General features: G+C 57.6%; 104 protein-coding genes (2 of these 104 cut by a window edge). 33 read left to right on the forward strand and 71 right to left on the reverse strand.

The features are described from left to right. From AC27VJ_RS09960 to AC27VJ_RS09975, 4 genes are all read right to left on the reverse strand, one after another. A protein-coding gene (locus AC27VJ_RS09960) for an isochorismatase family protein (RefSeq protein ID WP_488683897.1) crosses the window boundary here: on the reverse strand, positions 1-6 show its 5' portion. Its footprint begins 465 nt before the window's first position; the window shows 6 of its 471 coding nt (coding positions 1-6); the start codon lies at positions 4-6; the stop codon falls past the left edge of the window. A 100-nt stretch (positions 7-106) separates the two neighbouring features. Then, a protein-coding gene (prfB, locus tag AC27VJ_RS09965) for a peptide chain release factor 2 (protein WP_488683898.1) occupies positions 107-1238 on the reverse strand; the annotation gives its coding sequence in 2 pieces (ribosomal slippage) (positions 107-1168 and positions 1170-1238; 1131 coding nt in all). A 98-nt stretch (positions 1239-1336) separates the two neighbouring features. Then, a complete protein-coding gene (locus AC27VJ_RS09970; protein ID WP_353575704.1) occupies positions 1337-3772 on the reverse strand; it encodes a penicillin-binding protein 1A in 2436 nt (811 codons plus the stop codon). 358 nt (positions 3773-4130) lie between these two features. After that, positions 4131-5396 carry an N-acetylmuramoyl-L-alanine amidase gene (locus AC27VJ_RS09975; protein WP_488684332.1) on the reverse strand — a complete coding sequence of 422 codons (1266 nt, stop codon included), beginning with the start codon at positions 5394-5396 and terminating at the stop codon, positions 4131-4133. Positions 5397-6048: 652 nt separating this feature from the next. Between AC27VJ_RS09975 and AC27VJ_RS09980 the strand changes: the two genes are divergently transcribed. From AC27VJ_RS09980 to AC27VJ_RS09990, 3 genes are all read left to right on the forward strand, one after another. Continuing rightward, positions 6049-9042 (forward strand): Rne/Rng family ribonuclease, encoded by a 2994-nt coding sequence (locus AC27VJ_RS09980; RefSeq protein ID WP_488683899.1) that lies wholly within the window; start codon positions 6049-6051, stop codon positions 9040-9042. A gap of 127 nt (positions 9043-9169) precedes the next feature. Then, a complete protein-coding gene (locus AC27VJ_RS09985) occupies positions 9170-9589 on the forward strand; it encodes a hypothetical protein (protein WP_488683900.1) in 420 nt (139 codons plus the stop codon). 49 nt (positions 9590-9638) lie between these two features. After that, entirely contained in the window at positions 9639-10067 is a 429-nt protein-coding gene (locus AC27VJ_RS09990) for a DUF4279 domain-containing protein (RefSeq protein ID WP_488683901.1), read from the forward strand. A gap of 153 nt (positions 10068-10220) precedes the next feature. On the opposite strand, the gene dksA is transcribed toward AC27VJ_RS09990, so the two are convergent. After that, positions 10221-10640: an RNA polymerase-binding protein DksA gene (dksA, locus tag AC27VJ_RS09995; RefSeq protein ID WP_113088347.1), complete on the reverse strand. Its 420-nt coding sequence runs from the start codon at positions 10638-10640 to the stop codon at positions 10221-10223. A gap of 268 nt (positions 10641-10908) precedes the next feature. On the opposite strand from dksA, the gene AC27VJ_RS10000 reads away from it, so the two are divergent. The 4 genes from AC27VJ_RS10000 to AC27VJ_RS10015 all read left to right on the forward strand — a co-directional run bounded on the left by AC27VJ_RS10000 (position 10909) and on the right by AC27VJ_RS10015 (position 14751). Further along, positions 10909-11418, forward strand: coding sequence for a SixA phosphatase family protein (locus AC27VJ_RS10000; protein ID WP_488683902.1), 510 nt, complete (start codon positions 10909-10911; stop codon positions 11416-11418). Positions 11419-11521: 103 nt separating this feature from the next. Then, positions 11522-12997 (forward strand): YcjX family GTP-binding protein, encoded by a 1476-nt coding sequence (locus AC27VJ_RS10005; RefSeq protein ID WP_488683903.1) that lies wholly within the window; start codon positions 11522-11524, stop codon positions 12995-12997. Further along, positions 12994-14067 carry a TIGR01620 family protein gene (locus AC27VJ_RS10010; protein WP_488683904.1) on the forward strand — a complete coding sequence of 358 codons (1074 nt, stop codon included), beginning with the start codon at positions 12994-12996 and terminating at the stop codon, positions 14065-14067. The genes AC27VJ_RS10005 and AC27VJ_RS10010 overlap by 4 nt, the downstream gene beginning before the upstream one ends. A 129-nt stretch (positions 14068-14196) precedes the next feature. Further along, on the forward strand, positions 14197-14751 hold the full coding sequence (locus AC27VJ_RS10015; protein WP_113088096.1) for a hypothetical protein: 555 nt from the start codon (positions 14197-14199) through the stop codon (positions 14749-14751). A 15-nt stretch (positions 14752-14766) separates the two neighbouring features. Here AC27VJ_RS10015 and folK read toward each other — a convergent pair whose 3' ends face one another. From folK to folP, 3 genes are read right to left on the reverse strand one after another with little or no spacing between them, the layout of a single operon-like run. Beyond that, positions 14767-15282 carry a 2-amino-4-hydroxy-6-hydroxymethyldihydropteridine diphosphokinase gene (gene folK / locus AC27VJ_RS10020; RefSeq protein WP_488684333.1) on the reverse strand — a complete coding sequence of 172 codons (516 nt, stop codon included), beginning with the start codon at positions 15280-15282 and terminating at the stop codon, positions 14767-14769. Between the two features lie 4 nt (positions 15283-15286). Continuing rightward, on the reverse strand, positions 15287-15652 hold the full coding sequence (gene folB, locus AC27VJ_RS10025; protein ID WP_113088095.1) for a dihydroneopterin aldolase: 366 nt from the start codon (positions 15650-15652) through the stop codon (positions 15287-15289). Then, entirely contained in the window at positions 15649-16443 is a 795-nt protein-coding gene (folP, locus tag AC27VJ_RS10030) for a dihydropteroate synthase (protein WP_488683905.1), read from the reverse strand. The genes folB and folP overlap by 4 nt, the downstream gene beginning before the upstream one ends. A gap of 178 nt (positions 16444-16621) precedes the next feature. Between folP and AC27VJ_RS10035 the strand changes: the two genes are divergently transcribed. Further along, on the forward strand, positions 16622-17248 hold the full coding sequence (locus AC27VJ_RS10035) for a DUF922 domain-containing Zn-dependent protease (protein WP_488683906.1): 627 nt from the start codon (positions 16622-16624) through the stop codon (positions 17246-17248). Between the two features lie 347 nt (positions 17249-17595). On the opposite strand, the gene AC27VJ_RS10040 is transcribed toward AC27VJ_RS10035, so the two are convergent. Further along, complete coding sequence (locus tag AC27VJ_RS10040) at positions 17596-17916, reverse strand: 2Fe-2S iron-sulfur cluster-binding protein (protein WP_113088092.1); 321 nt, start codon at positions 17914-17916, stop codon at positions 17596-17598. Positions 17917-18039: 123 nt separating this feature from the next. Next, positions 18040-18408, reverse strand: coding sequence for an Hpt domain-containing protein (locus AC27VJ_RS10045; protein WP_353575696.1), 369 nt, complete (start codon positions 18406-18408; stop codon positions 18040-18042). Between the two features lie 480 nt (positions 18409-18888). Here AC27VJ_RS10045 and AC27VJ_RS10050 point away from each other — a divergent pair, with 480 nt between their 5' ends. Both AC27VJ_RS10050 and AC27VJ_RS10055 read left to right on the forward strand, forming a co-directional pair. Next, positions 18889-25734 (forward strand): apolipoprotein A-IV repeat region-like domain-containing protein, encoded by a 6846-nt coding sequence (locus AC27VJ_RS10050; RefSeq protein ID WP_488683907.1) that lies wholly within the window; start codon positions 18889-18891, stop codon positions 25732-25734. A gap of 172 nt (positions 25735-25906) precedes the next feature. Next, the gene (locus AC27VJ_RS10055) at positions 25907-26344 is read left to right on the forward strand and encodes a PACE efflux transporter (protein WP_488683908.1); all 438 of its coding nucleotides are present in this window, start codon (positions 25907-25909) and stop codon (positions 26342-26344) included. A 47-nt stretch (positions 26345-26391) separates the two neighbouring features. Here AC27VJ_RS10055 and AC27VJ_RS10060 read toward each other — a convergent pair whose 3' ends face one another. Next, positions 26392-26895 carry a hypothetical protein gene (locus AC27VJ_RS10060; RefSeq protein ID WP_488683909.1) on the reverse strand — a complete coding sequence of 168 codons (504 nt, stop codon included), beginning with the start codon at positions 26893-26895 and terminating at the stop codon, positions 26392-26394. Between the two features lie 140 nt (positions 26896-27035). Between AC27VJ_RS10060 and AC27VJ_RS10065 the strand changes: the two genes are divergently transcribed. Further along, positions 27036-28301 (forward strand): MFS transporter, encoded by a 1266-nt coding sequence (locus tag AC27VJ_RS10065; RefSeq protein WP_488683910.1) that lies wholly within the window; start codon positions 27036-27038, stop codon positions 28299-28301. A 53-nt stretch (positions 28302-28354) separates the two neighbouring features. Here the strand turns inward: AC27VJ_RS10065 and AC27VJ_RS10070 are convergent, their stop codons facing one another. The 5 genes from AC27VJ_RS10070 to cysG form a co-directional block, all read right to left on the reverse strand. Then, a complete protein-coding gene (locus AC27VJ_RS10070; protein ID WP_113088086.1) occupies positions 28355-29167 on the reverse strand; it encodes a ferredoxin--NADP reductase in 813 nt (270 codons plus the stop codon). Positions 29168-29313: 146 nt separating this feature from the next. Further along, positions 29314-29820 (reverse strand): DUF934 domain-containing protein, encoded by a 507-nt coding sequence (locus AC27VJ_RS10075; RefSeq protein ID WP_488683911.1) that lies wholly within the window; start codon positions 29818-29820, stop codon positions 29314-29316. Between the two features lie 11 nt (positions 29821-29831). Further along, positions 29832-31502 (reverse strand): nitrite/sulfite reductase, encoded by a 1671-nt coding sequence (locus AC27VJ_RS10080; protein ID WP_488683912.1) that lies wholly within the window; start codon positions 31500-31502, stop codon positions 29832-29834. An 8-nt stretch (positions 31503-31510) separates the two neighbouring features. Beyond that, positions 31511-31825 (reverse strand): DUF2849 domain-containing protein, encoded by a 315-nt coding sequence (locus AC27VJ_RS10085; RefSeq protein WP_113088083.1) that lies wholly within the window; start codon positions 31823-31825, stop codon positions 31511-31513. After that, complete coding sequence (cysG, locus tag AC27VJ_RS10090; protein ID WP_488684334.1) at positions 31818-33278, reverse strand: siroheme synthase CysG; 1461 nt, start codon at positions 33276-33278, stop codon at positions 31818-31820. The genes AC27VJ_RS10085 and cysG overlap by 8 nt, the downstream gene beginning before the upstream one ends. A gap of 233 nt (positions 33279-33511) precedes the next feature. Here cysG and AC27VJ_RS10095 point away from each other — a divergent pair, with 233 nt between their 5' ends. Together AC27VJ_RS10095 and mazG are read left to right on the forward strand one after the other, a co-directional pair. Then, entirely contained in the window at positions 33512-34099 is a 588-nt protein-coding gene (locus AC27VJ_RS10095; RefSeq protein ID WP_488683913.1) for a deaminase, read from the forward strand. A 25-nt stretch (positions 34100-34124) separates the two neighbouring features. Next, positions 34125-34961 carry a nucleoside triphosphate pyrophosphohydrolase gene (gene mazG / locus AC27VJ_RS10100; RefSeq protein WP_488683914.1) on the forward strand — a complete coding sequence of 279 codons (837 nt, stop codon included), beginning with the start codon at positions 34125-34127 and terminating at the stop codon, positions 34959-34961. Between the two features lie 16 nt (positions 34962-34977). On the opposite strand, the gene AC27VJ_RS10105 is transcribed toward mazG, so the two are convergent. The 9 genes from AC27VJ_RS10105 to dusB form a co-directional block, all read right to left on the reverse strand. Then, positions 34978-36084, reverse strand: a complete 1107-nt coding sequence (locus tag AC27VJ_RS10105) for a GGDEF domain-containing protein (RefSeq protein WP_488684335.1) — start codon at positions 36082-36084, stop codon at positions 34978-34980. Positions 36085-36333: 249 nt separating this feature from the next. Further along, positions 36334-37662 (reverse strand): GTPase HflX, encoded by a 1329-nt coding sequence (gene hflX / locus AC27VJ_RS10110; RefSeq protein WP_488683915.1) that lies wholly within the window; start codon positions 37660-37662, stop codon positions 36334-36336. A gap of 219 nt (positions 37663-37881) precedes the next feature. Continuing rightward, positions 37882-38124 carry an RNA chaperone Hfq gene (gene hfq / locus AC27VJ_RS10115; RefSeq protein ID WP_003496145.1) on the reverse strand — a complete coding sequence of 81 codons (243 nt, stop codon included), beginning with the start codon at positions 38122-38124 and terminating at the stop codon, positions 37882-37884. 188 nt (positions 38125-38312) lie between these two features. Continuing rightward, a complete protein-coding gene (gene trkA / locus AC27VJ_RS10120) occupies positions 38313-39689 on the reverse strand; it encodes a Trk system potassium transporter TrkA (protein ID WP_488683916.1) in 1377 nt (458 codons plus the stop codon). A 37-nt stretch (positions 39690-39726) separates the two neighbouring features. Then, entirely contained in the window at positions 39727-41091 is a 1365-nt protein-coding gene (gene ntrX / locus AC27VJ_RS10125) for a nitrogen assimilation response regulator NtrX (RefSeq protein WP_111838316.1), read from the reverse strand. Further along, on the reverse strand, positions 41081-43351 hold the full coding sequence (locus tag AC27VJ_RS10130) for a sensor histidine kinase NtrY-like (protein WP_488683917.1): 2271 nt from the start codon (positions 43349-43351) through the stop codon (positions 41081-41083). Before AC27VJ_RS10130 ends, ntrX begins: the two co-directional genes overlap by 11 nt. Positions 43352-43497: 146 nt before the next feature. Further along, the gene (gene ntrC, locus AC27VJ_RS10135) at positions 43498-44949 is read right to left on the reverse strand and encodes a nitrogen regulation protein NR(I) (protein ID WP_353575684.1); all 1452 of its coding nucleotides are present in this window, start codon (positions 44947-44949) and stop codon (positions 43498-43500) included. Next, entirely contained in the window at positions 44946-46091 is a 1146-nt protein-coding gene (locus AC27VJ_RS10140) for a two-component system sensor histidine kinase NtrB (RefSeq protein ID WP_113088075.1), read from the reverse strand. The genes ntrC and AC27VJ_RS10140 overlap by 4 nt, the downstream gene beginning before the upstream one ends. After that, positions 46088-47104, reverse strand: coding sequence for a tRNA dihydrouridine synthase DusB (dusB, locus tag AC27VJ_RS10145; RefSeq protein WP_488683918.1), 1017 nt, complete (start codon positions 47102-47104; stop codon positions 46088-46090). The genes AC27VJ_RS10140 and dusB overlap by 4 nt, the downstream gene beginning before the upstream one ends. A 251-nt stretch (positions 47105-47355) precedes the next feature. On the opposite strand from dusB, the gene AC27VJ_RS10150 reads away from it, so the two are divergent. Both AC27VJ_RS10150 and AC27VJ_RS10155 read left to right on the forward strand, forming a co-directional pair. Further along, positions 47356-48543 (forward strand): bifunctional 2-C-methyl-D-erythritol 4-phosphate cytidylyltransferase/2-C-methyl-D-erythritol 2,4-cyclodiphosphate synthase, encoded by a 1188-nt coding sequence (locus AC27VJ_RS10150; protein ID WP_488683919.1) that lies wholly within the window; start codon positions 47356-47358, stop codon positions 48541-48543. Then, positions 48540-49043: a CinA family protein gene (locus AC27VJ_RS10155; RefSeq protein WP_353575681.1), complete on the forward strand. Its 504-nt coding sequence runs from the start codon at positions 48540-48542 to the stop codon at positions 49041-49043. Before AC27VJ_RS10150 ends, AC27VJ_RS10155 begins: the two co-directional genes overlap by 4 nt. Here AC27VJ_RS10155 and AC27VJ_RS10160 read toward each other — a convergent pair. Both AC27VJ_RS10160 and AC27VJ_RS10165 read right to left on the reverse strand, forming a co-directional pair. Continuing rightward, on the reverse strand, positions 49031-49480 hold the full coding sequence (locus AC27VJ_RS10160; protein WP_113088072.1) for a type II toxin-antitoxin system RatA family toxin: 450 nt from the start codon (positions 49478-49480) through the stop codon (positions 49031-49033). The two genes, AC27VJ_RS10155 and AC27VJ_RS10160, sit on opposite strands and share 13 nt — an antisense overlap. Positions 49481-49489: 9 nt before the next feature. Further along, positions 49490-50059, reverse strand: a complete 570-nt coding sequence (locus tag AC27VJ_RS10165; RefSeq protein WP_488683920.1) for a P-loop NTPase family protein — start codon at positions 50057-50059, stop codon at positions 49490-49492. A 121-nt stretch (positions 50060-50180) separates the two neighbouring features. Between AC27VJ_RS10165 and AC27VJ_RS10170 the strand changes: the two genes are divergently transcribed. The 3 genes from AC27VJ_RS10170 to AC27VJ_RS10180 all read left to right on the forward strand — a co-directional run bounded on the left by AC27VJ_RS10170 (position 50181) and on the right by AC27VJ_RS10180 (position 52199). Next, positions 50181-50363 (forward strand): hypothetical protein, encoded by a 183-nt coding sequence (locus tag AC27VJ_RS10170; protein ID WP_045230436.1) that lies wholly within the window; start codon positions 50181-50183, stop codon positions 50361-50363. A gap of 100 nt (positions 50364-50463) precedes the next feature. Continuing rightward, a complete protein-coding gene (locus tag AC27VJ_RS10175) occupies positions 50464-51204 on the forward strand; it encodes an AraC family transcriptional regulator (protein WP_488683921.1) in 741 nt (246 codons plus the stop codon). 62 nt (positions 51205-51266) lie between these two features. Continuing rightward, positions 51267-52199 (forward strand): DMT family transporter, encoded by a 933-nt coding sequence (locus tag AC27VJ_RS10180; protein ID WP_488683922.1) that lies wholly within the window; start codon positions 51267-51269, stop codon positions 52197-52199. Positions 52200-52453: 254 nt separating this feature from the next. On the opposite strand, the gene lipA is transcribed toward AC27VJ_RS10180, so the two are convergent. The 11 genes from lipA to kdsA all read right to left on the reverse strand — a co-directional run bounded on the left by lipA (position 52454) and on the right by kdsA (position 63204). Then, complete coding sequence (lipA, locus tag AC27VJ_RS10185) at positions 52454-53425, reverse strand: lipoyl synthase (protein WP_062449861.1); 972 nt, start codon at positions 53423-53425, stop codon at positions 52454-52456. Positions 53426-53455: 30 nt separating this feature from the next. Next, a complete protein-coding gene (locus AC27VJ_RS10190; protein WP_042619429.1) occupies positions 53456-53704 on the reverse strand; it encodes a GlsB/YeaQ/YmgE family stress response membrane protein in 249 nt (82 codons plus the stop codon). A gap of 15 nt (positions 53705-53719) precedes the next feature. Next, positions 53720-53974 carry a GlsB/YeaQ/YmgE family stress response membrane protein gene (locus tag AC27VJ_RS10195; RefSeq protein WP_062427374.1) on the reverse strand — a complete coding sequence of 85 codons (255 nt, stop codon included), beginning with the start codon at positions 53972-53974 and terminating at the stop codon, positions 53720-53722. A 156-nt stretch (positions 53975-54130) separates the two neighbouring features. Then, entirely contained in the window at positions 54131-55576 is a 1446-nt protein-coding gene (lpdA, locus tag AC27VJ_RS10200; protein ID WP_112499938.1) for a dihydrolipoyl dehydrogenase, read from the reverse strand. Positions 55577-55639: 63 nt separating this feature from the next. Then, positions 55640-56284, reverse strand: coding sequence for an SGNH/GDSL hydrolase family protein (locus AC27VJ_RS10205; protein WP_488683923.1), 645 nt, complete (start codon positions 56282-56284; stop codon positions 55640-55642). Positions 56285-56343: 59 nt separating this feature from the next. Beyond that, on the reverse strand, positions 56344-57735 hold the full coding sequence (locus tag AC27VJ_RS10210; protein ID WP_488683924.1) for a pyruvate dehydrogenase complex dihydrolipoamide acetyltransferase: 1392 nt from the start codon (positions 57733-57735) through the stop codon (positions 56344-56346). Between the two features lie 15 nt (positions 57736-57750). Further along, positions 57751-59175 (reverse strand): pyruvate dehydrogenase complex E1 component subunit beta, encoded by a 1425-nt coding sequence (locus AC27VJ_RS10215; protein ID WP_488683925.1) that lies wholly within the window; start codon positions 59173-59175, stop codon positions 57751-57753. Positions 59176-59193: 18 nt separating this feature from the next. After that, positions 59194-60240, reverse strand: a complete 1047-nt coding sequence (gene pdhA, locus AC27VJ_RS10220) for a pyruvate dehydrogenase (acetyl-transferring) E1 component subunit alpha (RefSeq protein ID WP_113088064.1) — start codon at positions 60238-60240, stop codon at positions 59194-59196. A gap of 152 nt (positions 60241-60392) precedes the next feature. Beyond that, a complete protein-coding gene (locus tag AC27VJ_RS10225) occupies positions 60393-60710 on the reverse strand; it encodes an FtsB family cell division protein (protein WP_062449849.1) in 318 nt (105 codons plus the stop codon). A gap of 145 nt (positions 60711-60855) precedes the next feature. Further along, on the reverse strand, positions 60856-62130 hold the full coding sequence (gene eno / locus AC27VJ_RS10230; protein ID WP_488683926.1) for a phosphopyruvate hydratase: 1275 nt from the start codon (positions 62128-62130) through the stop codon (positions 60856-60858). 225 nt (positions 62131-62355) lie between these two features. Continuing rightward, a complete protein-coding gene (kdsA, locus tag AC27VJ_RS10235; protein WP_488683927.1) occupies positions 62356-63204 on the reverse strand; it encodes a 3-deoxy-8-phosphooctulonate synthase in 849 nt (282 codons plus the stop codon). Positions 63205-63481: 277 nt separating this feature from the next. Between kdsA and lexA the strand changes: the two genes are divergently transcribed. Both lexA and AC27VJ_RS10245 read left to right on the forward strand, forming a co-directional pair. After that, positions 63482-64204: a transcriptional repressor LexA gene (gene lexA, locus AC27VJ_RS10240; RefSeq protein ID WP_488683928.1), complete on the forward strand. Its 723-nt coding sequence runs from the start codon at positions 63482-63484 to the stop codon at positions 64202-64204. 445 nt (positions 64205-64649) lie between these two features. Next, entirely contained in the window at positions 64650-65330 is a 681-nt protein-coding gene (locus tag AC27VJ_RS10245; RefSeq protein ID WP_488683929.1) for a glutathione S-transferase family protein, read from the forward strand. Between the two features lie 119 nt (positions 65331-65449). Here AC27VJ_RS10245 and AC27VJ_RS10250 read toward each other — a convergent pair whose 3' ends face one another. Further along, the gene (locus AC27VJ_RS10250; protein ID WP_488683930.1) at positions 65450-67936 is read right to left on the reverse strand and encodes a ComEC/Rec2 family competence protein; all 2487 of its coding nucleotides are present in this window, start codon (positions 67934-67936) and stop codon (positions 65450-65452) included. Positions 67937-68196: 260 nt separating this feature from the next. Between AC27VJ_RS10250 and gltA the strand changes: the two genes are divergently transcribed. Further along, a complete protein-coding gene (gltA, locus tag AC27VJ_RS10255; RefSeq protein WP_113088059.1) occupies positions 68197-69486 on the forward strand; it encodes a citrate synthase in 1290 nt (429 codons plus the stop codon). A gap of 168 nt (positions 69487-69654) precedes the next feature. On the opposite strand, the gene AC27VJ_RS10260 is transcribed toward gltA, so the two are convergent. The 19 genes from AC27VJ_RS10260 to AC27VJ_RS10350 all read right to left on the reverse strand — a co-directional run bounded on the left by AC27VJ_RS10260 (position 69655) and on the right by AC27VJ_RS10350 (position 87731). Beyond that, complete coding sequence (locus tag AC27VJ_RS10260; RefSeq protein ID WP_488683931.1) at positions 69655-70386, reverse strand: amino acid ABC transporter ATP-binding protein; 732 nt, start codon at positions 70384-70386, stop codon at positions 69655-69657. Beyond that, positions 70364-71023: an amino acid ABC transporter permease gene (locus tag AC27VJ_RS10265; protein ID WP_488683932.1), complete on the reverse strand. Its 660-nt coding sequence runs from the start codon at positions 71021-71023 to the stop codon at positions 70364-70366. Before AC27VJ_RS10265 ends, AC27VJ_RS10260 begins: the two co-directional genes overlap by 23 nt. Then, entirely contained in the window at positions 71020-71691 is a 672-nt protein-coding gene (locus tag AC27VJ_RS10270) for an amino acid ABC transporter permease (protein WP_488683933.1), read from the reverse strand. Before AC27VJ_RS10270 ends, AC27VJ_RS10265 begins: the two co-directional genes overlap by 4 nt. 70 nt (positions 71692-71761) lie before the next feature. Then, positions 71762-72547, reverse strand: coding sequence for a transporter substrate-binding domain-containing protein (locus tag AC27VJ_RS10275; RefSeq protein WP_353575659.1), 786 nt, complete (start codon positions 72545-72547; stop codon positions 71762-71764). A 10-nt stretch (positions 72548-72557) separates the two neighbouring features. Next, complete coding sequence (locus AC27VJ_RS10280) at positions 72558-73262, reverse strand: GntR family transcriptional regulator (protein ID WP_488683934.1); 705 nt, start codon at positions 73260-73262, stop codon at positions 72558-72560. Between the two features lie 149 nt (positions 73263-73411). After that, positions 73412-74608 carry a lipid-A-disaccharide synthase gene (gene lpxB / locus AC27VJ_RS10285; protein ID WP_488683935.1) on the reverse strand — a complete coding sequence of 399 codons (1197 nt, stop codon included), beginning with the start codon at positions 74606-74608 and terminating at the stop codon, positions 73412-73414. Continuing rightward, positions 74605-75471 carry an LpxI family protein gene (locus AC27VJ_RS10290; protein WP_488683936.1) on the reverse strand — a complete coding sequence of 289 codons (867 nt, stop codon included), beginning with the start codon at positions 75469-75471 and terminating at the stop codon, positions 74605-74607. The genes lpxB and AC27VJ_RS10290 overlap by 4 nt, the downstream gene beginning before the upstream one ends. A gap of 3 nt (positions 75472-75474) precedes the next feature. Further along, positions 75475-76287, reverse strand: coding sequence for an acyl-ACP--UDP-N-acetylglucosamine O-acyltransferase (gene lpxA / locus AC27VJ_RS10295; RefSeq protein WP_488683937.1), 813 nt, complete (start codon positions 76285-76287; stop codon positions 75475-75477). After that, positions 76284-76751 (reverse strand): 3-hydroxyacyl-ACP dehydratase FabZ, encoded by a 468-nt coding sequence (fabZ, locus tag AC27VJ_RS10300; protein ID WP_045230517.1) that lies wholly within the window; start codon positions 76749-76751, stop codon positions 76284-76286. Before fabZ ends, lpxA begins: the two co-directional genes overlap by 4 nt. Then, on the reverse strand, positions 76744-77808 hold the full coding sequence (gene lpxD / locus AC27VJ_RS10305) for a UDP-3-O-(3-hydroxymyristoyl)glucosamine N-acyltransferase (RefSeq protein WP_488684336.1): 1065 nt from the start codon (positions 77806-77808) through the stop codon (positions 76744-76746). The genes fabZ and lpxD overlap by 8 nt, the downstream gene beginning before the upstream one ends. A 49-nt stretch (positions 77809-77857) precedes the next feature. Continuing rightward, positions 77858-80188 (reverse strand): outer membrane protein assembly factor BamA, encoded by a 2331-nt coding sequence (bamA, locus tag AC27VJ_RS10310; protein ID WP_488683938.1) that lies wholly within the window; start codon positions 80186-80188, stop codon positions 77858-77860. 200 nt (positions 80189-80388) lie between these two features. Next, positions 80389-81522 (reverse strand): RIP metalloprotease RseP, encoded by a 1134-nt coding sequence (gene rseP / locus AC27VJ_RS10315; RefSeq protein WP_488683939.1) that lies wholly within the window; start codon positions 81520-81522, stop codon positions 80389-80391. A 42-nt stretch (positions 81523-81564) separates the two neighbouring features. After that, positions 81565-82398 carry a phosphatidate cytidylyltransferase gene (locus AC27VJ_RS10320; protein WP_113088048.1) on the reverse strand — a complete coding sequence of 278 codons (834 nt, stop codon included), beginning with the start codon at positions 82396-82398 and terminating at the stop codon, positions 81565-81567. Continuing rightward, a complete protein-coding gene (locus AC27VJ_RS10325; RefSeq protein WP_488683940.1) occupies positions 82398-83141 on the reverse strand; it encodes an isoprenyl transferase in 744 nt (247 codons plus the stop codon). Before AC27VJ_RS10325 ends, AC27VJ_RS10320 begins: the two co-directional genes overlap by 1 nt. Positions 83142-83203: 62 nt before the next feature. Further along, a complete protein-coding gene (frr, locus tag AC27VJ_RS10330) occupies positions 83204-83761 on the reverse strand; it encodes a ribosome recycling factor (RefSeq protein WP_113088342.1) in 558 nt (185 codons plus the stop codon). A gap of 66 nt (positions 83762-83827) precedes the next feature. Next, positions 83828-84550, reverse strand: a complete 723-nt coding sequence (pyrH, locus tag AC27VJ_RS10335) for a UMP kinase (protein WP_113088341.1) — start codon at positions 84548-84550, stop codon at positions 83828-83830. A 198-nt stretch (positions 84551-84748) separates the two neighbouring features. Further along, the gene (gene tsf, locus AC27VJ_RS10340) at positions 84749-85675 is read right to left on the reverse strand and encodes a translation elongation factor Ts (protein WP_113088046.1); all 927 of its coding nucleotides are present in this window, start codon (positions 85673-85675) and stop codon (positions 84749-84751) included. A 250-nt stretch (positions 85676-85925) separates the two neighbouring features. Continuing rightward, on the reverse strand, positions 85926-86693 hold the full coding sequence (gene rpsB, locus AC27VJ_RS10345; protein ID WP_113088045.1) for a 30S ribosomal protein S2: 768 nt from the start codon (positions 86691-86693) through the stop codon (positions 85926-85928). Positions 86694-86888: 195 nt separating this feature from the next. Then, positions 86889-87731, reverse strand: a complete 843-nt coding sequence (locus AC27VJ_RS10350; protein WP_488683941.1) for a cell envelope integrity EipB family protein — start codon at positions 87729-87731, stop codon at positions 86889-86891. A 115-nt stretch (positions 87732-87846) separates the two neighbouring features. Here AC27VJ_RS10350 and AC27VJ_RS10355 point away from each other — a divergent pair, with 115 nt between their 5' ends. The 4 genes from AC27VJ_RS10355 to AC27VJ_RS10370 are packed head-to-tail and all read left to right on the forward strand — an operon-like array spanning position 87847 to position 90690. After that, a complete protein-coding gene (locus tag AC27VJ_RS10355; protein WP_353575650.1) occupies positions 87847-88317 on the forward strand; it encodes a RidA family protein in 471 nt (156 codons plus the stop codon). Next, positions 88314-89054 (forward strand): glycerophosphodiester phosphodiesterase family protein, encoded by a 741-nt coding sequence (locus AC27VJ_RS10360; RefSeq protein WP_488683942.1) that lies wholly within the window; start codon positions 88314-88316, stop codon positions 89052-89054. The genes AC27VJ_RS10355 and AC27VJ_RS10360 overlap by 4 nt, the downstream gene beginning before the upstream one ends. Continuing rightward, positions 89051-90241, forward strand: coding sequence for a GNAT family N-acetyltransferase (locus tag AC27VJ_RS10365; RefSeq protein ID WP_488683943.1), 1191 nt, complete (start codon positions 89051-89053; stop codon positions 90239-90241). The genes AC27VJ_RS10360 and AC27VJ_RS10365 overlap by 4 nt, the downstream gene beginning before the upstream one ends. Positions 90242-90267: 26 nt before the next feature. Beyond that, the gene (locus AC27VJ_RS10370; protein ID WP_488683944.1) at positions 90268-90690 is read left to right on the forward strand and encodes an HIT family protein; all 423 of its coding nucleotides are present in this window, start codon (positions 90268-90270) and stop codon (positions 90688-90690) included. 30 nt (positions 90691-90720) lie between these two features. Here the strand turns inward: AC27VJ_RS10370 and AC27VJ_RS10375 are convergent, their stop codons facing one another. The 7 genes from AC27VJ_RS10375 to cckA form a co-directional block, all read right to left on the reverse strand. Next, positions 90721-91668 carry a phosphatase PAP2 family protein gene (locus AC27VJ_RS10375; protein ID WP_488683945.1) on the reverse strand — a complete coding sequence of 316 codons (948 nt, stop codon included), beginning with the start codon at positions 91666-91668 and terminating at the stop codon, positions 90721-90723. Between the two features lie 74 nt (positions 91669-91742). Continuing rightward, positions 91743-92084, reverse strand: a complete 342-nt coding sequence (locus AC27VJ_RS10380) for an AzlD domain-containing protein (RefSeq protein WP_488683946.1) — start codon at positions 92082-92084, stop codon at positions 91743-91745. Next, positions 92081-92836 carry an AzlC family ABC transporter permease gene (locus AC27VJ_RS10385; RefSeq protein ID WP_488683947.1) on the reverse strand — a complete coding sequence of 252 codons (756 nt, stop codon included), beginning with the start codon at positions 92834-92836 and terminating at the stop codon, positions 92081-92083. Before AC27VJ_RS10385 ends, AC27VJ_RS10380 begins: the two co-directional genes overlap by 4 nt. Positions 92837-92907: 71 nt before the next feature. Next, the gene (gene clpA / locus AC27VJ_RS10390) at positions 92908-95406 is read right to left on the reverse strand and encodes an ATP-dependent Clp protease ATP-binding subunit ClpA (RefSeq protein ID WP_488683948.1); all 2499 of its coding nucleotides are present in this window, start codon (positions 95404-95406) and stop codon (positions 92908-92910) included. A gap of 10 nt (positions 95407-95416) precedes the next feature. Then, complete coding sequence (gene clpS / locus AC27VJ_RS10395; RefSeq protein WP_113088038.1) at positions 95417-95770, reverse strand: ATP-dependent Clp protease adapter ClpS; 354 nt, start codon at positions 95768-95770, stop codon at positions 95417-95419. Positions 95771-95956: 186 nt separating this feature from the next. Then, positions 95957-96673, reverse strand: coding sequence for a helix-turn-helix transcriptional regulator (locus AC27VJ_RS10400; RefSeq protein ID WP_488683949.1), 717 nt, complete (start codon positions 96671-96673; stop codon positions 95957-95959). Between the two features lie 97 nt (positions 96674-96770). Next, positions 96771-99365: a cell cycle histidine kinase CckA gene (cckA, locus tag AC27VJ_RS10405; RefSeq protein ID WP_113088036.1), complete on the reverse strand. Its 2595-nt coding sequence runs from the start codon at positions 99363-99365 to the stop codon at positions 96771-96773. Positions 99366-99722: 357 nt separating this feature from the next. Here cckA and AC27VJ_RS10410 point away from each other — a divergent pair, with 357 nt between their 5' ends. Beyond that, positions 99723-100982, forward strand: coding sequence for a flagellar biosynthetic protein FliO (locus AC27VJ_RS10410; protein WP_488683950.1), 1260 nt, complete (start codon positions 99723-99725; stop codon positions 100980-100982). A 184-nt stretch (positions 100983-101166) separates the two neighbouring features. Here the strand turns inward: AC27VJ_RS10410 and alaS are convergent, their stop codons facing one another. Both alaS and recA read right to left on the reverse strand, forming a co-directional pair. Beyond that, the gene (alaS, locus tag AC27VJ_RS10415; RefSeq protein WP_488683951.1) at positions 101167-103830 is read right to left on the reverse strand and encodes an alanine--tRNA ligase; all 2664 of its coding nucleotides are present in this window, start codon (positions 103828-103830) and stop codon (positions 101167-101169) included. A 191-nt stretch (positions 103831-104021) separates the two neighbouring features. Further along, entirely contained in the window at positions 104022-105110 is a 1089-nt protein-coding gene (gene recA / locus AC27VJ_RS10420; protein WP_488683952.1) for a recombinase RecA, read from the reverse strand. A 247-nt stretch (positions 105111-105357) separates the two neighbouring features. Here recA and AC27VJ_RS10425 point away from each other — a divergent pair, with 247 nt between their 5' ends. Then, positions 105358-106296: a carbohydrate kinase family protein gene (locus tag AC27VJ_RS10425; protein WP_488683953.1), complete on the forward strand. Its 939-nt coding sequence runs from the start codon at positions 105358-105360 to the stop codon at positions 106294-106296. A gap of 31 nt (positions 106297-106327) precedes the next feature. Continuing rightward, positions 106328-107251, forward strand: coding sequence for a pseudouridine-5'-phosphate glycosidase (locus AC27VJ_RS10430; RefSeq protein ID WP_113088031.1), 924 nt, complete (start codon positions 106328-106330; stop codon positions 107249-107251). A gap of 92 nt (positions 107252-107343) precedes the next feature. Here AC27VJ_RS10430 and AC27VJ_RS10435 read toward each other — a convergent pair whose 3' ends face one another. Beyond that, positions 107344-109626 (reverse strand): OmpA family protein, encoded by a 2283-nt coding sequence (locus AC27VJ_RS10435; RefSeq protein ID WP_488683954.1) that lies wholly within the window; start codon positions 109624-109626, stop codon positions 107344-107346. A gap of 340 nt (positions 109627-109966) precedes the next feature. Between AC27VJ_RS10435 and AC27VJ_RS10440 the strand changes: the two genes are divergently transcribed. The 5 genes from AC27VJ_RS10440 (at position 109967) to AC27VJ_RS10460 (ending at position 113817) form a co-directional block, all read left to right on the forward strand. Next, on the forward strand, positions 109967-110740 hold the full coding sequence (locus AC27VJ_RS10440; protein ID WP_113088029.1) for an ABC transporter substrate-binding protein: 774 nt from the start codon (positions 109967-109969) through the stop codon (positions 110738-110740). Between the two features lie 114 nt (positions 110741-110854). Then, entirely contained in the window at positions 110855-111658 is an 804-nt protein-coding gene (locus AC27VJ_RS10445) for an ABC transporter permease (RefSeq protein ID WP_488683955.1), read from the forward strand. Further along, positions 111655-112485: an ABC transporter permease gene (locus AC27VJ_RS10450; protein ID WP_113088027.1), complete on the forward strand. Its 831-nt coding sequence runs from the start codon at positions 111655-111657 to the stop codon at positions 112483-112485. The genes AC27VJ_RS10445 and AC27VJ_RS10450 overlap by 4 nt, the downstream gene beginning before the upstream one ends. Positions 112486-112647: 162 nt before the next feature. Continuing rightward, entirely contained in the window at positions 112648-112914 is a 267-nt protein-coding gene (locus AC27VJ_RS10455; RefSeq protein WP_113088026.1) for an usg protein, read from the forward strand. Positions 112915-112992: 78 nt separating this feature from the next. Then, positions 112993-113817, forward strand: coding sequence for a class I SAM-dependent methyltransferase (locus AC27VJ_RS10460; RefSeq protein WP_488683956.1), 825 nt, complete (start codon positions 112993-112995; stop codon positions 113815-113817). An 89-nt stretch (positions 113818-113906) separates the two neighbouring features. Here AC27VJ_RS10460 and AC27VJ_RS10465 read toward each other — a convergent pair whose 3' ends face one another. From AC27VJ_RS10465 to AC27VJ_RS10475, 3 genes are all read right to left on the reverse strand, one after another. Then, complete coding sequence (locus AC27VJ_RS10465; protein WP_111838188.1) at positions 113907-114395, reverse strand: Lrp/AsnC family transcriptional regulator; 489 nt, start codon at positions 114393-114395, stop codon at positions 113907-113909. 66 nt (positions 114396-114461) lie between these two features. After that, positions 114462-115109: a uracil-DNA glycosylase family protein gene (locus AC27VJ_RS10470; protein ID WP_488683957.1), complete on the reverse strand. Its 648-nt coding sequence runs from the start codon at positions 115107-115109 to the stop codon at positions 114462-114464. A 9-nt stretch (positions 115110-115118) separates the two neighbouring features. Continuing rightward, positions 115119-115343, reverse strand: the 3' end of a protein-coding gene (locus AC27VJ_RS10475) for a thermonuclease family protein (RefSeq protein WP_488683958.1). It continues 354 nt past the right edge of the window; the window shows 225 of its 579 coding nt (coding positions 355-579); its start codon lies beyond the right edge, outside the window — the gene reads right to left on this strand; the stop codon is at positions 115119-115121.

The raw sequence follows: 115343 nt of genomic DNA on the forward strand, positions 1-115343 counted from the left end.
CTTCACGCTGACCTCCCGGAACGTTCGATCTCATCCTGAAATGCAAAAAGCCTCCCGCAAGGATTTGCGAGAGGCCAATGACTTTTGAACGCTGCGATATCAGCGATCAGTCGATATCGGCAACCTCGATGTCTGCACCACCGCTGATGCGGTGGGCGAGTGCGGCTTCCATGAACTCGTTCAGGTCGCCATCGAGAACGTTGCTCGGAGCGGTGCTTTCCACGCCCGTGCGCAAGTCCTTGACCAGCTGATAGGGCTGCAGAACGTAAGAGCGGATCTGATGACCCCAGCCGATATCGGTCTTGGAGGCGGCCTGCGCACTCGCTGCGGCTTCCCGCTTCATCAATTCGGCTTCATAGAGGCGCGAACGCAGCATTTCCCACGCCTTGGCGCGGTTCTTGTGCTGGGAGCGTTCCTGCTGGCAGGCCACTGCGATGCCGGTCGGAATATGCGTGATACGCACAGCCGAGTCGGTCGTGTTGACGTGCTGTCCACCGGCGCCCGACGAACGATAGGTATCGATACGGCAGTCGCTTTCGTTGATGTCGATCTGGATCGAGTCATCAACCACAGGGTAAACCCAGATGGACGAGAACGATGTGTGGCGGCGCGCATTGCTGTCATATGGCGAAATACGAACGAGGCGGTGAACGCCCGATTCCGTCTTCATCCAGCCGAAAGCATTGTGGCCCTTGACCAGAATGGTCGCGGATTTGATGCCCGCTTCTTCGCCTTCGTGAACTTCCAGAACCTCGACCTTGAAGCCCTGACGTTCCGCCCAGCGGGTGTACATGCGCAGCAGAATGTTGGCCCAGTCCTGACTTTCGGTGCCACCGGCGCCGGAATGGACTTCGACATAGGTGTCGTTGCTGTCGGCTTCACCGGAGAGCATCGCTTCCACCTGACGGCGGTTGGCTTCGCTTCTCAGCGCCTTCAGCGCATCTTCGGCTTCCTTGACGATATCGGCATCGCCTTCGGCCTCACCCATCTCGATCAGCTCGACATTGTCGTTGACCTGCTGTTCCAGCAGCTTGACGCCATTGATCGATTCGTCCAGCTGCTGGCGCTCGCGCATTAGCTTCTGCGCTTCGGTAGCGTCATTCCAGAGATTGGGGTCTTCGGCCTTGTTGTTCAACCAGTCCAGTCGTCTTATCGCCTGGTCCCAGTCAAAGATGCCTCCTCAGCAGGCTTATGGCCTGCCTGATTTCGTCGACTACATTCACGATTTCATTGCGCATTTCGCAGATTCTTCGCCTTCTTTGAAAACTGGTCGTGTGAATAAATGCGAGGGGCGCGGATGTAAAGCCCGCGCCCCTCGCCTTTCCATCAATTGGGTTTAATAGAGGCCGCCGCCGCCGCCGGTAATGGCCTGCTGGGCCTGTGGCGAAGCGCGCAGGATATCTTCCTGCGACATTGCGCCGTCCATGCCGATCACGTTGAAGCTGCTGGCAGGGCCTGTGCCGGGCTTGAACGCTTCCATGATCGTGTCCGGCTCGCCCTCATTGGCCGCCATGCCGGTCTTGCGGTTGACGGCAATGAACTGCATGCCGTTCGGCACGATGAACTTGCTTGGCTCCAGATGCTTGGCCGCCAGCGCAATGAACTCCCCGAAAATTGGTGCAGCCAGAGAGCCACCGGTGCCGCCACGACCGAGTGGCGCCGGGCTGTCGAAACCGATGTAAAGACCAGCGACGAGATCAGGCGTATAGCCAACGAACCACGCGTCTTTTTCGTCGTTCGTCGTGCCGGTCTTGCCTGCTACCGGCAGATCAACCTTGATCTTGCCTGCCGCCGTACCGCGCTGAACGACGCCTTCCAGCATCGATGTGGTCTGGTAAGCGGTCATCGGATCGAGAACCTGCTCGCGATTATCGACGATCGTCGGTTCATCCTGACCCTGCCAGTTGGCAGCATTACAGCCTTCACAGCCGCGCTCTTCGTGCCGGAAAATCGTTTTGCCGTAACGGTCCTGAATACGGTCGATCACCGTCGGCTTGATCTGCTTGCCGCCGTTCGCGATGACGGAATAAGCGGAAACCATACGCATGACAGTCGTTTCACCGGAACCGAGCGACATGGCGAGCAGCGGTGGCATCTTGTCGTAAATGCCAAAGCGTTCCGCATATTCGGCGACAAGGTTCATGCCCATATCCTGCGCAAGACGCACGGTCATCAGGTTACGGGATTTTTCGATACCGAGACGCAGGGTCGATGGACCAGCCACTTCACCGCCGTAGTTTTTCGGACTCCAGACCTGACCGCCGGATACGACTTCCAGAGGCGCATCCATGACAACGGAAGCAGGCGTATAGCCGTTATCCAGCGCCGCTGCGTAAATGAACGGCTTGAACGACGAGCCCGGCTGACGCATGGCCTGCGTTGCGCGGTTAAATTCCGACTGGCCGTAGGAGAAGCCGCCAACCATGGCCAGAACGCGACCCGTATGCGGGTCCATGACAACCATGCCGCCCTGAACCTTGGGAGGCTGGCGAAGACGGTATTCGTCTCCCTTGTCGGACAAAGGTTCCGCGTAAATGACGTCGCCGGTCTTCAGGACACCTGTGGGTGACTTGGCAGTTGCGCGCTGGCCCTTGGCATCGCGGTAAGCCCACTTCATGTTTTCGGGCTTGATATGGCCACGGCTGCGCAGATCGGGCGTGTCGCTGTCGCCATCCGGGCGAAGGCCAATATCGACACCATCGGCGGAAACGGCAAGAACGACCGCCATCTTCCACTCCGGCACATCACGCAGCGGGCGCATCTTGGTCAGCGCATCGCTCCAGTTGCCGCTTGTCTCGATCTGATCGACAGGGCCGTGGAAACCGCGGCGCTCATCGTAATCCAGCAGACCATCCTGAAGCGCCTTGCGGGCCTCCATCTGAATGTCGGGATCGAAGGATGTGCGAACGGAAAGACCGCCTTCCAGCAAGGCCTTCTCGCCGTATTTTTCAACGATCTGGCGGCGTGCTTCTTCGGAGAAATAATCGGACGCAGCGATATGAGCACCACCACGGCGAATATTGATGCCAAGCGGCTGCGTCTTGGCATCAGCAGCATCTGCCTGGGTGATGTAGCCGTTTTCGGCCATACGATCGATCACCCAGTTACGGCGCTCGATGGCTGCCTTTTCGCGGCGAATGGGATGATAGTTTGCCGGGCCCTTGGGCAGCGCTGCGAGATAGGCCGTTTCGGCAATCGTCAGTTCCGTGACCGACTTGTTGAAATATGTGAGCGCGGCACTGGCGATACCGTAAGAGTTCAGGCCGAAGAAAATCTCGTTGAGATAGAGTTCGAGAATCTTGTCCTTGCTATAGGCCTGCTCGATGCGGAAGGACAGGATCGCTTCCTTCGCCTTACGCTCCATGGTCTGTTCATTGGTCAGCAGGAAGTTTTTGGCCACCTGCTGCGTAATGGTGGAGCCGCCCTGCGTCGGACCGCCAGTGACGTAAGCGACAGCTGCGCGTGCGAAACCTGTGACGTCGATGCCGGGGTGCTGGTAGAAGTTCTTGTCTTCCGCCGAAAGGAAGGCCGCCTTGACACGGTCTGGAATGGCCTGAATGGGCAGGAACAGACGGCGCTGCTTGGCATATTCCGCCATCAGCGCGCCGTTGCCAGCATGAATGCGCGTCGTAACCGGCGGCTCATAACTGTTCAGCACTGCGTAATCCGGGAGATCCTTCGTAATCGTCACCAAATAAATGGCAACACCACCAGCCACCACAAGGAACAGCATGCTGGCCAAGCCGAAGAAATATCCAATAAGTCTGATCATATTAAGCTACCGATACTTCGAATCGTAACTGGTTGCGCCCACCGTTATGAGCACATTCTTGCATATAGCGTGCCGTTTTGCACACCGCTTCATCGATGACAAGCTGCCAATAGCGGCATTCTCTTATATGTTACCGTGAGCCGCCATCTTCATTGACTGGAAAAAGCGGACATCACCATCGAATCCTGCCTTCGAGTAACGTGGGGAATGTGAGTAAAATAGGGCTTGGAGTCGACAAATTGCGCTCATAGACAAGAGTTGAACTCTTTTGGTCCAAGGGGTCGCAGAGATGTCACAGTCCTGAAAACTGTGACACATCATCCCGATCACAGTGCAACTGAAAAATCAGACCGGGCTTTCAGCCGCCATTGGCTAGAGCCTGCGCCCGGTAGCGGGTCACGGCGACAGCCAGCGTATCGGCCACTTTGGCCCGCCACTTCTCGTCCAGCAGCAGTTTTTCGTCGTCAGGATTGGACAGGAAGCCGAGTTCCAGAAGAACGGACGGCACGTCATGAGCGCGCAGAACCTGAAAACCGGCGTAACGGTGCGGGTTGTTGATGAGACCCACCTGCCCTTCGAAGGATTTCACGATGTTTTCGGCCAGCGTTACCGAGAAAGCCTGTGTCTCTCGCCGCGTGAGATCAAGCAGAATATCGGCCACTTCCGGCTGGGCGTTCTGCACGGCCACGCCAGCAATCTGGTCGGAAAGGTTTTCACGCTCGGCCAGATCCTGCGCCATGCGGTCGGACGCGCGGTCGGAAATCGTATAGACGGTGGCGCCACGAATACCCTTTTGCTTGAGCGTATCGGCATGGATTGAGATGAAGAGATTGGCATTCTGCTGCCGCGCCAGCGTCACGCGTTCCGAAAGCGCCAGAAACACGTCGTCATCTCGCGTCAAAAATGCCTTGATGCCTGGAATCTGGTTGAGCCGGTCGGCTAGCTGCTTGGCGAAGGTCAGCGTAATGACCTTTTCATCCGTACCGGTCACGCCGCCCTTGGCACCGGCATCGATACCGCCGTGCCCAGCATCGACCGCAATCATGAAATCGGACTGGCGGCTGGACTTCTGGACAATATCCGGCGTGACGGAGGCAGTCGTCGTAGGTGCCAGGGCCTGCCAGTTCTGATTCTTCAAGAGATCGGCAAATTTCTGCTTGGTGGCGATTTCCGTATCCAGCACGAAGCGAAAAACCTTGCCTTCGTCTTCAACCTTGGTTTCGGCAATGGCGACTTGCACGGGTTTCTTTGCCGTCAGCACCAGACGTGCACTGCCCTCACCCATGCTGCCGAAGCGGATATCGCTGAACAGGCCTGTGGGTGCGAGGTCCTTGGTTGGGAAGGAAAAGCCGACGGCAGGGAAATCGACCACGATGCGGGCTGGCGCATCGAGATAATGCACCTCGAATTCCGGCTCCTCGTTGAAATCCATGACAATTCGCGTGCGGGCCTCATCTCCGATGATGCGGGCTGCATTCACAACCAGCGACGGGGCTTTTTCCGTGGCGTGACCATTCAGGGAGACGGCGAGAATGGAGAAAGACGCCAGTGCCAGAGTGCAGGCGATTCGCCCCAACCGGACAGCCGTCCGTGATGCCCTTGCCCCGTCGATCAGGTTTTTGATGGTCGCCAACGTCATTTCCGTATTTCAGTCATTTCGACAAAAGATGCCGCCGCCTGGGCGCAATCATCGCGTTTATCGTCGCCAGAATGGCCTGATTTGCTTTGCCGCGCAACAATCGCAGCCCTTGGTGAAGCATTTCTTAACCGGGAAATTCCACCAATGATATGGCATATTTAGCCACCCTATTGCTATTATGACAGATAAAACATACAACATGAATGAGGGTTAAAAGTGTTGACGGGATAGATGCCCGCCGGCTGCCAATCGACAAAGACGCTGGCGCTGTAATTTCGGGCAATCATCTGCCGTCGCTGCATTTTTCTCCTGAAACTGGATCAATTCTGGCCGTGGCCAGAACAATACCCGGTGGCACGCCACCGCACGCTCGAGGAGAGCATTTTCATCGGATCCTTCGGGGTCTATTTATTATAGTCGTTCTCGCTTGGCCAATGATGTCGTTGCAGCAGCTTTCACATGAACCGGATACCAGGAGCAGGCACAGTGCTTTGCCAGTCGTCCGGATGCTGCCAGTTTACAGACGCCGGGCAAGACACTTCATTTCCGGCACACCCTTGAAAATAGATGAAAGGCCTGTCCTCGTGGCGGGCCTGTTCTCGTATAAGACAGGGCTGCGCCGAGGAGCAGAGCTTACATGGCAGACAAAATGCTTATCGACGCCTCCCATGAAGAGGAGACACGCGTTGTAGTTGTTCGTGGAAATCGGATTGAGGAATTCGATTTCGAGTCGGAACACAAAAAACAAATCCGCGGCAATATCTATCTTGCCAAGGTGACGCGCGTAGAACCATCCCTTCAGGCAGCTTTCGTCGATTACGGCGGCAACCGCCACGGATTTCTGGCTTTTGCAGAAATTCATCCGGATTATTACCAGATCCCACTGGCTGATCGTCAGGCTCTGTTGAGAGCGGAAGCCGAAGACCATCGCCGTGGCGATGACTTCGAACCTGCCGACGCACCGCATGACCCCATCTCCCCCGCTATCGATCTCTCGCAGGTCGACCAGCCGGATATTGGCATCGTGCCAGCAGCGGCACCTGCGGCGGAAGAAACCGTAACGGCAGAAGCCGTTTCCGAGACAGTTGAAACCGAAGTGGAAGCCACGACCGAGGTCGAGGCTACCGAGGCTGTTGCCGAGGAAGCACCTGCCGAAGAAGACAAGCCGAAGAAGCGCGTTCGCCGCTCTCGCGCCAAGAAGAAGACCGAAACGGACGACGTTTCCGCCGATGCCGCCTCCTCGGACGAAGGTTCCGAAGACGATGGCAGCAAGGGTGGCGAAATGGCTGCCATGGTCGATACGGACACGATTTCCGAAGAAGTCGAAGGCCTTGGCCGTCGCAATGACGATGATGACGACGACGATGATGACGATCATCACGAAAAGGAAGTCATCGAATCGGTCGGCGCCGAAGACGCGATGGAAGAAGTTCCAGACCGCATTTCCCGCAAGCCGCGCAAGCAGTACCGCATTCAGGAAGTCATCAAGCGCCGCCAGATTCTTCTGGTTCAGGTCGCGAAAGAAGAGCGCGGCAACAAGGGCGCTGCACTGACGACCTATCTGTCGCTTGCAGGCCGTTATTCGGTTCTGATGCCTAACACGGCGCGCGGCGGCGGTATTTCCCGAAAGATTACGCAGCCAACGGACCGCAAGCGTCTCAAGGAAATCGCGCGCGATCTGGAAGTGCCGCAGGGCATGGGCGTGATCCTTCGTACCGCCGGTGCCAACCGCACCCGCGTCGAAATCAAGCGCGACTTCGAATATCTGATGCGCCTGTGGGAAAACGTTCGCACGCTGACACTGAATTCCACTGCCCCTTGCCTCGTTTACGAGGAAGGTTCGCTGATCAAGCGTTCGATCCGCGATCTCTACAACAAGGATATCAGCGAGATCATCGTGTCCGGCGAAGAAGGCTATCGTGAAGCGAAAGACTTCATGAAGATGCTGATGCCGAGCCATGCCAAGGTGGTTCAGCCTTACCGTGATATTCACCCGATCTTCTCGCGCTCCGGCATCGAAGCGCAGCTTGACCGCATGTTGCAGCCGCAGGTGACCTTGAAGTCCGGTGGCTACCTCATCATCAACCAGACGGAAGCGCTGGTTTCCATCGACGTGAACTCCGGTCGTTCGACCCGCGAACATTCGATTGAAGAGACTGCGGTTCAGACCAACCTGGAAGCAGCAGAAGAAGTGGCTCGCCAGCTGCGCCTTCGCGACCTTGCCGGTCTCGTCGTCATCGACTTCATCGACATGGAAGAGAAGCGCAACAACCGCTCCGTCGAAAAGAAGCTGAAGGATTGCCTGAAGAACGACCGCGCCCGCATTCAGGTTGGCCGCATCTCGCATTTCGGCCTTCTGGAAATGTCGCGCCAGCGCATTCGCGCATCGGTTCTGGAATCGACCACGCAGGTCTGCTCGCATTGCGGCGGAACCGGCCATGTTCGCTCCGAATCCTCCATCGCGCTGCATGTTCTGCGCGGCGTGGAAGAATATCTGCTGCGCAACACGACGCACAACATCACGGTTCGTTGCACACCGGATACGGCGCTCTACCTGCTCAACCACAAGCGCGCGACCATTGTCGATTATGAAGGCCGCTTTGGCGTTGCCATCATCATCGCGGCGGATGCCAGCGTCGGTGCACAGCACTTCGCGATCGATCGCGGCGAAGCCGTCGAAAACCCGGTCAAGATCGAAAGCCTCATCCAGATGCTTCCTGAAATCGAGGAAGAGGAAGACGACATCATCATCGAAGCCGATGAGGATGAAGACGAGGAAGAAATCGTAAAGGCCGAAAAGACCGAGCCACGCCAGCCACAGGCTGACAATGGTGAAGACGGCAAGCGCAAGCGCAAGCGTCGTCGTCGCCGTCGCGGCAAGGGTGCAGGCCAGAACGGTCAGGAATCGCAGTCTGAAGCTGGTGACGACACATCGTCCGACGACCAGGACGAGGATGGCGACGCCGATCAGGATGACGACGCAACTGTCTCCGCAGAAAACGGTAGCGACGCTGCTGGTTCTGAAGAGAACAAGCGCAAGCGCCGCCGTCGCGGCAAGCGTGGCGGACGCCGCAATCGCGATGAGAATGGCGATATCATCGAAGAAAACGGCGCAGAAGCAGAAGCTGAATCCTCCGAGGGTGTCGAAGACGGCGCTGCTGCTGCTGCCATTGAAGGCGTAGACGAACCAGCTATTGCAGCGGCCGTCGAAGCCGACGCGGCAACGCCAACCGTTGAAGAAACCGAAAAGCCGAAGAAGCCACGCCGGACCCGCAAGGCGAAGGAGAAGGTTGGCGATGTCGTAGAAGCGGAAGCTGCTCCTGCTCCTGCCACCGACGCTGCTCCTGCCGTCGCTACGGAAGCGCCAGCTGCTGCCGCTCCTGTCGAAACGGTAGAACCGGTTGTCGTCAACACCACGGTCGCTGAAGCTGCCATCGAGGAAGCAGGCGAAGCCTCTGCCGATCTCGGCAATGAAGCGCCAGCTGAAGCCAACAAACCGGTCCGCGCCAACCGCGGCGACAACGTCTCGTCCTCCGAGCCTGTCGTAACCTCCGCCACCAACGAAGGCGGCGAAGCCGACCCCGCCAAGCCCCGCAAGGGCGGCTGGTGGCAAAGACGCGGCTTTTTCTAAGCCGCGGGTTTAGATAGAGAAGAGATTGAGGCTCCGCATTGCGGGGCCTCTTTTGTTTTGGGGTGTGAGGTTGTGGAGTCTTGACAAAGAGTGTGAACGGAAATGATCTGGAGACTGGAGAAAGCGTATGCCAACACTCAGAATTTACGATCTTAAAAACCACACTCTCGCGCTGGATTTAAGCGATTTGCTCCAACTTCTTGCACCTCGATCACTACAGGCAGTCTGGACGATTTCCGCAATACAGTCTGATGGCGTTGAGTATGAATGGTTTGACGCCACAGGAGAAGGAGGCGAACAGCTCGAAAAACTGGCGCAGGAAAATGCCAAACTTCCAGGCTATCAATTAGTGGCACTGGCAAAAAAGACGCGCCAAGTTATCTGGGGCAAATTTTATGGCTCTTTTCCATCAGAACCCGAAGAGGCTTGGATTACGATTTGCGCTGTAGACAGCACCTATTATGAGATTAAGACCGATGATGGTGCGGCACTACAAAAAATCAAATCGAGCTTTAAAGATGTCCGTACCATGGATGTGGGTAACTAAACCGGAGCATCGAGTAGATCCATGAAGAAACAAGCGCGGACCTGGTGATATGGCAGAAATGCATCGAACCACCGCATCTCTCCGCTTTCACGGGGATGTCCTTGATCCAGAAGAGATTTCACGCATACTCGGGGTGAAGCCGACGACATGTGTAAAAAAAGGTGACCTGTGGGAGACGCCCAGAGGAGCAAAGATAACAGCACGAACGGGCTATTGGAGCCTATCCGCTCCTAACCAAAATGCAGGCAACCTCGAAACACAATTGACGGAAATGCTCTCCCTCTTGAGCGAAGACCTAGAGGCTTGCCGGTCACTGGCGGCAAGCTTTAGGGGAAACATATTTGTTGGCCTGTTCCTATCAGGCTTCAATGAAGGTCTTAGCCTGTCTCCGACGACAATCACCGCGATTGGACTGCGCGGATTGACGCTAGATATCGATGTCTACAGTGGTGGCGACTTGGACCAACAGATTGCTTAAATTACCTTTTAGAGCTTGCGGCAGAGCCAATCCTTAAGCTGTCTCTGAACAACATTCATACAAAAAGCCGCATCGTCTCCGATACGGCTTCTAAACGTCGTCAATCACCATGCCCCTAGAGACACATAATCACGTCCGCGATGGACCGGTCGCTCACTCGTCGCGATAGACTTTTTCGCGGCGTTCGTGACGTTCCTGGGCTTCGATAGACAGGGTGGCGATGGGGCGGGCGTCCAGTCGTTTGATGCCGATGGGTTCGCCTGTTTCTTCGCAGTAACCGTAGGTGCCGTCCTCAATCCGCTGAAGGGCTGCATCTATCTTGGAGATGAGCTTTCTCTGGCGGTCGCGGGCGCGAAGTTCGATGGCCCGGTCTGTTTCGGATGAGGCACGGTCGGCCAGATCCGGATGGTTGGCACTTTCTTCCGCGAGATGGCCGAGGGTCTCTCTGGCTTCTCTTAAAATGTCATTCTTCCAACCGATGAGCTTCGACCTGAAATAGGCCCGCTGGTTGGCATTCATGAACTCATCGCTTTCCGAGAGCACATAGTTGCTAAGATCGATCTTCTCACTCACGCGATTCTCCTCGAAGAACATCTCATATTGCGCGGGTATACTCCAATGACATATGGCCGTTCAAGTGCGCAGAACAGTTTTCAGGCATTTTTAAATCTGTCACAAAATTCAGCTAAATGGTTATTTTTTATGCTTTATTGGCAGAACACGGATTATTTCTTCGATCACGTTATCAGGACTTGCCTATACCGGCTGCCACTTGCGGGGCGGCAGTCTATTCCTGTAAAGCTTTTGCACGATGTTTACAGCCGCATAGGACAGCCCGGAAATGCCAGTGCTTCAACCGCCCCCGTTCCGGGTCTATCTGCTGCGCCACGCCCGTGCCGCATTGGCTGCTCCCGGTGAAAGAGACTTCGACAGACGGCTGGATGACACCGGTTACGCGGAGGCCGAAATCATCGCGGACCGCGCAGCCGACAAGGGCTATACGCCAGATGTCATTCTCAGCTCCACCGCCCTACGCTGCCGCGAAACCGCAGAAGCCGTGCGGCGGGCTTTCAACGACAGATTCGAGATCACCTATGTCGATGAGATGTATAATGCCGAGGCCTCGGTCTATCTCGCGCTGATTGCCGCCCAGACGGCTTGCCGCTCGGTGATGCTGGTCGGTCATAACCCGACGATGGATGCGGTTGCCGATGCCTTTATCGGCCAGCAGGCCATGGCCTCACTTCTGCCCTCCGGTTTTCCGACTGCTGGCCTTGCCGTGCTCGACGCGCAGGCCACACCGAACAACAATGGCGCTGGCTGGCAGCTGAGCGAATTCCTGCATCCCTAAGGTCGCGTCCCCGCCGCGAAAAACTTTCCACAGGCCGCTTCTTTTTTGAGCAGGCGGCCACCCTATATATTTTTGGACAGTAAAATATTTGTGGGAAACTTCATTGCCGCCATCCTTCACGTCAGTCACCGATAGCGCACTGATTGCCATAGACAACATTGCAGACCGCGCAAGCGCGCTGACCAACCCGACATTGCGGCTGGGCGTGACCGGCTTATCCCGCGCGGGCAAGACGGTTTTCATCTCTTCGCTGGTACATAATCTGCTGAATGGCGGTCGCCTGCCACTGTTTGAGGCCATCCGTTCCGGTCGCGTATCGAATGTGCGGCTGGAACCGCAGCCGGATGATGCCATTCCGCGCTTTCAGTATGAGGATCATATTCAGGCGCTGGTGCGAGACCGCATCTGGCCGGATTCGACGCGTGCGATTTCCGAGCTGCGCATCACGCTGGATTACGAAAGCGCAAGCGGCTGGGGCCGCTGGTTCTCGCGCGGACATCTTGCCATCGATATCGTCGATTACCCCGGCGAATGGCTGCTCGACCTTCCCTTGCTTTCGCAGGACTACAAGACCTTCAGCGATAACACGCTAGCTTTGGCATCTGGTGGTGTGCGGGCCGAACTAGCAAGGGATTGGCTAGAGATTGCCAATTCCCTCGACATAGACGCCCCTGCCGATGAAATGACGGCGCGACGTCTGGCAGAGAGCTTTGCGACCTATCTGCGCGCCTGCAAATCGGATGAGCGTTCGCTTTCCACGCTGCCGCCAGGCCGGTTTTTGATGCCGGGTGATCTGGAAGGCTCGCCTGCCCTCACCTTCTCCCCGCTTCCGGGCCTGACCGAAGGCAGGGCACCCAAGGGTTCGCTGCGCGCCATGATGGAACGGCGTTATGAGGCTTACAAATCCATCGTGGTGAAACCGTTCTTCCGCGAACACTTCGCCCGGCTTGACCGCCAGATCGTGCTGATAGACGCGCTACAGGCCGTCAATCGTGGACCGGAAGCGGTGCAGGATCTGGAGCGGGCGCTGGGCGACGTACTGGCCTGTTTCCGTCCAGGCAAGAACAGCCTGATGTCTTCGCTAGTGGGTCGCCGCATCGACAAGGTTCTGGTGGCGGCGACGAAGGCCGACCATCTGCACCACGAAAGCCACGACCGGCTGGAAAATCTGACACGGCGACTGGTGGACCGCGCCATCACCACTATTGGCATGAGCGGCGCTGGCATCGATGTCATGGCGCTGGCCTCGGTGCGCGCCACCAAGGAAGCCAGCGTGCGGCAGGATGGCCATGCGCTGCCCGTCATCGTCGGCACACCGATTGCGGGCGAAAAGATCAATGGCGAGATGTTCGACGGCAACCGCACCACGGCCATCTTCCCCGGTGACCTGCCGGAAGACCCGGAACCGCTATTTCGCGCGCTGGATGCGGAAGGCAGTGCCGCCGATCTGCCGGATGTGAATGTCGTGCGCTTCCGTCCGCCCAAGCTGGAAGAAACCAGCGGCGGCATAAAATTGTCCGTTCCGCATATCAGGCTCGACCGCGCCATGCAGTTTTTGTTTGGAGACCGGCTCGCATGAAAGACGAGAACAACACACCCGGCCGTCGCCCGGCTGCATTCACGCTGGAAAGCGAAACTTCAGAGCCTCGCACCATCGAAGCAAGACGCGCGCCGCGTAGTTTCGATGCGGATTTTTCCCTGACGCCGGATGAGGAAGACCCGTTTCTGGCGCCGGAGCAAGTTGATGCCGCCGCCCTGCCCGTCGCCGCACCGCGCAAGCGCCGCTTCTCCTTCGCCAAGCTGGCAATGGGTGCGCTCGGCGTGCTTTTCTCGCTGGCGTTTGGCCTGTGGGCGGATCAGCTCATCCGCGATCTGTTTTCGCGCTCCGATTGGCTGGGCTACATGGCAAGTGTGGCGCTTATCATCGCCGTCTTCGCGGTGCTGGCGCTGGTGGCGCGTGAGGCACTCGGCATCATGCGGCTGAACGCCGTTCAGTCTCTCAAAGCAGATGCGGAAGCGGCGGCGCTGGAGAAGAAACCCCCTGCCGCCCGCGCGGTCATCACCCGCCTCAATGCTGTTCTCTCTCACCGGGCAGAAACGGCCAAGGGTCGTGCCGCGCTGAAGGAGACCGAGAACGATGTGATCGACGGACCGCACCTGATCGAACTAGCCGAACGCGAGCTTTTGAGCCCGCTCGACCGGCAGGCGCGCGCCTTGATCCTGAACTCCTCCAAGCGCGTCTCGGTCGTCACCGCCGTCAGCCCGCGTGCGGTGGTCGATCTCGCTTATGTGCTGTTCGAGGTTACGCGGCTGGTTCGGACCATGGCGGAGCTTTACGGCGGGCGTCCCGGCACGCTCGGCATGCTGCGGCTGTTGCGCGATGTCATCGCTCATCTGGCGGTAACGGGGTCGATTGCGGTTGGCGATGGCTTGGCACAGCAGGTTCTTGGCCACGGGCTCGCATCGCGCCTTTCCGCACGTCTGGGTGAAGGCGTGATCAATGGTTTGATGACCGCACGAATCGGCATCGCGGCCATGGATTTGTGCCGTCCCTTGCCGTTCCGCGCGCTGCGCCGCCCCGGAATAGGCGATTTCGTTTCCGATCTGACACCGGATTTGACGGGTGGTAAAAACAGCGAAAAGCCCTGATCCGCAGGGCTTGTGTGCGCCTAAAGGTTACGATCCGCGTCGCTAATCCTGGCCGAATAAACCAAGCATTAACCATTCCCGACATAGATTGACCCAACACAAAGCGGCCAATTCGCCAGGGAAAGTATCATGTATTCGCGCTTCTTTTCGCTACTGGGCGGACTTGCCGCCGTTATGTCCGTCAGTGGCGGGCTTGCAGTTTCCGACGTTCAGGCCGCCTCGCGCGATGACCAGTTTTTCGGCTCCGTTGCCGGTGTCTGGTCCGGTCCCGGCGAGATCGTTGCCGGAAAATACAAGGGCACAAAATTCACCTGCGATCTGACTGGCGAGCCGCTGGGCGACAAGGATACGGGCATCAAGCTAGGCGGCACCTGCCGCGTCGGCGTCTTCAAGCAGCCAATGTCCGCCGTCATTGCCAAGAAGGGCAACAGCTATGAGGGCAAGTTCCTCGATGGCGCCGAGGGCAAGGGTCTCGATATCGTTTCCGGTCAGGTCAGCGGCGACAAGGTCGTGGTCGGTATCAACCGCGCCAAACTGAATGGCGCCATGGTTGCCCGCGTAACCAACAACACCTCGATGAACATCACCATTTCCGTCAAGGTCGCAGACCAGATGGTTCCGGTCATCGGCCTGACGCTGGCGCGCAATGTCGATCAGATGGCAGTTGGTTCGATCAAGGAATAAGGCCTTTCGGCAGATTCAAAATTTCGAGAACGGGAGTGTCCACCACTCCCGTTTTTCGTTTGCGGCCTTGATGCCGGTCTTATCCGCCGTTTCCAGCCATTGAGACACCGGCCTGCCATTCACCACCAACTCCGGCGCGATGTCGCAGAGCGGCATCAGCACGAAGGCACGCTCCGTCATACGGGGATGTGGAATTTCGACGCGCTCGGTGGTGATAATCTCATCGCCAAAGGTCAGCACATCGATATCGATGGTGCGCGGACCCCAGCGCTCTGTGCGAACACGCTTCATTCCGCGTTCGATCTCAAGGCAAAGGTCGAGCAGCGCCTCCGCCGTAAGCGATGTCTCGATCAGGGCGCAGCAATTGAAAAAATCGGCCTGATCGGTCTTTCCCCAGGGCGGCGTGCTGTAAAGCTGCGAGACGGCGAGCAATCGGCAGTTTTCGTGCCGGGCACAGCTATCGAGTGCCTGCGCCATGGCGGCGGGCGGATCACCAATATTGCCGCCGAGACCCAACGCCGCCAAGGTCATGCCATCAGCCATGCTGTTCGACACTCACCTGCGCATAGTCCAAAATACCGGGCACGGGCGCGGAAGGCTTGCGCACCGTGATCCTGACCCGCACGATTTGCGGATACCGCTTGCGCAGCGCGGTTGCTATGTCGTTGGCCAGAGCCTCGATGAGATAACGCCGTTGACCAGCCACGATTTTTTCGATCACATCGAAGGCCACGCCGTAATCGACGGTGTTGGATATGTCGTCTGTCTCGAGCGCGTTTCCGGCCTCGACTTCCATTTCCGCATCAACAAAGAAGCGCTGGCCCAGCGTTTCTTCCTGCGCCAGCAAGCCGTGGCGGGCGAAGAAGGAACAGTTCTTCAGCAGTATCGTGTAAAGGCTCATAATCGGCCCTCCCCTTTATTGGTTTTTCTCTGCCTCAGAACAGCATCGGCAATCGCCAGAGCATCACGCGTCATCGATACATTGTGTACGCGAAAAACAACCGCTCCCGCCAGCCTTAGAATGGCGGTTGTGGCGGCCGTGCCGACATCGCGATCTTCCGCCACATCTCTTCCGGTCAAAGCGCCGATGAAGCGTTTGCGAGACGTTCCGGCGAGAATAGGCAAACCAAAACCGGAAAGCGCATCGAAACGCGACATGAGCGCGATATTTTCATCCGTATCCTTGGCAAAGCCGAAGCCGGGGTCGAGAACGATCGCGTCTCGCGAAATGCCCGCTCTATCAGCGATCTCCAGTGACTGATTGAGAAAGGCGTATTGGTCATCGATGACATCGGCCAGTTTCTGGCGCTCGCGGCCGGTATGCATGATGCAGACGCCAGCCTTTGCAGCTGAAACGACGCCAGCCATATCTGCATCTTTCTGCAGGCCGAAGACGTCGTTGACGATATGCGCCCCGGCTTCCAGCGCCAGCCTCGCAGTTGAGGCGCGGTAGGTATCGATGGAGATCAAGGCATCGGTTTCTTTGCTCAGTTTTTCGATGACCGGCAGAACGCGGTCCTGTTCCTGTCCATCGCTGATGCTTTCCGCGCCCGGACGGGTGGATTCGCCGCCGATATCGATGACGTGCGCACCGTCTTTCACGCAGGAGAGCGCGTGCGATACCGCCTGCTCTGCCGCCAGATATCGCCCGCCATCGGAAAAGGAATCCGGCGTCGCATTGACGATAGCCATAATAAGGCCATCCCCATCAAGTTTCAGGGAGCGCCCATGCGCGACTTGCCACACATTGTCACTGGCTGTTATCACGTAACATCACGCCTTTCCGGAATAACGGAGTGTCCGCCATTCATATCGTCACGACTCCGCCTATGCAGCAATCATCTGCCAAGTTCAACCGGAAGGCTGATAAATGAAGCGCCAATCCCGCATGCTTTGCGCGTTCCTTTCGGGCGCGATTTTGATGTCGGCCCCACAGATCGCCCATTCTGAAGCGATCATGAGCAAATCTTTTTCCTATTTCTCCATTGGTGGAAAGACAGCGGAAGATCTGGACCACGAACTCTCCCATCGCGGCCCCATGACAAAGGCCACCGGTGCACGTCATCCGGGTGCGACGGAAATCAAATTCGGTGGCGAACTGACCTATGTCGAGCAGAATGGACGCTGCGGCGTGGGCACCGTGAAGGTGAAGCTCCACACGAAAATCCTGCTGCCGCGCTGGACGAACCGCAAGCGCACGACGGCAGAGCTGGCGCTGATCTGGGATACGCTCGCAGCCGATATCAAGCGGCACGAAGAGCGCCATGCGGAGATTGCCCGCAACTATGCCCGCACGCTGGAAAAGCGGCTTCAATCCCTTCGTCCGCAGAAGAATTGCGAGGAAATGCAGGCACTCGTTGGCAAGACGACGCAAGAGGTCATGGATGCCCATGACAAGGACCAGCTGCGTTTCGATGTCGTGGAATCGAAAAACTTCGACGCCCGCATGACCCGGCTGCTGAAACACCGCATTATGCAGAACAGGTCCGTTCAATAGAGCGCGACAAACAATGCTAATCCGTGCAAATATCTATGCGGATTTCTTCAAGTATTTTATCAACCAAAAATTGCGGACAACCTCCGCGCTTTGCCGGATAATGATCGTTGAATTCTTGGCGTGGCTCGGAATGCACGACTCACGTATCTGTGAGATCAGAAGTTTCCACCCGTTCAGCCGTTGCGTTTGCTTGTGTGTGTTGCCGGTTCCCCCGGCGCGTCCTAAACCGCAGGTGTCTCCTCCTTCGCCTGATGGTGACGTGCCCACCTCGCCTCGCTATCCCGCGAAACGGAGAGCGAGGCTTTTTCTCGGAAAACAGACGATCAGCGGTTCAGGCTTTGCCTGGATCAGCCCTGCCGCTCGGGCACATGCACGACCAGCCCATCAAGGGCGTCAGTGATCTTGATCTGACAGGAGAGACGTGACGTTGGGCGAACGTCAAAGGCGAAATCCAGCATGTCCTCTTCCATCGGCTCAGGCGGGCCAACGCGTTCAGCCCATTCATCATCCACATAGACATGACAGGTGGCACAGGCACAGGCACCGCCACATTCGGCGTCGATACCCGGAACGGAGTTGCGCATGGCGTTTTCCATAACGGTGGAGCCATTGCTCACCTCGAGTTCATGCGGCGTGCCGTCGAAAGCAACGATGGTCAGTTTGGTCATGTCGGAATTCCAGAGCGATGTTTGAGAATGTTTCCAAACAAATAGAAAGGCCGGGTCCGCTTGGCAACCCGTCAATGCGGGCACGAAGCAGAACCGGCCTCAAAATACGTCGAAAAATCAGCGTTAGCGGCAGAGCTTGAGAATGAAGTTTTCGGCTTCGATGACCGATGCTGCGACCTTCGCAAGCGCGGCGCTGTCACGGCTGCCATTTTCCACGGCTTCAGCCGCAGCAGAAACGTTGAAGGCGCCTACGGCATCTGCCGAACCCTTCAGACGATGCGCAATCGCTTTCATCTCAATGTCATTGCCAGCAGCGAGTTCGTGCAGCAAAGTGCGTGCATTGCGGGTGAAAAGCTGGAGGATTTCGATCTCGAGCTCCTTGTCGCCCATGGTCTGGCGGGCCAGATGCATGAAGTCGATGGGCTTCCGGCTGACCGGCGCTGCACCACCATAATTGTCCGGAGCTTCGAATGCGATACTCAACGCTGCCATTTTGTTAGATTCCTCGTTTGGGCCAGTTTCTTGTTTTGAGGCACATATGTCCTGCTTTTAAGCAGGTTAGGCCTGCGATGAGCTTAAATTGGGGCGCGACGAAGGTGGAAATCTTTCGCTATGGTTAATTTATGTTAAACTTATGCGAAACAAGGCCTTCCGCTTGCTACCGAGGTTTAAAAACTGTTAACAAACCGCCACTTGGCATAGGCTTGCCCGTGGCATTAATTGTTTCAAAGGCGCAAATGTGTCACTACGGTACTGCCGTCTTGCATGACCTGAGTTCTGGTTTTGTAAATTCGGTGTGTAAATGTAATTTTGCCTGAAAGCTTAGCGACGTGCTCTCAGGAATTAGTAAGAAACGAGGCACTATATACCGGCTGGTATCGTGCCTTGAGGCATTGATGGCGGATATCCGAAAGCAGGCGGCGGACGGATGAACGGCATGAGGCCGGGCGTAGAGTAACGAGGCGTAACCGCATGGCGAACAACAAGATCAGCGACTCGATTGACGAGACTGCGTTTCAGGCGTTGGAAGATGCCTTGCAGCTTGGCGCGTACGAAAATAAGCCGGAGCCTCGGAAAAGGTCCACTCCAAAGCCTGCGGAGGCCAGAGTGCCAGAACAGACAAGAGTGCCAGAACAAAACAGAGCCCGCGCGGCTGAACCGCCTCAACAGCAGCGCCCCGCGCCAGAGCCAGCACCGAGATCGCCATCTCTCGAAGCGGCCAATGACGGCTCCAAGCGCAGCCCCGCCATGATCCTCAAATCGCTGGATGCCGGCTCCATGGCCGGCGCATTGCGTAATGCGACCATTGTGTCCGTTCTCTGGGCCATTGCCGGTGCAGGTCTTGCCAATGTCATCTATGGCAACCTCATCTGGAACGTCAGCTCGATTGCGGAACTGTTTGCCGTTCCCGGCGTCATGGCCATCATTGTCGGCGTCATCGTTCCGATCATGCTGTTCTTCGCCTTCGCCATCATGATGGCGCGCGCCAAGGACCTGCGCAACGCTGCCCGCTCCATGGCGGAAGTCGCCCTTCGTCTCGCAGAGCCGGAAACCATCGCGTCCGAGCGCATCATGTCCGTCGGCCAGGCCGTACGCCGCGAAGTGTCGGCTATGAATGACGGCATCGAGCGCACCATTGCACGCGCCACCGAACTCGAAACGCTCGTCCATTCCGAAGTCAATGCGCTCGAGCGCAGCTATGCCGACAATGAATTGCGCGTCCGCAGCCTCGTTCAGGAACTGAGCGCAGAGCGCGATGCCATCATCAATCACGCCGAGCGTATTCGCTCGTCCATCGTCGGCGCACAGGACCAGATCAAGGAAGAACTCTCCATCGTTGGTGAAGAGCTTTCCATGCGTCTGGCCACCAGCGGCGAAGCTTTCGCCTCGATGATCGACACGCGCTCTGCCGCGCTGCTCGAAAAGTCCCGTATTTCCACAGAAGCCATGGGCAGCCTGATTGCGGCCAAGACCGACAATCTTCTCAAGGCGCTCAACACATCCGGCGCGACGCTGTCAAACGAATTCGACCTGCGCCTGCACGATCTCAGCACAACGCTGGATGATCGCGGCCGTCTGCTTCTGGAGCAGTTTGCCACGCAGGCCTCCACGCTCAGCACCGGTACGGAAAACCTTAACAAGTCGCTGGAAGAGCGCACGCGCCTTCTCAACGACATCCTGTCCAAGCGCACGCTGGAAATCAGCCAGAACATCGACCGCGGTCAGGACATTATCGGCGGCTCGCTGGATAATGTTCTCGACAAGCTGACGACAACGCTGGAAGAAAAAGGCCTGTCCTTCCGTCAGAACCTGCAAAGCAGTGCCGATGACGCGATCATGGATATGGATCTGCGCTCTGGCCTGTTCGAAGAAAAGCTTCAGACTACGGTTGGCCTCGTCAATTCGGCATTCGACGAGCGCGTGGCAGAATTCACCAGCGCCTTCGACCAGCGCGCAGGCAGCCTCGACAGCAAGCTGATGGAAAGCCTTGCGCGCATCAATGAAACCGTTGCCGGTGGCACCGATTCCATCGATGGCATGCTGAATTCCGGCATAGAGCGCCTCAGCACCGCCCTCACCGACCAGTCCTTCGCTCTCGCGACGACACTGGGCACCGGCCAGGAAATGCTGGAAAGCTCTCTGGAAAGCCATACCCGCGAATTGAGCGACGCCATCGGCGCACGCACGGCGGAAATTACCGGCGCATTCAGCGATACGCATGAGAAGATCGATGCGGTTCTGGCAGAACGCAGCACTGCGCTGTTCGGCGCACTGACGGCGACGCAGGATCGTTTCGACACGGCTCTTGCCAGCCGCGCGGAAGCCATCACCGGCTCCATGTCCGGCACGGCCCAGCATCTGGCCGCCCTTCTGGAAGAGCGCGCCGCCGCCATCAACAGCATCGTTGCCGATGTCGAGCGCCGCCTTGCCGAAACGCTCGACAGCCGCGCAGCCGCCATCACCGGCGCTGTCTCCGGCGTCGAGGAACGCCTGGCCGATACGCTAGACGTTCGCACTGCAGCCATCCACCATGCCGTCGCCGGTGTGGAAGATCGTATTGCCGACACGCTAGAAACCAGAACCGCAGCCCTTGCCAATGTCGTCTCGGGTGCGGAAAGCCGCATTGCCGATACGCTCGACAGCCGTACCGCTGCGCTGAACAGTGTGGTCTCCGGCGTCGAAGAGCGCATCGCCGACACACTCGACAGCCGAACAATGGCTATCGATATGGCATTCTCGACCGCCGAAGAGCGTCTTTCCGAAACTCTGGAAAGCCGCACCAGCGCGCTCACCAGCGCCGTTTCCGGTGCCGAAGAGCGCATTGCTGACACGCTCGACAGCCGCACGATGGCCATCGACATGGCGTTCTCCGGGGCGGAAGAGCGGATCACCGAAGCACTCGATTCCAGAACAGCCGCCCTCAACACCGTTGTTTCCGGCGTCGAAACGCGCATCTCCGATTCCATCCAGCATGGTACGGCAGCACTTTCCAATGCCGTTAGCGGCGTTGAAGATCGCATCGCTGAAACGCTGGAAAGCCGCACGGCTGCGCTCTCTAGCGTTGTCTCCGGCGTCGAAGAGCGTATTGCCGACACACTCGACAGCCGCACAATGGCTATCGACATGGCATTCTCGACCGCCGAAGAACGCCTTGCCGAAACATTGGAAAGCCGCACCAGCGCGCTGACCACAGCCGTCTCTGGCGTCGAAGAACGTATTGCCGATACGCTCGACAGCCGCACAATGGCCATCGAGATGGCCTTCTCAGGTGCGGAAGAGCGTATCGCAGAAACCATGGATGCGCGCACGGCAGCCTTTACCACTGTCGTTGCGGGCGTCGAAAGCCGCATTTCGGACACACTGGAAAGCCGCACCTCTGCACTCAGCAGCGTGGTGTCTGGCGTTGAAGAACGCATCGCAGATACACTCGACAGCCGTACCATGGCCATCGATATGGCATTCTCCGGCGCGGAAGAGCGCATCGCTGAAACGCTTGATAGCCGCACGGCCGCCCTCAACAGCGTCGTGTCTGGTGTCGAAGAACGCATTGCCGACACGCTCGACAGCCGCACCATGGCTATCGATATGGCATTCTCCAGTGCAGAAGAACGCATCGCAGAATCGCTCGATAGCCGGACTGCCGCTCTGACCAACGTCGTTTCCGGCGTTGAAGAACGCATTGCCGATACGCTCGACAGCCGCACTCTTGCCATCGACATGGCGTTCTCCGGCGCCGAAGAACGTCTGGCCGAAACCCTTGATACCCGCACCTTCGCGCTGACCAGCGCCGTGTCCGGCGTTGAGGGTCGTATTGCCGATACGCTGGATAGCCGCACGGCGGCACTTGCCAATGCCGTTTCCGGCGTTGAAGAGCGCATTGCCGACGCACTCGACAGCCGCGCCATGGCCATCGACATGGCAATTTCGGGTGCCGAAGAGCGCATTACCGAAACGCTCGATAGCCGCACGACCGCCCTCACCCAGTCCGTTGCCGGTGCCGAACAGCGCCTGTCGTCCACGGCCTCCACAATTGAGGAAGCCCTGTCTGTCGGTCATCTGCGTCTCGATACGATGCTGGGTGTCCAGGCAGATGCGATTACCCGCACCGTCGAGCGCAACAGCGACCTGATCGAACAGACCGTCGGCACTGCGGCCACCCGCATCGAAACGGCCATCGAGGGCGGCGCAGGCCGTTTCTCGGACACGATGGAAAGCGGCGTTTCGCGTCTGGAAAACAATCTCGTTTCCTCGCACGAGCAGCTTCGCAGCACGCTCGATGAGCATCACGGCGCATTTACCGAAACACTCGGTTCCGCGCAGGAGCGCATCAACGATCTGTTGTCCGAGCAGGCCATGTCTATCGGCACCACGATTGCGTCCAGCGCCAGCATGCTGGAAATGTCGCTCGAAACCCAGCAGGAAGCCATTCAGCGCACCATCGACACCAGCGGTGCAACACTGGAAGAGCGTCTGCGCAACAGCGCCAGCGCCGTTTCCACCCGCATCGATGAAGCCGCCCGCGAAATCGGCGGCGCTGCGGATGCGCTGTCCCAGCGTGTCGAACAGTCCGTCAGCAACGTCTCCACCCGTCTGGATGAGACCGGCGCACGGTTGGAAACCAATATCGGTGGCTTGCAGACCCGCATTCAGTCGGATCTCGGTAACGTCAATGCATCCATTGAAGATGCCAGCCGCAAGATTTCCGAAACACTGGACGGCAAGACTGCGGATTTCGTTCGCACCAGCGACGACGCCACGCAGCGCATTGCCGGTGTTCTCGACACGGGCACGGCACGCATCGATGAGCGTCTGGGCACCATGGACCGCGCTCTGAATATCGGCCTTGAAAACGTCAACCGTACCATTGAAGGCAAGGCGACCAACCTTGCCGTCAGCCTGCGTGACGCGGTGGTCAATGCCACCCAGACCATGGATGGCGAAGCGCTGCGTTCGACCGAACTTCTGGCCAAGACCGGCTCTGAATTTGCCGACCAGATGAAGAACCGCAACGACGAATTCACCCGCGCCATCGAACAGCGCTCGGAAGAAATTGTCGGACGCATTTCGGAAGCTCAGGGCCGCCTCTCCGGCCAGGCCGCAGCCGTCGCCCAGACCTTCTCGGAAGCTGGCAATGCCATCGTCAACAAGGTTGCCGAAGCGGAAGCCGTTGTTCGCTCGCAGGTCGGCGCCATCTCAGAAACGCTCTCCGGCGTCGAAAGCTCGCTCGATGCGCGCGGCGAATCCATTCGCTCCACGCTCGACAGCCGCACCCGCGAACTTAACTCCATGCTGGCCAGCCGCTCTGCCGAGCTGTCGCGCCTTATCGAAGAAAAAGCCAAGCCCATCGTCAACGAATATGCGACGATTGGCCAGAATGCCGCGGAGAAGATCGTCACCGCCGCACAGCAGAGCGCCAATCTTCTGGCCGAAAGCAACAGCGGTATGGTGCAACTGGTGGAGCAGGCCATTGGCGACTACGCCAAGGCAGGCACGGACGCCGCCGACAAGCTGGTGGCCGCAACCCGCAACAGCACGACGATGCTTTCCGAAACGCATTCCGGCATGTCTGAAGTGGTAACGGGTGCCGTCGATAGCCTCAACGTTGCCGTTGCGCGCGCCTCGCAGGAATTCAAGGCGGCGGACCAGTCTCTCAACACGGCTGCCTCCAGCTTCTCCGATTCCGCATCGCGGGCCGCCGACATGGTGTCCAGCTCCAGCCGTCTGCTGGAAGGCAAGATCGACCGTCTGGCGAATATTTCCGGCCAGACCCTGTCGCAGGTCGCCGGTATCGTCGGTCGCTTCGAAGAGCATTCCACGGTTCTGTCGCAAGCGTCGGAACTGCTCAGCGCCGCCCAGACCAGCCTCGTCGGCACGCTGGAAGAACGTCAGGAAGCGCTTCGCACGCTTTCGGTCGGCCTTCTCTCGCGCTCTGAGGAAATCGAAAATTCGATGCGCGGCGTGATGGGCGTGGTCGAACAGACCCTCGCACAGGCAGAACAGCGTTCGGCCAATGTTGCAGGCAATCTGCGCGATAATCTCAACTCCTCCTTCGACCAGATCGGTCGTTCGCTGGATGAGACGGAGCAGCGCGCCCAGACGGCAGCACAGAACATGCGCGGCGCACTGGCTGCTGCCGGTGAAGATGCAAGCCGCTCCATCGAAGGTACGATGGCGGATGCGCAGAGATATTCAGACGAGCTGGTCAACCGCCTGCGCGGCGGCGTCGCCTCCTCGCTCTCGGATGTGGACAAGCTGCTGGGCAACGCCACGGACAAGTCCAATGCCGCCGCAGCCGTGCTGCGCGAGACATTGCGCGAAGCCGTGGAAGAGGCTGTGTCCCGCTTTGCCGGTGCAACGGATGAAATCCGCCGTTCCAGCGTCGATATCCGCAAGGAACTGGATTCGACCCGTGCAGAGCTGAAGCGCGGTGCCTTCGACCTGCCGGAAGAAGCCAAGGAAAGCGCCGCTGCCATGCGCCGCGCGGTTTCCGAACAGATCAAGGCCTTGCAGGATATTTCCCAACTGGTAGGTCGCTCCACACAGCAGCTGGAAATTTCCGAGCCAGCCGCCCGCGCTATCGCTGCCACAAAGCCCGCTCCTGCGCCACAACAGCAGCCACAGCCTCAGCCGGTTGCGCAGCAGCCTCGCGTGGAACAGCCGCGCCCGCAGCCAGCGGCAACGGTCGTGCCGCCGTCGCCGGTCCTCGCCCGCCCGGCGCAGCAGCAGCCGGTCGCACCACAGCAGCCATCTGCTCCGCAGTTCCGTACCACGCAGCCGCTTGAAACCCGCAGCGTGCCGCCTCAGGCCGGTATTGCTGCCCCGGCGCAGCGCCGTGAAGATGGTGGCGGCTGGATCAGCGATCTCCTGCGTGGCGCATCTCGCGATGGTCAAGATGCATCGGCACCCGCAACCCAGGCTCCGCGCCAGTCCGCCGAGCCGCAGACCCGGGCTGCCGATCCGCGCAACCCGCGCCATGTCGTGGAATCGCTGAACTCGCTGTCAGTGGATATTGCCCGCGCTATCGATCACGACGCATCGGTAGAGCTCTGGGGCCGCTACCAGCGTGGCGAACGTGATGTGTTCACACGCCGCCTCTATACGCTGAAGGGCCAGCAGACCTTTGATGAGATCAAGCGTAAGTATGAGCGCGAGACGGAATTCCGTACCGCTGTTGATCGCTACATCTCGGATTTCGAAAAGCTGCTTGCAGACGTGGCGAGAACGGATCGCGACCGCACCATCACGCAATCCTATCTCACCTCCGATACCGGCAAGGTCTATACGATGCTGGCACACGCGGCAGGACGCTTCAGCTAAGGCGCTCCATTTTTAAGACTAAGGCCCCGGAGAGCATATTTCCGGGGCCTTTTCATATTGCATATTAGCAATATTCTTGAACCTACCTAGGCAAGTCTCTATATGTGCCCTGCGGGGACGACCCCGCCCTTATTCATGACTTCGGGACGGCCCGATAACACGGGAGCATCCCATGCGTTCTTTCAAGGACCGCGTTCGCCACGCGCTCAGTTTTGAGATTATCGGCCTTCTGCTCATAATTCCCTTCGGCGCCATGATCTTTGGCATACCTATGACCGATGTCGGCATTGTCGGCGTCGTTAGCGCCACCATCGCCACGGCCTGGAACTATCTCTACAATCTCGGTTTCGACCACGTCATGCAGCGCGCCAAAGGCACAACACAGAAAACCACGGCCATTCGCATTGCACATGCGCTGTTGTTTGAACTGGGCCTGCTGATCGTGCTGATGCCCTTCATCGCGTGGTATCTCAACATCAGCTTCATGCACGCGCTGGTCATGGACGTGTCATTCGCGCTGTTTTACGTCGTATACGCTTTCGTCTTCAACTGGTGTTACGACCGGCTGTTTCCGCTGCCCGAATGGCAAAAAGAAGCCCCGGCAGAATAACCGGGGCTTGGCCTTTTCCAATGTCTTGGTGGTTAAGCAAGCTGGTCTCAGCGCGTCAGCCTGATGTCGGCCGTTACCACCGTCGAGCCACCTGCGCCATCCTTGTCCGTCGTGCGAAGACGCAAGCCGTTGTTGCCCATCTTGGTAATGGTCATGGCGGCATCGCGGTCGCCATTGATGTCGCGGGTCCAGCGGATCGCAAGATTGATAGAGTTGCCGCTGCGGCTACCGGAAAGCGCGGATGGCCTGCCGGATGGGCCGACATAGTTGCCTCGGTAACGGCTGCCATTGGCGCTCAAATCCGCCGAGATAGCGCGGCGGATTACGACGAGTCCACGGCAAGTGCCATTCATGCGCAGCGATGGGCCAGATGCGGTGGATTCGAATGTGCAGTTCACATTGATGGGCCTGGCGCCGATGCGGGTGGTGACCGTGCCACTGCCCTTCCAGCTGCCTTTGAGCGAGGCGAGAAATTGGCTTTCATCAGCCATCGCCGGCGGTGCCACCAGTGCGGTCGCGAGTGCTATGATAGAAATCAGCTTGCATGTCATTCGCGTGGTCCTTGTTTGTGAAGTCCGAACGTCTCGCCCTGCCGATTGTTCCTTCGCCAGCAATGTTATGCACCAAAGCAACCTAATCCGGGTCGGCGCGTTTCTCGCCAGCTTCATCTCAGCGTCCCGGAGAGCTTTCCATGACAACGCTAACAGCGCCACTTGATGCCAGCGGTCACTCTCTCGGGAAATCCCCGGAGAGCGGCATATCCGACCGCTCCATTTTCGCACTCGCCGTCCTCAACTTTTTCCTCGCTGATGCCCGCGATGGGCTCGGTCCGTTTCTGGATGCTTTTCTAGCCACCAATGGCTGGTCAGCCATGCAGCTGGGCGTCATCGCCACCGTTGGTGGGCTAGTCGGGCTGGCCGCAACGCCGCTTTGCGGTGCGCTGGTGGATGGCTCCACATGGAAGCGCACGCTGATTGCCGTGCCGGTGGTTCTCGTCACCATCGGCGCGCTGATTACGCTGATGTTCACCAACGAGGCCGTGGTCTGGATAGGTCAGATCATGACAGCCGTTGTCGGTGCTGTCGTGGGTCCTGCCCTTGCTGGCCTCACCCTCGGCCTGGTCGGCGAAAAGCTGTTCTCACAGCAAATCTCGCGCAATGAATTCTGGAACCATGGCGGCAATTTCGTTTCACTGTTTGCCACCTATTTCGCGGTCACGGCCTTTGGTGTCTCCGGCGTCATCGGCCTGATGGTGGCGACTGCTATCGGCGCGCTTGCCGCGATCGTGGCTATCGATCCCAAACGGATCGATCACAAGGTGGCGCGCGGGCTTGGGCAGGATGAAGGCGAGCCCGGCACCTCCGGCTTTAAGGTTCTTTTCAAAGAACGCGGACTGATCTTCCTCTCCATCATCCTGCTGATCTTCCATTTCGGCAATGCACCGATGGGCCGGCTGATTGCGCAGAACTTCGCCATCGAGCTGAATACGCCATTCCGCACCACGGCCATCATTACCGGCGTGGCGCAATTTGCGATGATCTTCGTTGCAGCCATCGCGCCATGGCTCATCCGTCGTTTTGGCCTGTCTGCAGTGTTTTTGATTGCGCTTGCAGCACTGCCCGTGCGCGGCGTGCTGGCGGCCAGTTTCCACGAATTCTGGGTTATCTATCCGGTTCAATTGCTGGACGGTATCGGCGCTGGCCTGCTCGGCATCGCGACGCCGGTGGCCGTCGAGCGCATTCTGAAAGGCACCGGACGCTTCAATGTCGGCCTCGCCAGTGTCATGACAATCCAGGGAATCGGTGCATCTCTCAGCAATGGTGTCGCAGGCTGGTTGACCACCGAAGGCGGCTACGCGCTTTCGCATCTCGTCGGCGGCGGCATTGCCGCAATTGCCATCGTGCTGTTCCTGATGTTCCGCCACGATATCGCGCCAAGACAGGCAACGGATGGCTGAAACAGAAAAGGAGGCCATTGGCCTCCTTTATAACTCATCGCTGGTGGCAACACTCAGCCCACGAAAGCACGCTCGATCACGAACTCAGCTGGCTTGTTGTTGGCACCTTCGTTCAGGCCTGCTTTTTCAAGAAGCGCCTTGGTGTCCTTAAGCATGGCGGAAGAGCCGCAGATCATGCCACGGTCCGTGGCGGGGTCGAAGGCAGGCACGCCAAGATCGGCAAACATCTTACCATTCTCGATCAGGTCCGTGATGCGGCCCGTAAAGGCATAGTCCTGGCGCGTGACTGTCGCATAATGCTTCAGCTTATCACCGACCAACTCGCTCAGAAACTCGTGGTTCTTGATTTCCTCGACCAGATCGAAGCCGTATTTCAGTTCGGCAACATCGCGGCAGGTGTGGGTGAGGATAACTTCCTCGAACTTCTCATAGGTTTCCGGGTCGCGGATGAGGCTTGCGAAGGGTGCAATGCCGGTGCCGGTGGAGAACATATACAGGCGCTTGCCAGGCGTCAGTGCGTCCAGAACCAGCGTGCCTGTCGGCTTCTTACGCATCAGCACCGTGTCGCCGGGCTTGATCTGCTGCAGATGCGACGTCAACGGGCCATCCGGCACCTTGATGGAGAAGAATTCCAGTTCTTCGTCCCACGCCGGGCTGGCAATGGAATAGGCGCGGTAGATCGGCTTTTCACCGACCATCAGGCCGATCATCGCGAATTCGCCTGAGCGGAAACGGAAGCCCGCAGGACGGGTCATGCGGAAGCGGAACAAGTGGTCCGTGTAATGCTCGACAGAAAGCACCGTCTCGGCATAGACGCCGTCAGGGATTTTCACCGCAAATTCTTCCGTCTTGGCTGGAGCGTTCATTCTCTATCCGTCCATCTTCACATGGTTTGCGACATTTTGCAGATGGGGCAATATACCATCCGGCCTGACTTTTGAAGGTACAGGAATGTCATTGGTGCTATGCGCGTGGAAATATGTATCAAAAACTCATATTTCTGCGCAAGAACTCATATTGCCGCACGGCGACGCCAGCTATAGGTCTCTTGACCATCAGCAGGCTTTGCCGTTGGCTGGTAATAGACATCGATGCCCGGCAAGCGATTTTCGGACAGGCGACGGATCGCCGTGTCGTTCGTCACCGCAAAGCTGGTGAAACCGGTGCGCAGCATCAGCGGCACCTGGTCGATCAGCACATCACCCACTGCCCGCAACTCACCCTGATAGTTCAGACGGGTGCGCAAGAGCGACGCGTGGCTGAAACCTCTGCCGTCGCTAAAGGCCGGAAAGTTGACCGCGACCAGCGCGATGCGATCAATAAACGGGCGAAGCTTCTCAACGTCATCAGCCGGTGTCACGAGAACACCAAGGCCGATATCGTTGCTTTCCTCGGCCCGTGCAATGAAGGCATCAAGGCCGAGAATAGCGCTCTGGCCATTCTGCGCCTTGACCTCTTCGGTCTCGATGACCCACGGATCGTTATCCAAGAAACCGCTCTCATTCCAGATTTTCGTCATGATGCGGTTCCTTATGCGGCTGCGGCTGCTGCCGGATAGAGCGCTTCCTTGAAAGGCTGCGCGCCGACGCGGCGATAGGCTTCAAGGAAGGTTTCTTCTTTCGACAGACGCAAACCGAGATAGGTATCGACGATGGTTTCAACAGCGTCCGTTACTTTTTCCGGCTCGAAACCGCGACCGATGATCTCACCGATGGACGAGTTCTCGTCGCCCGATCCACCCAGCGTAATCTGGTAGAGCTCGGCACCCTTCTTTTCCACACCCAGCAGGCCGATGTGGCCGACATGGTGGTGGCCACAGGCGTTGATGCAGCCGGAAATCTTGATTTTCAGCTCACCGATTTCCGCCTGGCGTTCCGGCGAACCGAAGCGGTTGGAGATTTCCTGCGATACTGGAATAGAGCGCGCATTGGCCAGCGCGCAATAATCCAGCCCGGGACAGGCAATAATATCCGTAATCAGACCGGCATTCGCGGTCGCAAGGCCAGCCCCCGCAAGAGCGCGATAGACCGGCTCCAGATCAGCAAGAGCCACATGCGGCAGGATGATATTCTGTTCGTGGCTGATGCGGATTTCATCCAGCGCATATTCTTCTGCGATATCGGCCACGATATCCATCTGCTCGTCGGAAGCGTCGCCCGGAATGCCGCCAATGGGCTTCAGCGACACCGTTACCATGCCGTAATCGGGATGCTGATGCGGCTGCACATTCTGGTCCACCCAGCGTGCGAAATTTGCATCCGCCTTCTTCCAGCGCGCGACGCTTTCCCAGCCTTCGGGACGCTGCTTCAAATCCGGCAGCGCGAAATAGGAGGTGATGGCGGCAATATCGGCGTCCGGCAGTTTCAGCTCGCCATTCTTGAGCTCGAAAAATTCCGCTTCCACCTGACGCGCCAGCTCCTCGGCACCCGTTTCGTGAACGAGTATCTTGATGCGGGCCTTGTACTTGTTGTCACGACGGCCATGCAGATTGTAAACGCGCATGATGGCGGTGGTGTAGGACAGCAAATCCTCTTCCGGCAGGAAGTCCTTGATCTTTTTGGCGATCATCGGCGTTCTGCCCTGCCCGCCACCGACGTAAACGGCAAAGCCGATTTCGCCCCTGTCGTTCTTCTTCAGATGCAGGCCGATATCGTGCACCTGAATGGCGGCGCGATCCTTTTCTGCACCCGTAACCGCAATCTTGAACTTGCGCGGCAGGAAGGAGAATTCCGGGTGAACGGACGACCACTGGCGCAGAATTTCAGCATATGGGCGTGGGTCCGCAACTTCATCAGCGGCAGCACCGGCGAAATGGTCTGCCGTGACGTTGCGAATGCAGTTGCCGGAGGTTTGCAGCGCGTGCATTTCCACACTTGCCAGTTCCGCCAGAATATCCGGCGTATCCGCAAGGCGCGGCCAGTTGTACTGAATGTTCTGGCGCGTGGTGAAGTGGCCGTAACCGCGGTCGTACTTGCGGGCGATATGCGCCAGCATCCGCATTTGCCTGGAATTCAGCGTGCCATAGGGAATGGCGACGCGCAGCATATAGGCGTGCAATTGCAGGTAAACGCCGTTCATCAGACGCAGCGGCTTGAAGGCATCTTCGGCCAGCTCGCCGGACAGGCGACGTTCCACCTGATCGCGAAACTGCTCCACGCGGCCTTGAACAAAAGCATGGTCGAACTCATCGTAGCGGTACATGATATTCCTCAGACTGCGATAAATGCTGCGTCCGCTGGCTCAAAGCCTTTGGCGTAATGCATGGTTGGTCCTGCCGCACGGATGCGTTCGCGCAGGCGTGTTGGCCAAAGCTGACCGTTTTCCTCGGTGACATCGACAATGTTGACGTCAACCACCTTGTTGGCGGAAAAGTCGCGTTTGCCGATTTCCTCCAGCGAGGCTTCCGCCTCCGCATGGCGTGCGACAAGAGCCGACTGGAGGTCTTCGTTCCACTCACCGCTTGCGTCGAGCCAGACGGCAATGCCGTCGCTCAAACGATTGGCCGTCAGAACCTTGTCAACCATTTGCATACTCCTGCTTCAGGTCCGAAACCGTGCCAGCCGCAACCAGCGCTTCGGACCGTCCTAAATTCGCACCGGCAACCGCATCACCGATGATGACCATGACCGGACCGCTAAGCTCATCGCGATGTTCCAGTGCTGGCAAATCCTTCAACGTGCCGTGCATAAGACGGCGATAGGACCGGCTGGCGTTCTCGATGACGGCAACCGTCGTGTCCGCATTCAGCCCGGCGCTCATCAGGCGTGTGGCAACCGAAGCAGCCACGGAGCGGCCCATATAGACGGCAATCGTTGCGCCAGACACGGCAAGCCGCGCCCAATCCGGCAGCACATCGCCCGCCAGATCATGGCCGGTTGTGAAGATGAGCGAGGACGCAACGCCACGCAGCGTCAGCGGCAGTTCGAAATCGGCGGCAGCAGCGAATGCAGACGTGATGCCGGGCACGATTTCATAACCGATGCCTGCCTCTCGCAGCGCCGCCATTTCCTCGGCTGCGCGACCATAGATCAGCGGGTCACCAGATTTTAGGCGCACGACGCGCTTGCCTTCTTCGCCCAGCGACACCAACAGCTTGTTGATGTCGGACTGGGATTTGGAGTGACAGCCCTTGCGTTTGCCGACGGACAGGCGCTCGGCATCGCGACGCCCCATATCCACGATTTCCTGCGGCACCAGCGCATCGTAAACGATGACATCGGCCTGCATCAGAACGCGTTGCGCCCGCAGCGTCAGCAAATCTTCCGCACCCGGGCCTGCGCCCACCAGCCAGACATAACCCTCAGGGCTTTCCGGCGAGGCCAGCAGCTTGGCTGCGGCGCTGTGGGCTGTGTCGATATCGTTGAGGGCAACGGCATCCGCGACGCTGCCAGAGAAGAAACGACGCCAGAAGTTGCGGCGAAGCGCACCCTTGGGAATGCTGCGTTCAGCGGCATCACGATATTCAACGGCAAGACGCGCAAGGCGACCGAGCGACGGCGCCAGCATCTGCTCGATACGTGCACGCACCATCTGCCCCAGGACTGGCCCTGCCCCTTCGGTACAGATGGCAACGGCGAGCGGTGCTCGGGACACGAGACCGGGCGTATAGAAATCACAGTAGCCGGGCTGATCGACAGCATTGGCGGGAATGGACTTTGCGCGGGCGGCGTCAACAATCTGGCGATCCAGTGCTTCATCACCGGTCGCGGCAAAAACGAGGATCATGCCCTCCACCAATTCCGGGGAGAATGGGATGGGGTGGTGCGCGACCTGACCTTGCGCAAGCAGCGCGGCGTAGTCGGCCTGTGGCGCATCGGCAAAGGCGCGAATTTCAGCGCTTGTGTTGAGAAGCAGGCGGACCTTGGCAAAGGCTTCGTCGCCATTTCCAAAAACCGCAACAGGAAGCTGGTCCACCTTGAAAAAGGCAGGAAAAGTCGTAAGCCGTTGATCAGCCCTATCTGAAGCGTTTTTAAGCATGCCCATAATATGTCCGATCGAGCGCAAGGATTGAAGGTACAGAAATTCGCTTGCTATAGTGCAGTAGATTTTTATTTCTCGGCAAGCGCAGATTTGGAGGAAAACAAACCGATGACAAAAAAACGTCACGCTGTTGTAATTCCACACATTTTCTACAAATTTTGTGCATTTTATCGGCAGAATTCGTCCAAAATTGGCCAATAAACAGGCATCACTCGAACGGGAAAAATACCTTGACTGAACACACCATAGCGTCTCGCCTGCTCGATGTTATCGAGAACGATATTCTACCATTGACCGCACACGGCGTGTCGCTCGGAAACAAGGTTTTCGGCGCTGCCATCCTGCGCAAATCCGACCTGTCACTGGTGGTGGCGGAGACCAACAACGAACTCGAGAACCCGCTGTGGCACGGCGAAGTACACACGCTGAAGCGTTTCTATGAGCTGGGAGAAAAGCCGAACACCAAGGATCTGATTTTCCTATCGACCCATGAACCTTGCACCATGTGCATGTCCGCTATCACCTGGGCTGGCTTCGATAATTTCTACTCCTTCTTCAGCCATGAAGATTCTCGCGATGCTTTCGCCATTCCGCATGATCTGAAAATCCTGAAAGAGGTTTTCGGTCTGGAGCCTGGCGGCTATCGCCGCAACAATGCGTTCTGGAATTCCTATTTCATTTCCGATCTAGTGGAAAATCTGGATGATCCGTTCAAGTCGAAACTCAGGGAGCAGACGGCGCGCATCAAGGCTGCCTATGATGACCTGTCGGTGAACTACCAGTCGTCCAAGGGCGACAACAATATTCCTCTGAACTGACACTCTCCGCAGAAAGCGAAATCATATGGAAGCCTCGAAGGATATTTCCCGTCTCATCGAGATCATGGAAGCACTTCGCCAGCCGGAAACGGGATGCCCCTGGGACATCGTGCAGACATTCGAGACGATCAAGCCCTATACCGTCGAGGAAGCCTATGAGGTGGCGGATGCCATCGAACGCAACGATATGGACGACCTTTGCGACGAGCTTGGGGATCTGCTGCTGCAGGTCGTGTTCCATTCGCGCATTGCCGAAGAGATGGGCGAGTTCTCCTTCGGCGATGTCGTCCATGCCGTAACATCCAAGATGATCCGCCGCCATCCGCATGTCTTTGCGGTGTCGGCAGCAGATACGGCAGAATCGGTGAAAATCCAGTGGGACGTCATCAAGGCGCAGGAGAAGCGGGAGCGTGCCGAACGCCGCGCCAAGCGCGGGCTGGGCGATGATTTCAAAGCCGGTTTTCTTGGCTCCATCCAGCGCACCCAACCGGCATTGACGGAAGCGCTGAAGCTTCAGGAGCAAGCGGCACGCGTCGGCTTCGACTGGTCGGCACCCGAGCCGATTCTCGACAAGATCGAAGAAGAAGTTCGGGAACTGCGCGAGGCTCTGGCCGAGGGCAAGCCGGAAAAGGTGGCGGATGAGTTGGGCGATCTGATTTTCGCACTCGTCAACATCGGCCGCCATGTGAAGACCGATCCCGAAAATGCGCTGCGGGGAACCAACACCAAGTTCCGCCGTCGCTTCCATCACATAGAGACATCGCTGGCCGAAAATGGCGAGACGCTGGAGGCGGCGACTTTAGAGCGGATGGAAGAGCTTTGGCAGTCTGCCAAAGCTATCGAGCGTCAGCTTGCTGATTAACGCAGCGCGCCGAGCCTCAACCGGCGTGGCGCACATTGTTCGATAGCGACGAATCCTTGGAGAACTCCTCCGCGCGATAGACAGTCAGTCTGTCGCGCCCGCCAGCCTTCGAGGCATAAAGCGCCGTGTCTGCCATTTTCATCAGCGCGTGCGGTGTGCAGTTCTTCTCTTCGCACACGGCAAGCCCCATGCTCAGCGTGGCAACGACCTTCTGGTCATCGATCAGATGCTTGATGGAACTGACGAGCTGGCGAAGGCTTTCAGCCAGCGTTTCGGCGTCACTCTCGCCCGTGGCGGGCATGAACAGAATGAACTCCTCACCGCCAAAGCGCGCAAAACTGTCATTGGGCCGAATGCGGGCGGATAGTTCCCGCGCCACACGTACCAGCACCTCATCGCCAGCCAGATGGCCGAAGCCGTCATTGATGCGCTTGAAGTAATCGATATCGATCATGACGATGACATCGCCCTGACGCATCTGTTCCGGCAAATGTTCGGAAAACGATCGACGGTTGGGCACACCCGTCAGCACATCGAGATCAGCCAGCCGCCGCAATCTCTCCTCCGCCCGCTCTTTCACGAGCGCCAGCACGAAGACGGCAATGGCGAAGTGGCAAACGATGGAAACGAAGAATGCGTTTCTGGAAGAGACAAGCGCGATCTTGGGAAGGAGAACGCCGACGACCACGAGCGCGCTGAGAAAGGCAGCAAAGGCGATGGTTGCGGCAAGCGTCTTTCGCACAGGAAGCGGCTCGATCAGGCGATCCGTATAGACGGTATAAGCGGCGGCGAGCAGAAGAACAGCCGCCGTGGTTTGGAACGCGGTGGTTCTGGCTTCCGAAAAAACATAAAGGCCGGAGGCGAGAAGCACGGCGCAAACCAAAACCGGAACACACAGAACCAGCCATTCCCTGCGCCGCAGTCTTTGCGTGCTGATACGGCACATGCCGATCCAGAAGATCGAGTATCCTACTAGACCGGCAAAGCTGCCAGCCAAGGACAGAAGACCTTCATATCCGTTTAAAAGCTTGCCGATGCTGACAAGTGTGGACGCCATGGCGACCAGAAAAAAGCCAATCGCAAGAAAACCGAGCCCAACGCTTTCACGCGACTGAGAACGCACATACAAAAAGCACATTGCTGCCACGAAGAAGGAAAGCTTGTGAAGCAGCAAAACTGTATTAAGGTCTAAAGGTTGAAACATTCTCGTCAACTCGTATGAATTGAGCGACATTATCACATAGAGGCGATTACGAAACCCTAACAAAAAAGGGACTATTGGTTGCATGCGGCGCATAACAGTTATGCGCCAAAAGCTTTTCCTTATGAACGCATGTAGGTTTTTTCAACCAAACGGTAAAAAAACCTCGCCCTAGCGTTCCCAGTCTTCCGTGTCAGCCTTCTGCACCTTGCCCAGACGGCGTTCCAGCTCCAAAGCCTGCGCTTCGGAAAGGCGCACTTCCAGCGTCACCGAGCCGTCCTCATTGTCTTCGCGGGTATCGACAACAGCATTGTTGTATATCCACGACAGGAAGTGCAATTGCTCGACATTGAGGACCACTGTGGTTTCCGTCAAAACGCCGGAAAGGCGCCGGGAAACCTCGTCCATCAACCTATCGACGCCCTCGCCCGTGATGGCGGAAACGGCGCGGACATTGGCACGGCCTTCTGCCTTGTGCAAAATGGCGTCATGGGTTTCCAGATCGAGCCTGTCGACCTTGTTCCAGACCTCGATGATCTTCTCGTCTGCAACTTTTTCATCGATGCCGAGATCGCCGAGGATGCGCAGAACGTCTGCAGACTGCGCGCCATTGTCAGGGTCGGACATATCGCGGACGTGAAGAATAAGGTCGGCTTCCAGCACCTCTTCGAGCGTGGCACGGAAAGCAGCTACGAGATGCGTCGGCAGATCGGAAATGAAACCGACCGTATCCGAGAGAATAACGGTGCGCCCATGCGGCAACTTCATGCGGCGAAGGGTTGGGTCGAGCGTGGCGAAGAGCATGTCTTCGGCCAGCACGCCAGCACCGGTGATGCGATTGAACAGCGTCGATTTTCCGGCGTTGGTATAGCCGATCAGTGCAACGATGGGATGTGGCACCTTGCGTCGCTTGGCGCGGTGAAGCTGGCGCGTGCGAACCACCTGCTCCAGCTCTTTTTCCAGCTTGACGATGCGGTCCTGCAGCAAGCGACGGTCGGCTTCGATCTGCGTTTCACCGGGACCACCCATGAAGCCAGCGCCACCGCGCTGACGCTCAAGGTGGGTCCAGCTTCTGACGAGGCGGCCCTTCTGGTAATTCAGGTGGGCGAGATCGACCTGAAGCGTGCCTTCCTTGGTGGAGGCGCGACGACCAAAGATTTCAAGGATCAGACCAGTGCGGTCAATGACCTTGGCATTCCACTGCTTTTCAAGATTGCGCTGCTGCACCGGCGTCAGCGGATGGTCGATGATGACCAGGCCCGAATTCGTCTCGTCCAGCAGATGGCCGATTTCCTCAATCTTGCCTGTGCCGAACAGTGTGGCGGGCCGAGGCTGATTGACGGGAACGATGAGGCCTTGCGAAATGTGTAGATCGATGGCCAGAGCCAGCCCCTTGGCTTCCTCCAGCTTCGCTTCCATGGAGCGAGGCGGCGTCGTGGCCGACGGTTCCTTGGGATTTCGGCCCTGCTTCAAGACCGGGATGATAACCACCGCGCGCATATCGTCCCGGTGCTTTTCCTGCTCAGGGATGATGGATTCATTCGATGTGTCGCGTGTAGAAATGTGCCCGCACCTTTCGCGTGTTCTAAAAGCTGGAACCGATCCAGACAGCGCCGTTGATAAACGAAAGCGCATATAATGCAAAACAACGGGGCCTTTCTAAGGTTCCGTTGTCTAGCAATTCAAGATTTGATTATCGACTTGCGGTTGAGTGCGCTGTTACGCAGCGCCCTCTTCCGATTCGAACATCTGCATCGGCTGGCCCGGCATGATGGTCGAGATCGCGTGCTTGTAAACGAGCTGGGAATGCCCATCCCGACGAAGAAGAACGCAGAAATTGTCGAAGGAGGTAACAACGCCCGTGAGCTTGACACCGTTGATTAGGAAAATCGTCAACGAAATCTTTTGCTTGCGAACAGTGTTCAGGAAAAGATCTTGCAGGTTTTGAGAACGTTCCGCCATAGCGCCGATTCTTTCTTTTTTGCCCGGATGGGAGACCGGGAAATAAACAATCAATAATAGGATCGGTTGAACCTCGTCCCCAGTCAGCCGATCAGCAACTCTGGTATCAAATCACGATCTGTTCCGCAATGTCGAAAAACTTACCCGGATTTACTAGGGAGAGCTTTTTTCAATTCAAAGCCAATGTTTTAGAAATATTGAATAGATACACGGAATAGCTGTTCCACCTCTCGCACGGCATCTGCCGAAGCAAATAGGATGACGCGATCCCTGGCCTTGATTTTCGTGCTTCCATCCGGACGGATGACTTTCTTGTCACGGTAGATGACGCCGATGCGGACGCTATCCGGCAAGGCCAGATCCCGCAGTGCCTGCCCCACCAGCGGCGACGTCTCCAGCGCCTCGGCCTCGATGATTTCGCCATTACCGCGCTGCACCGCATAGACCGAGCGAATGCGACCTTTGCGGACATGTTGCAGCACCCGAGAAATCGTCACGGCGCGCGGGTTGATATAGGCATCGAGTGCCAGTGACTTGGCCACATCATGGAAAGACGGGCCGTTCAGCAAAGCAAGGTTGGACTTGCAGCCCATCTGCTTTGCCATGACGGCGCCGAGAATATTGGTCTGGTCGTTATTGGTCAGCGTGACGATCAGGTCCGCATCCTGAATATCTGCCTGATGCAGGATTTTCTGATCCAGCACCGAACCATTCAGCACGATGGTCGAGTTCAGCTTTTCGGATGCGGCAATGGCGCGTTCCCGGTCGGACTCGATGATCTTCACCCGCGTCTTGGGTTGAAACTCCTCAATGGAGCGGGCCACATACTGACCGATATTTCCGCCGCCAGCGATGACAATGCGGCCTGCTTCCTTCTCTTCATGACCGAACAGGCCAAGCGTTCGGCGCGCATGCTCTTTCTGGCAGATGACATAGGCCAGATCGCCGGTGCGCAATTGCTCGGAGGAATCAATGGCCTTCAAATGACCGTTGCGATAGACGCCCACCACGGTTGCGACCAAATCCGGGAAGAGATGGCTGAGCTGCTGCAACGGCGTGTTGACGACCGGGCAATTCTCCATGCACTCGATGGCCAGCATGAAGACATTGTCATCGGCAAAACGCACCACATCCGTTGCGCCCGGAAAAGCGATGCGGCGCAGCACCATCTTGCCGACTTCGATCTCGGGCGAGATCGTCACATCGATGGACATGTTCTCGCGGCTGAAGAGATCGCCATATTCCGGCTGAAGATAGCTCTGGTCGCGAATGCGCGCGACCTTGGTCGGCACGCTGAACAGCGCGTGTGCCACTTCGCAGGCAACGATGTTGATTTCGTCGTAGAGCGTCACGGCGATAATCATATCGGCCTGATCTGCACCTGCCTTGGCCAGCATATCCGGATGTGCGCCATGGCCGACATAGCCGCGCACATCGAGCGTTTCTGTAATCGCCGCGATCAGTGCTGCCGAAGTATCGATCACGGAGACTTCGTTATCCTCGCGCGACAATTGCTCCGCAATGCCGTAACCCACTTGGCCTGCGCCGCAAATGATGACTTTCATACGCTCTCTCTACGGACCAGACGGCAATTTTGGATGGTTATACGCCGAGCGATTTCAATTTGCGATGCAGGGCCGACCGTTCCATGCCGACAAATTCCGCCGTGCGGGAAATATTGCCGCCAAAGCGGTTGATCTGGGCAACGAGATAATCCCGTTCGAACATCTCGCGCGCTTCCCGCAGTGGGAGAGTCATGATGTGCTGATCTCCCTGCGCCGCGATCTTTGGCAGCATATCGCCAATATCGGCTGGCAGCATATCCGCAGAAATCGGCGTATCACCGCCTTCGGGACGGGCGAGAATCATCAGGCGTTCGATGTTGTTGCGCAACTGGCGGATATTGCCGGGCCAGTCATGGGTTTGGAGAACGGCCATCGCGTCATCACCGATCTTGCGGGGGCGAATGCCCGCCTGTTCGGAAATCTGGCGCATGAACATATCGACCAGGAACGGGATATCCTCGCGACGCTCCGACAGGGCCGGAACCTTGACCGGAACGACGGCCAGTCGGTGATAGAGGTCTTCGCGGAACAGCCCGTCGGCAATCAGGCCTTCAAGATTATGGGCCGTGGACGAGATGATGCGAACATCGACCTTCACCCGCTTGCCGCCGCCGACGCGCTCGAATTGCTGATCCACGAGAACACGCAAAATCTTGTTCTGCGTTTCGCGCGGCATTTCACCGACTTCATCCAGATAAAGAACGCCGCGATGCGCCTCTTCCAAGGCGCCGACCTTGCGCGGCTGGCCCGGGAGACCTTCGGTGCCGAACAGCGCGATTTCCATGCGGTCGGGCGTGATCGTTGCGGCATTCAGCGCCACGAAAGGGCCAGTCGCACGCGACGACTTCTTATGGATCATACGCGCCACTAGCTCCTTGCCGGAGCCGGATGGGCCGAGAATCATGATGCGGCTGTTGGTGGGCGACACACGGTCAATTGTCTGGCGCAGTTGAGAAACGGCAAGCGACGCGCCAATCAATTCAACAGCGTCGCCCGTGCGCTTTTTTAGCTCGGATACCTCGCGCTTGAGCTTGGAGTTTTCCAGCGCCCGTTCGGCAATGAGAATGAGACGATCGGCCTTGAACGGCTTTTCGATGAAGTCGAACGCGCCCCGCTTGATGGCATTGACCGCCGTTTCGATATTCCCGTGGCCGGAAATCATCACCACCGGAAGGTCGGGGTGGCGGCTCTTGATCTCATCCAGCAGCGCCAGACCATCCAGCTTGCTGCCCTGCATCCAGATATCCAGAAAGATCAGGCGCGGCACACGTTCGGAAATGGCAGCAAGCGCGCTGTCGCTATCGAAAGCCATGCGGGTTTCATGGCCTTCATCGGACAAAATACCGGCTACGATCTCGCGGATATCCGCTTCGTCATCTACGACCAGAATATCAGACGCCATATGCAACTTCCTTGTCTATTTCACTGCCCGCCGCTTCGATATGCGGCAGCAGCACTCTGATCATGGCGCCGTGGCCATGATCGAAATCGGCGGGTGCATCATGCAACTCAAGATGACCGCCGTGTTCTTCGATAATCTTCTTGACGATGGCCAGACCAAGGCCCGTGCCTTTTTCGCGCATCGTCATATAGGGCTCCAGAATGCGGTGCCGGTTTTCAACAGGCAGACCGCGACCATTGTCGATCACATCGGCAATGAAGCGATTGTTCTGCTCGTCAAACGACGCCCTGACGAGGATTTTGCCCTCACGCGGGCTGTCGCTCGTCTCAACTGATTCGATGGCCTCGGTGGCATTCTTGATGAGGTTTCCGAAGGCCTGCCCCAGCATGCGCGCATCGAACATGCCTTCGAGAGCCTCGTCACCGAATTCGGTGGCGAACTTCACATGCGCTGCGCCCATTTCCCGCAGGAATGTGGCGTCCTTGAGGATCGTGCGCAAATCGGACATCTCTTTGGTCGGCTTGGGCATGCGTGCGAAAGCCGAGAACTCGTCCACCATGCGACCGATATCGCCCACCTGACGGACGATGGTGTCCGTACACTGGTCGAACACGGCACGATCCGCCTCGTCATTGATCTGTTTACCGAAACGGCGCTTGATACGCTCTGCGGACAGCTGGATCGGCGTCAGCGGGTTCTTGATTTCATGGGCGATGCGTCGCGCGACTTCTGACCATGCGGTAGAGCGCTGGGCGATGACGAGATCGGTGATGTCATCCAGTGTGATGACGTAGGATTCGTGGCCGTCGCGCGCATCCTCACGTGTGACCTGCACATTGAGCGTGCGCTCCTTGCCGCGCCGGATGATGTTGATCTGGTGGCGAAAATCCATGCGCGCCGAAGCCGCGGCTTCGGTTACGACATGTTCAATTTCCGGCGCAACTTCAACCAGCGGCGAACCAAGCAACTGCTCGGACGAAACGGCCAGAAACTCTTCGGCGGAGGGATTGGCGATGGTGATGTTGCGATGCTCGTCCACGCCAATCACGGCAGCCGTCACGCCCGACAGCACGGCTTCGATGAAGCGGCGGCGATTGTCGATATCGTCTTTGGCCTCGATGATTTCTTCCTGCTGGCTGCGGATTTCGCCAATCATCTTATTGAAGGTTCTCGCTAAGCGCCCCACATCACCATCCACTGCACGCACCGGCACCAGCACATGCATGTTGCCCATCGCCACGCTGTCAGCGGCGCTGATGAGCAGGCGGATGGGCCGCACGATACGGTCAGCCACGGCGATAGCAGTCCAGATGGCGGCCAGAAGCACGATCAGAGCAAAGCCGAGATAGAGGATGGCAAAGGCGATTTGCAGCGGTGCACGGCCCGCTTCCATGGCCTTGTATTCAGCGCGGTTCTCTTCCATCTGCCGCATGGCCGCCATGACCTTGGGGTCAACAGCACGCACAGTGTAAAGAAAAGTTCCGCCGATGCCCTCAAGCTTGATGATGGCACCGACCAGATTGGTAATGCCCGGCGGGATCAGCGTGGGTTGACCGGCAGCGGCCTTTTCCAACGCATCCTGCGGAATGGCCGGTAGCGGCTTTTCGGTCTTGATGTCGGCCTGAACGACGGCATCGCCATCTTCCTGCACGAGGAAAGCGCCGAGAAAACCGCGTCCTTTGGCCTGCCGGGTCATCAAATCCTTGAAACCGGTCCGGTCGAGATAAAAAAGTGCCCGGTTGCGGTCGAGATCTGTCGCCATGGACAGCGTCTGACCCTGCAGATAACCGGCATTTTCCAGCATATAGGCCTGAGCGATATTGCTGGAGGAATCCACGATAGCCTGGGTGCGGATAGCGAACCAGCGATCCAGACCGACATTCAGCGTGATACTGGCAAAGATCGCGACCAAAACGGCAGGCGTAATCGCGACGATGGAAAACAGTGCGACGATACGAACGTGAAGCCGTGCCGCCGCCCTGCCCCGGCGTCTGGCCTTCATCAACCGGCTGATTTCACGACCGATGAGATACATCAGCCCGATAACGAAAAGCGAGTTGATGACCACAGACGCGATGACGACATTGGTGGTCGGCGCAATGGGGGTAAGCCCCAGTAGCACGAACAGCGTCAGCATGGCGCAGATGAGCGCGACACCCGCAAGCACCAGTCCCGGGAAAGCAAAGGACATCCGCCGGTCGGCAATGACTATGTCAGCAGCCGCACGGTCGGAAACCCTATCGGTGACAGGTTTGCGCATCGATCATTTTCCCATGCCGCCTTGTGCGGCATCACAATCTTGAAAAAGAGGACGCTGGCGCACTTTCAGCGAATCCAGCGTTCCCGTGATTTTCAAGCAACACATTGTGGCGAAAATGCAACGACACCCTTGGCTTGTCAACCGACTCAGGCGGTTCTTGAGCTGCGATACACAGATACGCCAAGTTCGCGAATCTTCTTGCGCAGCGTATTTCGGTTGAGGCCCAGCAGGTCGGCAGCCTTGATCTGGTTCCCGCGCGTGGCCGTCAGTGCCGCGAGAATGAGCGGATACTCCATTTCGCGCAAAACGCGATCATAGAGGCCCGGCGGCGGAAGGTTTTCGCCAAAACCGGAGAAGTAATCCCGCATGTTTTCTTCGACTGCTTGCGAGATGGTCAGCGAGCCGTTGCGGGTTGCTGTGCGGTCAATCGGGCTATCGGGAACGTCGGATTGAAGCTCCTGCTCGATGATTTCGCGGGTGATGACTTCCTGTGGATAAAGCGCCATCAGGCGGCGGATGAGGTTTTCCAGCTCACGAACGTTGCCGGGCCAGGCATAGGCCTTCATCAGTTCCAGCGCCTCGGTCTCGAAACGCTTGCCCTCCAGACCCTCTTTTTCGCCTGTCTGAATGAAGTGGCGCACGAGGTCTGGAATGTCTTCCGCACGGTCACGAAGCGGCGGCAGGCGCAGCGGCACGACGTTGAGGCGGTAATAGAGGTCTTCGCGGAACAGACCCTGATTGATCGAGGTCTTCAGATCCTTGTTGGTGGCTGCCACGATGCGAACATCCGTGCGGATGGGCGTACGCCCGCCAACGGTGGTGTATTCGCCCTGCTGAAGCACGCGCAGAAGACGGGTCTGCGCATCCATCGGCATATCACCGATTTCGTCCAGAAACAGCGTACCGCCTTCGGCCTGCTCGAAGCGACCGGTGGAACGGTTCTGCGCGCCGGTGAAGGCACCCTTCTCATGGCCGAAGAGTTCGGATTCGATCAGGTCGCGCGGAATGGCCGCCATGTTGATCGCCACGAATGGACCGTTACGGCGCTTGCCGTAATCATGCAGCGCCCGCGCTACCAGTTCTTTACCCGTACCGGACTCACCCGTAATCATCAGCGTCAGATCGGTCTGCATCAAACGCGCCAGCACGCGGTAGATTTCCTGCATGGCGGCGGAACGACCGACCAGCGGCATACCATCCTGCATATCATCGTCCAGCTTGGCTGGCTTGCGCTTGGGCTCGGACAGAGCGCGACCGATGATGGCGATCAGCTCCGTCAGGTCGAAGGGCTTGGGCAGATAATCATAGGCACCTTTTTCAGAGGCCTTGATGGCCGTCATGAACGTGTTCTGCGCGCTCATCACCAGCACCGGCAGATCGGGCCGGGCCTTCTTGATGCGCGGCAGAAGGTCGAATGCGTTTTCATCCGGCATGACCACGTCGGTCACGACAAGATCGCCCTCGCCCGCAGACACCCAGCGCCACAGCGTTGCGGCGTTGGAGGTGATCCGCACATCATACCCGGCACGGCTGAGAGCCTGATTGAGGACGGTACGGATGGCCGCGTCATCATCGGCCACGAGAATCGTTGCTGTCATCGATTAAGTCCTGTCGGGTTCGGCAAAATGCTGTCGTCTACCGCCACTTCGGGGGAAACGGGCATCAAAACGCGGAAAGTCGTGCGGTGGTTCTGGCTGTCGCATTCCACGATGCCGCCATGGGCACCGATAAGTTTTGCGACAAGGGCAAGGCCGAGACCGGAACCGTTGGTTTTGGTGGTAATAAAGGGATCAAACAGATGCGGCACGAGATCGGTCGGCACGCCGGGACCGTTATCGACCACACAGAATTCCAGCGGCAGTGAAATGCGCTCGCGCGTGCCAGCGACCGACAGGCGAATGCCGGGGCGGTAGGCCGTCGTCAGAATGACCTCGCCATCCGGCTGGTTGCCCACGGCTTCGGCAGCGTTCTTTACCAGATTGAGGAAGACCTGCACCAGCTGATCACGGTTGGCATAAACCGGCGGCAGCGACGGGTCGTAATTTTCGCTGATCTTGATGTTGCGGGCAAAACCGGCTTTCGCCACTGCCTTCACATGATCCAGCACCGAGTGGATATTGATCGGCATACGGTCCACCGGGCGTTCGTCGGAGAAAATCTCCATACGGTCCACCAGTGAGACGATGCGATCCGTTTCATCGCAGATCAGCCGTGTCAGCGCCCGATCCTCATCGGGAACCGATGTCTCCAGCAACTGCGCCGCACCGCGAATGCCCGAGAGCGGGTTCTTGATTTCATGCGCCAGCATGGAGGCAAGGCCGGTGACGGAGCGAGCGGCGGCGCGGTGCGTCAGCTGGCGATCGATCTTGTCGGCCATGGAGCGTTCCTGAAACACCACCACGACCGATCCCGGCTCGCTGACGACAGGCGCGACATAAAGGTCCACCAGCTTGTCCTGCCCCAGACGCGGCGACGAAAGATCAACGCGATATTCATTGACCGGTGCACGGCGCTCCCGCACCTGATCGATCAAGGCCAGCAGCGGGCTGCCGAAGGGAATGAAGGTGGAAATGCGGTAACGTGCCAGATGCGTGGCGCTTGCGCCAAAAAAGGCTTCCGCTTCCCAATTGGCAAAGGCGACGAAACCTTCGCCATCCACCAGAATGACCGGGTTTTGGACCGCATTAAGAACGGCCATGGCAAGGGCGTTGCCACCGGGTGATGCAGTTCCGGCGCTCATGCGGCCTTCCTCGCGGCACAGCGTTCCGCGCCCTGTTGCAGGGCAGAGCGCAGCAGTGCTGTCACCTGCCCCGTGTTTTTCGATGTCATAATGTCAACCTTGTCATCTGTCTTCATGTCCGGCGCAAAGCGATCCAGATACCATCCAAGATGTTTGCGCGCGTGACGAAGCCCGGCTTCAACGCCGTAAAATTCCAGCATCAGTTCGTAATGTTCGATGGCGATGTCCGCGATCTCATGCGGCTGCGGCGCTGCATGGCCCGCAAGAACCGCAGGCAACCAAGGCTGGCCCTGTGCACCACGCCCCACCATAACGGCGTCTGCGCCAGAACGGCGCAGGATATCAGCAGCGTCCTCAGTCGTTTCCACATCGCCATTGGCAATCAACGGCACGGAAATCACATCCCGCACGGCCTTTATCGCGTCCCAGTCGGCGCGGCCCTCGTAAAACTGCATGCGCGTGCGACCGTGAATGGTGATGAGCTGGACACCGGCAGCTTCCGCACGGGCAGCGATATCAGGCGCATTGATGGAATTCTCATCCCAGCCCAAACGCATCTTCAGCGTTACGGGCACATCGACCGCTTTGACGATGGCCTCGATCAGGCTCAGCGCATGGTCAGGTTCGCGCATAAGCGCCGAGCCGGAATAGCCGCCGATGACCTTCTTGGCCGGACACCCCATATTGATATCGATGATTCCCGCACCATTATCCGCCGAAATCTTCGCGGCTTCTGCCATCCAATATGCCTCGCGCCCGGCAAGCTGCACCATATGCGGAACCATGCCCGCATTCTTAAGACGCGCCCAGGATTCCCCGCGATTGGCCACAAGTTCACGGCTGGCCACCATTTCGGTAACGACAAGCCCCGCGCCGAAACGCCAGGCAAGCCTGCGAAATGGCAGGTCGGTCACGCCAGACATAGGTGCCAGCACGGACCGGTTACGAATGGTAACGGTACCGATGTCGAACGGATCTGACAGCGACGGAAGTGCCAAGTGGTGATCTTTCATGCAGTTTTCAGTTTTGCATTATTTTTAGACAGCGTTTGCGCAGTTGCCAAGCACTTTCGCTGACATATTCGTTTGTTTTTTTGATTTGGTGTTTATCGCGGATAAAGAGAGGAAAAGGCTCGAAACGGGAATATGAGGAGCCTATGGCACGGCGCATTGGCGCTGGCTATTCGTTTTTTAAAACGCTAGATCGTCTCTGTAAACCTTTGAAGAGATGCATAAACGGCATAGGTTCAATGCAGGAAGTTGCTATGAAAATCGGGATCGTCATCGTTGCTGCGGGTCGTGGAGAACGTGCAGGCGCACCGGAAGAAGGCCCGAAACAATACCGACCCATCGGCGGCACCCCGGTTATCGAGAATACGCTGGAGCGTTTTTTAGGGTGGGGTGGCACTGCCGAAATCGTTGTCGTCATTCACCCCGATGACCGCGCGCTCTTCGACCCCATCGCCAAACGACTGAACGCGACCGACACGATTATCACCGTCACCGGCGGTGCATCGCGCCAGCAATCCGTGCTGGCCGGGCTTGAAGCATTGGAGAGCAAGGGTATCACCCATGTGATGATCCACGACGCCGTGCGCCCTTTCATCGATACCGACCTGCTGCAACGCATTGCGGAAAACCTGTCGGCTGGCGAGAAGGCTGTCCTGCCAGCCGTGCCGGTTGCCGATACGCTGAAGCGCGGCAATGACGGCTTCGTGGGTGAGACGGTATCGCGCAGCAATCTCTACGCGGCACAGACGCCGCAATCCTTCGATTATCCATCCATTCTCTCGGCCCACAGAAAAGCCGCCTCTTCCGGCATCAGCGATTTTACCGATGACGCTGCTATTGCCGAATGGGCTGGCTTGGCCGTCAAGCTGGTGGATGGCATGGTCGATAATGTAAAACTGACCTTGAAAAGGGATATCGCCATGGCCGATGAAAAGCTTACTCACGATCTGCCGGATGTTCGCACCGGCAATGGTTACGATGTGCATCAGTTGATCGACGGTGATGGCGTAACGCTGTGCGGCATTTTCATTCCGCATGACCAGAAGCTGATGGGCCATTCCGATGCCGATGTGGCACTCCACGCCCTGACCGACGCACTCTTGGCGACCTGCGGCGCGGGTGATATCGGCGATCATTTTCCGCCGTCCGATCCACAATGGAAGGGTGCCGCATCGCGCATCTTTCTGGAGCATGCCGCGAAAGTTGTTCGCGGCAATGGCGGCACGATCATGAATGCCGATGTCTCGCTGATTGCCGAAGCGCCGCGCGTGGGGCCGCACCGTCAGGCCATGCGGGAAAATCTCGCAGATATTCTCGACATCTCGCTCGACCGCTGCTCCGTCAAGGCCACCACCAACGAAACCATCGGCTTCGTCGGGCGGCGTGAGGGCATTGCGGCCATCGCCACGGCAACGGTAGTTTATAAACGGCGGCCAGCATGAGCATTTTTCCTGACGACATAGCGGCTCTGGCCCAGCAGATCGTGCGCGATTTCACCGGTCGGGGACATATGCTTTCCACAGCAGAAAGCTGCACGGGCGGTTTGATAGCCGGGGCGCTGACAGACATCGCCGGCTCTTCCGCCGTGGTCGACCGTGGCTTCGTGACCTATACCAACGATGCCAAGATGGACATGCTAGGCGTGACTTCTGCCACGCTGGAGACCTTCGGTGCGGTTTCGAAAGAGACAGCGCTCCAGATGGCGCATGGGGCGCTTTATCGCTCCCGCGCAGAGTTTTCCGTCGCCGTCACCGGCATTGCCGGTCCGGGTGGTGGTTCAGCCGAAAAGCCCGTAGGCCTCGTGCATCTTGCCGCGAAGCGACGGGGTGGCGGCGTTATTCACCGTGAAATGCGTTACGGAGATATTGGCCGCGATCAGGTCCGGCTGGCAACGGTCAAAACTGCGCTGGAGATGCTGCTTGAACTGGCTCAGGCTGCGTAAATCTTGTCTGCACGCGCCTCGAATGCTTCGGCAAACATGCGGAACGCGCGGTCGAACATGGAGCCCATGACGGCGCCGAGAATGCGGCTCTTGAACTCGTAGTCGATGAAGAAATAGACCGAGCATCCGCCGTCTTCAGTGGCTTCAAAGCGCCAGCGATTGTCGAGATATTTGAACGGGCCATCGAGATACTTCACATCGATGGCATGTTCATCGGGCTTCAGCAGAACCTGCGTGGTGAAGGTTTCGCGAAATGCCTTGTAGCCAACGGTCATATCCGCCACCAGCAGCGTCTTGGTGTCACGTTCCTTGCGCGAACGAATGGTCAGACCTTCGCAAAGCGGCAGAAATTCCGGATACTTCTCCACATCGGCAACGAGATTATACATCTGTTCGGGAGAATGTTTGACAGGGCGGCGTGTTTCATAGTGCGGCATGAGCCGGAGTTAATGCGCTGCGCCAATAAGATCAAGAAGCTGACGCGCCTGCGCTCTGGATTTCACCTGAAATATCGGCACTTGCGGGCCATAAAGATCGAAATTCCGCAGAAGTATCGGCGCGTGACGCTTCTCGAAATTCCAGATGTAGCTCAGGAACTCCCTGTCGGGCCATTGCTCCGCGCAACCCGCCGCCATATCCGGCCTTGTCTTGCCATAGCTTTTCGCCACCCGTTTAAAGACGCTCCAGATACATGTGATCCGCGATATACGCACCCAAATAACGATGTCTGTTCTTGGAAGTCGCAAATCGAAGCTCGACGGATTGCTGCCATCCATGATCCAACGATCATGCTGGACAGAGGCTGCAATCATCTGACGCTGCTCGGCGCGTTCTCTTGCCACCCAGCCTGGCAACCAGAAAAATTCCTTGTCCATCGAAATGTGCGCGAGGTCGAACCTTTGGGCGATTTCTCGTGACAGGGTCGTTTTCCCACCGCCCGAAGAGCCGACGACCATAATGCGAGACGCATTGGAGACCAGAGACGCGGCCTGCTGGATACCGTCAATGACTTTCATCCTCTACACCCTTGCATAGCAGTTTGCAGAAATTGACTATTGCAACCAAGTGGGGCTCGGCGCTATTTAACTGCAATAGTGATTGCAGCCTTGGGATGCAACCGAACAATCGAGTGATACGATGGACGACTTTGCCAACATCATAAATCTTCTGGAATCTGCAAAACAGCTGGCTTCGATGAACAGCATGCCCATGCTGGCCTATCTCATCGATGTGGCCAAGTGCGAGGCGCGGGAGAACAAGCCGGTTCTGCGCAAGCGCAAGCGTGGCGAATCGACCGTCAAGCAGGAAGCCGAAGCCTGAGATAATGGCTGGCGGCTTGCCTTCCGGCATGAGATCATCAAGATAATGAGTGGCCGCGACGCGGCCATATTTCGTTTTTGGGGACAAGGAGGAGGATCGCATGCAAACCGTGTCTGTCGATCTGCGGTCCTATCGTGATGAGACCCCGGATGAACGCCACAGCTTTGTACAGATTGTTCTGCCCGTCGCCGGACAGCTGGAAATCGATGTCTGCGGGCATCAGGAACGATTGTCGCCGTCCAAAGGCGTTCTGGTTCACAAGAACACGTCGCACACCCAGACCAGCAATGTGGTCAACTGCTCGCTGATCGTTGATCTGGACGAGCAGACGGTGGGCGCTGATGTTCTCAACAAATTTTCATCAAGACCATTTATCGATCTCAGCGCGAGAACGATCAGGCTCACGCGGTATATGCACAGCGTGATGCAGAGCGGCGAAGGGGACGCCAAAACCGCTGAGGTATGGGCACCGATGCTCGTTGAAAGCCTCGCAGGCGAACCCCTTGATGTGACATCCAGACTTTCAGCGCTCAAGGCGCTCGTTGAAATCGACCCGTTCATGCCGTGGAGCCTTGAGCGCATGGCCTACCACGCGGATATCAGCGTTAGCCGGTTGCACGCCATTTTCCGCGAGCAGTTCGATGAAACGCCACATCTGTGGCTCTCCGATATACGCATGGAAAAGATTTGTGCGCTTCTGGCGGGTTCGTCTTTGCCGATTGCCGAGATTGCAGACAGGGCCGGTTTTTCCGACCAGACCGCCCTCACCCGCGCCATGAAACGCGCCAAAGGCACGACGCCCGCCGCCTATCGTCGTGCGTTTTCGGAGCGGCCGCAGTAGTTTATGTCAAGACAGCCCTTCGCCGCCGTGGCAGATAGCGCCGGGCAACGAATGGACATGACATGAACAAGACGGGACTAGGCGTATTTTACGGCATGCTGGCGGGCGCACTTTGGGGCGGGATTTTTCTGGCACCGAAGCTGATCCCTGACGGCTTTACACCTTTGCAGCTTTCGACGGCGCGATATCTCACCTACGGCCTGTTTGCGCTGATCCTGATCGGCCCGAAAATCCGGCGTGTTGCTTCGCGTTTTGGTAAAGCGGAATGGATCGCGCTCGGCTGGCTGAGCCTCATCGGCAACATCGTTTATTACGTCCTGATCTCGACAGCGGTGCAGTTGAGCGGTGTCGCCTTCACCTCCATCATCATCGGCTTCCTGCCCGTCGCGGTCACCATCATCGGCAGCCGCGACCATGGCGCGGTCTCGCTGAAACGGCTGTGGCCGTCGCTTCTGTTCGGCGCCATCGGCATTTTCGGTGTTTCATGGCAGTCGCTGTCGCAGGGGCAAGGCGGGTTCGATCTGACGCGCATCGTTGGCCTCGCCTGCGCTCTCGGCGCGCTTGCCTCCTGGACCGCCTTTGCCGTCGGCAATGCCCGCTGGCTGACGCGTCTGCATGATGTCAGCGCCGACGAGTGGAACTTGATGACCGGCGTCGTTACCGGCGCGCTCGCCCTGCTCCTCGCCATCCCCGCCTTCGGCTTCGGCGCAGATGTTCACAGCGGTTCCGACTGGCTGCAATTCGCCTCCGTCGCCATCGGCCTCGGCATCTCCGCCTCCATCCTCGGCAACGCCCTTTGGAACCGCATGAGCCGCCTGCTGCCGCTGACTATGGTCGGGCAGATGATCCTATTTGAGACGCTGTTTGCGTTGCTCTATGGTTTTGTGTGGGAACAGCGCGGGCCGACGCTGATCGAGAGCGCAGCGATTGTATCTGTTGTGGTGAGTGTGTTGCTGTGCATGCAGGCGCATAGACCAGCGAAGGTGCACGCGTGATATGACGATAGGCCAGTAAGTTGCCTGCAATCACCTTCTGCTGGGAGCCCTCGGCACACTCCCCCTCATGCTGAGGTGCTTTGGCCACAGGCCAAAGCCTCGAAGCATCAAGCCCAAGAACTCAACACTGCTGCCCGCCACCCTCATCCTTCGAGGCCCCCTTGGGGCACCTCAGGATGAGGGTTGCTGCGTTCTGCCCAATATCCCAAAACTGTCGAAAGGCTGCTAGCATAGCGCCTTCAAGTGAATAGTGGTTACTCAGCCGCAGCCAGCAGCTTCTTCTCCCGGTTCGCACGCAGCCGCTCGAAGTCATCGCCCGCATGGTGCGACGACCGCGTCAGCGGGCTGGAGGAGACCATGAGGAAGCCCTTGGTATAGGCAATCGTCTCATAGGACTTGAACTCTTCCGGCGTCACATAGGCTTCGACCTTGTGGTGCTTGCGCGTTGGCTGGAGGTACTGGCCGATGGTCAGGAAGTCCACATCTGCGGTGCGCAGGTCGTCCATCAATTGCAGCACTTCATTGCGCTCTTCACCCAGGCCAACCATGATGCCGGATTTGGTGAACATGGTTGGGTCTAGTTCCTTCACGCGCTGCAACAGACGCACGGAGTGGAAGTAACGAGCACCGGGACGAACGGTCAGATAGTTGCCGGGCACGGTTTCCATGTTGTGATTGAACACATCAGGCTTGGCAGCCACAACACGTTCCAGAGCGCCCGGCTTCTTCAGGAAGTCTGGCGTCAGGATTTCAATGGTTGTGTTGGGCGATGCGGCACGGATGGCCCAGATCACCTTTTCGAAATGCTCCGCACCACCATCGGCCAGATCGTCGCGGTCGACCGACGTGATGACGACGTGGGACAGGCCCATCTGCTTGACGGCCTTGGCGACGTTTTCCGGCTCGAGCATATCGAGCGCGTTCGGCTTGCCGGTGGAGACGTTGCAGAAAGCGCAGGCGCGGGTGCAGATTTCACCCATGATCATGAAGGTGGCGTGCTTCTTGTCCCAGCATTCGCCGATATTCGGACAGCCAGCCTCTTCACACACCGTAACCAGCTTGTGGGAGCGCACCAGTTCGCGCGTCTCGTGATAGCCCTTGGAGGTCGGCGCTTTCACGCGGATCCATTCGGGCTTGCGCATGACTTCGGTGTCTGGACGATGCGCTTTTTCCGGGTGGCGAATGCGCTTTTCGTCCAGTGCTGTCCTGTCGAGAATAGTGACCATAAGTAACCTGCTTCTACCGCTTTGAACGGTTTAACGCCTGACGAGCTTCGCGAGGAATAACAGAAGGCTTGCGCCCAAGAAAGATGTGACGAAATATCCGAGCCTGCTGTCCTGCACGAACACATCGAATGTGCGCAGCACGGCAACCGCCACGACCGAGCCGACAATGCCCAGCACGATGTTCATGAAGATGCCGAAGCGCATATCCATGAGCTTGCCCGCAAGCCACCCGGCCAAACCGCCGATGATGATTGCCGCTATCCAGCCTACACTTTCCATCCGTCGTCCCTTCCGTCAGGCGATCAATCTTGCAATCAGCGTCACGATAATGGCGCCCACCGTCGCGTGGATGATCTGCACCACCAGTGCGTTTTCAATACCGAGCGATATGCCGAGGGCATTGAACAGATAACCGCCGACAAACGCGCCGATCACGCCGCTCAACAGGCACCCGATCAAGCCGCCACCGCCAACGATGAGGCTTGCAAGAAAACCGGCAACGAGGCCGATCAGCAGAAAAACAACCCAGGCTTCCGTGGCAATCGACATGATGGCTCTCCTTTAAAGCAATTCCAGCAAAAGTGTGTAGCGGTTTTGCGTCCGGAATTGCGTAAAACAAAGAGTGGGAGTGGTTTTGCGTTTCGAAGAAAAGCGAAACCACTCCAAACTCACTCCACTAGAGATAGGGAGTGACCAAGGCATTTATCAAGCGTTCAGCACACGCCCATAGGCGTCCAGCACGCTTTCCTTCATCATTTCGGACAAGGTCGGATGCGGGAAGATCGTGTGCATCAGCTCTTCTTCCGTCGTCTCCAGGTTCATGGCAACGACGAAGCCCTGAATGAGTTCGGTCACTTCCGCACCCACCATATGCGCGCCGATCAGCTCGCCGGTCTTCTTGTCGAAAATGGTCTTGACCATGCCCTGATCTTCACCTAGCGCGATGGCCTTGCCGTTTGCGGCGAAGGAATAGCGACCGACGCGGATTTCGCGGCCCTGCTCTTTCGCCTTGGCTTCGGTCAGGCCGACAGACGCGACCTGCGGGTTGCAATAGGTGCAGCCGGGAATCTTCAGCTTGTCCATGGCGTGAACATTCGGCAGGCCGGCAATCTTTTCGATGCAGATCACGCCTTCATGCTCTGCCTTGTGCGCCAGCATGGGCGGGCCAGCGACATCGCCGATGGCATAGAGGCCGGGAACATTGGTCTTGCCGTAACCGTCGATAACCACGCAGCCGCGATCCGTCTTGACGCCGAGCGCCTCGAGACCGAGATTTTCGATGTTGCCCTGCACGCCGACAGCCGAGATCAGGCGATCTGCGGTGATCTTCTGTACCTTGCCATCCTTCGTTTCCACATGCGCCGTAATCGAATCGGAACCCTTTTCGACCTTGGAAACCTTGGCTTCGGTGATGATCTTGAGGCCGCGCTTTTCCAGCTGCTTGCGGGCGAAGGCGGAAATTTCCGCATCTTCCACCGGCATGACATTGGCCATCAATTCCACCACGGTCACATCCACGCCCATGGATCGATAGAAGGACGCGAACTCGATGCCGATGGCGCCGGAGCCCATGACGACGATGGATTTCGGCATGAAATCAGGCTTCATCGCTTCGAAATAGGTCCAGATCAGCTTGCCATCCGGCTCGATACCGGGGAGCGCGCGCGGACGCGCGCCGGTCGCAACGATGATATGCTTGGCCGTGTAGGTGCCCTCACCCAGAACGCCCTTTGGAACCGGATTCTGCGGCTGAACGATGGGCTTGGAAATCTTGCCGACGACGATCTCGTTCGCCTTGGTCAGCTTTGCCTCGCCCCAGATGACGTCGATCTTGTTCTTCTTCATGAGGTAGGCCACGCCGCCATTGAGGCGCGCAGACACGCCACGCGACCGGGCGACGACTTCCTTCACGTCAGCGGTGATGGTGCCTTCCAGTTTCAGGCCGTAATTCTTGGCGTGGTTGGAATTATCCAGCACTTCGGCGGAGCGCAGCAGAGCCTTGGTAGGAATGCAGCCCCAGTTGAGGCAGATACCGCCCAGATGCTCGCGCTCGACGATCGCTGTCTTGAGGCCCAGTTGCGCAGCGCGGATAGCCGTGACGTAACCGCCCGGACCCGAACCGATGATGATGACGTCATAAGACTGAGCCATGTCTGTTTCCTGCCTTTGTCTTCCCGAGGGCGAAACCATGCCGCAGCCTCAGTCCATTTCTTTTTAGAGTCCAAGCATCATGCGAACGACGGGCTCAAGGCCACGACCGATCGCACGGGTATTTTCAGCATCCAGATGCACACCATCGACAGGTGTCGTGACCGCCACGGAGGCAGCATCGAAAAAGCCGCAGCCCTTCTCGTCCGCCAGATCGCGATAGAGCGAACCCATCATCTGCGATTGCTCGATGGCACCGGCATACATGGCCGCAAACATCTCATTGCCCGTTTCGCAGATATGCGGCGCAGACACGATCAGGATTTCCGGCTGCTCGTCATCGAAGGACCAGACGTGGCTGCGCACCAGATTGATGAGCCGCTCTACGCCCTTCACCGCACCAACAGCGTTGCCGCTGCCGATACCGCGTTTCAGATCATTCGTGCCCAGCATGATGATGACGAGATCGAGCGGGGCGTGACTGTGCAGCAGTGTCGGCAAGATGCGCGCGCCATTGCGGTCGCAATCCGCCAGATGATCGTCATAAGCCGTGGTTCTGCCGTTCAACCCCTCGGCAATGACATTGACGTCCGTTCCCAGCGCCTTTTGCAAAACGGTCGGCCAACGGTCCTCAAAGGCATGACGCCCGAGATTTTCGGCGTCGAAACCCCATGTCAGACTGTCGCCATAGCAAAGAACGGTTTTCGTCATTTCAGCCTCGCGAATGGAGCGAGCCGAAAACCGTCATCCGGTTTCCGGCTCAGCGTTTTTTACACCAGCATACCCATCGGGTTTTCAATGTAGCGCTTGAAGGCAGATGCGAGTTCTGCACCGAGCGCGCCATCGATGACGCGGTGGTCGAAGGCGAAGGTTGCGGTCATGACCGTACCCACTTCGATCTTGCCGCCACGAACCACCGGCTTTTCGACACCAGCGCCGATAGACACGATGGATGCCTGCGGCAGGTTGACGATCGAGGTGAAGGAAGAGACGCCGAACATGCCGAGGTTGGACACCGATGTGGTGCCGCCCTGGTATTCTTCCGGCTTCAGCTTCTTGTCACGCGCACGCTTAGCAAGATCCTTGACCTCGTTGGAGATCGCAGACAGCGTCTTCGTCTCGGCATTGCGCACGATTGGCGTGATCAGACCGTCCGGGATCGACACGGCAACGCCGACATCGGCATGCTTGTGCAGAACGCGGGCCGTCGATGTCCACGAAGCATTCGCCATCGGAACGTCACGCAGCGCAAGCGCCATCGCCTTGATGATGAAGTCGTTGACGGAAAGCTTGAAGGCCGGAACCTCGCCCTTCTCCGTCTTCTTCACCGGCGCGGACGCATTGATCTCGGCGCGCAGCTTGAGCATCGCATCGAGTTCGCATTCCATCGAGACCGTGTAGGACGGAACCGTCTGCGTCGACTCTGTCAGGCGCGAGGCAATCGTCTTGCGCATGCCGTCATGCGGCAGAAGCTCGTAGGAGCCTTCCGCAAACAGCTTGAGGACGTTTTCGTCCGAAGGACCCTTGGCAGGGGCTGGAGCCGAAGCGCCAGCGGGCTGAGCAGCAGCCGGAGCAGCCTTGGCACCGCCGGAAGCAGCTGCCTTCTCGACGTCGGTCTTGACGATACGACCATGCGGGCCGGAGCCCGACACAGCCGAAAGATCGAGACCGGCATCCTTTGCCAGACGACGGGCCAGCGGAGACGCGAAAATGCGCTCGCCGGATTTCGAAACAGGTGCTGGCGTGGAAGGTGCCGGACCCTGATCTGCAACCGGCTTTTCAGCCTTGGCAGGAGCAGCTTCCGTCTTTTCTTCCTTCGGTGCTTCAGTCTTTGCGGCTTCCTGCTTTGGTGCTTCGGCTTTCGCCTCAGCCTTTGCAGGCGCAGCGTCACCGCCCTTGGCAGCGTCAGCCACATCTTCGCCTTCGGCTACGAGGATAGCGATCACGGCATTGACCTTGACGGCTTCGGTGCCGGCTGGAACGACCAGCTTGGCAACGACGCCCTCATCCACGGCTTCCACTTCCATGGTCGCCTTGTCGGTCTCGATCTCGGCAATCACGTCGCCAGGACCAACCTTGTCGCCTTCCTTGACCAGCCACTTGGTAAGATTTCCCTCTTCCATGGTGGGGGAAAGGGCAGGCATTGTAATGTTGATAGGCATCGAAACGCCCTCCCCTTATTTGTAGCAGACGGTTTTGACGGCCTGGACGACTTCGTCGACGTTCGGCAGAGCCAGCTTTTCGAGGTTCGCAGCATAAGGCATCGGAACGTCCTTGCCAGCAATCGCCAGGATCGGCGCATCGAGATAATCGAATGCGGCGCGCTGAACGCTGTTGGAAATGAAGTCACCAACCGATGACTGCGGGAAGCCTTCTTCCACCGTCACCAGACGACCCGTCTTCTTGACGGATTCGATGACCGTCGGAAGGTCCATCGGGCGGATGGTGCGCAGGTCGATCAGTTCGACGTCGATGCCGAGCTTTTCGAGTTCGGCAACAGCCTTGACCGCATAGGTCATGCCGATACCGAAGGACACGATGGTCGCATCTTTACCCTTGCGGTGAATGCGTGCTTTGCCGATTGGCAGCACGAAATCATCCATCTTCGGCACTTCAAAGCTCTGGCCGTAGAGAATTTCGTTCTCAAGGAAGACAATCGGGTTCGGATCGCGGATAGCGGCCTTCAACAGACCCTTCGCATCGGCAGCCGTGTACGGCATGATGACCTTGAGGCCCGGAATATGGCTGTACCATGCGGCGTAGCACTGCGAGTGCTGAGCAGCCACGCGGGCAGCAGCGCCCGAAGGACCACGGAACACCATCGGCGCGCCCATCTGACCACCAGACATGTAAAGCGTCTTGGCGGCAGAGTTGACGATCTGGTCGATGGCCTGCATGGCGAAGTTGAACGTCATGAACTCGACGATCGGGCGTAGACCCGTCATCGCCGCACCGACGCCGATACCAGCAAAGCCGTGTTCAGTGATTGGTGTATCGATAACGCGCTTGGCGCCAAATTCCTGCAGAAGACCCTGCGTGATCTTGTAGGCACCCTGATACTCGGCAACTTCTTCGCCCATGACGAAGACGTTTTCGTCGGAGCGCATTTCTTCGGCCATCGCATCGCGAAGGGCTTCGCGCACGGTCTGCGTCACGAACTCGGTACCCTCTGGAATATCCGGGTCGGCAGCAACTTCGATCTTCGGTGCGGCTGGAACCTTTGCAGCTTCCTTGGCAGCGGAAGGCTCTTCGCTGGCTTCGCGGGTCTTGCCGCCGGCAGCGTCAGAACCGGAATTGGCGGCATCCGCCTTCGGCTCTTCCTTTTCGGTGGAACCGGACGAGATGTCGTCGGCGCTTTCGCCATCCTGAAGCAGCACGGCGATGGCCGTGTTGACCTTCACGCCCTCGGTGCCGGCTTCGATCAGCAGCTTGCCGATTGTGCCTTCATCCACGGCTTCGACTTCCATCGTTGCCTTGTCGGTTTCGATTTCAGCAATCGCGTCGCCAGCAACAACCTTGTCGCCTTCTTTCTTCAGCCATTTGGAAAGCGTGCCTTCCTCCATGGTTGGGGAAAGGGCGGGCATGAGAATTTCTATAGGCATGTTATCTCCCTTCCCAAATCAGAGCAGAATGTCGGTGTAGAGCTCGGATACATCCGGCTCCGGGTCGTTCTGGGCGAACTCGGCGCTATCGGCCACGATGTCACGGACATCCTTGTCGATTGCCTTGAGTTCTTCCTCAGTCGACCAACCATTTTCGATCAAACGTGCCTTGACCTGCTCGATTGGGTCATGTTCCGCGCGCATCTTCTGCACTTCGTCCTTGGAACGGTACTTTGCCGGGTCAGACATGGAGTGACCGCGATAACGATAGGTCAGCATTTCCAGAATGATCGGACCTTTGCCGGAACGGCAATGCTCAAGCGCTTCGTCCGCAGCCGCCTTGACGGCGCGCACATCCATGCCATCCACCTGAACGCCGGGAATGCCGAAACCGGAACCACGCAGCGAGTAGTTGGACTGCGCCGTGGCACGGGCCGTGGACGTACCCATCGCATAATGGTTGTTTTCGACGATATAGATGATCGGCAGTTTCCAGAGAGCCGCCATGTTGAAGCTCTCGTAGACCTGACCCTGGTTGGCCGCGCCATCACCGAAGTAAGCGACGGAAACACTATCATTGCCGCGATACTTGTTGGCGAAGGCAAGACCGGTTCCCAGAGAAACCTGCGCGCCAACGATGCCGTGTCCGCCGTAGAAATGCTTTTCCTTGGAGAACATGTGCATGGAGCCGCCCTTGCCCTTGGACAAGCCGCCCTGGCGTCCGGTCAGCTCGGCCATGACGCCGCGTGCGCTCATGCCAGCAGCCAGCATGTGGCCGTGGTCACGGTAAGCGGTGATGACCTGATCGCCTTCCTTCTGCGACATGTTCATGCCGACGACGACAGCTTCCTGCCCAATGTAGAGGTGACAGAAACCGCCAATGAAGCCCATGCCATAAAGCTGGCCGGCTTTCTCTTCGAATCGACGGATCAGCAGCATCTCGCGATATGCGTGCAACTCTTCGTCTTTACCAAAGTCCGGCGTGTTCTTGCCGGTGAATTCTTTGGTGGCTGTCTTTGCCGTGGTCTTGCGGCCGGATACGGTCGCGGTTTTTCGCGGCGCCATTCATCCCTCCCTGAGTTGCCATTAGAATGGTTGGATTGGGGCGCACCATATGCAAGAAAAGTGAAAGCAGCAATGCCATAAACGCATGGCTCATATTCAGCCTAAGTAGCTGTGAATAAATTAAAAAAGTCGATTAACTTGAATTCGGTTAATCAGAAATATGCGTTCATGATAACTATTTCGTCTGGACGGGACATATTCAGCTGGTAGCGCGATATCTCATCGATCATGTCACGCTCGAGCGATCCATCGCTCATCAACTCGACCTGCCGCTCCAGTGCTACGCGGGTCTTCGTCAGCTTCGCAAGCTCTGCTGTTCTGGCAATACGCTGGCGCTCCAAACGCTCCGTGGCCTGAAGCCCGAAATCGCCATGGATGGAATGATAACCGAAATAGGAAAGAAAGGCGACCGTGATGGCCGGAACGACCAGACGGCCAAAACGTCTTTTCTTGTGATGCTTGGTCCACATACTCTGAAACAGCCTTAAAACGCGTTACTGCAACCACCATAACCGCATTTGTTTAACCATCCGTTGACCTTAATTCACGCACCCGCCGCAGCGCACAAAAAAGGCCCGCCGAAGCGAGCCTTTTTCTTAAAATATGAAGCGATTCTTATCCGCGAAGGATGGAACGGCCTGCATAAGCAGCCTGTGGGCCGAGCATTTCTTCGATACGGATCAACTGGTTGTACTTGGCCAGACGGTCAGAGCGCGACAGCGAGCCGGTCTTGATCTGTCCGCAGTTGGTCGCAACTGCCAAATCGGCGATGGTAGAATCTTCGGTTTCACCGGAGCGGTGCGACATGACGGCGGTGTAGCGCGCCTTGTGCGCTGTCTCAACGGCATCAAGCGTTTCCGTCAGCGAACCAATCTGGTTGACCTTGACGAGGATGGAGTTGGCAACGCCCATCTTGATACCATCGCGAAGGCGTGCGGAGTTGGTGACGAAAAGATCGTCGCCGACGAGCTGAACCTTGGAGCCAATCTTGTCGGTCAGGTACTTCCAGCCGTCCCAATCGTCTTCTGCCATACCGTCTTCAATGGAGATGATCGGGTATTTGCCGGCCAGTTCGGCAAGGTAGTCAGCCATGGCTTCAGGCTCCAGCGTGCGGCCTTCGCCTTCCATCTCGTACTTGCCGTTCTTGAAGAACTCGGTGGATGCGCAGTCGAGAGCGAGCGCAACATCATCACCCGGCTTGTAGCCAGCCTTTTCGACAGACTTCATGATGAAATCGAGTGCTTCCGGCGCGCTCTTCAGGCCCGGAGCAAAACCGCCTTCGTCGCCGACATTGGTGTTGTGGCCCTGTGCTGCCAGTTCCTTTTTCAGAACGTGGAAGATTTCCGCGCCGATCCGCACGGCATCACGGATGCTTTCCGCACCGACCGGCATGATCATGAATTCCTGGAAATCGATCGGGTTGTCGGCATGTGCGCCGCCATTGATGATGTTCATCATCGGCACGGGCAGCAGATGCGCGTTGGGGCCGCCAACATAACGGTAAAGCGGCAAACCTGTGGTTTCGGCAGCAGCCTTGGCAACCGCCAGGGAAACACCGAGAATGGCGTTGGCACCGAGGCGCGACTTGTTCGGCGTGCCATCGAGCGCGATCAGCGTCTGGTCGATGTGGATCTGGCTTTCGGCATCGAAACCGCCCAGCGCATCGAAGATTTCCGTGTTAACGGCTTCAACGGCCTTTTCCACGCCCTTACCGAGATAGCGCTTGCCACCATCACGCAGTTCTACGGCTTCATGCGCGCCTGTCGATGCGCCCGATGGAACTGCCGCACGACCGAAAGAACCGTCTTCCAGGTAGACATCGACTTCAACGGTGGGGTTTCCACGGCTGTCGAGGATTTCGCGTGCGATGATATCGGTAATGGCTGTCATGATCTCTCCCTTGGGACTGGAACAGGATTTTCAGTTGCCTGTCTTAGAGTGCATCCCGAAAACTGTGAAGCGCTTTTCGGATGAGCAGCGCGATAAACAGGGCGACGGAATAGCGACTCGATGTGAACTTCCTCCGTCGCTGTAGACGACGCGCAAGAAATTACAATGACGGCGCCCATCTCTGGACGCCGTCTTTTCATAAAAATCGATTGAGGCCAAAAGCGGTCACGCAGCTTTCGCGATATTGTCGAAAGCCAGCAGCTTTTCCAGAAGCTTCGGCATATCCTTCAGGTGGACCATATTGGGTCCGTCCGAGGGAGCGTTATCAGGGTCTTCATGCGTTTCCACGAACAGACCGGCAACGCCAACCGCAATAGCTGCACGGGCCAGCGTCTCCACAAACTCCCGCTGACCGCCGGTCGAACCACCCTGCCCGCCCGGCTGCTGCACGGAGTGAGTCGCGTCAAATACAACCGGCGCACCAAGCGATGCCATGATGGGCAGCGAGCGCATGTCGGAAACGAGCGTATTGTAGCCGAAGGACGCGCCGCGTTCGCACAGCAGCACATTCGGGTTGCCACTATCGTTCAGCTTGGCCAGAACATTCTTCATGTCCCAAGGCGCCAGGAACTGACCCTTCTTCACATTGACGACCCGGCCGGTCTTGGCCGCCGCCACCAGTAGGTCGGTCTGTCGGCTGAGAAACGCCGGGATTTGCAGGATGTCGACAACCGGTGACATGATTGCGCACTGCTCTTCCGTGTGAATATCCGTCAGCACCGGAAATCCGAACTGCTCCTTGAGTTCAGCAAAAATCTCCAGCGCCTTATCGATGCCAATGCCGCGTTGGCCCGACAGGGACGTGCGGTTGGCCTTATCGAAAGACGACTTGTAGACAAGACCGATACCCAGCTTGCCGCACAGCTCCGCCATGGTCTCGGCAATCATGAAGGCATGGTCGCGGCTCTCCATCTGGCACGGCCCGGCAATCAGCGAGAAACGTTCGGTGTTGGAGAAGGAAACCGCCTTGGAGCCCTGCCCCACCACGACTTTCAGATTGTTCGTCACACTCATCATCTATCCTCGGAATCAGCAGGGCATCTTTTAGAGGCAAACGCCGGTGAGTTACCCTTAAATCTCGTACTGGCCTCGCACTTATCAGCAAGATGCCCGCGAGTCACTGCACTACGACCGCATGAGACGCGTCGATGATGCTGATTTCGCTCATCAACAGATGCTTAAATGAATTTCACGGAATTTTAAGGGATTGCAGAACACATATGGAACAGATAGTGTTCGTTCTGTATTTGTTTCGCGAATCTTCGCCTCGAATTTCCAAGGGTGTTTCTTCATGCTCACGCGCAAACAGCAGGAATTGCTTCTGTTCATTCATGAAAGAATGAAAGAGTCTGGCGTGCCGCCATCCTTCGATGAAATGAAGGATGCACTCGATCTTGCCTCCAAATCCGGCATTCACCGGTTGATTACAGCGCTTGAGGAGCGCGGGTTTATTCGCCGGCTACCGAACAGGGCGCGCGCACTTGAAGTCATCAAGCTTCCCGAGTCCTATTCGCCCGCCAACAAGCCCCAACGCGGCTTTTCACCAAGCGTCATCGAAGGCAGCCTTGGCAAGCTGAAGGCTGTGGAGCCACCGCCCGCACCTGCCCCCTCGAACAGCCGCGACGTCAACTCCGTCAGCGTCCCCGTCATGGGTCGAATCGCAGCAGGTGTGCCGATTTCGGCGATCCAGAACAACACCCATGATGTGGTGGTGCCGATGGATATGATCGGTTCGGGCGAGCATTACGCGCTTGAGGTCAAAGGCGATTCGATGATCGAAGCCGGTATTTTCGATGGCGATACGGTCATTATTCGTGACGGAAGTACCGCAAATCCGGGCGATATCGTCGTTGCACTGGTGGATGACGAAGAAGCAACACTGAAGCGTTTCCGCCGCAAGGGTGCCTCTATCGCGCTCGAAGCCGCAAACCCTGCATACGAGACCCGCATCTTCGGACCGGACCGGGTGAAGATCCAGGGCAAGCTGGTCGGCCTGATCCGCCGCTATCATTAACTGCTCCTGCCTATAGCTTCGCGGGTGGATTTTTAGGTCTGCCCGCGCGCAATATTTTTGGTTTTGATTGGCACGTCGCGAGGTCTTAGAGCCAAAGTTGCACGTTGGTCCGAATGACGAACAAGTGCACATTACATGCATGTCAGGGGGAAATTTGCGCTCACAGTAAGCGCAGATATCCAAAAGTGGTTAGTCGGCTTACTATTTTCGAATCACTCGTTTTTGTGAGTGTCTATGAATGATTTTTAGGATGACGTTTTGTATGAAGCGCTGCCTGAGTTTGAGTTGCGGAATGGAAGCTTCAGACTGCGATCCCTCTGTTTCTAATGTCACCACATGGGCACACGACTAAAACATCAAATAATTTGAAGACCACCATCGCGCAAACCATCTGTATCGACGAAATTTCCCGCGCTAACACGGTGCTGCAACCGAGGGATATGAGATGTACGAGCTTTATATTGCCAACAAGAACTATTCCTCCTGGTCCCTGCGGCCATGGGTGTTGATGCGGACACTCGATATTGCATTCAGCGAAAAGCTGACGCCCTTCGGTAATTCGGCCGAGGATTTCGCAACTTTTTCTCCGACGGCCAAGGTGCCCTGCCTTGTGGAGAACGACCTGACCGTATGGGATTCGCTATCGATCATCGAATATCTGGCGGAACGTCACGGTGGCGTTTGGGCTGGTGAGGCAAAGGCACGAGCATGGTCGCGTTCTGCGGCGGCTGAAATGCACTCCGGCTTTCAGACATTGCGCAACGAACATCCGATGAATGTCGGCCTTCGCATTCAACCTAGCGAGGTTGGCGAGGCGCTGAAGAAAGACATTTCCCGCATCGACGCACTTTGGCAGGAAGGTCTAACATCTTTCGGCGGCCCGTTCCTGGCGGGAGACGCATTTACGGCAGTAGACGCGTTTTTTTGCCCCGTCGCCTTCCGCTTCCAAACCTACGCGACGACTTTGTCGCCCGAGGCCGAGGCTTACAAGAACCGTCTCCTCACCCTCCCCGCAATGCAGGAATGGCAGGATGCGGCCTTGCTGGAACCGTGGCGCGATGCAGAACACGAGGCGGAAGCCAAAGGCATCGGAGAATGGCTGGCGGATTTGCGCTTGAAGTCGTGAGATATGGAACGGCGTCTGTTTCGAACGAAAATACCGACTTGGCTATGTAAAACGGTCTGTGTGAAAACGAGTCAGAAGGTGTCGCAAAGCGCGCAAGCGGCACCTTTGAATGAAGCATATCACGGGGCGTTCGATAGCATTCTTTCGATATGCTCCGGCACTGACGCGTCGAAATCGCCTTTGCGCCAGTCATAGCTACGGTGCCTTGTCCAGAAGCGGTCCATATCCTGCATCGCCGCTTCGGCGCGCAGCACAGACTTACCCTTTTCACCAAGCCATATTTCCATGGAGCCCGTGCGCCGCAAGGTTTCGCTGCTGATGAGGATCGCGCCGGATCGACATGTGGAAAAAGGCACCCTGCGGGTCGTCACCACCAGATCGGCGAGATCGCAACCCGCTCCCGTGAGCGCCGTATCCAGAATGATCGCGACGGCCACGCCGGACTTTGACGTCGCAACGCACCATTGGTCTTTACGGCAGGTGAAGCGATCCGTACCCGATAAGGCCTCTTTGATTTCTCTGGCGGCCCGCACCTTATCCTCATCACTCAGACGAGGCCTACGACCGGCGGCCTCGCCAGCCTCTTGCGCGGCGTCAACGGTGAGTGACTTCACCACATCCAGCATTCTTGGGCTAACATGCTGCTCTGGCAATGGCACCGCCCTTGCCCATTGATCATAGATGAAACCGGAGGCACGGGGCTTCGTCGTCGCGACGGCATCCGCCGACAGCAACGCAACCAGCGAGCCATCTTCGTAAATCAGCAGATCGGGTTTGCTGCGCCATTGCTCCGTCACCAGCATAGCGAATCCGGCGGCGATCAGCGGCAGCCCGATCAGAGCAAGCCGCGTGCGCAGCAGCGCGATGATCAGAAATCCCGCCGTGGAGACACCCAGAAACCAGCCATTCTGCCGCCCGATGGTCGCGTCGCCGCCCCAGCTCGAAACCGTCTTGGCAATTTCAATCACCATTGCCATGCCGTAACCCATGACCTTCAGAAACGGCCCATCTAGACCGAAGGGCATCAGCAGCATTCCCACCAGTGCAAAAGGCATGACGATCAGCGACATGACCGGCATTGCGGCCAGATTGGCGGCCAGCCCGTAGGTGGTGATGCGGTGAAAATGTTCGATAGAATAGATCGCCGTCGAGATGCCACCGATCAGTGACGTTATGACGACACCACCGATGATCGTCGCCGCCTTCTGCGACACCGAAAGCCACCATGGCGGACGGCTGATCACGAGCCTTTCCCTCTCGCCGCGCCACCTGCTCCAGAACGCATAGCCGGACACCAGCGCCAGTGTCGCGGCGAAGGACATCTGGAAACTCGGCCCCATCACCTCATGCGGTGACAGAACGATGATGACGATGGCGGAAAGTGCGACGTTTCGCAGGCTGATCGAAGGCCTGTCCACGAGCACGGCAATGAGCATGATGGACATCATCAACCACGCGCGCTCCGCCGAAACTGCAAAACCCGAAATCAGGTAATAGGCAAGCGTCATGAGCAGTGCCGCAAAAGCGGATATTTTCTTGACCGGCCAACGCTGCGAGAAACCGGGAAACAGGCTAAAGGTGGTGCGCATGCCGATGAAGAAAATACCGGCGGCAAGCGCCATGTTCAGGCCGGAGATGGCCACGATATGCGCAAGGCCGGAAACGCGCAGCGCCTCCATCGTCTCGACAGAAATCGCACGTCTCTCATCGGTGACAATGGATGCCGCAAAGGCTCCCGCATCGCCGCCGATCAGGTTGCGAATGCGCTGTGCGATCTGGCTTCGGAGCTTGTAAAGCCAACTGTCAGCGCTTTGCAGCCAGGTCTTAGTGCCCTGCTCACCCGGCATTCCTGCCACCGTCCTGGGCGGGCCATAGAAATAGCCCGTCGCGCCGATGCCATCGAAAAACGATGCAAAGGCAAAATCATTCAACCCCGGCAACGCCGGGCCGGAGGGCGGTGAAAGCCGCGCCTTGCCGCTGATCGTCTGGCCGATGCCGATTGCCTCATGCCGGCTGCGCGACACCAGTGATACCCGTTCCGGCGGGCGCGACAGTTTGGGTGCGGAGGTGGATTGCAGCGCAACCACATAGCGCCAGTTACCCCGCGCATCCAGTTCCCGCCGCTCCACCGTGCCGGTAATCGTCGTCGTCGCAGGCGTATCGAGAATGGTGGTCGCCGCCCGCCGTGTTTCCCAGTCCGCCAGCAGCATGCCGAGCAGCACGAATGCGCTGGCTTTCAAAATGGCAGACGTCGCCCCGGGTCGGTAAAAAAGCGCACCCGCCATGGCCGCAACGCCAATTGCCAAAACCAGTAGAAACCAGTGCGATGGCGTGACAGGCAGGCTGAACCAAAGTGCTGCGCCTGCGGCAATGAAGACGGGAATGAAGAGAAAGTCCTGCCGGTGCGCAGCCTCAATTTCAATGCACCGCACAAACCAGCATCTCAGCCTGAAAATGATGGCCGGCGGCGTGGAGGCAAGTCCATCCTGCGCAACCAGCGCACCCCGGGAAACATGCAACGGCAACAGCAAGTCATCGAGTTCCGTTTGCGCAACGAAGCCCGTTTCCGCCAGGCGGAAATGCTGCTGTTCTTCCCTAGTGTTCACGCCCCGGCGCCCCTTGCCGCAAGCTTTTAGTTTGCAACCCTGAAAGGCAGATTGCAACCACTTGCGCGATTAAGGAAGCATTGACCTAGAATGAAACACTGTTCCCATGAAATGCCCCATTTCGGGATATTGGCGTGTCGCAATGCACAATTTGCCCTTTGGATAGCTTGGCATTGGCGCGGAGATCATATAGCTAAATCGCTGACGCTTAACTGGCTGATGCGTCACCCCGCATCGCCTGCATATTTCGGAGGTATGGTATGACGGAAAATAGCGCGACAGTGACTCTCGGCGATAGTAAAGTCGATCTTCCTGTACGAGAAGGCACGATCGGACCCAAGGTCGTTGATATCGGAACGCTTTACAAGCACACCGGCACCTTTACCTACGACCCAGGCTTTACATCGACAGCATCGTGCGAATCCAAGATCACCTATATCGATGGTGACGAAGGCGTTCTGCTGCACCGCGGCTACCCAATCGAGCAGCTGGCCGAACAGGGCGACTTCCTAGAAACCTGCTATCTGCTGCTTTACGGTGAACTGCCAACGACTGCACAGAAGAAGGACTTCGATACCCGCGTAACGCGCCACACTATGGTGCATGAGCAGATGAGCCGCTTCTTCACCGGCTATCGCCGCGACGCCCACCCCATGGCCGTCATGTGCGGCACGGTCGGCGCGCTGTCTGCCTTCTATCACGACTCCACCGACATCACCGATCCGCACCAGCGCATGGTTGCATCGCTGCGCATGATCGCGAAGATGCCGACGATTGCGGCAATGGCCTACAAGTACCACATCGGCCAGCCCTTCGTTTACCCGAAGAACGATCTGGATTACGCATCCAACTTCCTCAACATGTGCTTTGCCGTGCCATGTGAAGATTACAAGGTCGATCCAGTTCTGGCCCGCGCCATGGACCGCATCTTCATTCTCCATGCCGACCATGAGCAGAACGCATCGACATCTACGGTTCGTCTCGCTGGTTCGTCCGGTGCAAACCCGTTCGCCTGTATCGCTGCCGGCATCGCTTGCCTCTGGGGCCCTGCCCATGGCGGCGCGAACGAAGCTGCGCTCAACATGCTCAACGAAATCGGCTCGGTTGACCGTATTCCGGAATATATCGCCCGCGCGAAGGACAAGAACGATCCGTTCCGCCTGATGGGCTTTGGCCACCGCGTTTACAAGAACTACGATCCGCGCGCCAAGATCATGCAGAAGACGATGTACGAAGTGCTGGAAGCCACCGGCAACTCCGACGATCCAATCATGCAGGTCGCTCTCGAGCTGGAAAAGATCGCCCTTTCCGACCCGTACTTCGTCGAAAAGAAGCTCTATCCGAATGTCGATTTCTACTCCGGCATCACGCTCAAGGCTCTCGGCTTCCCCACGACCATGTTCACCGTCCTCTTCGCTCTCGCCCGCACCGTCGGCTGGATCGCACAGTGGAACGAAATGATCGAAGACCCACAGCAGCGCATCGGCCGCCCACGCCAGCTCTACACTGGCGAAGCAAAGCGCGACTACGTGCCGGTTTCCAAGCGCTAAGCTTGTAAGCAACGAATGAATGGAAAGCCGGGTCAACGCCCGGCTTTTTTCATATCTGTCGTTTCTAGACCGTCATGCTCGGGCTTGTCCCGATTATCTACCCACGTCTGATGTTGGGGTTCGTTAGATCCTTTGGGACAAGCCCAAGGATGACGCATCACACCGATCTCAATTCGCCGCCACACCGAGAAACTGCTTGAGTTCCGCAGTCTTCGGCGCTGAAAACACCTCTTCCGGTGGGCCGATTTCGTGGACTTTGCCTTCGTGCATGAAGACGACGCGGGAGCAGACGTCTCGGGCGAATTTCATTTCGTGGGTGACCATGACCAGTGTCATCCCTTCCGCCGCCAGTTCGCGGACAACGGCCAGCACTTCGGCTACTAGTTCCGGGTCGAGAGCGGAGGTGATTTCGTCGCAGAGAAGCGCTGTCGGCTGCATGGCGAGGGCGCGGGCAATCGCCACACGCTGTTGCTGGCCGCCGGAGAGTTCGTCGGGGTAGGCATCGAATTTATGCGCCAGACCCACGCGTTCCAGCATCTTGCGCGCCAGTGCTTCCGCTTCTGCCTTCGGCGTCTTCTTCACCACCGTTTGCGACAGCATGACGTTGCCGCCGACGGTCAGATGCGGAAAGAGATTGAACTGCTGAAAGATCATACCGACTTTCAGGCGCAGTGCTTTCAGGTGAAGCTCGTCGTCCAGAAACTGGGCGCCAGCGACCGAGATCGCACCTGATGAGATAGTTTCGAGGCCATTGACGCAGCGCAGCAGGGTCGATTTTCCCGAACCGCTCTTGCCGATGATCGCGATGACTTCGCCCGGTTCGATATCGAGGTTGATTCCTTTCAGCACCTCGTTCGTGCCGTAGCTCTTGCGGACTTCAGTGATTTCGATGAGCGACATTAAGCTTCCTTTCGAGAATCTGGCTGCTCTTCGATAGCGGCCAGCACAGCGCGAAATAAATGAGGGCAACGAGGCCATAAACGGTGAAGGGCTGGAAGGTGGCGTTGGTGACGACAGTCCCGGCCTTGGATAGCTCCACGAAGCCGATGATCGATGTCACCGCCGTTCCCTTGATGACCTGAACGGCAAAGCCAACGGTCGGAGGAATGGCGACACGCAGCGCCTGTGGTAAAATGACGTATCGCATCTGCTGCAGCCGCCCCATGCCAAGGCTGGCGGATGCTTCCCATTGCCCCTTGGACACGGCCTCCACACAGCCGCGCCAGATTTCGGTGAGGAAGGCCGCGGCCCAGAGAATAAGCGTTATACCGGCGGCAAGCCATGCTGGCACATCGATGCCCAGTAACCCAAGCCCGAAGAAGGCGATGAAGAGTTGCATCAGCAACGGTGTGCCCTGAAACAGCTCGACATAATATTTGGAAAAAACCCGCAGCGACTTCTTTTTAGAAATGCGCATGAACAGCAGCAGAAGGCCAACCATCGCACCGCCGATAAAGGAGACGAGCGATAGCAGCACCGTCCATCGCGCTGCCAGCAGCAGGTTGCGCAGAATATCCCAGGTGGAAAACTCGATCATCGGGCGCTCCTTCTTGGAAAAATGAAGCCGCCGATGACAAGCAATATCTGCCGAAGCAGAATGGCCAGCGCGAGATAGATCACGGTCGATACCATATAGGCCTCAAAGGCGCGAAATGTGCGGGACTGAATGAAGTTGGCTGCAAAGGTCAAATCCTCCGCCGCAATCTGCGACACCACGGAAGAGCCAAGCATGACGATGACCACCTGTGACGACAGTGCGGGCCAGATGCGTTGCAGCGATGGCACCAGCACCACATGGCGGAACGTTTCAAACCGCGTCATGGCAAGACTGGCCCCTGCCTCGAATTGCCCCTTCGGCGTTGCCTGAATGCCTGCGCGGATGATTTCGCAGCTATAGGCGCCCAGGTTGACGACCATGGCGATATTGGCCGCCGTCAACTCCGTCAGCTGCAAGCCCAGCGATGGAAGGCCGAAGAAGATGAAGAACAGCTGGATCAGAAACGGCGTATTGCGGATCAGCTCCACATAAAGCGCGATGGGTGGGCGCAGCCAAGTCGGCCCGAGTGCACGCACCCATGCGCAGAAAATGCCGACTGCAATTCCGAGCACGCCACCGATGGCAATCAGCTGAAGGGTAATCAGCACCCCCTTCACAATCACAGGATAATATTCGAGAAGCCACCCGAATTCGAAAGTGTAATTCACGACGGTTCCTTTCGAAAAAATATAAGGAACCGCGCCCCGTATCACCACGAGGCGCGAATTCTAAACGGTCTTAAATATCCTTCGGTAGGTCCGTCTTCAGCCACTTCTGGGCAATGGCATTCAGGCTGCCATCCGCCTTCGCAGCGGTAATGATGGCATTGACCTTTTCCAGAAGCGCTGGCTGGTCCTTGTTGAGACCGATGAAGCATGGCGAGTTCTTGATGAGAAACTTCAGTTCGGGACGCTTCGGCGGGTTCTTTTCCAAAATGGCAGCGGCAACCACATTGCCGGTTGCAACCGTCTGAACCTGACCGGAGAGGAATGCGGAGATGGTGCCGTTATTGTCTTCGTAGCGCTTGATGGTGGCATCCGCAGGCGCGATCTTCGTCAGTTCCAGATCTTCCACCGCACCGCGCGTGACGCCGATGGTCTTGCCGGAGAGGTCTTCGGCCTTTTCGATCTTCACGCTGTCAGGCGCGAAAACGCCGTTGAAGAAGGGCGCATAGGCAACCGAGAAATCGATGACCTTTTCACGATCTGCATTCTTGCCAAGGCTGGAAATGACCAGATCGACCTTGTTGGTCTGGAGGTAGGGAACGCGGTTGGCGCTGGTGACAGGTACCAGTTCCGCCTTCACGCCCAGCTTTTCGGCGATCAGATTGGCGACGTCGATGTCATATCCACGCGGTGCCATATCCGTTCCCACGCTGCCAAAGGGCGGGAAGTCCTGCGGCACGGCAACACGGATGGTGCCGCGAGAGGAAATGTCGCTCAAGGCATCTGCGAAGACAGGCGCGGCGAAGCTGGCGCTTGCGGCAATGGCAATGGCGGCGAAAAATGCACGTCTGTTGAACATCTGAAATCTCCTAGAGAGTTGCGTGGAGTGGAGGGAGGGAAAGTGAATTGCGAAGCTCGAAATGGCGATCTTGCTGCCGCGTCAGATCAAGGCCAGTCTCGACCTCGTCCAGATGCGTGACCGCAAGTTCAGACGCTTTCAGGAAGTCACCCGCATCCATCGCTTCGAAGATGCGGCAATGCCCTTCATGCGATTGCGCGGCGTGGAAATCCGACTGGTAGAGCATGGAGATCAAAATCGTGCGGGCCGTGAGATCGCGCAGGAGATCGATGATGATGTCGTTTCCGGCAATTTCGGCAATACGAATGTGGAAATCACCCATCAGGCATGTCAGCCGCTGCCGATCGGCAACTGCCATCGCCTGCTTCTCCTCATCAAGATGATCGAGAAGTATCTGCCGACCTGCCGCTGGAAGCACTGTCATGTTGCGCAGCAAACCGCATTCTATGACGCGGCGGGCCCCGTAGACTTTGACGGCCTCTTCTGCGGAAGGCTCGACCACGAACCAGCCCCGGCGCGGGCTGACCTGAACGACACCGCGCGTCACGAGACGCATCATCGCCTCGCGAATTTTGGTGCGCGATACACCATAGATTTCCGCCAACTGGTTTTCACCCAGCCGTGTGCCGGGGCGTATGCGCGCGGAAAGGATTCCGGAAACGATGGCCGATTCTATCGCGCTTTGGTCGGTGTTGAATGTATGTCTATCTTGCATACAAGACTGGTAAGCAAGCTGCGTGCCAGTCCGTCAGAACACAAAAAATCCAGCGCCACGCGATGCCGTAACGCTGGAGAAATGCACATTTGATAATTTTTTAATCGCAGATCATTTGGCGTGCGATCACAAATTGGGCGATGGCAGCATCAGGCCGGATGGCTCATCGCGCCGCTTTTGCTGCGATACACCGACAGCAATATTTCCGCACCAACCTCGCCCGGCGGGCGTTCCGTCCGCAGACGCTCCTGCACCAGCGCAAAGCCTTCCAGCATCGCTTGGCGCTGCAAGGTATCGGAAGACAGGCGCTCGGCCCAGCGCAGCATGGAGCCTGCGCGCACGACCTCGTTGAAATATTCAGGCACAACGGCATAGTCGGCAATCAGGTTCGGCAACGCTCCGGTCCATGTCTTCACGCGCCTGCTCAACATCGTGAAAATCCAGTCGGTCTTGTAGACCGAGACGACTGGCACATTGGCGAGCGCAAGCTCCAGAATGACCGTACCCGACGCGGCGATGGCGGCATCCGCTTCCGCAAAGGCCTGCCATTTGAAAGCGGCATCCGTGCCGATCTCGGGGCGGATATGGGCTGGCCATGCGGCGGCGAGTTCGCGAATGCGGGCTTCCTGCCTTGGCACGGTGGGAAGCACGAAGCGCGTTGGGCCGTTTCGCTCTACGAAGGCTGCTGCTGCCGTCTGAAACGGCTCCATCAACCGCGTGGTTTCCGTGGAACGCGAGCCGGGCAGCAGCAGGATCGTTCTGCGTTCGTCGGGCTGAGGCAACCCACGCGCGGCACGCTGTTCGCGAACGCCGAGCAAATCCGCATCCACGCTTAGGCGATGTCCAACGAAGGTCGTGGCCGGGCCGCCGAGGCGCTGCATGGCCTCCGGTTCAAACGGCAAGAGCGCCAGAACGTGGTCTACATAGGACAGCATCGCCGGAGCGCGCTTTTCCTTCCATGCCCATACGCTGGGGCAGACATAATTGATGACAGGCAGGTTGGGCAAAGCCTTGCGGACGCGCTTGGCCACGCGATGCGTGAAATCCGGGCTGTCGATGATCAACAGCACATCCGGTCGTGCGGCAATAATGGCGTTTGCCGTTTCCTTGATCCTCGCCAGCAACTGCGGGAGCTTTTTGAGGACTTGGGTAAAACCCATGATCGACAGTTCGGAATAATCGAACAGCGAAACCAGACCTTCAGCCGTCAAGGCATCGCCGCCAACGCCGAAGAGTTCAACGCGCCCCGGATATTGAACCTTCAGGGACCGGACCAGATCGGCGCCCAGCAGATCGCCGGAAACCTCGCCCGCGATGACGGCCAGTTTGAGAACGCTGTCACTCACATCATCTCTCCCGCAAGGCCGGTATCGATACCACAGACGAACAGTCCCGCCTCATTCGCCGCCTCAAGCATCGCGTCGCGATCCAGCACGAAGGCCCTGCCCGCTTCCACCGCGATACCGGCAAGCCCGGCCTTGGCCGCATTCTGCACCGTGGATGGACCGATGGTGGGCAGATCCGCGCGGATATCCTGCTGCGGCTTGCACAGTTTGACCAGAACGCCTTTTCTACGGCTGGAGATACGGCCCTCGGCACGCAGCGAGGCCACGCGCGCCAACATTCCATCCGTGCCCTCGACGCCTTCCAGCGCGACGATACGGCCACCGACGGAGACGGAGCCCTGCCCCACATCCAGCGCACCCAGCGCCAGCGCTGCCTGCGCAGCCTTAGCAATATCCCTGCGGTCTTCGTCGCTCGGCTCAATCTTGCCAAGCGCGCCCGTTGTCGCCAGAAGACCGGGGGCAATTTCGTGCGCGCCGATCACCCGCGCGCCTTGCGCTTCGATCAGCCCGATGACCATTTGCAGCACCGTATCATCCCCGCCCGACAGCAGCGTACGGATGATGGACGGCATTTTCGCAATCATTTTGAAATTGGGGCGGATTTCGCGCCATTCTGGCCGACGCGACACGCCGCCGGACAGCACCACGCGGTCGATCCGGTGCGTTGCCAAAAGCTTGCCCAGCGCTGAGACGTCACCAACGCTGATGGACACGCTTTCAAACCGCGTCCAGTCCAGATCAGCTTCGTCTTTCAGCCGGATGATGAAGGGCGTTTCGCCAGCTTGCTGCGCGGCTTCCGCCACGTAATAAGGCAGAAAACCGCTACCAGCGATGATGGCCAGACGCCCCGCACCCGGTGCCACGAATTACTTTCCGCGATTGGGCGACGAAATCGCCCGGTCATTTGCCGCTGCAATGAAATCGATGATCTCCAGCGCCTGCGGGCAATCCTGAAACTCGCCGCGAATGGCGGCAGCATTTGCGCGCACGCTGCCTTCGCTTTCGAAAATCTGCTTGTAAGCGCGGCGAACCTTGTGGATTTCGGCACGTTCGATGCCAGCACGCGTCATGCCGACAATGTTGAGCCCGCTCAAAAGGCCAGGATTGCCGTTCAGCATGCCATAGGGAATGACATCATAGCTGACAGCAGACAGACCGCCAATAAATGCCTGACGGCCAACGCGGGTGAACTGGTGCACGGCAGAACCGCCCCCCAGAATAGCCCGGTCCTCGATGGTCACGTGGCCAGCCAGCATGACATTGTTGGACAGGATGATGTTGTTGCCCAGACGGCAATCATGCGCCACATGCGCATAAGCCAGGAACAGGTTGTTGTTGCCGACGATGGTGGTACCGCCATGTTCGACGGTGCCGGTGTTCATCGTCACACCTTCACGGATGGTGCAATTTTCACCGATGACCAGGGTCGTATCGACGGCGCTGTGGTGAGCGCTCTGCGAATCGCCACCAATGACGGCGGAGGGCCAGATTGTCGTGCCCTTGCCAACGGTGGTGCAACCCAGCACGACGACGTGGCTAATCAGCTGAACATCATCATGCAACGTAACCTTCTGCCCGACATGGCAGAACGGACCGACCACGACGTTTTCACCGATGACAGCACCGTCTTCGATGAAAGACATCGGATGAATTTTGGCCGAAGCCGCAATCTTGCTCATTGCTGATCCTCGGGGATCATCATCGCGCCGATGTCAGCCTCAGCCACCAGAACGCCATCCACCTTCGCATCGCAGTGGAATTTCCACACATTGCCGCGCTGGCGCTGCTTGACGACGTAGATTTCAAGACGGTCACCCGGCACGACCGGCTTGCGGAAGCGCGCATTGTCGATGGTCATGAAATAGACGAGATGGCCGCCGTCACCCTGCTTGCGCGCACAGATGGCACCCGCCGTCTGCGCCATGGCTTCCACGATGAGAACGCCCGGCATGATGGGGCGATCCGGGAAGTGGCCGGTGAAATGCGGCTCGTTGACGGTCACGTTCTTGATGCCCGTTGCGGAATTGTCGGCATCGATGTCGATGATCTTGTCGATCAGCAAAAATGGATAACGATGCGGCAGCAGCTTCATCACTTCAAGGATGTCGGCCGCGCCAAGCGTCGTCTTTGTCTCTTCAGACATTCTTCTCTCCTGTCTTCTTGTCTCGCTCCTCGGCGCGCGCCAGCAGTTCCGCCATGTCGCGCAGGAAATGTTTCAATGGGCGTGCAGGCACGCCACCATATTTCGCACCCGCCGGCACATCCGCGACAACGCCGCTCATCGCCGCAATCTGAGCGCCGTCGCCGATGTTGATGTGACCGTTGATACCGCTCGCGCCGCCAATCATCACGCCATCACCGATGCGCGTGCTGCCCGCGATCCCCACCTTGCTGACGATGCCGCAATGGCGACCGATACGCACGTTGTGGCCGATCTGAACCTGATTGTCGATTTTCGTGCCTTCACCGATGACAGTGTCATCCATGGTTCCACGGTCGACGGTGGTGTTGGCACCAATCTCGACATTGTCCTGAATGATGACACGACCGATCTGCACGATCTTGATCATACCACGCGGGCCTGGCGCATACCCAAAACCATCCTGCCCGATGCGGGCACCGTTGTGGATAATGACGCCGTTGCCCAGCAAGGCCGAAAGAATGCTGGCCCCACCCGCAATCGTGCAATCGCGCCCGATTTGAACATCCGCGCCGATGATCGCGCCCGGCCCGATGCGCGTGCCGGTACCGATATGCACATTGGCACCGATGACGGCCAAAGGTTCGACCACGACGCCAGCCTCAAGCTTGGCCGACGGATCGATATGCGCTGCAGGAGAAATCCCCTCTGCTTGATCCAGTATCGCAGAAGGCCGCATAGCCGATGCGTGCAGTAAGGCTCCAGCCTGCGCAAAAACGGTATGCGGGTTTTTGGCGATCAATGCCGGAATATGCGCTGGCACGAGCTTACGCAGCGCCTCGTCGCAGATCACCGCTGCGGCTTCGCAGGTCAGCAACTCATCGCGATTTTTGCGGGAAAGAATATAGCAAAGCTGATCGTGCTTTGCGCGGTAAACAGGCGCGATAGACCGCACGATGCGATCTCCAGCAGCCTCATCAGACAGTTCCGCCCCAAGACGGTCTGCGATGTCTTTCAATCGCATGCCTTCGTGGGGCGGAAAAAAGGCGTTGTACTCCATCAAACGGATACTCCAGAACGTTCAAACTCGCAGTTCTGGACTGCCGATATCAGAAAGTGTTGGACATGCCAAACCGGAAATTCTGCACTTCGTCGTAGTCTTCCTTCATGAACGGCACTGCGTAGTCTACGCGCAGAGGACCGAACGGCGAAGCCCACATCAGGCCGATACCGGCAGACGCACGGATCGAGCTGTCGTCATCAACAGGTTCGCCACCAGAAACTCTAACCTTGTTTCCGTAGAGCGTACCGGCGTCAACAAAGCCAGCAAGACGCAGACCGAAGTCTTCCGGAACGCCTGGCATTGGTGCCGTCACTTCAGCAGATGCTGCGAAGTATGTCGTGCCACCAATGGCGTCACCGTTAATACGTGGGCCGATACCGTCATTCTCGAAGCCACGGATCACGCGACCACCAATCTTGAACTGGTCGAACACGAGCAGGTTGTCACCCGTCGGCGCTACGTAACCGGCCTGACCAGTGATCGAGCCGATGATGTCGTATTCATCAGACAGGGTGTGGTAATAACGAGCCTTGGCATAAATCTTGTAGTATTCGGAGTCGCCACCAAGACCAGCAAATTCGTTGGTCAACGCACCCTGCCAGCCTTCGCGTGGCATGTTGCGGTCATCAAGGCTGTTATAAGCCAAGGTGTTGGAAATGATCGACTGCGTCCAATTACCGCCTTCAATTAGATCACGATAAGGCGAAGCAAGATTGCCCGGCTGATCCCAATCACCCTTACCGTCATAGTTAATCTGCTTGTACGTGTATTTGAACGTCGTCGCCAGATTTTCGGTAATCGGAGCCGTCACGCGGAGCGCGAAGCCCTGCTCGTCGTAATCATAGTAATCTTCGCTCGAGCTCTGGCTCTTGAACAGGTCGAAACCTGCAGCAAGGCGGTAGCCGAGGAAGTAAGGCTCTGTGAAGGACAGGTTGTAGCTACGCGCATCATCCTGACCGGCACCAGCAGCAATACGGATGTACTGGCCGCGACCGAGGAAGTTCTTTTCTTCAATAGAGGCTTCGAGAAGCGCACCGTCGTTTTGCGAGTAACCAGCACCGATACCGAACGAACCGGTTGCCTGATCTTCAACGTCAACCACGATCACGACGCGGTCCGGGGCGCTGCCCTGCGACGTGCCGATATTGACCTTGGAGAAGTAGCCCAGAGCTTCAAGACGACGCTTTGCAGCGGTGATGATGGTCTGGTTGAAGGCGTCGCCTTCGCTGATGTCGAACTCGCGACGAATGACATAGTCACGCGTGCGGGTGTTGCCGCGGATTTCGATACGCTCGACGTAAGCGCGCTCACCCTGATCGACGATGTAGGTCACACCGATGGTGTTGCCGTTCATGTCGCGGTCGCCACGGGGCGTCACGCGGGCAAAAGGATAGCCTTCGGCAGAAACGCGCTTGGAAATAGCTTCCATGCTCTGCTGAACTTCCTTGGCGCTGTAGTTCGAACCTGGACGTGTGTCCACCAGACCCCGCAACTCGGAACCATCGACGCCAGGAACGGTCGACTCGACGGCGACGTTACCGAATGCGTAACGCTGACCTTCATCGACCGTGATGGTGATGGTGTATTCGTTCGTGGACTCATCGAGAACCGCGTTCGAACCCGTCACGCGGAAGTCGGCATAACCACGATTGTAGTAGAACTGGCGCAGCGCTTCTTCGTCAGCGCGCAGCTTGTCCTCATTGTAAACATCCTTGCGTGTCAGGAACGACAGCATGTTGGATTTCTTGGTGTTGATAACCGCAGCCAGACGACCGTCGCTATAGGCATTGTTGCCGACGAAATCGATGCGGGCAATCTTGGTGCGTTCACCTTCGTTGATGACGAAAGCAAGGTTTACGCGACCCTGACCGACATTGACGACCTGCGTCGTGACCTGAACGTCGCTACGACCGATGGCAGCATAAGCTTCCTTGATGCGGGCGATATCGGCTGTGACCAGTGTCTGATCATATGGGCCGAGAGACTGGGTCTGAACGATGCCCTGAAGCTTGTCGTCCTTAATCTTGCGGTTGCCGTTGAACACGACCTGGTTGACGAGGTTGTTTTCACGAACCGTCACGACCAGTGTGCTGCCCGAAACGCTCATGCTGACATTGGAAAAGTAGCCTGTCGCATAAAGACGCTTGACCGATTCATCGATGTCGGCGTTGGAAAAGTTCCGGCCTGGAGCAATCGTGATGTTGGAACGCACGGCATCTGCACCAGAGCGCTCAGCGCCCCGAACATCGATCCTGCTGATCACTGCCGCATATGCAACACTAGAAGAAGCAAGCACTCCCAGAGCTGCAACCGAAGAAACACCAGCAGACAGCGCAACCGCCGACACCGCGTTCAAAAATCTTGAACCAGCCTTCATTTTCAATTCTTACCTTTTCCCGTTGTCCCTCAGCGGGCAGAACCCGACTCCGGCCATCTGCGTCGTTTTACCTGCTTTTGCTCTACAAGCAAGCCCGACCGTTAATTTCTGTTTACTTCGCAAGCAACCGTGGCTCAATCGCCACTTTGGCTTCAAAACAAGGTAAACACCCTCTTAAAAAATCAGCTCTAAAGCGCGTTTTAGCCGATCAAGCTGCTGATATCATTCCATGTGGCAAATACCATCAAACTGAAAATCATCGCAAGACCGATACGGAAAGCAACCTCCTGCGCACCCGAACCCAGTGGCCTGCCCCGCACAGCCTCGATGGCATAAAACACCAGATGCCCGCCATCCAGAATCGGCACAGGCATGAGATTGAGAAGGCCAATCGAAACGGAAAGCAAGGCCGCAAGCTGAATAAGGGCTGCAAAACCGAGCGTTGCCATCTGGCCTGATGCCTGCGCGACACGCACCGGACCACCCAGCTGATCCGCATTCATGCGACCGGTAACGAGATTGCCGATGTAAGCAAACGTGCCGGTCACGACATGGCCGGTCTCCCGCACGCCTTCCACCAGCGCTTCAGCAGGGGAGTAAGTGACGTGGCGAAAATTACCGCGGGCCTGATCGGTGACGATACCGATGATTCCCAGCTCCATCTTGTTGCCGAACTGGTCCGTGGTTTCCGTGCGCGTCGGCACCATGGGCAGTGCAAGCTCCTGGCCATTGCGCTCGACGGTCACCGTGATCGGCGTGCCGGGACGCACCGCCACATAGCGGCGCACATCTTCGAATGTCTTGACGTTCTCGCCATCGATGGCGACCAGACGGTCTCCCGGGAGAACACCGGCGGTTTGTGCCGCACTGTTCTCACGCACTTCGGACACGATGGGGTCGGAGATCATGCGACCATAGATCGTAAACAGCGCCGCAAAAATCAAAATAGCTAGCAGGAAGTTGGCGATCGGGCCGGCGGCGACGGTGGCTGCTCTTTTCCACAGCTTTGCGCCTGCAAGCGTCTGCGCCCGCTCCTCCAGCGACAAACCGGCAAGGCCATCGCTGTCTGGCTTGCTGGACACATCGTCGTCACCGAAGAACTTCACATAGCCGCCAAGCGGGATGGCCGAAAGCTTCCATCGGGTGCCGCGCTTGTCTGTGAAGCCAATGAGTTCCGGACCAAAACCGACGGAAAAAGCTGTGGATCGAATACCGCACCAGCGTCCGACGAGGTAATGGCCCATCTCATGAACGAAAACGAGGAGGGAAAGAACGAGAACGAACGGCACCATATAACCGGTCAAGAAACCAACCGTTGCCGTTACCATATCCATGTCTTCCCAGCCTTTCGCTTGAGTGCCTGTTCCACGCGCTCGTCAGAACCCCGGCACGATGCCGCCGTCCGACCCTGGCACATCACCGGTTATCGCCGCGTGAACAACAGCAATGAGGAATACGGTAAAGCAGGCAAAAACAAGACCGTCAACCCGGTCCATGAAGCCGCCATGACCGGGGATGAGATTGCTGGAATCTTTTACCTTGAAGCGGCGCTTGATGAAGGATTCGAACAAATCACCGATCTGGCTGAAAACGGAGAGAACCAGCGCCAGTCCCACAATCACGAAACTGATACGTCCGTGATAGATCGCAGCCACCGCAGCACCGGCAATCACGCCGGAAACCGTGCCGCCAATCGCACCCGACCAGGTCTTGCCCGGAGAGATTGATGGCGCAAGCTTCGGGCCACCGATGGCACGACCGACGAAGTAAGCCAAAATATCCGTGGCCCAGACGATGGCGAAGACGAAAATCATAGCGGCAAAGCCCGTCAGCTCTTCACCTCTGATGGCTGCCAGCGAGATGCCGCTCAAGCCTGCATAGACGATGCCGCCGACCAGCCACCAGTTCTTGCCGCGAAGCACCGGAAACAGAGCCGCCGTCAAAGCAAAGCCAGACAGCAGAGGCAGGTCGAGCGAGGATTCGCCGAAAATCGTATTGCCGCTCATCACAGCGACGGCAAACCAGCCCCAGGCATAGCCGGTCGGATTGGTATCGGACAGCTTGGTGATGGTGCTCCACTCGTAATAAATGAGCAGCGCCAGAAGTCCTGCCACGACGCGGAACATCATTCCGCCGTACCATGTGGCGGTCAGAATAACGGCGGCAAGGACGATGGCGGAAATGATCCGAAGCTTCAACTCGCGGTTCATCAGGTGCCCGCCAGAGCGACTTGACCCGACAGGCCACCAAACCTGCGGTCGCGCGTCATATACTGGTCAATGGCGGAGAAGAACGTCTTGCGGTCGAAATCAGGCCAGTAATCGGGAATGAACAGAAATTCCGAATAGGCCGCCTGCCACAGCAGGAAGTTGGAAAGCCGCTCCTCCCCGCTGGTACGGATGATGAGGTCCGGATCCGGCATGCCAGCTGTATCCAGCCGTGCGGTAATGGCATCGGGATCGATCTGTGAAGCGTCGATCTTGCCTTCCGCCACGTCTCTTGCAAGCGAGGCAGCGGCACGGGCGATTTCATCGCGCGATCCATAATTGAAGGCGATGACCAGCGTCAGCGCCGTATTGTCACGGGTCATCTGCTCGGCTTCGGTCAGCAAGGCCTTGATGTCCTCGTTCAGACCTTCACGGTCACCGATCACCCTCACCCGCACATTTTCCTTGTGCAGGTCCGCCAGATCGCGGCGGATGAAGGCCTTGAGAAGCCCGAGCAGATCGCTCACCTCCGCTTCCGGCCTGCGCCAGTTTTCAGAGGAAAACGCAAAAAGCGTGAGGTATTTCAGGCCGCATTCACCGGCGGCACGCACGGTCTCGCGCACGGCTTCAACGCCGCGACGATGGCCCATGATGCGCGGAAGCCCGCGCTGCTTTGCCCAGCGCCCGTTACCATCCATAATGATGGCAACATGCTCAGGTAGTGAGGAACGTGTAATGTCCGACATCTCGATCCAGTTTAAGCAGCGCGGAATTAAAAAGAGAAAACTTACAGTAGCCTTGCGGCTATTTACACCTGCATGATTTCCTTTTCCTTCTCCGCAAGCAAGCGATCAATATCCGAAATCGTGTCATCCGTCATTTTCTGAACCTTGTCGGACTGCGCACGGCTTTCATCCTGACCGATGTCACCATCCTTTTCGGCTTTTTTCAGACCGTCCATGCCATCGCGGCGAACGTGACGAATGGCAACCTTGGCTTTTTCCGAATATTCATGAGCGACCTTAACGAGCGATTTGCGGCGCTCTTCGTTCAGCTCAGGCAGCGGAATGCGCAGGTTCTGGCCGTCAACGATTGGATTGAGGCCGAGGTTGGATTCGCGGATCGCGCGGTCCACAGCACCGACCATCGACTTGTCCCAGATGTTCACACCCAGCATGCGTGCTTCTGGCACGGTGATGTTGGCAACCTGCGAAAGCGGCACGCGCGAACCATAGGCATCGACCGTGACCGGGTCGAGAATGTTGGCAGACGCACGGCCTGTGCGCAGCGATGCGATATCGCTTTTGAATGCATTGATCGCGCCATCCATGCGGCGCTTGATATCGTTGAGGTCAATACCACTCATTTTCATACTCCATCAGTTCTGGCCGAACAGGCCTCATTTCACAGCGTGGAATCAACGCCCGGTCAATTATGTGTCGTGCACGATGGTCTTGCGGCCGCCGCCCGTCAATATTTGAGCAAAACCACCCTTTTCATGGATCGAGAAAACGATGATCGGAATGTGGTTTTCCCGCGCCAGCGCAACGGCGGCAACGTCCATGACGGCCAGTCCCTTGCCCAGCACTTCCGAATGGGTCAGCTCGTCGAAACGGGTGGCCGTCGGGTCCTTCTTCGGGTCGGCGGAATAGATACCATCCACCTGAGTACCCTTGAAGATCGCCTCGGCGCCCATTTCGGCAGCGCGCAATGCAGCAGCGGAATCGGTGGTGAAGAACGGGTTGCCGGTGCCACCAGCGAAGATCACGACGCGGCCCTGGGACAGGTGGTGAACGGCGGCGCGCTGTGAAAAGCTCTCGCAAATCTCAGGCATGGCAATGGCGGACAGAACAACCGTATCGATGCTCAGCTTGCGCAGCGACGTCGCCAGCGCCAGCGCATTGATGACCGTTCCCAGCATGCCCATGTGGTCGCCGGTCACGCGGTCGCCGCCCTTTGAGGCAACAGCCACGCCGCGGAAGATGTTTCCGCCGCCAACGACGACACCCACTTCGACGCCCATGGCTCGCGCCTCGGCAATGTCAGACGCAATACGGTCTGCGACGGCAACGTCGATCCCGAAACCCTGATTGCCCATGAGGGCTTCGCCCGACGCCTTGAGAAGAACACGTTTATAAAGCGGCTTGGAAGACATCATGACTCCTTAAAGCATGTCACGCAAAGTTACGCAGCGCATTTGCAATGACGCCATGCGAAAACTAGAGAAAAACCGCAAGCCCGACGAATCCTGGAGATCGCCGCGCAGTACGGAATATTACCGGAACGCGGATACACGAAGGGCACCGCGTTGTCACGCGATGCCCCGTAGTTTTCCCATATTTGGGTGAAGAGATCAGCCCTTGGCGACCGCAGCAACTTCAGCAGCGAAGTCGCTTTCTTCCTTTTCGATGCCTTCGCCGAGCAGCAGGCGGGCCATGCCGACGACTTCGATCTTGGCACCGGCTTCCTTTTCGGCTTCCTTGACAGCGTCGCCAACCGTGATGTCAGGGTTGATGACGAATGCCTGGGAAAGAAGAGCAACTTCTTCGAAGAACTTGCGCATACGACCGTCAACCATCTTCTCGATGATGGCTTCTGGCTTGCCGGATTCGCGAGCCTGTTCGATGAATACGTTACGCTCACGCTCAGCAACAGTGGCGTCAACTTCTTCAGCGCGGATGGCGAGCGGGTTGGTCGCAGCAATGTGCATGGCAACCTGACGGCCGATGGACGTCAGAACAGCCTTGTCGCCTTCGGACTTCAGCGCAACAAGAACGCCAAGCTTGCCGATGCCGTCGCCAGCAGCGTTGTGAACGTAGGTCGCAACAACGCCGTGCTCGACTTCGAGCAGGGCTGCGCGGCGCAGCGTCATGTTTTCGCCGATAGTGCCAATCGCGTCCTTGATGGTATCGGAAACAGACTTGCCGGTGGCTGGGTAAGTTGCAGCAGCAATAGCGTCAACAGAACCGTCAGTCGTCAGGGCAACCGAAGCTACGCCACGAACGATATCCTGGAAGGCATCATTGCGAGCAACGAAGTCGGTTTCGGAGTTGACTTCAACGACGACAGCCTTGTGGCCGGCAGAAGCGATACCAACGAGACCTTCGGCAGCCGTACGGCCAGACTTCTTGTCAGCCTTGGAGATGCCCTTGGCGCGCAACCAGTCGATTGCAGCTTCCATGTCGCCGGCTGTCTCAGTCAACGCCTTTTTGCAATCCATCATGCCTGCGCCAGACTTCTCGCGCAGTTCCTTTACCATTGCGGCTGTGATTTCGCTCATTGTGTGCCTCTTGTCGGTTCGTCGGTCACGGCGCGATGCGGCCCGACCGAAATCGGATTTTGGGAACGAATGTACCCGGAACTGTGACAGGCTGATGAAACAGCCGCCACGAAGTTTCAAAATCGCGCCCAAGCCCTGCGGGAGTGCGCGATGTAAACAAACAAGGCCGTCGAACTTATGGAGTCCAGAACGGCCTTGTCAGATCCTGATTGAGAAGGCGGCATCATGAATGCCGCCCAAGGGCCAACGATCAGGCGCCAGCCTCGTCTTCCAGAGCAGGCTCGACTGGAGCTTCTTCCGAAGCACCGATGTCGCGGCCAGATGCGCCCTGCTGACGTGCGATACCGTCGATGGCTGCGCGAGCGATCAGGTCGCAGTAAAGCGAAATGGCGCGCGATGCGTCGTCGTTACCTGGGATCGGGAAATCGATCTGGTCCGGGTCGCAGTTCGAGTCGATGATTGCAACGACCGGAATGCCAAGACGCTTGGCTTCTTCGATCGCAATCTTTTCCTTGTTGGTGTCGATGATGAACATCAGGTCCGGAACGCCGCCCATATCGCGGATACCGCCGAGAGCCTTTTCAAGCTTTTCGCGTTCGCGCTCAAGGTTCAGGCGCTCTTTCTTGGAGTAGCCGGAAGCGTCGGAGTTGAGGATTTCGTCGACCTTGCGAAGGCGCTGGATCGAGTTCGAAATCGTCTTCCAGTTGGTCATCATGCCGCCGAGCCAACGCGAGTTGACGTAGTACTGAGCGGAGCGCTTTGCGCTGTCTGCAATGATTTCAGAAGCCTGACGCTTCGTGCCAACGAACAGAACGCGACCGCCACGGGCAACCGTGTCAGACACGACCTGAAGGGCGCGCGACAGCAAAGGAACTGTCTGTGCCAGGTCAATGATGTGGATGTTGCTGCGGTCGCCGAAGATGTACGGCTTCATCTTTGGGTTCCAGCGGTGTGTCTGGTGACCAAAGTGAACGCCAGCTTCCAGAAGCTGACGCATAGAGAAATCGGGCAATGCCATGCCTAGTTATCCTTTTCCGGTTGAACCCCCGCGAAGCAAACAGCACCGTTTTGAGGCGGCGCCACCGGGCGGAACGATCCGGATTTCTCCCGCAACATCCCAAGCTTCGCGTGTGGAATGGTGTGCCGCATACAGCCAGTTTCAACGAAATGCAAGCAATTATGCGGAAAATTACGAAATCGCGTGACGCGCCGTTCAGCGCATCGGCTTGTTATCACAGCTTTCAGGCTGGAGAATATCGAGTTTGGCGAGCTTGCCCGTCAAAACGAAATCGCCATAGTCCATCGTCAGATCGCGCGTGATGCCGTTCTCATAGAGCTTGAACGACATGCGGTAGATGGGCAGAGAATCGGTACCGCTCTTGTCGTTGTAATAAGCGATGGTCACCGGCCAGAACGGCGTCTTGGCGAAATCGCCCGCCTTGCCCGCATCCGCGTCACCATCCGCTGGCGTCTGCTGCTTGCCTACGAGCGTGGAGGTGATCAGGCTTTCATCACCGTCATCGGAGCCATCGAAGACGCGCGATTCGAAGATACGCTTTCCAAGCTTGGCATTCTCGATGACCTGAAACATATGCTCGGTCGGAAATTCGCCTGCGGCCAGATCGATCTTGCGCGCATCGGGCTTGGTCAGGTCAATGGTCATGGTGCCATCGGTATCGACGGCAGAGCCGGTCACTTCCTTGTCCAGCTTGTCATCGGTGAATGACTTGGTCTCGAAGGTGAACTTCTTGGAGCCCGCATCCTCGAACGTCGTTGTCTGCTGATCGGTCATCCGCACGGTATCGCCGGTGCTGATCTGGGTCACGAAGCGAAAGTCGGTCTTGTAGCCTTTGCAGGAGGAGCCGGTGAATTCATAGACCATTCTGCCGGTCATTCCCTCGATGCCGGAGCGGTCCGACGCATCCTTCAATTCCAGATCATAGACGGCGCGGTGGGAGATGAGGTTGGGAACGGTGGCAGGCACAGCGCTTGCAACACCCGGCAGCACGAAAACGACGCCGGAAGCAAAAGCAACAGCAAGGTTCCTGACAAACATTCAATATCTCCTGTTGGACTCACTGCTCATATTGTACAAGCAACCGCCCGGCTTTTGGACATCATGCTCTGTCTGCCGGATTTTTGAAAGATTTACAACAAAAGCGGAGACGAAAATGTCGGATGCCATCGAAGCTCGCCTGAAAGAACTGGGCTACACCCTGCCCGTCGCAGCAGCGCCTGCTGCAAACTACGTCCCATTCACCATTAGCGGCAATCTGCTTTATATTTCAGGTCAATTGCCCATGGAATCCGGCAAGATTGCGGTCACCGGCCATGTTGGCCGCGATGTCGATGTTGCGACCGCCCAGCGCGCCGCCGAACTCTGCGCCGTCAACATCCTCGCACAGGTCAAGGCCGCCCTCAACGGCGATCTCTCGAAAGTCCGTCGCGTGCTGAAGCTGAATGGCTTCGTCGCATCCGTGCCTGAATTCACCGAACAGCATCTGGTCATCAACGGCGCGTCCAACCTCATCGCCAATGTGCTGGGCGATGCCGGCAAGCACGCCCGTGCCGCCGTTGGCATGGCCTCCCTGCCCTTCAAAGCCGCCGTCGAGATCGATGCCATCGTGGAAATCGAACTATGACGCTGAAGCTTTCCTGGCTGACCGCGAACCCCGTTGCTCATCGCGGTTTCCATGACCAGAACAAAGCCGTCTGGGAAAACACCCTGACGGCCTTTTCCCGCGCCATCGACGCGGGTTTTGCCATCGAGTGCGATCTGCAACTTGCCTCAGACAGCGTTCCCGTTATCTTCCACGACCACGAGATGACACGCCTGACCGGCATCAAGGGCGATGTGCGCGAGCGGACCTCGGGCGAACTCGGCATGCTTTCGGTTGGCCAGACCAAGGACAAAATTCCGACGCTGAAGCAGCTTTTGAAACTCTGCGCGGGCAAGGTTCCGCTGGTGCTGGAACTCAAGGGCCGCGAAGGTGAAGGCGTCGATGACGGCTTTGCCGAGGCCGTGCTGGAAGTGCTGGAAGGTTACGAAGGCGATGTCGCGCTGATGAGCTTCGACCATCACCTGTTGAAGGACCTGAAAGCTGCAGGATCGCCTTGGCCGCTTGGCCTGACGGCGGAAGGCGCGAAACCGGAAGACTTCTTCAAGCATGATGACGCCATGCAGATCGGCCTCGATTTCATCTCCTATGCCTGGCCGCATCTGCCCAACAGCTTCATCAAAGCGCAAAGAAAACTCGGGCTTCCGGTGATTACCTGGACCGTGCGGGATGAAAAAGGTCGCGAGACCACCTATACATATGCTGACCAGATGACGTTCGAAGGTTTCGACCCAAGGGAAAGCGTTACAACCAGCGCATGAGCGATGAATATTCCATTCGCGTAGCGACGTCCTTTAAGGACATCGATCCGGAAAGCTGGAACAGGCTTTCCGGAACCACTCAATCTACGCGAACAAACGATTACAACCCGTTCATATCGCATGCCTTTCTTTCATCCATGGAAGAGTCGGGGTCGGCCACGGCCAAGACCGGCTGGCGCGGCCATCACCTTCTGCTTGAAAATGTCGAGGGTCACCTGACCGGCGCGATCCCGGCCTATCTGAAGAGCCATAGTCAGGGTGAATATGTCTTCGACCATGGATGGGCGGATGCGCTGGAGCGGGCGGGCGGCAATTATTATCCCAAGCTACAATGCTCCGTGCCCTTCACACCCGCGACCGGGCCACGACTTCTAACCAACGGCATCGATGACGCGGCCTTCCGCCAGGTTCTGGCGTCGGGTCTGCGGCAGGTTGCGGAGAAAATCGGTGTATCCTCAGCCCATGTTACCTTCGCACCGGATGGTGACATCGAGGCTTTACTGGGTGAAGGCTTTCTTCCCCGCACCGACCAGCAGTTCCATTTCATCAACAACGGCTACCGAGACCACGCCGATTTTCTCGATGCGCTGTCATCGCGCAAGCGCAAGGGCCTGAAGAAGGAACGCCGCGCGGCACTGGAAAACGGCATCGAAATCGACTGGCTGACGGGCAGCGATCTGACGGAAGATATCTGGGACCAGTTCTTCCGCTTCTACATGGATACCGGAAGCCGCAAATGGGGCCGACCCTATCTCACTCGCCAGTTCTACTCGTTGATCGGCGCGCGCATGGCGGACGACATTCTGCTCGTCATGGCAAAGCGCGAGGGCAGATATATCGCGGGTGCTATCAACTTCATTGGCGGTGACGCGCTGTACGGCAGGCACTGGGGCTGCATCGAAGACCACCCCTTCCTGCATTTCGAGGTCTGCTACCATCAAGCCATCGACTTTGCACTGGCAAAAGGCCTGCAGCGGGTTGAGGCAGGTGCGCAGGGTGAGCATAAGCTGGCCCGCGGCTACACGCCCGTTACCACCCACTCCGCCCACTTCATCACCCATCCGGGCCTGCGCCGTGCGATTGCCGATTATCTGGAGCGAGAGCGCAGCGAAGTCGAGCAGATCAGCGATTATCTCGACGAACACAGCCCGTTCCGCAAGGGCGAACGTCCGGAAGCAGACGACTGACAAAATTTTAGACGAGGAGACATTTCATGACATCGGCCTATGACACCAACAATATCTTCGCCAAAATCCTGCGCGGCGAAATTCCGTCCGTGAAGGTTTACGAAGACGACGACACGCTGGCCTTTATGGATGTCATGCCGCAAGCCCCCGGTCACCTGCTGGTCATTCCAAAGACAGGCTCACGCAATATTCTCGATGCCGATCCCGCCGTTCTCGCCAAAACCATAGCCGTCGTTCAGAAACTTGCCGTCGCCGCAAAAGAAGCCTTTGATGCGGACGGTGTGTACGTTGCACAGTTCAACGAACCGGCAGCAGGCCAGACTGTCTTCCATCTGCATTTTCACATCGTTCCACGCATGGAAGGCGAGCCGTTGAAGCCCCATAGCGGTGCTATGGCGGACGGTGACGTGTTGAAGGCGCATGCGGAGAAGATCAAGGCTGCGCTTTGAGATGATCAACCGACCATGGGCTGTTGCCGGCTAATCGGCAGCGGCTCCGATGGCGGATTGTGGGGACCTCACCACAGCAGCAGCGCCAGACATTTTATTCACAATGTGAAGAGATATGGGACACGCAACTGCAAAACACACGATTCCACCAAAGACATCCGCGAGATGATGCCCGCCTTGAACCAGAACCGCAGGCAGCATCAGAATGTTGAGAACACTGAAAACAGTGATGAAAAAAGCGTGCCGGGGAACAAAAAACACTGCCATCAAAGCCATAAAAATATGAAAGGAAGGAAAGCCGATCAGCCCAAGAATATTAGTGGGTGAGAGATAATCGACACCTTCCCGACCCAGACGAACCAGCTCTTGTCCGTAATCAGGGCTGACAGCGAGCGGAATGGCTTCCAAGACCCACTCTGGCAGTGGATGATAGGCTTTTGCACCGAAGGTCGGAAAGAACACCCAGAATGCAATGCTCAAAAGCGCGCCCAGTGTTCCGGTAAGCAGAAAACCTTGGAGCGCCTTGTCCTGACCGGTGAAGCCCAGTGTCATGATGATGACCAGCAATTGAGGCAGCGACGTCATGTAGACAACGTAAAGGGCCGTGCCCACCAAAGGGTAGTGCGCAGCCCAAGTGACGACATCGGGCCAGTTGTATCCAACCAACCTATCAGCCCACATCAAAACATCATCTATGGGGCTAAAGGCGATCGGCAGAAAAGTGTAATTGAAAATAGAAGCAAAGATCGTGAACAACACATAGAGCCCGGAAGACGTCAGAACATGACCCAACCGCGTATCACGGCCCGAAATCCTGTAAAACTGCCCGATTGCAATAGGCAAAATCCCCAAACAAAAACTGCCCGCATAACCAGCAACATCAACGGGTACAGAACTGAGATAAATAAATAAGACGTCAAAAACAGATATTACAACGATAATTCTAAAAATTAAAATCTCTACAGGAAAAAATATCATTATAATTTTCGAAAATACACAAAATACGATCTCGCTATATTGAACAAATAATTGGATAAAAAAATAAATCAATATTACGTTAGACAAATAAGTCCGATTGCTAGGAGTATTATTGGCGTAACAACACCAACAAATACCCTTTGTTTGCTAGCAAGAAACACCGCAAAACCCAGTGCCGCCGCACCAACTCGCAACCACATCGGCGAATGTTCCAGCGTGCCCGTTGGGAAAACGATTAGCTTTGCAGTCACGGCCATCACGAGAGCGGTGGCCACTGCCCTCACCCAATTCAGCGTTTCCGAACCTTCTTTCAGCCGGTTGCCAGCGATGACGCCGAGCCAACGCCAGAGATCGGTGGCGAGCCAGCCGGCAATAGCAATGAAGAGATAGGGTGCCCACCAAGCTTCGCTCATCATGGTTCGCCCTCCTCTGTCACAGGCGCAATCTTGCGGCGGAACCAGAAACGGTCGATGAGGTAGGCCAGCGTGCCGCCGCCAATGCCGGCATAGAGAATATCGAATTCCGGCTCGATGACTGCAAACAGCGGTCCAGCGATGACGCCGATGACGAAGGCCACCTTGACGACTGTATGGTGGGCAGAAGCCCAGATGGACGAGACGAAATAGACCGGCGTCAGGAAAAAGAGCACACCCGCTACGACAGGCGGAAAGGCCGCCACCACGCCGTAGCAGATGCCGACGATGACGGCATTGATGAGCGTCAGCGTCATGCCAAAGCCCGCAAACCATGCCACCCGCGCCTCACGCGGCACCTTGGTCAGATTTTGCGTGGCGAAGACCCAGGCGGTGATGGCCACGAAATGCGAGAGAAACAGCAAAAGCCATGTCGGCGTTTTGGCGGTGCGCATTTCCGGCACGATGGACGCCACCATGGGCATCATGCGGATGGATGACAGCGTAACGACCAGAAAGCAGGTCGCCAGTCCCGCGCCACTCGTCATCGCACCGATCAGGATCATCTTCGCAGGTAGCGCCCAGATGGTTAGCGTCATGAAAACTGCTTCACCGCGGCTCACTCCCGACTCCAGCGCAAAGGCGCTAAACCCGACGAAGGATGTCATGAGAATGAGGGCTGGAAGCGAAAAAATGCCCTTCATGCCTCGGAAAAACCAGAGGGAAAGAGGCTCCACAACGCTGTCTGAAGGCATGTCTAAATCCGGTATCGATAAAATAAAGTGCCGGGCACAGAGCCCGGCACTTATCACATTATATTATCAACTTACTTCTTTTTCGGCACCTTAGGCACGGTGTTGGTCTTGCGACGTGGTTTGGCGTCTTCTTCCGCCTTGTCCGTCTCAGCAACCACCACCTCGGCCTCTTCGGCCTTGGCGGACTTTGCCTTACCCTTGGTCTTGCCGGGCGACTTCGCCGCCTTCAGCTCAGCCTCGGGCTTTGGCTTCACTGGAGCCGTTTCCGGCAGCACGTCCAGCTTGAGGCTTTCGGTGCCGTCTTCCTTCTTGTCAATGCTGACGCTGACGACGCCGCCCTTCTTGAGTTTTCCGAAGAGAATCTCATTGGCCAGCGGCTTCTTGATGTGCTCCTGAATGACGCGACCAAGCGGACGCGCGCCCATCTTCTCATCATAGCCCTTCTCGGAAAGCCAAGCGATGGCATCCTCATGCAGGTCGAAGGTGACATTGCGTTCAGAAAGCTGCGTTTCCAACTGCATGACGAACTTCTGCACCACCTTGTGGATGACCGCAGTCGGCAGCGGCGAGAACGGAATGATCGCATCCAGACGGTTGCGGAATTCCGGGGTGAACAGGCGGTTCAGTGCCTCTTCATCCTCACCGCTACGCTTGGACGAACCGAAGCCGATAGCGGATTTCGCCATTTCAGACGCACCCGCATTGGTCGTCATGATCAGAATGACGTTGCGGAAGTCGATCTTCTTGCCGTTATGGTCGGTCAGCGAGCCGTGGTCCATGACCTGCAACAGGATGTTGTAGATGTCTGGATGCGCCTTCTCGATTTCGTCCAGCAGCACCACGCAATGTGGATGCTGATCGACGCCATCGGTCAGAAGACCGCCCTGGTCGAAGCCAACATAACCGGGAGGTGCACCCAAGAGACGCGATACGGTGTGGCGTTCCATATATTCCGACATGTCGAAACGCAGCATTTCCACACCGAGCGAAGCGGCAAGCTGCTTGGCGACTTCGGTCTTGCCCACGCCCGTTGGGCCGGAGAAGACGTAGGAGCCAATCGGCTTGTTAGGTTCGCGCAGACCTGCACGGGCAAGCTTGATGGCAGTGGACAGGGCCTCGATAGCGATGTCCTGACCGTAAACGACCGAACGCAGTTCCTTCTCAAGGTTGGCGAGAACCATCTCGTCATCCTTGGAAACGGTCTTGGCCGGAATACGCGCCATCGTCGCAATCGTAACCTCGATCTCCTTTTCGGTGATCAGCTTGCGACGCTTGGAAGCTGGCAACAGCATCTGCGCGGCACCGGTCTCATCGATCACGTCGATGGCCTTATCCGGCAGCTTGCGGTCCGAGATATAGCGGGCCGAAAGCTCCACCGCCGCCTTGATGGCTTCGTTGGTGTAGCGCAGGTGATGGTAATCTTCGAAATAGGGCTTCAGCCCCTTCATGATCTCGATGGCGTCTTCGATAGATGGCTCGTTGACATCGATCTTCTGGAAGCGACGAACCAGTGCACGGTCCTTCTCGAAGAACTGGCGGTATTCCTTGTAGGTTGTCGAGCCGATGCAACGAATCACACCTGACGATAGCGCGGGCTTAAGCAGGTTGGAGGCATCCATAGCGCCGCCCGATGTCGCACCGGCACCGATCACCGTGTGAATTTCATCGATGAACAGCACCGCACCCGGATACTCTTCCAGTTCCTTGACGACCTGTTTCAGGCGCTCTTCGAAATCACCGCGATACCGCGTGCCAGCAAGCAGCGTGCCCATGTCCAGCGAGAAGATTGTGTCGTTCTTCAACGCTTCGGGCACTTTACCCTCAACGATCCGCTTGGCGAGACCTTCGGCGATGGCCGTTTTGCCAACACCGGGATCACCCACATAAAGCGGGTTGTTCTTGGAGCGACGGCACAGAATCTGGATTGTGCGGTTAACCTCGGCGTGGCGGCCAATCAGCGGATCGATCTTGCCGCCACGTGCCTTGTCGTTCAGGTTCACGCAGTAAGCTTTCAGCGCATCCGGTTGCTTCTTCGGTGCTGCACTATCGTCTTCTGAACTGCTGCGCGCAGGCTTCGCCTCATTCTCGGTGTCTTCTGCACCACGGGGCGACCGGGTCTGGGAGGTGCCAGGGCGCTTGCCAATGCCGTGCGAGATGTAGTTGACGGCGTCGTATCGCGTCATTTCCTGTTCCTGCAGGAAGTAGGCGGCGTGGCTTTCGCGCTCTGCGAAAATCGCAACCAGCACATTGGCGCCGGTTACCTCTTCGCGACCGGATGACTGCACGTGAATGACAGCGCGCTGAATGACGCGCTGGAAACCTGAGGTCGGTTTGGAATCCTCGTCGTAACCCGTTACCAGATTGGAAAGTTCGTTGTCGACATAATCGACCACCGTCTTGCGAAGCGCATCAAGATCGACGTTGCAGGCACCCATCACGGCTGCCGCATCCGCATCTTCTATCAACGCCAGCAACAGATGCTCGAGCGTCGCATATTCATGATGACGCTCATTTGCAAAGGTCAGTGCCTGATGCAGCGCCTTCTCTAGACTTGGGGAAAAAGTTGGCACGTTGCGATCCTCATTTCTTTTCCATGACGCACTGAAGCGGATGCTGGTGCTGTCGGGCGAAATCCATGACCTGACTTACTTTTGTCTCTGCGACCTCATATGTAAATACCCCGCATTCGCCGACCCCATGCTGGTGAACATGCAGCATGATACGGGTCGCCCCTTCCCTGTCCTTCTGGAAAAAACGCTCCAGAATATGAATGACGAATTCCATGGGAGTATAGTCGTCGTTCAATAAAAGAACACGGTAGAGATTGGGCTTTTTTGTCTTCGGTTTGGTGCGGGTAATAACAGACGTTCCGCGGTTCGCACCGCCATCTTCCCCTTCACTGTCGCCCTGCATGTAGATCGACTTAGCGATCATCTTTTGTCATTCTCCAGATCAAACTCGCACCGGCTTTTTGGGTGACGAGCCAGAATTTCGCTTACCTATATTTAGGTCGTCCAATGGTGATTTTAAGCCCCCCGCGCTGCACTGCAATCACTAATCCGTTCACAGACGAGGAAAGTGTGAACAGAAGCGGGAAGCGATGGCCCGCACAAACCCTTCTCATCGTGACAGTCCTCGCCGCAGGGTCACCGCAACCGCATGTTCAAAGGTCGAGACCTCCATCTTGCGGCAAATCGATTCCATCAAATAGCTCATCGTAATGCTGGACAGGGCCACTTTTGCGGAGATCGCCTCGAAACTTTCCCCATCTACGGCCAGAAAGAGGATCTGTTTTTCAAGGCCAGAAAGCGGTTGCCTCTTTTCCGTTCTTGCACGCCCGATCATCGTCAGGCGTATATGCATGTGGAACATTAACATGCTCAGCCGCTCGACCTCATCCTCCTCGAGATGCGGCCGATCTCCCGCGAAGCCGATCAGCCGCGGCAGCGATGAAACACCGAGCGCCGGAAAGGTGATCGCCATGATGAAACCGGCGGCGCGATAGAACGCTGCGGTCTCCGGCTCGATCTCGCCTCTGGCTTCCACCTCGGCCAAATCCCAGGGCATCGGGCCCAAAGTACCGGGCAGATGCTTGGAAAGCCGGGCAACGAATTCTGCCATGCGCTCATCGATTTTGTAGAAAAGATCGGCTGGAAGATTGGATGGAAAAAGAAAGGAAATCGGCTGTTCTTCATCCAGACGCGCGGTTTCGAAGACGCAATAATAACGAAAGCCGAACATCTGCTGAACTTCGGTCAGCAACAACGCGACATCGTCCATCGTGTCGGCTTTCTGCATTCTGATGAGAAGGTTCTGGTTGATGTCATACCTCTGCATCAAAAACCGGCCATCCGGTTGGGTCGGGATGGCCGAAGGGGCGATGTCAACTCAGTTCGGCGCCCAGCGAAAAGCATGGAGCGCCGGACCTTTCCTGTCAATTTTCGCCATCCAGCATTTCGCGCACGGCCACGGCCAGTTGCTTCAGCGAGAACGGCTTTGGCAGGAAGCCGAATTTGGCATCGGCAGGAAGGTTCTTGGCAAAGGCGTCTTCGGCATAACCGGACACGAAGATGAACTTCATGTCTGGATAGGTTTTGCGAAGCTCCCGCAGCAGCGAAGGTCCATCCATTTCCGGCATCACGACGTCGGAAACGACGATATCGACCTTACCTTCCAGTTCTTCCAAAACTTCCAGCGCTTCCGTACCGGAGCCCGCCTCGTGCACCGTATAGCCACGCGTTTCCAGCATTCGCTTGCCGCCGCGGCGCACCGCCTCCTCGTCTTCGACGAGAAGAACGACGGCGGACTTTCCGGTCAGATCGACCGGCTCTTCCTTGGCAGCTTCTTTGACCGCTGCGGCATCTGCTGCGGCCTGAGTCGCTTCGTTCTCGAGCTGTTGAGCCACCTCGATGATGTGGCGCGGCAGGAAGATGCGGAAAGCCGTACCCTTGCCCACTTCGGAATCGGGATAGATATAGCCGCCGGACTGTTTGACGATGCCATAGACCATGGACAGGCCAAGGCCAGTGCCCTTGCCCACTTCCTTGGTGGTGAAGAAGGGTTCGAAAATCTTGTCCATGATCTCAGGCGGAATACCGGTTCCGGTATCCGCAACTTCGATCATGACCAAATCTTCCGCTGGAAGATCGGAGCGTCCGAGAGAAACGACCTCGCTTGCATCCATGTTGCGGGTGATAATCTTGATTTTGCCGCCCTGTGGCATGGCATCGCGCGCATTGACGCAAAGGTTGATCAGCACCTGTTCAAACTGCGAAAGGTCAGTTTTGACGGGCCACAGATCGCGCCCGTAATCCACTTCCAACTTCACATTGGTGCCGGAAATCAGCCTGTCGACCAGCATGCGCAGATCGCCGATGACATCCGTCAAATTCAGCACCGCCGGACGCATGGTCTGCTTGCGCGAGAAGGCCAGCAACTGGCGCACCAGTACGGCGGCGCGGTTGGCGTTGCGCTTGATTTCCATCAGATCCGCAAAGCTGGCATCGGCAGGCCGCGCCTGAAGCAGCAGATGGTCGGACGATAGAAGAATGGCAGTCAGCACATTGTTGAAGTCATGCGCTATGCCGCCCGCAAGCGTACCCACCGCATTCATCTTCTGCGTCTGCGCCATCTGTGTTTCCAGCGCCTTCTGCTCGGTCACCTCGATGGCATAGACGATGGCCACCTCTTCCGGTGCCTCGTCATCCTGATCGATCACAGCATGGACATAGAAACGGAAATGCCGCGTCTCGTCGGTCGGATGGCGCGAGTCGAAGGGTGCGATGTCACCCTGACGATCCTTGGCGGCATCGATGGCCTGCAACAGCTTCGGCTTGTCATTATCGAGCAGCACAGCGTCGAGAACGACGCCACTGTCAATATCATCCCGCCCGACGACGCCGGAGAACAGCTTGAGGAAGGGCGCATTGGTGCGCAAAATCCGTCCGTCGCCATCCAGAGAGGCAATCGCCATCGGCGTGTTGTTGAAGAAGCGCGTAAAGCGCATGGCCGATGCGGACTCGGCATTTTCCTTGCCCTTGGAGCGCATCAGCACAATGGTGCGGCTCTCGCCCGGCGCGCCATCCCGCGTGGCGGTGACCTGATGTACGAGCCGCGCGGGCATGCTCTGGCCGTTCACGCGGCGCATGTCGAGATCGAGCATTTCCGTGCGGTTGGTGCCTGCATGCGGCTGAACGGATTCGATCAGCGCCATGCCCTCGCCCGCAACGATGTCGGATACCGTTAACGAACCGGGAGAGAACTGCGCCAGATCGATACCCAGCCATTGCGACAGCGTGGCATTGAGATAAACGATCTCGCCCCGCTTACCGGCAGAGAAGAAACCGGCCGGAGCGTGGTCGAGATAATCAATGGCGTTTTGCAATTCGCGGAAAAATCGCTCCTGATCTTCACGCTCGGTGGTGATATCGGCAATCTGGAAGACGTGCAGATCGTTGCTGCTCGGGTCTTTCAACAGCCGCGCCTTCAGGCGGTACCAGTGCGGGCCGGACTGCGAGGTGTTTTCGCTCAACGGCTTCAGCAGGCGGAATTCTTCGTAACCATCATTGCCATCGCGCAGGCCGTTGATCAGCCGGTAGAGTGCTTCCGTCGATTCCCGGTCGCGTGACAGCAGCGTCTCGAGGCTCTGGATATCCGTCGCCTTCTTGGCGCCGGTCATCTGACAATAGGTCGCGTTGGCATAGACCAAGCGGCCCTTGGGATCGGTGATCAGCGTGCCATCCGGGTGGGAGGACAGGAAGCGGCGGGCCATGCCATCGGATTGCGATTGCGGCATGACTTCGATGAAGCCGATGGCGGACGACACCAGAAAGAAAATGCCGAGCATCGCCAGTACGCCGAGAATGCCGAGGACGACCTCGTTCTCCAGCGAATTCTTGAAATAAACGAAACCAACGGCAGCAGCGACCAGTACGAGCGCCAGCAGCAGGATGCGCAACAGCGTGCCGGAACGGGCGCGCCTATCCACCAAGGGGAAGTCATTGTCGCTGGCTTGGCTCACCTTGGTCATTGAGGCTCTAACCCTTGCAGTTTTGGCGATCCTTCATCATTCCAAGACAAATGCTTCGAACGGAATCGCTTTTATCTATCCCTTGTAGCAATTTGCAGAAATATCAAAAAGCTCCGGCACACCATAAACCTTTGCCAATACACAGCGAATGCGTCGCAATTGGTGCGATATCGCCAACTGCGTGGCACCTTTGCCACGTCGAAATGTGGCGAGAGGTGGAACGGTGCAGCAATTTCGTGGTTAAGCACGGATAAAAACTTGTGCTTGGCGCAAAAAAATCGTCTTTTCGCTTCAAACTGCTTGAAAAATTCAAACGCGGCAATCATTTGCCCGATAAAAGACTGAAGGGTTGGCTCGATGATGGATGAGTTTATCGGCACTTACGGCAACAATCTGATTGTTGCTGTCGTAGGGGTCGGCGTTGCACTTCTTGCCTTGGCAATCATCTTATGGATCATCCGCAGACGCGGTGGCTCCTCACCCTTCATTCGTGGCGGCAAGAACCGCCAACCACGCCTGCAAGTGCTGGATGCCACCGCCGTAGACGCCCGCCGCAGGCTGGTTCTCGTGCGCCGCGACAATGTCGAGCATCTGGTCATGATCGGCGGCCCGACGGATATCGTCATCGAAAGCGGGATCGGTGCCATTCCAATCCTCAGAGACGTGCGCGACCCGCAGGATGAGATGCTGACATCGGAAAAGGCCATTGCGCACAACCGTCAAAGAACCCTGCCACCGGTGAAAGAAGAAGAGCATCGTCCGGCTCCCCCAATTGCCGCAGCAGCCCCTGCACCCCAGCCGGAAGCGAAACCCGCGCCCGTTGCGGCAGCCACACCTGTCGCACAACCCGTCGCCGCAGCACGCCCCGCTCCGCCGCCTGCACCAAGACCGGCGGCCCCTACGCCCACACCGGCACCAACGGTTACCGCTACGCCACCGGCACCCCCTGCGCCTCGCCCCGTCGCGCCGCCAGTGCAGTCAGCACCGGACGTTGCCCCGGTTCCAAAGGCCGTCGCCAGAGAGCCGATCGTTCCTCCCGTCGCAGCAGCGGTCGTCCCCGCAGTCACGGTCGCATCCCTGCAGGCCGATCTAGCGGCAAGACCAGCGGCACCCACTCCCACCCCTATCTCGGTCGCTTCTCAACCCATCACGGCACCCACGCCGGTCGTCTCTGCCCAGCCCATCCAGCCGCCGCAGCCTGCGGTGCTGACACCTGAAGTGGCACCAGAGCCAATCGCTTTGCGGGAAGCATTCATCGACCAGAACAACGCCGTCGATTTTCTTGACGCCGCCCGCGAGCGCGTCCTGCCGACCTTCCGCAACGAAACGCCCATCAGCGCCACGGCCAATGTCGCCAAGCCCGAACCTCTTGCGCCCAACGCCGATGGCACGGTTTTCGGAGATCAGCTGACCAGCGATTTCGAAAGCTTTCTCCAGGCCGAAATCGAAAAGAACAACGCCAGCGGTGCGCCGGATGTGAGCCTCGATCCAAGAGCGCAGCCGCAGGAAACCGCAGAGCCAGTCGCCCCAGCCGTCTCCAGCGACCCTGATGACCGCGACGTGCAGAAGGAAATGGCGCGTATTTTCGGTGAAATGGCGGTTACGCGCGACAGGTAGGACTGCAAAGGGCAGTCTTGGTCTCAGCGTAAGGCCCAGCGAGTTATTTTCTCGGGCTTGTCCCGAGGAAATAACGAACCACAATATTCAATGTGATCTGCCCCTCGCAACAAGCAAGGCGGCGAAGCGATAGGAAGCCTTATATGCAAAGGGCGGGTCAAAGCCCGCCCTTTTATTCATTTACTCAAGCAGCGAGCGCTGCGGCCACGGCCTCTATTGCCTCATCCGCCTTAGCGCCATCCGGGCCACCGGCCTGCGCCATGTCAGGACGGCCGCCGCCGCCTTTGCCGCCGAGAGCAGCGGACGCGGTGCGCACCAGATCAACCGCACTGAAGCGCGAGGTCAGGTCTTCAGTCACGGCAGCAACCGCGCTAGCCTTACCGTCTTCTGAAACCGCAATCAGCAGAACCACGCCGGAGCCGAGGCCACCCTTGGCCTCATCCGCAAGGCTCTTCAGGTCCTTTGCATCGATGCCGGAGAGCGACTTGGCGAGGAACTTCACGCCGCCGATCTCCTTGACGTCGCCAGCAGAACCCTTGGACGAAGCGCCACCCATGGCGAGCTTGCGGCGGGCGTCGGCCAGTTCACGCTCCAGTTTCTTGCGCTCATCCAGCAGGCCTTCGACGCGGCCCAGCACTTCGGCTGGCTGAACCCTGAGCGAAGACGCCAGCGCCTTGACGCGATCATCCTGCTCGGCCAGATAGGCGAGAGCCCCTGCCCCCGTAACCGCTTCGATACGACGCACACCCGCGCTCACGGCGCTGTCGCCAAGAACGCGTACCAGACCGATCTGGCCGGTGGCCGACACATGTGTACCGCCGCAGAGTTCAACGGAATAGGGACGATTGGCCTTCGCGCCGTGAATGCCCGTGCCCATCGATACGACACGAACTTCATCGCCGTATTTCTCACCGAACAGCGCCATCGCACCTTCTGCAATCGCATCGTCCACGCTCATCAGACGCGTGACGACAGGCGAGTTCTGGAGGATGATTTCGTTGGCCATTTCCTCGACGATCTTCAACTCCTCAGCCGACATAGGCTTGGGGTGAGAGACGTCGAAACGCAGCCGCTCGGGTGCGACCAGCGAACCCTTCTGGGCCACATGTGTGCCAAGAACTTCGCGAAGTGCTTCATGCAACAGGTGAGTTGCCGAATGGTTGGCGCGCAGGCGTGAGCGGCGGTCGTGATCGACCGTCAGCTGAACTTCATCACCAATCTTGACGCCACCCTTGGCAACAGTGCCGATATGCACGAAGAGGCCTTCGCCCTTCTTATGCGTGTCGGACACCGTGAAGCTGCCGTCATCAGACGAGATGACGCCCGTATCACCCATCTGGCCACCGGACTCACCGTAGAACGGCGTCTGGTTGACAACGATCTGAACGCTGTCGCCCTCAACAGCGCTATCGACAGACTTGCCATCCTTGACGATGGCCTGAACGATACCTTCCGCCGTTTCCGTGTCGTAACCGAGGAACTCGGTCGCGCCGTGCTTTTCCTTGAGTTCGAACCAGACGGTTTCGGTCGCCTTGTCGCCAGAGCCGGTCCAGTGCGAGCGGGCCTCTGCCTTCTGGCGCTCCATCGCGTCGGTGAAGCCGGCAACATCCACGCCAATTTCGCGGGCGCGCAGTGCATCCTGCGTCAGATCGAGCGGAAAGCCGTAGGTGTCATGAAGCTTGAAGGCCGTTTCACCGTCCAGCATGTCGCCCTTGTGGAGCGTGGATGTGGCATCCGACAGCAGGGTCAGGCCACGGGCCAGCGTCTTGCGGAAGCGGGTTTCTTCCAGCTTCAGCGTTTCCGAAATCAGTGCTTCGGCACGCACCAGTTCAGGATAGGCGCGGCCCATCTGCTGAACGAGTGCTGGCAGCAGCTTCCAGATCAGCGGCTCGCGCGAACCCAGCAATTCGGCATGGCGCATGGCGCGGCGCATGATGCGGCGCAGGACGTAGCCGCGACCTTCATTCGACGGCAGAACGCCATCGGCAATGAGGAAGGCAGAAGAGCGCAGATGGTCGGCGATGATGCGATGGCTTGCGCGGTTCGCACCTTCAGCCGGAACGCCGGTGGCTTCGACGGACGCAGAGATCAGCGCGCGGAACAGGTCGGTATCGTAATTGTCATGCTTGCCCTGAAGCAGCGCGGAAATGCGCTCCAGGCCCATACCGGTATCGATGGACGGACGCGGCAGATCGATGCGCTGCTCCTTCGTCACCTGCTCATACTGCATGAAAACGAGGTTCCAGATTTCGATGAACCGGTCGCCATCCTCATCGGCAGAGCCTGGAGGGCCGCCCCAGATGTGATCGCCATGATCATAGAAAATTTCGGAGCAAGGACCGCAAGGACCGGTATCGCCCATCGCCCAGAAATTGTCGCTGGTCGGAATGCGGATGATACGATCATCGGAGAAACCGGCAATCTTCTTCCAAAGGTCGAAGGCTTCGTCATCGGTGTGATAGACCGTCACCAGAAGACGGTTCTTGTCGATTCCGAATTCCTTGGTGATCAAGTTCCAGGCGTGGGTGATCGCCTCTTCCTTGAAATAATCGCCAAAGGAAAAGTTGCCCAGCATTTCGAAGAAGGTGTGGTGACGAGCGGTGTAGCCGACATTGTCCAGGTCGTTATGCTTGCCACCGGCGCGCACGCATTTCTGCGACGACGCGGCTGTCGAGTATGGGCGGCTTTCCAGTCCGGTGAAGACGTTCTTGAACTGCACCATGCCCGCATTGGTGAACATCAATGTCGGGTCGTTGCGCGGCACCAGCGGGCTGGATGGCACGATTTCGTGGCCGTTCTTCTTGAAGTAGTCGAGGAAGGTCGACCGGATTTCATTTACACCGCTCATACGAAGTCCTTCATTGCCACGCGATCCCGCGGCCATAGCATAAAAAACACTGGCTTTTATCGCTCACCACCCTGCCTGTCCAGCCAAAGAGGGCGGCGTTACGACACAAATAAAGGCCGCGCGAAACAATCGCACGGCCTTTACAGTTCAAATTCCAGGATATCGCCGAGCCGGAGCCCGGCAAAGCTGACTTATGCGTCGGGATCGCTCCCGTCAGAATCGGCTTCCGGTCCACCATTCTCAAGGAAGCGCTCCGCGATCAGACCAGCATTCTGGCGAAGAGCCAGTTCGATCTCGTTGGCAACGGCAGGGTTTTCCTTGAGGAAGGTCTTGGCGTTCTCACGCCCCTGCCCCAGACGCTGGCTATTGTAGGAGAACCAAGCACCTGACTTTTCAACGAGACCGGCCTTGACGCCAAGGTCAACCAGCTCACCGGTCTTGGAAACGCCTTCGCCATACATGATGTCGAATTCGACCTGCTTGAAGGGAGGCGCCATCTTGTTCTTGACGACCTTGACGCGGGTCTGGTTGCCCACGACTTCTTCGCGATCCTTGACCGCACCGATGCGGCGGATGTCGAGGCGAACGGACGCGTAGAATTTCAGGGCGTTGCCGCCCGTCGTCACTTCCGGCGAACCATAGGAAATGCCGATCTTCATACGGATCTGGTTGATGAAGATGACCATGGTCTTCGACTTGGAAATCGAAGCAGTCAGCTTGCGCAGCGCCTGGCTCATCAAGCGAGCCTGAAGGCCCGGAAGGCTGTCGCCCATTTCGCCTTCGATTTCCGCACGCGGTGTCAGCGCCGCAACGGAGTCGACCACGAGAACATCACACGCACCGGAACGTACCAGCGTATCGGTGATTTCGAGCGCCTGCTCACCCGTATCGGGCTGGGAGATCAGAAGATTGTGCAGATCGACGCCGAGCTTGCGGGCATAGACTGGATCGAGCGCATGTTCGGCATCCACGAAGGCGCAAATGCCGCCCTTTTTCTGCGCTTCTGCAATGGTCTGCAAGGCGAGCGTCGTCTTACCGGAGCTTTCCGGTCCATAGATTTCGATGATACGGCCCCTTGGCAAACCACCGATGCCGAGTGCAACATCGAGGCTGAGCGACCCTGTCGAAATGGTCTCTACCTCGACGATACTTTCATTGGAACCGAGCTTCATAATCGATCCCTTGCCGAACGAACGTTCGATCTGGGAAAGCGCCGCTTCCAGTGCCTTGCTTTTATCCACTGCTTTGTCCTCTACAAGACGCAAAGAATTTTGTGCCATCTGGAAACCACCTTTAGGTTATTGAAGCCGCACAGGCAATGAAGCTCTCTATGGCGATTTTGTACTTTATTTGTTCTCCCTTCACAAGCGCGCATCATCATATTGAAATCAAATATGGATAAGTCCTTTGTTCTACTTTTGTTTTTCTTTTTACGCTGTGGAAAAAATGGCTGATGCGATAGCATTCAAACGGGTCATCAGGCACGAATCGACACGATTCTGACCGATCACAAAAGGAAAGTTTGCAGTGAAGAAAATACTCGTTCTTGGCGGCGCACATATAGACCGCCGCGGCATGATCGAGACCGAAACCGTGGTTTGGGCCAGCAATCCCGGCGCGTGGATGGAAGAAGCAGGCGGTGGCGGTTTCAACGCTGCGCGCAACCTCTCGCGGCTTGGCTTTGCGGTCAGGATCATCGCGCCGCGCGGCGGTGATGCCAATGGCGAGACGGTTTCCGCTGCCGCACGCGAAGCAGGCGTGGAAGACACGCCATTCACCTTTCTCGACCGCCGTACGCCAAGCTACACCGCCATTCTGGAACGCGACGGCAATCTCGTCATCGCCATTGCGGATATGGACCTTTACAGGCTGTTCACCCCTCGCCGCCTGCGCGTGCGCGCCGTGCGCGATGCGATCATGGCAAGCGACATAATCCTCTGCGACGCCAACCTGCCCGAAGATACCTTGCAGGCCGTCGGCACGGCAGCGCGGGTTTGCGAAAAGCCTCTGGCGGCCATCGCCATTTCCCCCGCCAAGGTGGTAAGGCTGAAAGCGGCGCTGCCGGATATCCATATGCTATTTATGAACGAGGCGGAGGCGCATGCGCTGACGGGTCAAAGCGTGGATGACGTGCGCGAATGGCCAAAGCACCTCGCCGCACTCGGACTTCGCGGCGGCGTCATCACCAGCGGTGCGCGTCACGTCGTCGCCTTTTCCGAACGGGAAACGGCCATACTCCATCCGCCGCTGATCGAGGCCGTGCGCGATGTCACCGGTGCGGGAGATGCGATGGCATCGGGTTATCTCGCCGCAATTTCGCAAGGTGAGCCGCCTTCGCAGGCCCTTCGCTGGGGTGCGGCGGCCGCTGCCATCACTGTTCAATCGCTCAGTGCGACGGCAGCGGAACTGGACACGGGTTCGCTGGAAGCGATGCTGGCCCTTGTCCCCGCAGCCGAAATGTTGTGAAGAGATCGCTGAGATAGAATTGGAAGAAACAATGACAAAACCCCAGCCCCCGCTTTTGCCCATCGCCTATTCGGACGAGGTTGCCGCAGCAAAACAACGCGGCGCGCCCATCGTCGCTCTCGAATCCACCATCATCACCCATGGCATGCCCTACCCCGGCAATATCCAGATGGCTGAAAGCGTGGAGCAGATCATCCGCGATCAGGGTGCGGTGCCCGCCACCATCGCCGTTATCCACGGCACGCTGCATATCGGGCTTGAGAAGCACCAACTCGAGGCACTTGCGCAGACAACGGATGCAATGAAGGTCTCGCGCGCCGATATCGCCTTCGCCATTGCCGAACGTCGCACCGGCGCCACCACCGTTGCTGCCACGATGATTGCCGCCGAACATGCAGGCATCAAGGTTTTCGCAACAGGCGGCATCGGCGGCGTGCATCGCGGCGCGGAAGAAAGCTTCGATATCTCTGCCGACCTGACCGAACTTGCCAAGACCGGCGTGATCGTCGTCTGCGCGGGTGCAAAGGCCATTCTGGACGTTCCCAAAACACTGGAAGTGCTGGAAACGCAGGGCGTTCCGGTCGTCACCTTCGGATCGACGGAATTTCCAGCATTCTGGTCACGCTCGTCAGGTCTCAAGAGCCCGCTGTCACTCAACAGCCCGGCGGCCATCGCCAATTTCCAGTCCACCCGCGAACAGCTGGGTATCGTAGGCGGCATGCTGATCGCCAACCCCGTGCCGGAAGAAGACGAGATCGCCAGCGAGGAGATGGAAATCTACATAACCCGCGCGTTGTCCCATGCAGAGGAAGATGAGATTGCTGGCAAGGCCGTCACCCCATATCTGCTGGCAAAGATCTTCGAAATCACCGAAGGCCGCAGCCTTGAGACCAACATTGCACTGGTGCGCAACAATGCCCGCCTTGCTGCCGAAATCGCGGTTGCGTTGGGCTGAAGCTGAAGGCGCTGCGTTTTAGCAAGTAACGCAAAACAGACAAAAGCCCGGAAACCTCTCGGTTCCCGGGCTTTTTAGTACGTGCGATCCGCTTATTTCTGCGCGATCGGCTTCACCAGCGAGGTGATGCGGCGGATGGTTACGCGTCGGTTTTCCTGTGCTGGTCCGAGTGTCTGGACCTTGAGGAAGCGCTCGCCATAACCCTGCGTCGTCAGGTTTTCCGGCGGAATGCCGTAAACATCTGTCATCACATTGGCGACGGAAGCGGCGCGCTCGTCAGAGAGAACAAGGTTGCTCTCGTCGCTGCCCACGGCGTCGGTATGACCTTCGATGAGGAAGGTTTCCGCCGGGTTGTTCTTCAGCACCTTATTGATGGCATCTGCCACCTTGCGCAGAGACTGTGCCTGGCTCATCGGAATTTCGGCACTGCCGGTCGCAAAGGTAATCGTGTCGAGGTCGATACGGCGGACCTTGTCACGAATACGGGCAGAGTAGCGCACTTCATCCATTGTGTAGACACGCTCTACGGGCTCTACCGGCGGCTGCTCCAGGAAGCGATAATAATCGCGGTCCGGATCACTGGACGTGTCGATGATATAGTCCTGAACTGGGATACGCAGGCGCATCGGGGGCAGGTCCAAGCCCGGGTCGCGATAGACATATTCACGATCCGGCTCATCCACCAGTTCCGGTGCGTAGAACAGCACATACTCACGGCCACGATTATCGATGCGCGAACGCTGGATGATATCGCCGTAGCGGTTGCGAACGGTCACGACCTGCGTGCCATCTGGCCGCTCAATCGTTTCGCGGTAACGGTCGTCAGGAAGACGCTCGTAATATGGCTTGGCACCATCACGGACGAAACGGTCGTCGTCATTGCCACGCACGACCACGCGGTCGCCGAACTGCAGGAAGACGCGATCGCCCATGTCACGATCCCGTGGGCCGCCGCGCGGCATATCGCGGGGCTGCCATTCACGCACGCCATCCGGACGATCATAGTCTGGACGACGGTTGATCCGCTCACCCTGAATATTGGTGATGGCCTGAATGTTGATCTGCGGTGGAGGATTGTTTCCACGCGCCGCAGCTTGCGCTTCCGCATCAGATGTCGGCACCTTGTAGTCCTGAACCTGCTCGCGTTCCTGACGGCGCTGTTCGCGGGACTGCTGGTTGCCGGTGCGTTCGGCTTCCTTGTCGCTGTCGAGAACCGCAGCACCCTTGTCTACCGGCAGAATAACAGTATCGGCAGACTTGGATGGGTCCTTGGCAACAGCACGGGCCTTGTCGAGCTGCTCCTTGGTCGAAGGAGGTGCTTCCTGCTGCGGAACTGCGACCTGATCAGGAACGAGTTCGCCAGCTGGCGCCTGTCCTGTGGTTTTGCCATCCTGCGGTGCGGGTGTTGGTGCATTTGGCATCGGTGCAGGTTCGCCGTTCTGGCCACGCGGTGGGCGCGGCTGTTCGGATGGCTGCTGGCCCGGTGCGGGGTTAGGCTGCTCTCTTGGCTTTGGCGGCTGGCCGGGTGTCGGCGGCTCGGCAGGTACGGGCGCGTTCTTTGCATCCGGTTCTGGGGCTGCTGGCTTCTTGCCGGGAACGGCTGGCTTTTCCGGGTTTGCTTCGCCGGCTGCCGGTGCAGGCTCCTGGCCAGGGCGAGGACGCTCGCCTTCAGGGCGTGGCTTCGGTTCGCCTTCTGCGGCTGGCTGCTGATCGCCCTGCTGGTGACGTGGGCGCTCCTGCTGCTGTTCCGGCTGAGCCTGGTCGGGCGCGGCATCCGGCTTGGCGTCGCGACGTGGACGTTCCGGACGTGTTTCGCCTTCAGCCGCTGGCTGCTGGTCGCGTGGGCGACGTGGGCGCTCCTGCTGCTGCTCGGGCTGAGCCTGCGCAGGTGCTGCATCCGGCTGGGCTTCGCGGCGCGGGCGTGGCTGCTGCGGCTCTGGCGCAGCTTCTGGTGCTGCCTCACGACGAGGACGCTGCTGTTGTTCGGGTGCGGCCTCCGGTGCGGCTTCGCGACGCGGGCGCTGCTGCTGTTCCGGTGCAGCTTCGGGGGCGGCCTCACGGCGTGGACGCTGCTGTTCGGGTGCCTGCTCTGGCGCTGCCTCGCGGCGTGGGCGCGGAGCTTCCTCCTGCTGACGCTGAGGCTGTTCGGCCTTCGGCTCTTCCTTTGGCTGCTCCTGCTGGCGCTTCTTCAGAAGCTCCTCAGCATTGGGATCTGCCTGTGCCAGAAGGACGGGTGCGCTGGCGGTATCCGTTGTTTGAGATGATGTATAATGAATAGCGCCCGCGTTGGCCGCAGCCAATGCAGGCTCGGCAACCATCGCAATCGACATGAGCGGAAATACCACCCCGGTCAGCAGCTTGTTTTTCTTGAGCATCGTAGTTCCTCACCTAGTGATCGTCTTTATACCGCTGTCTCACGGCCTTTTGAAAAACCTTCTGCACATGCGGGCGGTGAACAACGCCTGAATGGCAGTCTTGTTCCCATCATGGCGAAGCTGTTCTGTACCGCAAATGAACAGATCAAGGCCTTTTCATGAACTGATTGTGGCCTTCGTTGCGGTGCGAAACGATTAGGGTTGCATTTTCAAGACAAGGATAAGACTATCCGCCAAGCGCGGCGCTCACCCTTTCGGGCTAAGAGGCCACGCGAAACATTCACCGCCCGGAAAACATAAACAAACCGGTGCGGAAGACTCGCCGAAAGAGAGGATCGAAATGCGTATTTCCACCCGTCTGCTAGCTGCTGCATCGATTGCCGCGATGTCGCTTTTCTCCGGTGCCGCCATGGCACAGGACAAGCTGGTCATTGGCACGGAAGGCGCCTACCCACCCTTCAACGTTCTTGAAGCAGACGGCACCCTGACCGGCTTCGACATCGACATCGCCAAGGCGCTGTGCGTTGAAATGAAGGCAGAGTGCACTTTCGTCACGAATGACTGGGACGGCATCATTCCTGCCCTGCAGGCCAAGAAGTTCGACGCCATCGTCGCGTCCATGTCGATCACGCCAGAGCGTCTGGAAAAGGTCGATTTCTCCAAGAAGTACTACAACACGCCGCCAGCGATTGCCGTGCCAAAGGACAGCCCGGCCAAGACGGTCGAAGACCTGAAGGGAAAGACCATCGGCGCGCAGGGTTCCACCACCCACGCCAACTATGCCGAAAAGCACCTGGCGGATTCGGAGCTAAAGCTCTATCCGACGGCTGACGAATACAAGCTCGACATCACCAATGGCCGTATCGATGGCGTCATCGACGACATCGTCGTTCTGTCGGAATGGGTCAAGTCCGACGCTGGCAAGTGCTGCAAGATCCTGACGCCAATGCCGGTTGATGAAGCCATCAACGGTCAGGGCGCGGGCATTGCGGTTCGCAAGGGTGACACGGCGCTTGCCGACAAGTTCACTGCTGCAATCGCCGCAATCCGTGCCAATGGCGAGTACAAGAAGATCAACGACAAGTACTTCGATTTCGACGTTTACGGCAAGTAAGCGATTTGTTTGTTGAATATTGTGGCGGAAGGCTTGCCCTTCCGCCATTTTTGTTTGAGAACAAGGTCATAAAACAATACGAAACGCGCGGCAAAGACCGCAGGGGAAATTGGCATGAGCGGAGCATTTTCCGCCATAGGTTCGTTCTGGACCTATCTCACTTATCTCTTCGATCCATTCTGCGGACCGGTAGGCATCTTCTCTCTCTTCGGCAACGGAGCACTCGTTGCCTGTGGCGATGCAGGCTGGGGCGATGAAATCGCCTATGGCGTCAAGATCACCATTTCTGTTGCGCTCGCCACCTTACCAGTCGGGCTGACCATCGGCTTTCTCATTGCGCTTGCCGCGCAATCCAGTGAAAAATCGCTGCGGCTTGCCGCCGGTATCTACACCACCATCTTTCGCGGTCTGCCGGAGCTGCTGACGCTCTTCATCGTCTATTACGGCATCCAGATGCTGTTGCAGTCCGCCGGTGGCTATATCGGCTTTTCCGGCCCAATCGAAATCAATGCCTTCGTTGCGGGCATGGTCGCGCTTTCGGTGGTTTTTTCGTCCTACGCGTCGGAAGTGCTGCTCTCTGCCTTCCGCGCCATTCCCAAGGGCCAGTATGAAGCGGGCGATGCGCTGGGTCTTTCTCGCAGCCGCACCATGGTTCTCATCATCATTCCGCAATTGGTGCGCATTGCCCTGCCCGGCATGACGAATCTCTGGATGATCCTGCTCAAGGATACGTCCTACGTCTCCATCATCGGCCTGTCCGATATTCTGCGCCAGACGGGCATCGCCGCGCGCGTCAGTAAGGAAGCCTTCTTCTTTTATGGCATTGCCTGTCTGCTCTATCTCATTCTGGCGCTGATTTCGTCCTTCGGGCTTGGCTTCATAGACCGCTGGTCGCGCCGTTCGGAGGCACGCCGATGAGCCACGCCGAACACCTCATCCCTGCACGCCCTGCCCCGCCCGCCGCCGCCAAGCCGCTTTCCGCCTCCAAAATCGTTGGCGTTACCGTAACCGGCTTGTGGCTGCTGCTGGCGCTGGGTCTCATTTACAGCGTCATCGATGATTGGGACCCAGACAAGTTCACGCGTTATGGCCCGCGCTATCTCGATGGCTTGATCACCACCATCACGCTGGTGGGAACATCGATCATTCTCGGCGCGATGCTATCGCTGCCCATCGCATTCGCACGCATGTCCAGCAATCGCATTCTCGGCACGCTGGCCTATGTCTATGTCTATGTGTTCCGTAGCACGCCGCTTCTGGCGCAGCTTTTCCTGATCTATTACGGCCTTGGCAGTTTCCGCCCCGAGATGGAAGCCGTCGGTCTATGGTGGTTTTTCCGTGAGGCCTGGTATTGCGGCCTGTTGTCGCTGACGCTCAATACCGCTGCCTATCAGGCGGAAATCTTGCGTGGCGCGATCCAGAGCGTGCCGAAGGGTCAGCTGGAAGGTGCCGCATCGCTCGGCATTTCCAAGCCGGTGACATTCTGGAAGATCGTTTTGCCGCAAGCCCTCATCGTAGCGCTGCGCCCTTACGGCAACGAAATCATCCTGATGATCAAGGGCTCCGCCGTCGTCTCCATCGTCACCGTTTATGATCTGATGGGCCAGACACGTTATGCGTTCTCGCGCACATTCGATTACCAGACCTATCTCTGGGCTGCGATTTTCTATCTCTCCATGGTCGAAATATTGCGTCACGTCTGGGCATGGCTGGAAGCGCGTCTGACGCGGCACCTCACCCGGTAAACGCTTGGCAGCACTCATGCCGAATGAATGCTAACAGTCTGAAAAATATAACGAATTTGTGACAATCTGGCCAATTGGCAAGGTTCGGTTAATCATGTCATGCTCCCATGGTCTGCGATACTTCCTGTGTATCGGCGACCAACAAGAACCGGAGCAGCCGCCATGAACAAAGACATGGAAATGATGCTGAAGGGCTATGGCGTTACCACGGCCCAGATTTTCTACCATATGCCGGACCATCCCGTCGTTCTGCAAACCTACCTCTGGCAGAACTACGATCTCGCGCCGGATTTTCCCGAAATGAAGGGCTTCCTCAAATTCTGGCAGGAAAAGCTGGATGGGCCGCTGCACTCCGTGCGCTACGTCCATCGCCAGCTGATTTCCGCGCAGGAATGGCGCTCGCTCAAGGGAGAGTTCATCCTCCACTAACGAAAACAGGCATTGCACCTCACGGCGTTGCGGACTAAGCAGGCTTCAATTTTCAAAGCCAAGCCCCGGATGCGCGCCATGACGAAGAACCAGAAGATCGATGAAGAGGCTCTAGCCGAAGCCTATAACCGCGCTCTTGCGTTGGAAAAGGCTGGCGATATCGATGCTGCGGTCAAGGCTTATGAAGAGGTTCTGGCCATCGACCCAGACGATCACGGCGGCGCTGCCGTTCGCATCGCCTCCATGGGACGCGGTGAAACGCCGCCCAAGGCACCGGATGCCTATGTCGAAACCCTGTTCGACCAGCAGGCGCAAGCCTTTGAAGATATTCTGGTCGAACAGCTCGGCTATGCCGTACCAATGATCGTGCGCCAGCGCCTGCAAACGCTGGAACTTGGCCCTTTCAAACGTCTGCTAGACCTCGGCTGCGGCACAGGCCTGACCGGCGAAGCCCTGCGCGACATGGCGGAAGACATTACCGGCATCGACATTTCCGAAAACATGGTCGAACTCGCCCATGAAAAGGAACTCTACGAAACGCTCTATGTAGCGGAAGTCGAAGACTTTCTGGAAGACAATGACGACGAACCCTTTGACCTGATCACGGCAACTGACGTGCTGCCCTATCTCGGCGCGCTGGAGCCGGTCTTTTTTGGTGCGGCTGAAAACATGGTCGAAGGTGGCGTCTTCATTTTCTCATCGGAAACCCTGCCTACCGAAACCCTCGCTGGCCGCCCCTATATGGTCGGCCCGCACCAGCGTTTCGCCCATTCCGAAACCTATGTCCGCGAACGCCTTGCTGCGACCGGTTTCGAGATCATCGAAGTCACCGACATCAACGTGCGCATGCAGGACGGACACCCGACGCCGGGTCATCTGGTGATTGCGAAATTCAAGGGGTGATAGCGTAACGTCAGTTACGCTCATTCCTATGCTCGTCACAGGAATAAGGAACGAAAGAGTGGGCGCGCCATCCGGCACGCCTCTTCACATCACTCTTCGCCGGACTTCGGGTTGTCCAGCAGCATGTAATCCAGCGGCAGTTCCGTCGTGTATTTGATCTGCTCCATGGCGAAGGCAGAGGATACGTCGCGTATTTCGATCTTAGCGATCATGCGCTTGTAGAAGGCATCATAGGCGGCGATGTCTGGCACGACAACGCGCAGCAGATAATCCACGTCACCGCTCATGCGGTAGAACTCGACCACTTCCGGAAATTCCGAGACGACTTCGGAAAAGCGCTTCAACCACTCGATGGAGTGAGATGCGGTGCGGATGGAAACGAACACCGTGACCTTGGTGTTGACCTTGCCGGCATCGAGAATGGCGACGCGACGACGGATGACACCGTCCTCTTCCATCTTCTGGATACGTCTCCAGCATGGCGTCGTGGAAAGACCAACCTTCTTGGCAAGGTCGGCAACAGCAAGGGTGGAGTCTTCTTGCAGAATTCGTAGTATTTTTCGGTCGAGGCGGTCCAATCTACTCTCCTCCAGAATTATTTTCCTCTGTTTACACTAAAAAAAAGGAAAAAAAAGAAATTTGTTTCAGGAGAGTAGCCTATCCACATTCTGTCGAAGCACGGGCAATAATTCCCCCTCAAACCAGGGGTTTTTCTTGAGCCAGGCGCTGTTTCGCCAGCTTGGATGCGGCAATGCCAGCACCGGCACGCCCTGGTTTACATGGAGATAGCTGCGCCAGTTCTGCACCGTTTCCGTCATCGTCTTCATGCGGCGTGCACCCAGATGCCAGGCCTGCGCATATTGGCCGATGGCCAGCACAAGCTCGATCTGCGGCATGGCCTGCATAACGCTTTCGCGCCAGCGCGGCGCACATTCCAGCCTCGGCGGCAGATCGCTGCCTTTGGCGTCGTAACCCGGAAAACAAAAACCCATCGGCACGATGGTGAAACGGTCGGCATCATAGAATGTCTCGCGGCTGACATTCAGCCAATCCCGCAGACGGTTGCCGGAGGCATCGTTGAACGGCAGCCCGCTTTCATGCACGCGCAGGCCCGGTGCCTGCCCGGCAATCAATAGTCTAGCCTTGCCGGAAATCACCGCCACAGGTCGCGGCTCATGCGGCAAGCGATCCACCTCGCCCTTTAACGGCGTATCCCGACAGATGCGACAGTGTGCGATATCCCGCCGCAATGCCGCTATCAACGCCTCATCCTGCTCCGCCTTTGCCAACATGACGCGACCTTACCACCCAAGAACATGACGAACCAGAGACAGCACACCCGCCAGAGGTACATCCATATCGGCAGCCTTATGCTCCCGCCGCCAGTCGCGCGGCTGCTCGAACGTGCCGGACCAGATGCCCGCACGCTGGCTTTGTGCCAAGGCCTGCTCGCGTGAGAACAGGAAATACTCCGTCGTCACTGCGTAACCCGCCGCAACGATCTGCGCGGCAACGTCTCTGCCATC

Source organism: Agrobacterium sp. 20P9.1.2, assembly GCF_057799395.1.

Bases quoted from the DNA above. Each gene is read 5' to 3' on its own strand.
- AC27VJ_RS10140 (WP_113088075.1), bottom strand. From the start codon at position 46,091: ATGAGCGCCGGAACTGCATCACCCGGTGGCAACGCCCTTGCCATGGCC.
- AC27VJ_RS09990 (WP_488683901.1), top strand. From the start codon at position 9,639: ATGGCAGAAATGCATCGAACCACCGCATCTCTCCGCTTTCACGGGGAT.
- AC27VJ_RS10210 (WP_488683924.1), bottom strand. From the start codon at position 57,735: ATGCCTATCAACATTACAATGCCTGCCCTTTCCCCCACCATGGAAGAG.
- alaS (WP_488683951.1), bottom strand. From the start codon at position 103,830: ATGAGCGGTGTAAATGAAATCCGGTCGACCTTCCTCGACTACTTCAAG.
- dusB (WP_488683918.1), bottom strand. From the start codon at position 47,104: ATGAAAGATCACCACTTGGCACTTCCGTCGCTGTCAGATCCGTTCGAC.
- AC27VJ_RS10435 (WP_488683954.1), bottom strand. From the start codon at position 109,626: ATGCTCAAGAAAAACAAGCTGCTGACCGGGGTGGTATTTCCGCTCATG.
- AC27VJ_RS10350 (WP_488683941.1), bottom strand. From the start codon at position 87,731: ATGTTTGTCAGGAACCTTGCTGTTGCTTTTGCTTCCGGCGTCGTTTTC.
- AC27VJ_RS10195 (WP_062427374.1), bottom strand. From the start codon at position 53,974: ATGTCGATTGCCACGGAAGCCTGGGTTGTTTTTCTGCTGATCGGCCTC.
- mazG (WP_488683914.1), top strand. From the start codon at position 34,125: ATGGAAGCCTCGAAGGATATTTCCCGTCTCATCGAGATCATGGAAGCA.
- AC27VJ_RS10410 (WP_488683950.1), top strand. From the start codon at position 99,723: ATGATGGATGAGTTTATCGGCACTTACGGCAACAATCTGATTGTTGCT.
- hflX (WP_488683915.1), bottom strand. From the start codon at position 37,662: ATGCGCGCGGTGGTTATCATCCCGGTCTTGAAGCAGGGCCGAAATCCC.
- hfq (WP_003496145.1), bottom strand. From the start codon at position 38,124: ATGGCGGAACGTTCTCAAAACCTGCAAGATCTTTTCCTGAACACTGTT.
- AC27VJ_RS10280 (WP_488683934.1), bottom strand. From the start codon at position 73,262: ATGCAAGATAGACATACATTCAACACCGACCAAAGCGCGATAGAATCG.
- folP (WP_488683905.1), bottom strand. From the start codon at position 16,443: ATGGCTATCGTCAATGCGACGCCGGATTCCTTTTCCGATGGCGGGCGA.
- cckA (WP_113088036.1), bottom strand. From the start codon at position 99,365: ATGACCAAGGTGAGCCAAGCCAGCGACAATGACTTCCCCTTGGTGGAT.
- AC27VJ_RS09970 (WP_353575704.1), bottom strand. From the start codon at position 3,772: ATGATCAGACTTATTGGATATTTCTTCGGCTTGGCCAGCATGCTGTTC.
- AC27VJ_RS10450 (WP_113088027.1), top strand. From the start codon at position 111,655: ATGAGCCACGCCGAACACCTCATCCCTGCACGCCCTGCCCCGCCCGCC.
- AC27VJ_RS10085 (WP_113088083.1), bottom strand. From the start codon at position 31,825: ATGGTTGACAAGGTTCTGACGGCCAATCGTTTGAGCGACGGCATTGCC.
- clpS (WP_113088038.1), bottom strand. From the start codon at position 95,770: ATGATCGCTAAGTCGATCTACATGCAGGGCGACAGTGAAGGGGAAGAT.
- folB (WP_113088095.1), bottom strand. From the start codon at position 15,652: ATGAGCCTTTACACGATACTGCTGAAGAACTGTTCCTTCTTCGCCCGC.
- AC27VJ_RS10070 (WP_113088086.1), bottom strand. From the start codon at position 29,167: ATGAACGCTCCAGCCAAGACGGAAGAATTTGCGGTGAAAATCCCTGAC.
- AC27VJ_RS10320 (WP_113088048.1), bottom strand. From the start codon at position 82,398: ATGAACCGCGAGTTGAAGCTTCGGATCATTTCCGCCATCGTCCTTGCC.
- AC27VJ_RS10380 (WP_488683946.1), bottom strand. From the start codon at position 92,084: ATGATGAGCGAAGCTTGGTGGGCACCCTATCTCTTCATTGCTATTGCC.
- fabZ (WP_045230517.1), bottom strand. From the start codon at position 76,751: ATGTCTGAAGAGACAAAGACGACGCTTGGCGCGGCCGACATCCTTGAA.
- AC27VJ_RS10460 (WP_488683956.1), top strand. From the start codon at position 112,993: ATGACGAAGAACCAGAAGATCGATGAAGAGGCTCTAGCCGAAGCCTAT.
- AC27VJ_RS10455 (WP_113088026.1), top strand. From the start codon at position 112,648: ATGAACAAAGACATGGAAATGATGCTGAAGGGCTATGGCGTTACCACG.
- AC27VJ_RS10175 (WP_488683921.1), top strand. From the start codon at position 50,464: ATGCAAACCGTGTCTGTCGATCTGCGGTCCTATCGTGATGAGACCCCG.
- kdsA (WP_488683927.1), bottom strand. From the start codon at position 63,204: ATGAGTGTGACGAACAATCTGAAAGTCGTGGTGGGGCAGGGCTCCAAG.
- AC27VJ_RS10360 (WP_488683942.1), top strand. From the start codon at position 88,314: ATGACGCTGAAGCTTTCCTGGCTGACCGCGAACCCCGTTGCTCATCGC.
- eno (WP_488683926.1), bottom strand. From the start codon at position 62,130: ATGACAGCCATTACCGATATCATCGCACGCGAAATCCTCGACAGCCGT.
- lpxA (WP_488683937.1), bottom strand. From the start codon at position 76,287: ATGAGCAAGATTGCGGCTTCGGCCAAAATTCATCCGATGTCTTTCATC.
- pdhA (WP_113088064.1), bottom strand. From the start codon at position 60,240: ATGGCGCCGCGAAAAACCGCGACCGTATCCGGCCGCAAGACCACGGCA.
- AC27VJ_RS10065 (WP_488683910.1), top strand. From the start codon at position 27,036: ATGACAACGCTAACAGCGCCACTTGATGCCAGCGGTCACTCTCTCGGG.
- AC27VJ_RS10000 (WP_488683902.1), top strand. From the start codon at position 10,909: ATGCCAGTGCTTCAACCGCCCCCGTTCCGGGTCTATCTGCTGCGCCAC.
- AC27VJ_RS10160 (WP_113088072.1), bottom strand. From the start codon at position 49,480: ATGCCGCACTATGAAACACGCCGCCCTGTCAAACATTCTCCCGAACAG.
- trkA (WP_488683916.1), bottom strand. From the start codon at position 39,689: ATGAAAGTCATCATTTGCGGCGCAGGCCAAGTGGGTTACGGCATTGCG.
- folK (WP_488684333.1), bottom strand. From the start codon at position 15,282: ATGACCTTGGCGGCGTTGGGTCTCGGCGGCAATATTGGTGATCCGCCC.
- lpxD (WP_488684336.1), bottom strand. From the start codon at position 77,808: ATGGAGTACAACGCCTTTTTTCCGCCCCACGAAGGCATGCGATTGAAA.
- AC27VJ_RS10370 (WP_488683944.1), top strand. From the start codon at position 90,268: ATGACATCGGCCTATGACACCAACAATATCTTCGCCAAAATCCTGCGC.
- AC27VJ_RS10400 (WP_488683949.1), bottom strand. From the start codon at position 96,673: ATGCAGAGGTATGACATCAACCAGAACCTTCTCATCAGAATGCAGAAA.
- AC27VJ_RS10170 (WP_045230436.1), top strand. From the start codon at position 50,181: ATGGACGACTTTGCCAACATCATAAATCTTCTGGAATCTGCAAAACAG.
- AC27VJ_RS10355 (WP_353575650.1), top strand. From the start codon at position 87,847: ATGTCGGATGCCATCGAAGCTCGCCTGAAAGAACTGGGCTACACCCTG.
- AC27VJ_RS10015 (WP_113088096.1), top strand. From the start codon at position 14,197: ATGTATTCGCGCTTCTTTTCGCTACTGGGCGGACTTGCCGCCGTTATG.
- AC27VJ_RS10040 (WP_113088092.1), bottom strand. From the start codon at position 17,916: ATGACCAAACTGACCATCGTTGCTTTCGACGGCACGCCGCATGAACTC.
- AC27VJ_RS10470 (WP_488683957.1), bottom strand. From the start codon at position 115,109: ATGTTGGCAAAGGCGGAGCAGGATGAGGCGTTGATAGCGGCATTGCGG.
- AC27VJ_RS09985 (WP_488683900.1), top strand. From the start codon at position 9,170: ATGCCAACACTCAGAATTTACGATCTTAAAAACCACACTCTCGCGCTG.
- AC27VJ_RS10225 (WP_062449849.1), bottom strand. From the start codon at position 60,710: ATGTGGACCAAGCATCACAAGAAAAGACGTTTTGGCCGTCTGGTCGTT.
- AC27VJ_RS10275 (WP_353575659.1), bottom strand. From the start codon at position 72,547: ATGTTCAACAGACGTGCATTTTTCGCCGCCATTGCCATTGCCGCAAGC.
- AC27VJ_RS10430 (WP_113088031.1), top strand. From the start codon at position 106,328: ATGACAAAACCCCAGCCCCCGCTTTTGCCCATCGCCTATTCGGACGAG.
- AC27VJ_RS10075 (WP_488683911.1), bottom strand. From the start codon at position 29,820: ATGACGAAAATCTGGAATGAGAGCGGTTTCTTGGATAACGATCCGTGG.
- AC27VJ_RS10080 (WP_488683912.1), bottom strand. From the start codon at position 31,502: ATGTACCGCTACGATGAGTTCGACCATGCTTTTGTTCAAGGCCGCGTG.
- AC27VJ_RS10325 (WP_488683940.1), bottom strand. From the start codon at position 83,141: ATGTCGGACATTACACGTTCCTCACTACCTGAGCATGTTGCCATCATT.
- AC27VJ_RS10045 (WP_353575696.1), bottom strand. From the start codon at position 18,408: ATGGCAGCGTTGAGTATCGCATTCGAAGCTCCGGACAATTATGGTGGT.
- frr (WP_113088342.1), bottom strand. From the start codon at position 83,761: ATGAGTGGTATTGACCTCAACGATATCAAGCGCCGCATGGATGGCGCG.
- AC27VJ_RS10385 (WP_488683947.1), bottom strand. From the start codon at position 92,836: ATGCCTTCAGACAGCGTTGTGGAGCCTCTTTCCCTCTGGTTTTTCCGA.
- bamA (WP_488683938.1), bottom strand. From the start codon at position 80,188: ATGAAGGCTGGTTCAAGATTTTTGAACGCGGTGTCGGCGGTTGCGCTG.
- AC27VJ_RS10245 (WP_488683929.1), top strand. From the start codon at position 64,650: ATGTACGAGCTTTATATTGCCAACAAGAACTATTCCTCCTGGTCCCTG.
- recA (WP_488683952.1), bottom strand. From the start codon at position 105,110: ATGGCACAAAATTCTTTGCGTCTTGTAGAGGACAAAGCAGTGGATAAA.
- AC27VJ_RS10130 (WP_488683917.1), bottom strand. From the start codon at position 43,351: ATGCGCAAACCTGTCACCGATAGGGTTTCCGACCGTGCGGCTGCTGAC.
- AC27VJ_RS10375 (WP_488683945.1), bottom strand. From the start codon at position 91,668: ATGATATTTTTTCCTGTAGAGATTTTAATTTTTAGAATTATCGTTGTA.
- AC27VJ_RS10010 (WP_488683904.1), top strand. From the start codon at position 12,994: ATGAAAGACGAGAACAACACACCCGGCCGTCGCCCGGCTGCATTCACG.
- AC27VJ_RS10190 (WP_042619429.1), bottom strand. From the start codon at position 53,704: ATGGAAAGTGTAGGCTGGATAGCGGCAATCATCATCGGCGGTTTGGCC.
- gltA (WP_113088059.1), top strand. From the start codon at position 68,197: ATGACGGAAAATAGCGCGACAGTGACTCTCGGCGATAGTAAAGTCGAT.
- tsf (WP_113088046.1), bottom strand. From the start codon at position 85,675: ATGAGCGAAATCACAGCCGCAATGGTAAAGGAACTGCGCGAGAAGTCT.
- AC27VJ_RS10180 (WP_488683922.1), top strand. From the start codon at position 51,267: ATGAACAAGACGGGACTAGGCGTATTTTACGGCATGCTGGCGGGCGCA.
- AC27VJ_RS10165 (WP_488683920.1), bottom strand. From the start codon at position 50,059: ATGAAAGTCATTGACGGTATCCAGCAGGCCGCGTCTCTGGTCTCCAAT.
- AC27VJ_RS10445 (WP_488683955.1), top strand. From the start codon at position 110,855: ATGAGCGGAGCATTTTCCGCCATAGGTTCGTTCTGGACCTATCTCACT.
- AC27VJ_RS10150 (WP_488683919.1), top strand. From the start codon at position 47,356: ATGAAAATCGGGATCGTCATCGTTGCTGCGGGTCGTGGAGAACGTGCA.
- AC27VJ_RS10265 (WP_488683932.1), bottom strand. From the start codon at position 71,023: ATGATCGAGTTTTCCACCTGGGATATTCTGCGCAACCTGCTGCTGGCA.
- AC27VJ_RS10365 (WP_488683943.1), top strand. From the start codon at position 89,051: ATGAGCGATGAATATTCCATTCGCGTAGCGACGTCCTTTAAGGACATC.
- pyrH (WP_113088341.1), bottom strand. From the start codon at position 84,550: ATGTCTTCCAAGCCGCTTTATAAACGTGTTCTTCTCAAGGCGTCGGGC.
- lipA (WP_062449861.1), bottom strand. From the start codon at position 53,425: ATGGTCACTATTCTCGACAGGACAGCACTGGACGAAAAGCGCATTCGC.
- lexA (WP_488683928.1), top strand. From the start codon at position 63,482: ATGCTCACGCGCAAACAGCAGGAATTGCTTCTGTTCATTCATGAAAGA.
- AC27VJ_RS10035 (WP_488683906.1), top strand. From the start codon at position 16,622: ATGAAGCGCCAATCCCGCATGCTTTGCGCGTTCCTTTCGGGCGCGATT.
- AC27VJ_RS10050 (WP_488683907.1), top strand. From the start codon at position 18,889: ATGGCGAACAACAAGATCAGCGACTCGATTGACGAGACTGCGTTTCAG.
- rseP (WP_488683939.1), bottom strand. From the start codon at position 81,522: ATGGATATGGTAACGGCAACGGTTGGTTTCTTGACCGGTTATATGGTG.
- AC27VJ_RS10215 (WP_488683925.1), bottom strand. From the start codon at position 59,175: ATGCCTATAGAAATTCTCATGCCCGCCCTTTCCCCAACCATGGAGGAA.
- AC27VJ_RS10205 (WP_488683923.1), bottom strand. From the start codon at position 56,284: ATGACGAAAACCGTTCTTTGCTATGGCGACAGTCTGACATGGGGTTTC.
- ntrC (WP_353575684.1), bottom strand. From the start codon at position 44,949: ATGACAGCAACGATTCTCGTGGCCGATGATGACGCGGCCATCCGTACC.
- cysG (WP_488684334.1), bottom strand. From the start codon at position 33,278: ATGCTTAAAAACGCTTCAGATAGGGCTGATCAACGGCTTACGACTTTT.
- AC27VJ_RS09980 (WP_488683899.1), top strand. From the start codon at position 6,049: ATGGCAGACAAAATGCTTATCGACGCCTCCCATGAAGAGGAGACACGC.
- AC27VJ_RS10055 (WP_488683908.1), top strand. From the start codon at position 25,907: ATGCGTTCTTTCAAGGACCGCGTTCGCCACGCGCTCAGTTTTGAGATT.
- AC27VJ_RS10260 (WP_488683931.1), bottom strand. From the start codon at position 70,386: ATGTCGCTCATCGAAATCACTGAAGTCCGCAAGAGCTACGGCACGAAC.
- AC27VJ_RS10440 (WP_113088029.1), top strand. From the start codon at position 109,967: ATGCGTATTTCCACCCGTCTGCTAGCTGCTGCATCGATTGCCGCGATG.
- AC27VJ_RS10060 (WP_488683909.1), bottom strand. From the start codon at position 26,895: ATGACATGCAAGCTGATTTCTATCATAGCACTCGCGACCGCACTGGTG.
- lpdA (WP_112499938.1), bottom strand. From the start codon at position 55,576: ATGGCTCAGTCTTATGACGTCATCATCATCGGTTCGGGTCCGGGCGGT.
- rpsB (WP_113088045.1), bottom strand. From the start codon at position 86,693: ATGGCATTGCCCGATTTCTCTATGCGTCAGCTTCTGGAAGCTGGCGTT.
- ntrX (WP_111838316.1), bottom strand. From the start codon at position 41,091: ATGGCGTCTGATATTCTGGTCGTAGATGACGAAGCGGATATCCGCGAG.
- AC27VJ_RS10155 (WP_353575681.1), top strand. From the start codon at position 48,540: ATGAGCATTTTTCCTGACGACATAGCGGCTCTGGCCCAGCAGATCGTG.